80 protein-coding genes, 1 tRNA gene, 1 other RNA gene and 1 pseudogene are annotated in these 94,947 nt (G+C 42.4%); 34 read left to right on the plus strand and 49 right to left on the minus strand.

Features of this window, described 5'->3' with window-relative positions; translation table 11 throughout:
• Positions 1-100: 100 nt before the first annotated feature.
• A complete protein-coding gene (locus tag A4S05_RS26235) occupies positions 101-778 on the minus strand; it encodes a DsbA family oxidoreductase (RefSeq protein ID WP_069072723.1) in 678 nt (225 codons plus the stop codon).
• Between the two features lie 184 nt (positions 779-962).
• Between A4S05_RS26235 and A4S05_RS42715 the strand changes: the two genes are divergently transcribed.
• A complete protein-coding gene (locus A4S05_RS42715) occupies positions 963-1,088 on the plus strand; it encodes a TIGR03032 family protein (protein ID WP_218107986.1) in 126 nt (41 codons plus the stop codon).
• Between the two features lie 146 nt (positions 1,089-1,234).
• Here the strand turns inward: A4S05_RS42715 and A4S05_RS26240 are convergent, their stop codons facing one another.
• A complete protein-coding gene (locus A4S05_RS26240; RefSeq protein ID WP_069072724.1) occupies positions 1,235-1,681 on the minus strand; it encodes a TOBE domain-containing protein in 447 nt (148 codons plus the stop codon).
• Positions 1,682-2,068: 387 nt separating this feature from the next.
• On the opposite strand from A4S05_RS26240, the gene A4S05_RS26245 reads away from it, so the two are divergent.
• Complete coding sequence (locus A4S05_RS26245) at positions 2,069-2,866, plus strand: hypothetical protein (protein WP_069072725.1); 798 nt, start codon at positions 2,069-2,071, stop codon at positions 2,864-2,866.
• A gap of 21 nt (positions 2,867-2,887) precedes the next feature.
• Here A4S05_RS26245 and A4S05_RS26250 read toward each other — a convergent pair whose 3' ends face one another.
• Entirely contained in the window at positions 2,888-3,166 is a 279-nt protein-coding gene (locus tag A4S05_RS26250) for an RpnC/YadD family protein (protein ID WP_069072726.1), read from the minus strand.
• A 60-nt stretch (positions 3,167-3,226) separates the two neighbouring features.
• On the minus strand, positions 3,227-3,781 hold the full coding sequence (locus A4S05_RS26255) for a 1,2-dihydroxy-3-keto-5-methylthiopentene dioxygenase (RefSeq protein ID WP_069072727.1): 555 nt from the start codon (positions 3,779-3,781) through the stop codon (positions 3,227-3,229).
• Between the two features lie 249 nt (positions 3,782-4,030).
• Here A4S05_RS26255 and A4S05_RS26260 point away from each other — a divergent pair, with 249 nt between their 5' ends.
• Positions 4,031-5,476: a deoxyribodipyrimidine photo-lyase, 8-HDF type gene (locus tag A4S05_RS26260; protein ID WP_069072728.1), complete on the plus strand. Its 1,446-nt coding sequence runs from the start codon at positions 4,031-4,033 to the stop codon at positions 5,474-5,476.
• Between the two features lie 189 nt (positions 5,477-5,665).
• On the opposite strand, the gene A4S05_RS26265 is transcribed toward A4S05_RS26260, so the two are convergent.
• The 4 genes from A4S05_RS26265 to A4S05_RS26280 form a co-directional block, all read right to left on the minus strand.
• The gene (locus A4S05_RS26265; protein ID WP_069072729.1) at positions 5,666-6,643 is read right to left on the minus strand and encodes a hypothetical protein; all 978 of its coding nucleotides are present in this window, start codon (positions 6,641-6,643) and stop codon (positions 5,666-5,668) included.
• Between the two features lie 154 nt (positions 6,644-6,797).
• On the minus strand, positions 6,798-8,027 hold the full coding sequence (locus A4S05_RS26270) for an MFS transporter (RefSeq protein ID WP_069072730.1): 1,230 nt from the start codon (positions 8,025-8,027) through the stop codon (positions 6,798-6,800).
• A 467-nt stretch (positions 8,028-8,494) separates the two neighbouring features.
• Positions 8,495-9,301 (minus strand): hypothetical protein, encoded by an 807-nt coding sequence (locus A4S05_RS26275; protein ID WP_069072731.1) that lies wholly within the window; start codon positions 9,299-9,301, stop codon positions 8,495-8,497.
• Positions 9,302-9,633: 332 nt separating this feature from the next.
• Positions 9,634-12,306 carry a beta strand repeat-containing protein gene (locus tag A4S05_RS26280; RefSeq protein WP_069072732.1) on the minus strand — a complete coding sequence of 891 codons (2,673 nt, stop codon included), beginning with the start codon at positions 12,304-12,306 and terminating at the stop codon, positions 9,634-9,636.
• A gap of 1,003 nt (positions 12,307-13,309) precedes the next feature.
• Here A4S05_RS26280 and A4S05_RS26285 point away from each other — a divergent pair.
• Both A4S05_RS26285 and A4S05_RS26290 read left to right on the plus strand, forming a co-directional pair.
• The gene (locus tag A4S05_RS26285) at positions 13,310-13,543 is read left to right on the plus strand and encodes a hypothetical protein (RefSeq protein WP_069072733.1); all 234 of its coding nucleotides are present in this window, start codon (positions 13,310-13,312) and stop codon (positions 13,541-13,543) included.
• Entirely contained in the window at positions 13,536-13,817 is a 282-nt protein-coding gene (locus A4S05_RS26290; protein ID WP_069072734.1) for a hypothetical protein, read from the plus strand. The genes A4S05_RS26285 and A4S05_RS26290 overlap by 8 nt, the downstream gene beginning before the upstream one ends.
• 204 nt (positions 13,818-14,021) lie before the next feature.
• On the opposite strand, the gene A4S05_RS26295 is transcribed toward A4S05_RS26290, so the two are convergent.
• The gene (locus tag A4S05_RS26295; protein ID WP_069072735.1) at positions 14,022-15,239 is read right to left on the minus strand and encodes a glycosyltransferase family 4 protein; all 1,218 of its coding nucleotides are present in this window, start codon (positions 15,237-15,239) and stop codon (positions 14,022-14,024) included.
• Between the two features lie 267 nt (positions 15,240-15,506).
• Between A4S05_RS26295 and A4S05_RS26300 the strand changes: the two genes are divergently transcribed.
• The gene (locus A4S05_RS26300) at positions 15,507-16,346 is read left to right on the plus strand and encodes a uroporphyrinogen-III synthase (protein WP_069072736.1); all 840 of its coding nucleotides are present in this window, start codon (positions 15,507-15,509) and stop codon (positions 16,344-16,346) included.
• Positions 16,347-16,513: 167 nt separating this feature from the next.
• A complete protein-coding gene (locus A4S05_RS26305; protein ID WP_069072737.1) occupies positions 16,514-16,813 on the plus strand; it encodes a 2Fe-2S iron-sulfur cluster-binding protein in 300 nt (99 codons plus the stop codon).
• A 344-nt stretch (positions 16,814-17,157) separates the two neighbouring features.
• On the opposite strand, the gene A4S05_RS26310 is transcribed toward A4S05_RS26305, so the two are convergent.
• Complete coding sequence (locus tag A4S05_RS26310) at positions 17,158-24,243, minus strand: AAA family ATPase (protein WP_069072738.1); 7,086 nt, start codon at positions 24,241-24,243, stop codon at positions 17,158-17,160.
• A 184-nt stretch (positions 24,244-24,427) separates the two neighbouring features.
• On the opposite strand from A4S05_RS26310, the gene A4S05_RS26315 reads away from it, so the two are divergent.
• Both A4S05_RS26315 and A4S05_RS26320 read left to right on the plus strand, forming a co-directional pair.
• Entirely contained in the window at positions 24,428-25,168 is a 741-nt protein-coding gene (locus A4S05_RS26315; RefSeq protein WP_069072739.1) for a cytochrome c biogenesis protein CcdA, read from the plus strand.
• A 29-nt stretch (positions 25,169-25,197) separates the two neighbouring features.
• Complete coding sequence (locus tag A4S05_RS26320; protein ID WP_069072740.1) at positions 25,198-26,598, plus strand: cytochrome c biogenesis protein; 1,401 nt, start codon at positions 25,198-25,200, stop codon at positions 26,596-26,598.
• 75 nt (positions 26,599-26,673) lie between these two features.
• On the opposite strand, the gene queF is transcribed toward A4S05_RS26320, so the two are convergent.
• The 5 genes from queF to A4S05_RS26345 form a co-directional block, all read right to left on the minus strand.
• On the minus strand, positions 26,674-27,087 hold the full coding sequence (queF, locus tag A4S05_RS26325; protein ID WP_069072741.1) for a preQ(1) synthase: 414 nt from the start codon (positions 27,085-27,087) through the stop codon (positions 26,674-26,676).
• A gap of 94 nt (positions 27,088-27,181) precedes the next feature.
• A complete protein-coding gene (locus A4S05_RS26330; protein WP_069072742.1) occupies positions 27,182-27,583 on the minus strand; it encodes a hypothetical protein in 402 nt (133 codons plus the stop codon).
• Between the two features lie 156 nt (positions 27,584-27,739).
• On the minus strand, positions 27,740-28,126 hold the full coding sequence (locus A4S05_RS26335; protein WP_069072743.1) for a phasin family protein: 387 nt from the start codon (positions 28,124-28,126) through the stop codon (positions 27,740-27,742).
• A 25-nt stretch (positions 28,127-28,151) separates the two neighbouring features.
• Positions 28,152-28,248, minus strand: an RNA gene (ffs, locus tag A4S05_RS26340) — signal recognition particle sRNA small type.
• 37 nt (positions 28,249-28,285) lie between these two features.
• Positions 28,286-28,552, minus strand: a complete 267-nt coding sequence (locus A4S05_RS26345) for a YciI family protein (RefSeq protein ID WP_069072744.1) — start codon at positions 28,550-28,552, stop codon at positions 28,286-28,288.
• Positions 28,553-28,876: 324 nt separating this feature from the next.
• Between A4S05_RS26345 and A4S05_RS26350 the strand changes: the two genes are divergently transcribed.
• The 3 genes from A4S05_RS26350 (at position 28,877) to A4S05_RS26360 (ending at position 30,396) form a co-directional block, all read left to right on the plus strand.
• Complete coding sequence (locus A4S05_RS26350; RefSeq protein WP_069072745.1) at positions 28,877-29,119, plus strand: AbrB/MazE/SpoVT family DNA-binding domain-containing protein; 243 nt, start codon at positions 28,877-28,879, stop codon at positions 29,117-29,119.
• Complete coding sequence (locus A4S05_RS26355) at positions 29,113-29,556, plus strand: type II toxin-antitoxin system PemK/MazF family toxin (protein WP_069072746.1); 444 nt, start codon at positions 29,113-29,115, stop codon at positions 29,554-29,556. The genes A4S05_RS26350 and A4S05_RS26355 overlap by 7 nt, the downstream gene beginning before the upstream one ends.
• Before the next feature lie 96 nt (positions 29,557-29,652).
• Complete coding sequence (locus tag A4S05_RS26360) at positions 29,653-30,396, plus strand: Uma2 family endonuclease (RefSeq protein WP_069072747.1); 744 nt, start codon at positions 29,653-29,655, stop codon at positions 30,394-30,396.
• Between the two features lie 76 nt (positions 30,397-30,472).
• Here the strand turns inward: A4S05_RS26360 and A4S05_RS26365 are convergent, their stop codons facing one another.
• A complete protein-coding gene (locus A4S05_RS26365; protein ID WP_069072748.1) occupies positions 30,473-33,175 on the minus strand; it encodes a CBS domain-containing protein in 2,703 nt (900 codons plus the stop codon).
• Positions 33,176-33,730: 555 nt separating this feature from the next.
• On the opposite strand from A4S05_RS26365, the gene psbZ reads away from it, so the two are divergent.
• From psbZ to A4S05_RS26400, 7 genes are all read left to right on the plus strand, one after another.
• Positions 33,731-33,919 (plus strand): photosystem II reaction center protein PsbZ, encoded by a 189-nt coding sequence (gene psbZ, locus A4S05_RS26370; RefSeq protein ID WP_069072749.1) that lies wholly within the window; start codon positions 33,731-33,733, stop codon positions 33,917-33,919.
• A gap of 192 nt (positions 33,920-34,111) precedes the next feature.
• Positions 34,112-34,690: a 6,7-dimethyl-8-ribityllumazine synthase gene (ribH, locus tag A4S05_RS26375; RefSeq protein WP_069072750.1), complete on the plus strand. Its 579-nt coding sequence runs from the start codon at positions 34,112-34,114 to the stop codon at positions 34,688-34,690.
• 124 nt (positions 34,691-34,814) lie between these two features.
• A tRNA-Gly gene (locus A4S05_RS26380) sits at positions 34,815-34,886 on the plus strand.
• Between the two features lie 881 nt (positions 34,887-35,767).
• Positions 35,768-36,175, plus strand: coding sequence for a hypothetical protein (locus tag A4S05_RS26385; protein WP_069072751.1), 408 nt, complete (start codon positions 35,768-35,770; stop codon positions 36,173-36,175).
• A 4-nt stretch (positions 36,176-36,179) separates the two neighbouring features.
• Positions 36,180-37,445 (plus strand): glutamate-5-semialdehyde dehydrogenase, encoded by a 1,266-nt coding sequence (locus tag A4S05_RS26390; RefSeq protein ID WP_069072752.1) that lies wholly within the window; start codon positions 36,180-36,182, stop codon positions 37,443-37,445.
• 310 nt (positions 37,446-37,755) lie between these two features.
• Positions 37,756-39,327 (plus strand): alkaline phosphatase D family protein, encoded by a 1,572-nt coding sequence (locus tag A4S05_RS26395; protein WP_069072753.1) that lies wholly within the window; start codon positions 37,756-37,758, stop codon positions 39,325-39,327.
• A 598-nt stretch (positions 39,328-39,925) separates the two neighbouring features.
• Positions 39,926-40,777 (plus strand): universal stress protein, encoded by an 852-nt coding sequence (locus tag A4S05_RS26400; protein WP_069072754.1) that lies wholly within the window; start codon positions 39,926-39,928, stop codon positions 40,775-40,777.
• Between the two features lie 302 nt (positions 40,778-41,079).
• Here A4S05_RS26400 and psbM read toward each other — a convergent pair whose 3' ends face one another.
• The 5 genes from psbM to A4S05_RS26420 form a co-directional block, all read right to left on the minus strand.
• On the minus strand, positions 41,080-41,196 hold the full coding sequence (psbM, locus tag A4S05_RS39420; protein ID WP_084227279.1) for a photosystem II reaction center protein PsbM: 117 nt from the start codon (positions 41,194-41,196) through the stop codon (positions 41,080-41,082).
• 514 nt (positions 41,197-41,710) lie between these two features.
• Positions 41,711-42,007, minus strand: a complete 297-nt coding sequence (locus A4S05_RS26405; protein WP_069072755.1) for a 2Fe-2S iron-sulfur cluster-binding protein — start codon at positions 42,005-42,007, stop codon at positions 41,711-41,713.
• A gap of 184 nt (positions 42,008-42,191) precedes the next feature.
• The gene (locus A4S05_RS26410) at positions 42,192-42,329 is read right to left on the minus strand and encodes a photosystem II reaction center protein K (protein WP_006195022.1); all 138 of its coding nucleotides are present in this window, start codon (positions 42,327-42,329) and stop codon (positions 42,192-42,194) included.
• Between the two features lie 78 nt (positions 42,330-42,407).
• On the minus strand, positions 42,408-43,556 hold the full coding sequence (gene tgt / locus A4S05_RS26415) for a tRNA guanosine(34) transglycosylase Tgt (protein ID WP_069072756.1): 1,149 nt from the start codon (positions 43,554-43,556) through the stop codon (positions 42,408-42,410).
• A gap of 233 nt (positions 43,557-43,789) precedes the next feature.
• Positions 43,790-44,242 (minus strand): hypothetical protein, encoded by a 453-nt coding sequence (locus A4S05_RS26420; protein WP_069072757.1) that lies wholly within the window; start codon positions 44,240-44,242, stop codon positions 43,790-43,792.
• Between the two features lie 376 nt (positions 44,243-44,618).
• On the opposite strand from A4S05_RS26420, the gene cobS reads away from it, so the two are divergent.
• Positions 44,619-45,392 carry an adenosylcobinamide-GDP ribazoletransferase gene (gene cobS / locus A4S05_RS26425; protein ID WP_069072792.1) on the plus strand — a complete coding sequence of 258 codons (774 nt, stop codon included), beginning with the start codon at positions 44,619-44,621 and terminating at the stop codon, positions 45,390-45,392.
• Positions 45,393-45,492: 100 nt separating this feature from the next.
• On the opposite strand, the gene A4S05_RS26430 is transcribed toward cobS, so the two are convergent.
• The 4 genes from A4S05_RS26430 to A4S05_RS26445 all read right to left on the minus strand — a co-directional run bounded on the left by A4S05_RS26430 (position 45,493) and on the right by A4S05_RS26445 (position 48,863).
• Entirely contained in the window at positions 45,493-45,948 is a 456-nt protein-coding gene (locus A4S05_RS26430; protein WP_069072758.1) for a PPC domain-containing protein, read from the minus strand.
• Positions 45,949-46,036: 88 nt separating this feature from the next.
• Positions 46,037-46,714: a ComF family protein gene (locus A4S05_RS26435; protein ID WP_069072759.1), complete on the minus strand. Its 678-nt coding sequence runs from the start codon at positions 46,712-46,714 to the stop codon at positions 46,037-46,039.
• Positions 46,715-46,815: 101 nt separating this feature from the next.
• Positions 46,816-47,307, minus strand: a complete 492-nt coding sequence (locus tag A4S05_RS26440; RefSeq protein ID WP_069072760.1) for a GNAT family N-acetyltransferase — start codon at positions 47,305-47,307, stop codon at positions 46,816-46,818.
• Between the two features lie 248 nt (positions 47,308-47,555).
• Positions 47,556-48,863, minus strand: coding sequence for an alkaline phosphatase PhoX (locus A4S05_RS26445; protein WP_069072761.1), 1,308 nt, complete (start codon positions 48,861-48,863; stop codon positions 47,556-47,558).
• Positions 48,864-49,463: 600 nt separating this feature from the next.
• Between A4S05_RS26445 and A4S05_RS26450 the strand changes: the two genes are divergently transcribed.
• Positions 49,464-50,078: a PEP-CTERM domain protein gene (locus tag A4S05_RS26450; protein ID WP_069072793.1), complete on the plus strand. Its 615-nt coding sequence runs from the start codon at positions 49,464-49,466 to the stop codon at positions 50,076-50,078.
• A gap of 211 nt (positions 50,079-50,289) precedes the next feature.
• On the opposite strand, the gene A4S05_RS26455 is transcribed toward A4S05_RS26450, so the two are convergent.
• Both A4S05_RS26455 and A4S05_RS26460 read right to left on the minus strand, forming a co-directional pair.
• Positions 50,290-51,108, minus strand: coding sequence for a type 1 glutamine amidotransferase (locus tag A4S05_RS26455; RefSeq protein WP_069072762.1), 819 nt, complete (start codon positions 51,106-51,108; stop codon positions 50,290-50,292).
• 78 nt (positions 51,109-51,186) lie between these two features.
• Complete coding sequence (locus tag A4S05_RS26460; protein WP_069072763.1) at positions 51,187-52,524, minus strand: Mur ligase family protein; 1,338 nt, start codon at positions 52,522-52,524, stop codon at positions 51,187-51,189.
• Positions 52,525-52,841: 317 nt separating this feature from the next.
• Here A4S05_RS26460 and A4S05_RS26465 point away from each other — a divergent pair, with 317 nt between their 5' ends.
• Positions 52,842-53,429, plus strand: a complete 588-nt coding sequence (locus A4S05_RS26465) for a thylakoid membrane photosystem I accumulation factor (protein ID WP_069072764.1) — start codon at positions 52,842-52,844, stop codon at positions 53,427-53,429.
• Between the two features lie 191 nt (positions 53,430-53,620).
• The gene (locus A4S05_RS26470; RefSeq protein WP_069072765.1) at positions 53,621-54,229 is read left to right on the plus strand and encodes a hypothetical protein; all 609 of its coding nucleotides are present in this window, start codon (positions 53,621-53,623) and stop codon (positions 54,227-54,229) included.
• On the opposite strand, the gene A4S05_RS39425 is transcribed toward A4S05_RS26470, so the two are convergent.
• From A4S05_RS39425 to A4S05_RS26500, 6 genes are all read right to left on the minus strand, one after another.
• Positions 54,193-54,471 carry an aldo/keto reductase gene (locus tag A4S05_RS39425; protein ID WP_370684490.1) on the minus strand — a complete coding sequence of 93 codons (279 nt, stop codon included), beginning with the start codon at positions 54,469-54,471 and terminating at the stop codon, positions 54,193-54,195. The two genes, A4S05_RS26470 and A4S05_RS39425, sit on opposite strands and share 37 nt — an antisense overlap.
• 148 nt (positions 54,472-54,619) lie before the next feature.
• Complete coding sequence (locus A4S05_RS26480; protein ID WP_069072767.1) at positions 54,620-55,711, minus strand: alpha/beta hydrolase; 1,092 nt, start codon at positions 55,709-55,711, stop codon at positions 54,620-54,622.
• 47 nt (positions 55,712-55,758) lie between these two features.
• The gene (locus A4S05_RS26485; protein WP_069072768.1) at positions 55,759-56,532 is read right to left on the minus strand and encodes an SDR family oxidoreductase; all 774 of its coding nucleotides are present in this window, start codon (positions 56,530-56,532) and stop codon (positions 55,759-55,761) included.
• A gap of 57 nt (positions 56,533-56,589) precedes the next feature.
• A complete protein-coding gene (locus A4S05_RS26490) occupies positions 56,590-57,087 on the minus strand; it encodes a (R)-mandelonitrile lyase (RefSeq protein ID WP_069072769.1) in 498 nt (165 codons plus the stop codon).
• A 111-nt stretch (positions 57,088-57,198) separates the two neighbouring features.
• A complete protein-coding gene (locus A4S05_RS26495; protein ID WP_069072770.1) occupies positions 57,199-57,723 on the minus strand; it encodes a cyclophilin-like fold protein in 525 nt (174 codons plus the stop codon).
• Positions 57,723-58,151 carry a (R)-mandelonitrile lyase gene (locus A4S05_RS26500; RefSeq protein ID WP_370684491.1) on the minus strand — a complete coding sequence of 143 codons (429 nt, stop codon included), beginning with the start codon at positions 58,149-58,151 and terminating at the stop codon, positions 57,723-57,725. Before A4S05_RS26500 ends, A4S05_RS26495 begins: the two co-directional genes overlap by 1 nt.
• Before the next feature lie 182 nt (positions 58,152-58,333).
• On the opposite strand from A4S05_RS26500, the gene A4S05_RS26505 reads away from it, so the two are divergent.
• The gene (locus A4S05_RS26505; protein WP_069072771.1) at positions 58,334-59,299 is read left to right on the plus strand and encodes an AraC family transcriptional regulator; all 966 of its coding nucleotides are present in this window, start codon (positions 58,334-58,336) and stop codon (positions 59,297-59,299) included.
• 354 nt (positions 59,300-59,653) lie between these two features.
• Here A4S05_RS26505 and murD read toward each other — a convergent pair whose 3' ends face one another.
• The 5 genes from murD to A4S05_RS26525 form a co-directional block, all read right to left on the minus strand.
• Positions 59,654-61,207 (minus strand): UDP-N-acetylmuramoyl-L-alanine--D-glutamate ligase, encoded by a 1,554-nt coding sequence (gene murD, locus A4S05_RS26510; protein ID WP_256091178.1) that lies wholly within the window; start codon positions 61,205-61,207, stop codon positions 59,654-59,656.
• Between the two features lie 82 nt (positions 61,208-61,289).
• Positions 61,290-63,443, minus strand: a complete 2,154-nt coding sequence (gene glyS, locus A4S05_RS26515; RefSeq protein ID WP_069072772.1) for a glycine--tRNA ligase subunit beta — start codon at positions 63,441-63,443, stop codon at positions 61,290-61,292.
• Between the two features lie 46 nt (positions 63,444-63,489).
• On the minus strand, positions 63,490-63,627 hold the full coding sequence (locus A4S05_RS42065; RefSeq protein ID WP_176727116.1) for a hypothetical protein: 138 nt from the start codon (positions 63,625-63,627) through the stop codon (positions 63,490-63,492).
• An 18-nt stretch (positions 63,628-63,645) separates the two neighbouring features.
• The gene (locus A4S05_RS26520) at positions 63,646-64,788 is read right to left on the minus strand and encodes a hypothetical protein (RefSeq protein ID WP_069072773.1); all 1,143 of its coding nucleotides are present in this window, start codon (positions 64,786-64,788) and stop codon (positions 63,646-63,648) included.
• 925 nt (positions 64,789-65,713) lie between these two features.
• On the minus strand, positions 65,714-66,217 hold the full coding sequence (locus A4S05_RS26525; protein ID WP_069072774.1) for a hypothetical protein: 504 nt from the start codon (positions 66,215-66,217) through the stop codon (positions 65,714-65,716).
• Between the two features lie 1,054 nt (positions 66,218-67,271).
• Here A4S05_RS26525 and A4S05_RS26530 point away from each other — a divergent pair.
• The 4 genes from A4S05_RS26530 (at position 67,272) to A4S05_RS26545 (ending at position 76,587) form a co-directional block, all read left to right on the plus strand.
• Complete coding sequence (locus A4S05_RS26530; protein WP_069072775.1) at positions 67,272-67,940, plus strand: phosphoribosyltransferase; 669 nt, start codon at positions 67,272-67,274, stop codon at positions 67,938-67,940.
• A gap of 310 nt (positions 67,941-68,250) precedes the next feature.
• A complete protein-coding gene (locus A4S05_RS26535) occupies positions 68,251-70,656 on the plus strand; it encodes a glycoside hydrolase family 31 protein (protein ID WP_069072776.1) in 2,406 nt (801 codons plus the stop codon).
• A 257-nt stretch (positions 70,657-70,913) separates the two neighbouring features.
• A complete protein-coding gene (locus A4S05_RS26540) occupies positions 70,914-75,299 on the plus strand; it encodes a PAS domain S-box protein (RefSeq protein WP_069072777.1) in 4,386 nt (1,461 codons plus the stop codon).
• A 676-nt stretch (positions 75,300-75,975) separates the two neighbouring features.
• The gene (locus A4S05_RS26545) at positions 75,976-76,587 is read left to right on the plus strand and encodes a helix-turn-helix transcriptional regulator (RefSeq protein WP_069072778.1); all 612 of its coding nucleotides are present in this window, start codon (positions 75,976-75,978) and stop codon (positions 76,585-76,587) included.
• A 212-nt stretch (positions 76,588-76,799) separates the two neighbouring features.
• Here the strand turns inward: A4S05_RS26545 and A4S05_RS26550 are convergent, their stop codons facing one another.
• Entirely contained in the window at positions 76,800-77,282 is a 483-nt protein-coding gene (locus A4S05_RS26550; RefSeq protein ID WP_069072779.1) for a DUF4168 domain-containing protein, read from the minus strand.
• A gap of 109 nt (positions 77,283-77,391) precedes the next feature.
• A complete protein-coding gene (gene holA, locus A4S05_RS26555; protein WP_069072780.1) occupies positions 77,392-78,381 on the minus strand; it encodes a DNA polymerase III subunit delta in 990 nt (329 codons plus the stop codon).
• Between the two features lie 241 nt (positions 78,382-78,622).
• Between holA and A4S05_RS26560 the strand changes: the two genes are divergently transcribed.
• Positions 78,623-79,411 (plus strand): DUF1868 domain-containing protein, encoded by a 789-nt coding sequence (locus A4S05_RS26560; protein WP_069072781.1) that lies wholly within the window; start codon positions 78,623-78,625, stop codon positions 79,409-79,411.
• Positions 79,412-79,525: 114 nt separating this feature from the next.
• Here the strand turns inward: A4S05_RS26560 and A4S05_RS26565 are convergent, their stop codons facing one another.
• Positions 79,526-80,311: an RDD family protein gene (locus A4S05_RS26565; RefSeq protein ID WP_069072782.1), complete on the minus strand. Its 786-nt coding sequence runs from the start codon at positions 80,309-80,311 to the stop codon at positions 79,526-79,528.
• Between the two features lie 57 nt (positions 80,312-80,368).
• Complete coding sequence (locus A4S05_RS26570; protein ID WP_069072783.1) at positions 80,369-81,202, minus strand: hypothetical protein; 834 nt, start codon at positions 81,200-81,202, stop codon at positions 80,369-80,371.
• Between the two features lie 80 nt (positions 81,203-81,282).
• Here A4S05_RS26570 and A4S05_RS26575 point away from each other — a divergent pair, with 80 nt between their 5' ends.
• Positions 81,283-82,236 (plus strand): stage II sporulation protein M, encoded by a 954-nt coding sequence (locus tag A4S05_RS26575; RefSeq protein WP_069072784.1) that lies wholly within the window; start codon positions 81,283-81,285, stop codon positions 82,234-82,236.
• Between the two features lie 405 nt (positions 82,237-82,641).
• On the opposite strand, the gene ruvC is transcribed toward A4S05_RS26575, so the two are convergent.
• Positions 82,642-83,133 carry a crossover junction endodeoxyribonuclease RuvC gene (ruvC, locus tag A4S05_RS26580; RefSeq protein ID WP_069072785.1) on the minus strand — a complete coding sequence of 164 codons (492 nt, stop codon included), beginning with the start codon at positions 83,131-83,133 and terminating at the stop codon, positions 82,642-82,644.
• 175 nt (positions 83,134-83,308) lie between these two features.
• On the opposite strand from ruvC, the gene yvcK reads away from it, so the two are divergent.
• Together yvcK and A4S05_RS43650 are read left to right on the plus strand one after the other, a co-directional pair.
• Entirely contained in the window at positions 83,309-84,691 is a 1,383-nt protein-coding gene (yvcK, locus tag A4S05_RS26585) for a gluconeogenesis factor YvcK family protein (protein WP_069072786.1), read from the plus strand.
• A 302-nt stretch (positions 84,692-84,993) separates the two neighbouring features.
• Positions 84,994-85,125 (plus strand): hypothetical protein, encoded by a 132-nt coding sequence (locus A4S05_RS43650; protein ID WP_256091179.1) that lies wholly within the window; start codon positions 84,994-84,996, stop codon positions 85,123-85,125.
• A 79-nt stretch (positions 85,126-85,204) separates the two neighbouring features.
• On the opposite strand, the gene A4S05_RS26590 is transcribed toward A4S05_RS43650, so the two are convergent.
• Together A4S05_RS26590 and A4S05_RS26595 are read right to left on the minus strand one after the other, a co-directional pair.
• Complete coding sequence (locus tag A4S05_RS26590) at positions 85,205-85,687, minus strand: tetratricopeptide repeat protein (protein ID WP_256091181.1); 483 nt, start codon at positions 85,685-85,687, stop codon at positions 85,205-85,207.
• Positions 85,688-85,725: 38 nt separating this feature from the next.
• Positions 85,726-87,480: an Hsp70 family protein gene (locus A4S05_RS26595; RefSeq protein ID WP_069072787.1), complete on the minus strand. Its 1,755-nt coding sequence runs from the start codon at positions 87,478-87,480 to the stop codon at positions 85,726-85,728.
• Between the two features lie 372 nt (positions 87,481-87,852).
• Here A4S05_RS26595 and A4S05_RS26600 point away from each other — a divergent pair, with 372 nt between their 5' ends.
• Positions 87,853-88,521, plus strand: coding sequence for a Uma2 family endonuclease (locus A4S05_RS26600; protein WP_069072788.1), 669 nt, complete (start codon positions 87,853-87,855; stop codon positions 88,519-88,521).
• A gap of 185 nt (positions 88,522-88,706) precedes the next feature.
• Here the strand turns inward: A4S05_RS26600 and A4S05_RS26605 are convergent, their stop codons facing one another.
• From A4S05_RS26605 to A4S05_RS42070, 3 genes are all read right to left on the minus strand, one after another.
• Positions 88,707-89,054: a cupin domain-containing protein gene (locus A4S05_RS26605; RefSeq protein ID WP_069072789.1), complete on the minus strand. Its 348-nt coding sequence runs from the start codon at positions 89,052-89,054 to the stop codon at positions 88,707-88,709.
• Positions 89,051-91,945 (minus strand): glycerol-3-phosphate acyltransferase, encoded by a 2,895-nt coding sequence (locus tag A4S05_RS26610; protein ID WP_069072790.1) that lies wholly within the window; start codon positions 91,943-91,945, stop codon positions 89,051-89,053. The genes A4S05_RS26605 and A4S05_RS26610 overlap by 4 nt, the downstream gene beginning before the upstream one ends.
• A gap of 387 nt (positions 91,946-92,332) precedes the next feature.
• The gene (locus A4S05_RS42070; RefSeq protein ID WP_176727114.1) at positions 92,333-92,509 is read right to left on the minus strand and encodes a hypothetical protein; all 177 of its coding nucleotides are present in this window, start codon (positions 92,507-92,509) and stop codon (positions 92,333-92,335) included.
• Between the two features lie 706 nt (positions 92,510-93,215).
• Between A4S05_RS42070 and A4S05_RS26615 the strand changes: the two genes are divergently transcribed.
• Positions 93,216-94,202 carry an SGNH/GDSL hydrolase family protein gene (locus A4S05_RS26615; protein WP_069072791.1) on the plus strand — a complete coding sequence of 329 codons (987 nt, stop codon included), beginning with the start codon at positions 93,216-93,218 and terminating at the stop codon, positions 94,200-94,202.
• Positions 94,203-94,352: 150 nt separating this feature from the next.
• Here A4S05_RS26615 and A4S05_RS26620 read toward each other — a convergent pair.
• Positions 94,353-94,947 (minus strand): annotated as a pseudogene (locus tag A4S05_RS26620) (PD40 domain-containing protein); the annotation flags it as partial.

Here is a 94,947-nt window from a genome sequence, read left to right on the forward strand (position 1 = left end):
CTTTTTCACCAGTTCTGATTCTAGTTTTTCACCAGTTCTGATTCTAGTTTACCTAATTGATGACACGCCCTAGTTTTGTGGCTCTTTTAACGCAATATCCCTAACACCAGGATTGTTCTCCCGGCGGATTGTGCAGTAACTCCCGAATATTGGCTTCGATGACCCGATAGCCCACATTGCCGTTGAGTCTCTGCCGTCCTTCATTAAAAATTAGGGTGGGGCTGACTGTAACTGTATGCTCTTTGACTAATTCAAAATCCTGGGATAGCTTGGCATAAGCCTCACCACTATCGATTTGAGCTTCGATAGCTGCGATCGGCAGTCTTAACTCCTCCGCAATTCCAAATTGCACCTTGCGGTCAGAAATGTTTGCCAGTTGAGTAAAAAACGCCTCCCGAAATGCCCAGGTTGCTTTTTCAAATACCTGTTGATTTCGCTCTACTAAACCCTTCGTTTCTAGTAATTGAATCGCATGGAGAAACAAATGACAAGATGTCGATGAAAATGGTGTAACGTGAGTCCAAATATCAGGATGAACGGTGATGTGATCGAACTTTTTCACAACCTCTTGAACATGATTGCTGTATCCTTGCAATCCACCGCGATCGCACCATCGGTTTTCCAGTTTTTCACGAGCAACACCAAAGACGGGGACAAAGTGCTGTGCGATCGCAATCTTGTCTTCAAAGGTTGTTGTCAACTCATCCAAACGAATCTGAGCAATATAAGCCCAAACGCAGAGAACATCGGAAAAGTAAAAAATACGAATCGGTTCCATATCACTTCATCCTTAGATAGTGTTTATAAAATAAAGATAAAATTTATAGTAGGGTGTGTTAGACTGACGACGGTATATGATTTTGAGAGAAAATATGATTCGGTCGTAACGCACCAAATATACCTTAATATTTGATTTATAAACATCCTCTTATCTCTAATCTGCAAATCTATGAAATTGAACAATGGATCAATTTTTGAAGGCTATGCGTGGTTGTGCATTTCATGGCGACTTTGCGATCGTGGAGATTTCTCAGCCCAGCACAACAAGACCTTGCGACATGGTCTTTGGTAGCAATAGTGGATTTTGAGGCAGTCTAGTTCCAGTTTTATACTTCCTTTGAATCTGCGATGCCGAATAGCCCAACCTAGACATCGCATCAACTACATACACTCAATTTCTCTCGCAGTTCTCCAGAATCAAAAATTAATAGCCAATGCCTAAAATTAAGTATTTCTATTCTCTAGCAATCACAATATCGTTAGATTTAATGACTGCATAAGCTTCTTTTCCCTCAGATAGTTCCAACTCTTCTGCGGAAGCTCTAGTGATGATTGAGGTTAATTCTACTTTATGAATAATCTCCAGAGTTACCTCACTATTAACGGCTCCATAAACAACTCGTTTAACCACACCTTTAAGAATATTGCGAGAGCTAACTTTTAGTGATTTCTTTTGAATACTACTTTCTATGTCAGGCTTTTGAGTGTAATAGATATCTTCCTGTTTTTCCTGCTGAGTTGGTGGTGATATTGGTGTTGAGGAGTGCTGAGTGAGACTACGCACAAGTTCCCGCAGAATCTCAGTCTTGGTGCGTTGAGAGTGTTCGCAGAACTCCTCTAGAATCTTCCGCTCGTCCTCTGAAGTTTGAAATGTAACCCATCCTTGTTCTTTTCTTGGCATAATAATATTATCAATTTTGGTTATCTTGGTAAAATTCTACCAAGTATCAATTCTATATGTGGTTTTAGTAATAACATTTTTTTTTCAAGATTTTCGGCATTTTTACCGCAAATTAATTAACTAATCTCATATAGTTAACTACATATATATTTATTTTTTTCTAGATGCGAAATATTTTGTTACTTGAAATTGTCTAAATCAGCACTAAACACTACCAACTAAGATGGTATAACATGACTCTATGGTATTTGTTGGGATAGCGATGCCTACAGTGGGCTAGGTCTATGCAAGGAAATCTAGCAGAAAATTCTGCTGGCGTAGGCGTAGCCCGTCGCAGACATTGCGTGAGTGCCGTAGGATTATTTAACGTGAGTTCACAGCCGGGGGATGAAACACCTAAAATCGCGCTCTCAAGACCTGCGGAGTTTATTCGAGAACAATATCACTATTGAATACGTGGCAGAACCCCTGAAAGCTATGCCAGCTGATGCGGAGGCGAAAGAAGTGCTGCATTGGATGCAGGCACAGAATTTTGATGTTATCGGCGTTGAGACGGGAGATATTATTAGCGGTTATGTAGAACGCTCTAGCTTGATTCCAGGCAAAGAAGGCAAATGTAGCGACTATCAACGGGTGTTTCATCCAAAAGAACTAATTGCCATTTCCACCCCACTCATGAAGTTGCTACCCATTTTGCAACAAACTCCGCGATTATTTGTCTTGGACTGCAATCAGGTAAGTGGTATTGTTACCTGTGGCGACTTGCAGAAAGCACCCGTAAGAATGTTACTGTTTGGCTTGGTAACGCTGCTAGAAATGAATTTGCTGCGGCTGGTGCGGATTTACTATCCCCAAGATTCTTGGCAAAAAGTCCTCAAACCTGAACGCTTAGAAGTTGCTCAACGGCTATGGCGAGAAAGCCAAGAAAGAAACGAAGCTACCGATTTGTTAGATTATCTGCAATTCTGTGATAAGCGAGAGTTGATTTTAAATCAGCCAGAACTTCTTGAACAACTAGGATTAAAGTCCAAACGGTTTGGCGAACGCTTCCTCAAGTCTGCTGAACAGTTGCGAAACCGATTAGCTCACGCCCAAAATCTAGTTAGTGGTTCCTCTTGGATAGAATTGATTTCTTTAGCAGAGGCGATGGAAAAACTGTTAATTCTCTGTGAGGAAGTTGAGTGAATTTTTCAGCCCTAAATAACATTATTTAACCAGTTTATCAAGTCGGCTGCTGTCGAGAAATCGCAAGGATTCAGGGGCATCTGTTCGCGCCAGAACTGCTAAGGGTAGAAGACCAACAGACGCTAGCAAAGGAGTGGGGTCTTGCTCCCAAATCCGAATTGAACGGAAGCGATGAACTGGCTCAACGCTCAACTCAGTTTTAAGGTCTTTAACGTCTGCTGGGGTTCTATCTAACAACCAGGTGGCAAAGCTTTTGGGATACTGTTCTGAAAGATAGCGGCAAACGTTATCGATGGACATTGAGTTTTGAATTAAAGCATTAAGTAATAAATATCACAGTTTGCGATTATAAAATAAGCCTTAACGCGGCTTATTGAGGGAATCACTAACTTGAGTACCTGTATAATTAGGAACCCAACCTTCTGCGATCGCAAAATAGCGTATCCCTTTGAAATTCAACGATGCAGTTGGGCTACACCAATGCTCAACGTCGGCGGGAATGTAGAGATAGTCTTGTGCCTGAACTAAAAGCTGTACCTGGCTACCATCAGGTCGCACGAAGCCATAAATCATTTCCCCTGCCAACACGTAGAGGGGTTCAGCCGCAGGATGAGTATGGTAACGGCCGTAGGTTGTTATCAGGTGGTGAAGATTCAAGGAACCTGGATGCACGTTTAGCAAGTCACACCAGAGAGCGCCATTTTCTTGCTGAATAAATTCAAAGACGCTGTTATGGAGTTCTACACAATAACGTTTCTCTGACTCAGTTAAAACGGCCTGGTCTAACAGATTAGGAAAGAGGAGCGATGTTCCTGGGTCGTAATGTCTGAGTTGAATGCCAAGAGGCGCAAGTTCACGAGCTATTTCGCCTAAATCGCTCTCAATCGTACCGTCATCAAGTAGTAGGTTAGCCATGACCAAAAAGACTAATTAACTGTTAAGAAGAGTATACTCAACTTTGAGCTAATAAGCCACTATTCCCGACTGACAAACCGGGGAATGGGGAATGGGGAGTGGGGAATGGGGAATGAGAGAAGTTGCAATAAGTCTTTTCCCAATGCCCAATGCCCAATGCCCATTCACAGAATAAATTTATCGCCAGAATGATGTTCATTGGTACCACTAACATCTAAGCTAGTACGGGTGAACTATATACAGCATGAAATGTCTGACTTAATTCTGTTTTGGCATCGGCGCGATTTACGCATTTCTGATAATACGGGACTGGCTGCGGCAAAACGGCGGAGTCCGAAGGTGGTAGGTGTATTTTGCCTTGATCCGCATATTCTAGAACGGGATGATGTTGCTCCTGTGAGAGTAACTTATATGATTGGCTGTTTGCAGAAACTCCAAGAGCGATATGCTCAAGTTGGTAGCCAGTTATTAATCCTCCATGCTGATCCTGTACAAGCGATACCAGCTTTAGCAGAGGCTTTAACAGCTAAAGCTGTTTTTTGGAACTGGGATGTAGAACCTTATTCGCAAGAACGCGATCGCACTGTTATAAATGCTCTCAAAGAAAAAGGCATTGAGTTTCTTAACCAAAACTGGGATCAAATCCTCAACTCCCCAGATGAAATCCGCACTGGTGGTAACAGTCCTTACACCGTTTACACACCCTTCTGGAAAAATTGGATTACTAAACCGAAGGCTCAACCAGTAGAAACACTGCAAAATGTTGAGGGGTTAACGGAAGCTGAACAGAAAATTGCAAAACTTGCAGGAGCGAACGCATTACCTTCAGCGAAAGATTTAGGATTTATCTGGGATGAACAATTGATTATTTCACCGGGAGAGGTGGCAGCGCAAGAACGGCTAGAAGAATTTACTGCTAAAGCTATTACTGAATATCAAGAACAGCGAAATTTTCCCGCAGTTGATGGAACATCGCAACTCAGTGCAGCTTTGAAATTTGGCGTAATTGGCATTCGCACCGTTTGGCAAGCCACTATAGAAGCACTAGAAAATAGCCGCAGTGAGGAAACAGCAGTTAATATCCGCACATGGCAGCAGGAATTAGCTTGGCGGGAGTTTTATCAACATGCAATGTATAACTTCCCCGAATTAGCTGATGGTGCTTTCCGTGAAACCTTTAAGAACTTTCCTTGGGAAACAAACGAAGAACATTTCCAAGCTTGGTGTGAAGGAAGAACTGGCTACCCAATTGTGGATGCAGCAATGCGTCAGTTAAACGAAAGTGGCTGGATGCATAACCGTTGTCGGATGATTGTCGCCAGTTTCCTCACCAAAGACTTGCTAATTAATCCCCAATTGGGAGAAAAATACTTTATGCAAAAGCTGATTGATGGTGATTTATCTGCTAATAATGGCGGTTGGCAATGGAGTGCTTCTAGCGGTATGGACCCGAAACCTGTGCGGATTTTTAACCCAGCTAGTCAAACACAAAAATTTGATCCAGAGGGGGAATATATTCGGCAATGGGTATCAGAATTGCGGTCTGTAGATACCGAATATTTAGTTACTGGTAAAATTCCACCTTTAGAACGTCATGCTGTTGGCTATCCCGACCCAATTGTGGATCATAAAATACAGCAACAGCAGTTTAAACTGCGTTATCAACAGCAAAAAACTCTTGGTAGTGGTGAGTAAATTTTTGAGTTTTGTAATATTTATTTATAGCATATCCGGCTAATCAACCTGAGTAAAAAATGTTCCTAGTCAGGACTTCAGTCCTGATTTTGTAAAGCCCTTTGGGCATAGCTGCGCTTACAGCATAGCGTATCGGAGAAAGGACTTTAGTCCTTACTACAAACCTGTGAAATTTTCCCAGGGATCGTATTACGTCTTCATAGGTAAACGGGAAATTGTCCATAAGATGATCAGGAAAATTAAGTAAATTGCGCCAACTAGCCCAAACTCAATCAGAGGGATATAAGTTATTTCGTAAATTCTACCCAAACCGCGTTCTGTCAGTGCATAAACGGCCAGTACACTCACTAGAAAGGCTCCGTAGATAGTACGTTTAGTCCAGATACCTAGAGGTAAACCGTGAAGCTGAGTAAGCACCATAATGCCGAGAAAACCAAAGAGAAATGTTGGCCACTTGGTTTGTCCTAGCATCCACGACACAATGACACTATGTAAAAGCACCGTAATTTCCAAAGAGAATGTCCACCAACGATTTACATGGGTGCGGTTAAAGATCAACGACGATTGGAGCAGAAGCAAGAACATATAGAGAAAACCAATTAAGTGCCCCGAAGTCGCTTCCATTGGATGATACCAGAAGGTATAGATAGCGGCGAAGGAGAAAAAGTAGCCGTGGTACAGCTTGATAATTTGCAAAAACTGTTGATGGAATGGAACAGAATTGCCAAAAAACAAACCGCGTCGAGGCGTTTCTAAAATCAGTACGAACACCAGTAGAAGTACAACCGCACCTTGGGAAGCCCAAATCGAAGTATCTTGAGCGAGAGCATCGTACCAGATATAAGTCTGGAGAAAGTGTAATGCAATGAATGCACCATTAATGGCCAGCATGAGGTAATTAATCGGGTGCAACGCTGATTTGTATTTCAACTGCGATCGCTGCGCCCACAAAATACACGCCCAGATGCTAAACTGATGCCCAAGGTACATACCCCAAGCCGTCGCTCGACTCCAAAAAGTTGGTTGGGGAAGCTTCCAGTAGTACCAATTTAATCCTTGATCAGGAAGTTTGATGATGCTTGCAGGAATGCTCCCACCGATCCAAATTGCGTAGGTGAGAAGGATGCTTACAAAGATGCCTAAAAACAATACTCGGCGACCTGTCATATTAATTCGTAATTCGTAATTCGTAATTCGTAATTTTTAATAAAAAGGGGGAATAACCTTCTCAAAGTCCTCCTTTTTAAGGAGGACTTAGGAGGATCTAAAGTTTTGGATACATCAGCCATAACTTTTAAGAGATCCTCTAATACCTAAATTATCAGGCGATACGTTCTGTGTTTGATTCAGATGCACTTTTAGTAACTCGTAAACTAAGAGCCAAAGCTACTAGCATTACTAAAAATCCACTCAAAAAAGGAGTAGAACTACCAAATTTCATAAAACTAACCCCCGCCCATATTGGGCCACCGATGCGTGCCAAAGCAGAGCAAGAACTGGCAATTCCTAATATTTGTCCTTGTTCTTCTGGGGCTGTCATCTGGGAAATCAGACTGTTTAATATTGGTTGGCTAATACTAATTCCCCATGCTACAAGGGTGGTGGCGACCAACAACAAAATTAAGCTTTGTGAGAATCTAATTAATCCAATTAATAGTAATCCTAAACCTAACCCTACTATCCCCCAGGTAAGTAACTTTATTTCACCCAATTGTTTCTTGAAAAATCCGAGGAGTCCTCCTTGAATGATTGTGCTGACAATCCCCATGAAGGCAAAAAGATAACTTGTTTGTTGAGGGCCCCAGTTTAATTGGTGCTTAGACCATAAAGCTAATGTAGAGTCCATAGCTGCAACAGCAAAGGTAACAAAAAAGTAGATGCCAACAAGCACGCAAAACTGTGGACGCTGCAACACTTGTAGCAAGTTCAGCCGCCGTTGACGGTAGCGATTAGCTTGCATTTTGGCTCTAGTCTCAGAATTTAGGGATTCTGGAAGTAATACCAAAGCACAAAGCAATGCCAATAAAGATAATCCGGCTGCAAACAACGACGGTAGATGAAAGTTAGCGTTGTCTGGATCTGACCCGATTAAAAGACCTCCGATTGCTGGGCCGAGAATGAAGCCAAGACCAAAAGCTGCTCCGATTATGCCCATGCCACGAGCGCGATTAACTGGCGTGGTAATATCTGCGATGTACGCCTGAGCAGTAGAGATATTCCCTGCCATAATCCCCGCCAGACTACGAGCGAAAAACAAAATCCATAATGAGTTGGCAAAGCCTAACCCTGCGTATGCTATTACAGAACCAAATAAAGTGAGTAATAAAATCGGACGACGACCGTAGCGATCGCTAAATCTGCCCCATAATGGTGCAAATAAGAACTGCATTAAAGAATAAATAGCTACAAGTAGAGTCGCTTCATTAGGTTGTGCGCCGAATTGTTCAGCATACAAAGGCAGTATCGGCAGGATAATTCCAAAACCGAGCAAGTCTATAAATACAATCAAAAATAAGACGAATATAGGCCTGCCATTATTTTTACTATTCATAGGTGCAATCCCCTTTTATAAAAAATATGTGTAACTTGGATTAGTTTTATGGACATTAGGGAAAGCTTAAGCGTAAAAATCCATTGAATTGAATAATCAGTTCAAGCAGAATGCATTAATTTGACTGTGATTGAGCAAAATAGCATGGAACAAACCCACTATAAAAATCAAACCAATAATACTACTAATGAAAGCAACTATAGTCTCGTGTCTACGTATGGCTTTTTGTATTTTAGTGTCTATGATGTGTTCTAATTCTTTGTATGACATTGACTTTGATTTGGTTAAAGATAACAAGTATATGGAACTTAGATGCATAGATAAGTTTGAGTGTAGGAATCACATCTGATTGTTGAACAATGTTTTAGATAAAAACTGGATAAAATCGTATTTTTAATCTCAGCATATTTTCAACAATCAAATCAGAGTCCTATATTTGTGAAACGCCTAAATTTATGAAACAAAATCTATTTAGACGTTGTGGAATTGTCAAGGCGTTGGCGTCGTTTTAAAATAGCACCTGAAACACCAAAAGCTAATATCGCCAAGGTATAAGTCGGTTCGGGAATTGCAATAATGCTTAACTTATTAATGGCCAAGCCGTATTGTGGAGCAGAACTACTAAAAACAAGTCGTGAGATGTTTGGAGTGTCGCTACGAATCCCTAAAAACACTGCTGAATTATCTAATGCTAGCGACGAAGTACTCAGAACTGAGAAACTACCCAACAGGTTATTGACATTATCAAAAGCGTCAATAAAAGTTTCAACTTCTAAATTACTAACGTCTACAGCTATCTGAGTACCAGCACCAAAAACAGGCTGGTCAAAACTAATGCTAAAAGGCCCGCCGTTCCCCAAAGTACCAGGATCAGGAGTCCCAGGAGGAAGAGGAATAAAACCTGTTGGGTCTATACCTCCGAAGAGAATAAAATCTCCTTGGGCGAAATTAGTCCGAATACCAGGAGGAGGTAAAGTTTGAAAGACAAACGGTGGAGTAACCTGAGGATTATTAGTTGGAGCTATATTTATATCCAACCCTAAACCATCCTGAGATATTGTTGAGAAAGAGTTCGGTAAAAAAGCAGAAAAATCAGGAGATACAGGATTAAAGACTTTACCTAAACTTAACCAATCTACTTCATCATTACCAGCTAAATCAGTACGCTCATTTACTAAAAATGTAGCTGCTTTAGCTGGTAACGGAAGAAAAGTTATTATAGCTGTAATTGCTGGTAAATATTTGACAGTAAACTTAAACAACTGATTGATCATACAATGACACAGAGCTTACTTTTAAATTAGTTAAAAAAATAATATCATCAAAATGCAAAAAATAAACACTAAAGCAAGGCAATGTAATGCCAATCTTAAAGAAGATTAAACAATTAGTATGCTTAATGTTTATGTTGCAAAAACTAGTTGATAGCTAGCTGTTAATAGTTGACAATCTAACATCATTTTTGCAACACAGGTTTAGCCTAGTTAACACACAAGTAATTGTGTATCTACCACGCTCAATTTGTTATTGATCAATTACTAGTCAGTACTTCCATAACAAACTTAAAAAGCTTTAAATTGTCATTGAGTTATGACTAGTAATAGTTTTAGACTAACTGAATACTCAAATCGGATGAGAGATTTTCAAGGAAGGCGAACTGAGTTCCTTGGAAAGACAAATTACCGTTAGTATTGTTGTAAGAAAAGTCACTGAGGCTAGTAGTACCAAACCCTGTTTTAGAAACTTGGATTACGTCACTTTGACCAAAATTGTAATCTTTGATGGTGTCAAGACCGTCCTTGAGGCTGTTGAAGATAAACTTATCTGCACCGAAACCACCGCTAATAACATCATTACCTTCTCCACCAATGATGGAGTCATTACCAAAGCCAGCGGAGATAGTGTCATTACCATCTTTACCTTCTAACCGGTTATTTTGGCTATCGCCAGTAATGCTGTCACTTGCATTTGTACCAATGAGATTATCAAAGTTGAGTACATTAAATGTTATTGTCCCTAGACTAGGAACGTTAAGAGCAGAGATAGTTTGCTCCTGTAGGTTAGCGATGACAGATACCCCAGCAAGAGATTGGGAGGAATCTATGGTGTTATTGGCAACACTAGCATCAGCAATAACCGTTTCTACTTTCAAAACTTGGTCTGTTCCAAATCCACCAGCTTTGGTAATTGTCCCTACACCTGATAGGGTGATGGTTCTACCCAGTCTGCTGTAGTCTGCGGTATCCGTACCATCTCCACCATCAATGCTGTCATTGCCTCGACTGCCCTTGAAGGTATCATCGCCTGCACCACCGAACAATGTGTCATTGCCCAGTCCACCATCAATCAGGTCATTGCCACCCCTACCATCAATCAGGTCATTACCAGCAAGACCGGTTAATTGGTTATTTTGGCTATCGCCCTTCAGGGTGTCATTGTTAATTGTGCCGATGACATTGACAAAGTTGACTACATTAAATGTTAATGTTCCTAAATTAGGAACATTGAGGGCAGAGATAGTTTGGGCTTGTAGGTCAGCATCGGCAGGTACTCCAGACAAAGATTGAGATGCATCTATAGTGTTGTTGGCAACACTGGCATCAGCAATCACCCTTTCTACTTGAAAAACTGTGTCTGTTCCAAAACCACCAGCTTTTTCAACTGTCCCTACACCTGACAAGGTGATACGTCTACCTAAGCTGCTGTAGTCTACAGTATCAAAGCCCTTTCCACCATTGATGCTGTCGTTACCTCGACTGCCCTTAAATGTGTCATTACCAGCAAGACCAGTTAATTTATTACTTTGGCTATCACCAGCAATGAAGTCACTTTCATTTGTACCAATGACATCATCAAAGTTGACTACAGTAAATGGCAATGTCCCCAGACCAGGAACGTTATTGGCTGTCAAAGTTTGGCTTTGTAGATTAGCCGTGATCGATACACCAGCTAAAGATGCGGAAGCATCTATGGTGTTGTTAGCAACACTAGCATCAGCAATAATCTTTTCTACTTGAGATAGAGTGTCTTGACCCAATCCGCCAGCTTTTTTAACTGTCCCTACTTCTGAGAGAGTAATGGTTTGACCCAGCTTGCTGTAGTCTACGGTATCTGTACCAACTCCACCATTAATGCTGTCGTTACCCTGACTACCCTTAATGGTGTCATTACCTGCACCACCTAACAAGGTGTCACGGCCTTGTCCACCATCAATCAGGTCGTTGCCACCTCTACCATCAATCAAGTCATTACCAGCAAGACCAGTTAATTGGTTATTTTGGCTATCGCCTTTCAGGGTGTCATTGTTAATTGTGCCGATGACATTATCAAAGTTGACTACATTAAATGTTAATGTTCCCAAACCAGGAACGTTAAGGGCAGAGATAGTTTGGGCTTGTAGGTCAGCATTGGCAGCTACACCAGCTAAAGATGCGGAAGCATCTATAGTGTTGTTGGCAACGCTAGCATCAGCAATTACCTTTTCTACTTGAAAAAGTTCGTCTTTACCTAATCCATCAGCTTTGGTAACTGTCCCTACGCCTGAGAGAGTAATGGTTTTACCTAATTTGCTGTAGTCTGCGGTATCCGTACCATCTCCACCATTAATGCTGTCGTTGCCTTGACCACCTTTAAAGGTGTCATCACCTGCACCACCAAACAATGTGTCATTGCCCAGTCCACCATCAATGCTGTCATTGCCACCTCTACCATCAATCAGGTCATTACCAGCAAGACCAGTTAATTGGTTATTTTGGCTATCGCCCTTCAGGGTGTCATTGTTAATTGTGCCGATGACATTATCAAAGTTGACTACATTAAATGTTAATGTTCCTAAGCCAGGAACATTGAGGGCAGAGATAGTTTGGGCTTGTAGGTCAGCATCGGCAGGTACTCCAGACAAAGATTGAGATGCATCTATAGTGTTGTTGGCAACAGTGACATCTGCAATTACTTTTTCTACTTGAAAGAGTTGGTCTTTTCCAAAACCACCAGCTTTTTCAACTGTCCCTACACCTGACAAGGTGATACGTCTACCTAAGCTACTGTAGTCTGCGGTATCCTCACCATCTGCGCCATTAATGCTGTCGTCACCTCGACTGCCCTTAAATGTGTCATTACCGCCATTCCCAGCCAACGTGTCATTACCATCACCACCATCAATGAGGTCATTTCCCAGACCACCAGAGATATTGTCATCGCCTCCACGACCAGAAATTTGATCGTCACCACTAGTACCCACCAAAAAGTCATTGTTAGGAGTACCAACAATAATGGACATAATATATAACCTTTATAGTTTTGCAAATCAAGCTTGCCTGAGCAATGTAATACTCGCATATTACATTCACTGGAATTATGAATTTATGATGAAATATACTTCAACATAAGTAATGGTCTTTTATATATCTGGCGAGAGAAAAATAGTCTTGTTTACGAAAATTATTGAAATTTGTTCAAGGGACTAAAAATGCGGGTATTCTGTGGCGGAAATTTTAGAAAAAAAATGAAATATAAGACTTATACACTACAAATTCATTGTGATTTGAAGTAAAGAGAATAGGTTGAGGTTGTTTTACTTTTTTAAAGTATTCATTAATAGTAAATAGACCATCAATACTTTTCGGTTGAAGAAGAATTCAGAAGTCAGAATTCAGGAGTCAGAATAAAGACGCTCGCGAACTCGCTAACGCTGCGAAGCACCGCCAGTCATACAGAATACCCAACTGAATTCTGACGACTGATGCCTTTATTCTGTTCGATAAACCCAAGAATCTCTCTTTTCGTTTGGGGAAAGGTTAATGGGCTTGCGGGTAAAGGTAAATTTAAACCCTTTACCTTTCACTTTTCTCCTTTAATCGAAAAGTATTAACTCATCCCCCTGCTTGGAGCCGAAGGATTTCGAGTCATTAGTCATTAGCACCAATGACTAATGACTAAATCGGCGGGCGGCTATCCCTCCCACCCATCGTTCGCGCAGCGTCTCTAAGAGTTGGGATGGATAGCCGATTTTGGTTGAATAGACCATGCTGTAGGGGCACAGCAATATTTATAAGGCTGTAGTAAGATTTATTACTATTTTTACATAATTATACGTATTAATGTAACGTTCACACTTAGATCAAAATTGCCTAGCTTTCAGCCTAGTTTGCATAACTTCGAAGACATTACCGCAAATGCGCTGATATTTTAATTTCCCTTCTTCATAAATTCCGCAAAAACACCGTTACGCTATTTGTCCTTGTGATCAAAACTGAGAGCATCCAGTTTATGAGGGCGTGTTTATGACCAACCCTGTAAAGACGGTTATCCAAGTCAATCTGGAGATGGCTCTAGAAGTAGCTCAAGAATTGGAGCAAGCTCCATACACTCAACTCAGTACTTATTGTTTGGAGATTTTACGGGAGATAGGATGTCCTGGTACTGAACTCCCAGTTAACTTACAAACTCGCGATCAGCAGCTAAACTTTATCACAGGCTTTGCATCTTATGCTTTTGGGGAGGTACAAAGTGTATAAAGCATTAATTGATGATATATTTTATGATTCGGAAGGGACAGAAGAAACTACTTTTCCGGCCACAGATGAAGATTTATTAATTTTAACAGAAAAATTTTTAGGGTTTGAAATTCCCTCAAAGGTTTTCTTGCAAGCTATAGCCATTGCCGATTACGACGGTGCAGCTGCTTTTCGTTACGTTGATAATTATTTGACTACTCTCAAAAATAAAAAGAAGCGTAAGCAGAAGAAATTACTTGTGTTAGGTTATTCGACTAGATTTGACAATAATTGATGTGTTTGTTTACAAGCCAACTAACAACCAATACGATTTAGATAAGATAATTTGCACGCTCGATGTAGAGACGTTGCACTACAACGTCTCTACAGATATTTATCCCACACCGATAAAATAAAACAACGAGATTTTATCTAAAGTTAGTGGTGGGATCTTAATTAGACCAAACATTTTTATGTATGTGCTAATTATGAATTAGTATTACTCTCTCCCAAGACAAACTTGTTCATAACTTTTACCAGCAATATCCCAAGTGAATTCTGTTTCTACCAGTTGTCTGCCGTTGTGAGACAATTTTGAACGCAGAGGTGGATGCTCAAAGAGTTGACTAATAGCGGTGACGTATTCTGCCGGTTTATTTGCTCGTAATGCTCGTAATGGATGACTAGCACTATCTACGGCTAATCCTTCTAAACCGCGATCGCTAGCTACTACAGGGATACCAGCTGCCATTGCCTCTAAAGTTTTATTTTTAATGCCAAACCCAGTCCGCATAGATACAACACAGATGGTGGCTTGATGTAAATATTCTGCCATCGAAGGTACACGCCCAAGCACATTAATCCCTGGCTTTTTATTAAGTGCTAAAACTTCTGGCACTGGATAAGAACCGACAATATCGAAAGTTGTATCAGGATACAATTTTTGGATTTCTGGTAAGACTTCGTTGCTGAAAAAGCAGACAGCATCAATGTTTGCTAAATTGTCCATTGCACCGATAAAAATTAAGCGATGTCCGCCGGGATCTTTGGTGCGCTTGGGGAAAGAAACTAAATCTACGCCATTGGGAATAACTGTAATCTCACTATTGGGGTTAAATTCTTGTAGTTGAATTTTATCTTCTTCTGTTGTCGCGACAATTGCCGAAAATTTAGCACAGTAGTTTTGCTCATAACGACGCAAAAGTGGCAGATTAATTTTGTCTCGGAGGGAATTTTCAGAAATGCCGGTTGCTAGTTGGTTACGACAAGTAGCGTAAACAGAACTATGAACATTAACTATAGTTTTTAGCTGTTTCTGAAAATGTGGCTGGACATAAATTTCATTGACGCTATGTTCGCAGGTAATCACATCACATTTCCCCACTTCCACCCAGTTATTAACCCAGGTTTGCATCTCAGCTGAGTAGCGATTGAGTACGCTTGGCGGTGTTCCCTGTTGCAAAAATCTACCAAATCGTTGTATTTTCTGGAATATTCCGGTGGTTTGAGAATCTGGCGGGCGTTCAAAAATGGCTAGATGATCCACACAATCGCGTAGTCCTGCTATTTCTGCGTCTGTAACATCCCCCTCGCGTTGAGTCGCGAGGGTAACATTATGGTTTTGACTCAAGTACTTAAGTAAATTAAATGTCCTGACTTGGGTTCCCCCGCGCGTTGGTGGGTAGGGAAAGGTGGAAGATAGCATTAAAATGTTCATACAAGTGATGAATCAAATGTGATATGTACACCATGACCTCATTAGAGGCTGTATGTCATCATTTGATTTATTAAAAAGAATTCGGGAGTCAGAATTCAGGAGCAAAGCCGAGAATCAAGACGCTCCAGGATGAGCTAACGCTACGCTATCGTGGACTCGCTTGCCGCCGGCGCTATCCACCACTCGTACAAAATTCATTCTGTTAGCGGATAGCTAAGGTTTAGCCCATTCTGACTCCTGACCCATGAATTCTGTTCCGGTAAACAAATGCACACCCAATCAAGAGAAATTAACCTGCTGACTCCATCTAGAGAGTTACCTCTATATGGGAAGAGAATTTTAGTAACAGCGCCGAGAAATTATGCTTATAGGTTGTCTGAACAAATCATCAAGAAAGGTGGTTTACCTGTTTTCATGCCTACTATCGAAACCTGCTATTTATCAAACTACACTGAGTTAGATGCTGCTTTAGATCACATAGACGAATTTGATTGGATTGTCTTCACCAGTAGAAATGGGATCGCTGCATTTTTTCATCGGATGAATGATTTAGATATTCCTATCTCTGTGGTACAAAAATGTCACTTATGTGCTTTAGGAAAAGATGCAGAAAGCTTATTGTCTTTTTGTGGCAAGGTGGATTTAATTCCAGCAGAATCTAGCCCAGCCGGAATTGTGGCTGAATTAGCAAAACTTCCGCAAGTTCAAGATAAAAAAGTGCTGATACCTGCTCCAGAAGTGGTTGGTTTGCCTGAACCTGATGTTGTACCCAATTTAATTACGGATTTGCAGAGATTGGGTATAGAAGTAACTTGTGTCCCTACCTATATCACGCAGGGTTTAAACAAAAGTATTTACGGTATTGAATTAAACCTGATGCGTCAAGGAGTTATTGATGTAATTGCCTTTAGTAGCACAGCGGAAATAGAAAGCTTTTTGACAATGGTCAATTCGCCAAGCGATTATGAACGTTGCATTATTGCATGTTTCGGCCCTTATACAACTGCTAATGCGCGAAAGTTGGGTATGAATGTCTCTATCGTGTCTAGAGATTATAGTTCATTTGAGGGATTTGCTGAAGCGATGTCTACGACGAGCTACGCCTAAGTAGCATTTTTCCCTCTGTGATTTTGATGTGGGGCTTTTGGTATACATCAACTACCCCTACTAACCGTTTGAGAATCTAAAACAGTCAACCATAATCAACTCTAGACTAGCAGCACATAAACCCGTAGTATCGAAAATGGAGTTTATATTGAGTTAGGACTTTTTACATGGCAACTTACAAAGTTACATTACGTACCCCAGACGGCGAAAAAGTAATTGACGTCCCTGAAGATGAATACATTCTAGAGATCGCTAACGAGGAATATGAGCTAGACTTGCCCTATTCCTGTAATGCTGGTTCTTGTTCTACCTGCACAGGTAAGCTGATTTCAGGTGAAATTGACCAAGATGATCAGAACTTCTTAGACAACGATCAAATTGACGCAGGATGGGTTCTCACCTGCGTGGCCAAGCCCCTTTCTGATTGTGTAATCGAAACCCATCAAGAGGAAGCGCTTAACGCTTAACTAGTGGATTTAATCAAGAGCAAGTTTTGTAGGAAAGGCAGAATGAGTGGTGGCTACTCTGCGGTTTTTCCAAAAAGAGTACCACCCTTAGCGCAGCATCTCGTAGAGAAGCAGACGCATCAAAAAGCATCATAACTGCCGTTGTGTTAGTGATGAATTTCCGTAAGACATCTAAAATCTGAGGTAGTGCCGTACTGTCGGCGATCACACACCTTACTTGATTTAAAATTTTGCGCTTTCCTAAAAAATCTCTATAGGCTAAGTGATTCACACTAGAAAGCGCTCTCCAAAAGGGGAGCGCTTTTTATTTAGTTTATATAGTGCTTCTCAGTTGAGTCCAATTACTACAAACTTTTACTTAATGATGTTATCGCCTTCACCAATTCTTCTGGATCTACAGGCTTAGAAATATGCTTTTGAAATCCGACAGCGATCGCTTGCTGATGATCCATCTCACCAGCATAAGCAGTTAAAGCGATCGCTGGAATAGTCCCACCTTTCTCTGGTTCCAGACTCCTGATCTGTTGCATCAGCATATAACCGTCCATTTCTGGCATCCCAATATCGCTGACAATTATATTTGGCTGGGATTGACTCAGTGAATTTAAAGCTTCAATGGCTGAGGCGACAACCGTAACAGTTGCACCATACTGCTCCAGCATAAAGGGCAAAAACTCTCGCATATCTGCATCATCATCCACCACGAGAATCTCTAAACCAAACAGAGGTAAGGATTGAGCCGCCACAACTGCGGAATTATCTTTTGCATCCTTGATTCCCTTGCTTTCATTCTGTATGCATGGAAGTCTGACGGTGAAAGTCGCTCCTCTAGATTCCCCCAGACTTTCTGCTTGAACAGTTCCCCCGTGAAGTTCTACGAGATGATGAACGATCGCTAATCCTAAACCTAAACCGCCAAATTTTCGAGTTGTAGCACCATCAGCTTGACGGAAATAATCAAAAACATAAGGTAAGAACTCAGGTGCAATTCCCTTCCCTGTATCAGTTACACGGATTTCTACCTGTGAGCCAACTTCCTCTAATTTAATTTTTACTTCTCCTCCAATAGGAGTAAATTTAATGGCATTGGAAAGAATATTCCAAATTACTTGTTGCAATCGATTAGCATCACCTAAAACTTCCCCAACACCAGATTCAAGACTTCTGTGAATCTGGATAGATTTAGCCTCCGCTGACAAACGCACTGTCTCGATCGCAGCTTCAATCACTGATACCAAATTAATTCGGCCGAAGTTGAGAATAAGTTTACCTTGAAGGATGCGGGAGACATCAAGCAAATCTTCAATTAATTGGGTTTGTAACTTGGCGTTGCGCTCAATGGTTTCGAGGGCGCGATCGCTTGTTGCTTGATCAAGCTTGCGACTCCGCATCAGTTTTGCCCAACCCAGAATCGGGTTAAGTGGTGTTCTCAATTCATGGGATAGCACCGCTAAAAATTCATCTTTGATGCGGTTTGCTGATTCAGCAGCGCTTCGTGCCGTTCGTTCGGCTTCGTAAAGATGGGAGCGAGCGATCGCTTGGGCGCATTGTTGGGCTACAGCCAAGAGAAACGCTTGATCTTCCTCACTAAGTTGTTGAGGCTGGGTAAATCCCACACTTATACCTCCAACTGCCGAACCCTCTACCATTAATGGAATAGAAATCCAGGCTTTAAAGTCATATTGGGCATATATTTGGGATAAATGTGGGTAACGAGCAACCCGATTTTCTGTTGGTTCAGCCCAAATAGCTTTCCCAGTTCGCACTGCTTCTGCTAGAGGAGAAGGTGAATCGATGGCAAAATGACGCCAACTATCCACCAAATCTTGGTTATAACCAACCGCACGCACAATTTCCAGTTCAGTTTTACTTTCATTCACCAAGGCGACGAGGGCAGAAGTGGCTCCCAAGGCAGCCATGCTCTGCTCTACAATTACTTCAGATACTTGGGCTGGTGTCAGTGATTCTGAAAGAGCAGCTGTGATGGATTGGAGACGGGCAATGCGCTCTAGGGCTAATTCTGCCGTTTTTTGTGCTTGTTGCGCTTCTTGGTAAAGGCGGGCATTATCGATCGCGATCGCAGCTCGATGGGCAACATCTTCCGCTAATGACAAGTCAGCCGTGCTGTAACGACGTTCTGATTCAGCAGTAAAAAAGGAAATTGCACCAAAAATTCTTTCACGTGCCACCAAGGGCAAGATTATACATGACTTTAAACCAAGTTCACGCACAATTCTTAGATGTTCTGCGTCTAAGATGTATTTTAGTAAAGCCGCATCTGGAATTTCAGTTACCATTTCAGCAATTCCTGTACGCAGCACTTTAGGCACACCTTGAGGTTCATCCAACTTTCTGGGATAACGTTGATAAAGTTCCCAACCGAGTTTTACTTTCTCTGGATCTCGGTGAGCAACTGCTACCCGATTAATTGATTGATTATCTTGCAACAGATCAACGGCACACCAATCGGCCAAGTAAGGTACCACCAGGTTAGCCACACTTGCTAACGTACTTTCGTAATCAAGAGAAGAGGCGAGGGTTGCACTGACTTGAGCCAAAAACGTTGCTCTTTGCTGATCGGCTTCTGCTTCCTGTCGGGCGGTTTGCTCTTGAATTAGTTGGATACGTTTGGCTTCAGATTGTTTGCGATCCGTGATATCAAGCACAATACCACTCATGTGTGTGGCAATACCCGCATCTTCAAAAAAGGCTTTTCCCCGACAGGCTAAGTAACGAATACTGCCGTCATCCCAAATAATTCGATATTCTAAATCATGCTCCAAGCCTTCGTTAATCGCTTGACTTAAGGATTGAGCTAGGAATTCTCGATCATCTGGATGCAGACGAGCTAAAATCGCTTCAGAAGTGCCAGCAAAGGTTTCCGGCGTCAGCCCAAATAGTTGATAAATCTGCTCATCCCAGTCAAAGCGATCGCTGGCGATATCCCAACTCCAAACACCGATTTGAGCAGATTTTAACGCCAGGTTGAGTTGTGCTTGGCTATTTTCCAAACCTTGATAAAGACGAGCATTTTCTAGAGAAATAGCAATTTGAACCGTCAAAATTTCCAGTACAGAAAGTTTGTCCTGTGTAAAGGCACTGGAGATTAAATTATTTTCTAAATATAAAATCCCAAGTAATTTCGACTGACGGGCGATCGGCAAACAAAGTACAGATTTAGGTTGCTTTTGAATTATATAATCGTCTTTTGAAAACAGATTTTGCTCGGTGGCATTCTGCAAAATCACTATTTCTTGAGTGCGCTGAACATAATTCAGCATTGATTGAGGAATAACTTGTGAAATTTCACTCTCTAATACAAGTCGAGAAACATTGAGCTTTTCTGCTTGGTGATTAACCTTCGCTTCTACTTCAATCACCAGATTTTGCTCGTGTTCTAGCAATAAATAACCGATTTCTGCTCCTGCTTGCTCAACGACAATTTGCATTAATGTCTTCAACAACCGCGAAAAAACAATTTCACTAGATATAGTTTGAGAGGCTTTAACTATTGACAAAAAGTCTAAATGCTCACCTGTGGTAATAAACGTTCCATTAGAGACAAGCTGTTGTTGTGGCAATAGTTGAGGATAGGATTCTTCTAAGTGCTTGACTTTAGCAAATGCCTGCCAACGCATATAAGTATTTTTAGCTACTTCTAAGTATGTTTTGGCAATTAATTCAAACTCTCGCTCAAAGTAAAAGTTAGCAGCTAGCTCATTAGCTAAAGCTTCATATTGTATAAATCCCTGCTCACGGGCTGAAGTAATTGATTGCTCATACAGGCGCATTGCTTCCAAATCCCGACCTTCAATTCGAGCTATTTCAGCAGCTACTAATTGAGATTTATGTAAAAAGTTTTCAGGGCCGTGTTTAGCCCAATATTGCAATTGTTGCTGATGTGATTCTAGGGTTTGTAAAAACAGCTTTTGCTCTTGAGAAGAGACTGTTGGATAAAGAGCCGTTAGACTTAATGAGTAATATAAAACATAATCTGTTTCAATTGGTAATGCCAGTGTCGTAACTGGAAAATTGGATAATTTTAAGGCACAATTAAGAGCCTCTATATACTGTCGATATGTAAAAAAGATAATTAATTTGATAATGTAATAAAAAATAATTCCACTAACAAACCCTGCATCTGTAATAATAGATAAAGCGCGTGACTCATCAAAACTATCATCACTTAGAGTCAGATTTTGGTGAGTTAGTCCGCGCAGATTCATCAGTAGCATCTGCTGTAGTCTGATTGTCTGATAGACAGCCTCATGTTTAGACTGATGGGCAAATGCGGTGTATTTTTCTAGAGATTTGTATGTCTCTGAAAGTGGATAGCCTAACTGGATAATTTGCCACGCTCCTTGATAACCGTTGTAGTTTGCCATCGTCACATCACCTGCTTCTACACAGCCAATAAATCCCCGCTCTAAAAAGGGAATATCGGTGGCAATATGGTTACACCAAACGTTAATATGACTTCCATGAATATGTAGAACAACTCCTCTAAGTTTCAAATCATTTAACTTTTCATTCAATTGAATCGTCATCTCAGAAAATGCGTAGCCTGTAGGAATATCATGGAAGATAGAAACCAACAACATCGCATACATGCTGTAAGCAAAACAGGAGTCTTCTGTATTACCAAACTTGAGTGAGTAGTTAACAGCTTTGAGTACAACTAAAGGAAAAATATCAGGTCTACCGAGATAAGTAGGTGGCCCCAAAGTTGTCAACAAACTAATTACTGTTTGAATATTGGGGTCTTGAATTAATGGAGCATCAATTAAATCAGAAATCTGTCTCTTATCTAGATTGGTTAATACCTGTTTTTTTTCAACTGCGATCGCACCTTGAATTTGCTCATTTGAATCAGGAAATATCACACCAAAAATTTTTAAAGCTGCTAATCCTAATATCAATGCCTCTTCATACCTACCTGCAACTTGGTAGAGTCTGATTTGCAGTATATAAATATTGGCTTTTTCAATATATGATTCCGCTTTACTAAATAGTAGTTCAAATAATTTTTCCGCTTGTTCTAAATTGCCTGTTAAGAATTCACATTCAGCTAATTCTCTAAATAAAATAAACGTTTGTTCATATTGTTCTATCCAGGCATTCTCATCTAAAAGATGCATGGCAACACTAAAAAACTTTTTAGCAGGAGTATAGGCTGTAGATGCTTTTGCTTTCTTTCCAGCAATTAAATTCAATCGTACTAATTCATCTTTTTCTTTCTGTTGAATAATTATATCCACCGCGAGATTGAGTTGATTGACCAAATCAAAAATTTGCTCATTCACTTGTTCATAACTAGCATTCTTCAGCAAAAGCTGCCCAATCTTCAGATGCACTGCCGACTTTGATTCATCAGCAATTAGGGCATAAGCCGCTTGTTGAACTCTGTCATGGTAGAAACGATAGTTTTTTTGGGTACTTTCATCTGACTCTATAGGGATAATTAATCCTCTTAAAATTGCTTCAACAAGTGCATCTGCTGTTTTTTCAATAGATTGTTCTCCAACAAGTGCTAAAACTTCTAAATCAAAGCGATTACCAATACAAGAGGCTAACTTCAGCACTTGTTGAGTCGCAAGTGGAAGTTTTTGCATCCGCCCAATCATGAGATTGACAATATTATCTGTAATACCTTGGGCTTCAATTTCAGATAGATTCCATTGCCAAACACCATCTTGATGATTAAAGTTCAGCAGATTTTCTTGATGTAATATTTTGAGAAATTCATTGACAAAGAAAGGATTTCCGTCAGTTTTTCGGATAATTAATTGAGCAAGAGTTTCTACTTTTTCTGCTGAACTATGTAAGGTATCAGCAATTAACTGATTGACATAGATAGGATTCAACGGTGTCAGCAGAATTTCAGTCGTTCTTGCTCCATACTGGCGAACCTTCTCTATCATCAAATTGAAGGGATGTAGAACATCAATTTCATTATCTCGATACGCCAAAATGAAGCAGAGATACTGGATACTAGAGCCAGTGATAATAGTTTGAATTAAATTCAAAGTAGCGGTGTCCGCCCACTGCATATCATCTAAAAAAACAGTGAGTGGATGCTCTTTTTGAGCAAAGATGCTGATGAATTTCTGAAACACCAAGTTGAATCTATTTTTAGATTCGGCAGGCCCCAACTCTGGTATATGAGGCTGTTTTCCAACGATTAGTTCAACTTCTGGAATTACATCTGTGATTAGTTTGCCATTGTTCCCTAATGCTGCTTGTATTTGCTTTTTCCAGGTAGCAAGTTTATCTTCTGGTTCAGTTAAAATTTGTCGAGCTAATGTTTGAAAAGCTTGAACAATTGTAGAATAAGGAATATCTCGTTTATACTGATCAAACTTACCAGAGATAAAAACCCCGCGTTCCCTAACAATGGGCTTGTGAATCTCCTTCACAAGAGTTGATTTACCAACGCCAGCATAACCAGAAACGAACACTATTTCTGGTTTTCCTTGGCTAACAACTCGCTCAAATGCTTGTAAAAGCTTGGCAATCTCTAGTTCTCGCCCATACAATTTTTGAGGAATTTGAAAGCGCTCTGAGATATCTTGTTCACCCAAAACAAAGGATTGAATTTGTCCAGTTGTCTCCAATTGCTTTAAGCATTTTTCCAAATCAAGTTGTAAACCTAAAGCACTCTGATACCTCTGTTCTGCAACCTTCGACAGCAATTTCATGATGATGTCACAAAGTATTTGAGGAATATCAGAGTTTAGCTTTTTCGGAGATAGTGGAGATTTGGCAATATGACAATGCACCCACTCTAAGGGGTCTTTGCCTTGAAATGGTAGCTGACCTGTGAGCATCTCATAAAAGGTAACTCCCAGCGAATACAAATCGCTGCGATGGTCAATTCCTCGATTCATCCGCCCAGTTTGCTCAGGTGATAAATAAGGTAAACTGCCTTCAATGCAACTGGAACTGCTAACTATTTGCTGCTGGTAGGGAATGAAGGCAGCAATTCCAAAATCGGAAATTTTTACCTGATTAGTTTCGAGGTTAATTAAAATGTTTTGCGGCTTAATATCCTTGTGGACAATTTGATGAGTGTGAATTTGTGCGAGTTTGCTAGTGATTTCAATAGCAATCTTCAGAAACGGAACAGGCTGTTGAAATTGGTTTATGAACTGGTCGAGCGATCGCGCCTCAAAATCCTCCATAATTAAATAAGGGATTCCCTGGTGCATCTCTAAGGCGTAAGCTTTGACTGCTGCTGTGGTGTTTAACCTTTGAGCGATCGCATATTCGTGTTTGAGTTGTTCAATATTATTGGGTGTACACTGTTCTGGACGTAGCCCTTTGATAATTACCGGACACTGATCTTTAACCTTAATTCCCCGGTATATGACTGCTTTTACCCCTGCTTTTAACAAAGTGACAATTTTAAATCCGGGTAATGCAATCATCATGCCAAATACTCCAGCCCTGCTTCTTCAGGGATAATCCGAGCTTAATTATTGTATTTTAGATACATTTCCTTGGGCAGATGAAATTTAGATGATGTCAGGTTCGGATAATCACTTCTGCTGACTCAAAAAGCAAAAATAGGCTAAAATTCAAGCAGAGTAAGCATTTCCCGCTCAGAGACTCCCCATGTTTGATAACCTGCAAACCCAAATTTACCAATTAGAACAATTTGCCAACAGCCTCGTTTCTAACCAACTGACACACCTTAGCATGGTGAGTGTTGGTATCATCTTTGCCGCTGGCTTGCTCACCAGTCTCACACCCTGTATGCTTTCTATGCTGCCAATTACCATTGGTTACATCGGCGGTTATGAAGCCAAAAGCCGCTTACAAGCAGCTGCCCAATCAACTTGGTTTGCTTTCGGATTAGCAACGACATTGGCAGGATTGGGAATTATAGCAGGTTTAGTAGGAAAAGTCTATGGTCAAGTGGGAATTGGTTTGCCGATTATCGTCAGCATTATCGCCATTCTCATGGGGCTGAACTTATTAGAAGCACTACCTCTACAATTTCCATCCTTGAATGAAACCAATTGGATTTCGCCAGATTTGCCAGCCGGATTGCGTTCCTATTTGCTGGGACTGACTTTCGGTTTAGTGGCATCCCCTTGTAGCACGCCTGTTTTAGCCAGCTTGTTAAGTTGGATTGCTAGTACACAAGACTTAATTTTAGGCGCTGTTTTGCTAATTTCTTATACAGCCGGTTATGTAGCACCGTTGATTTTGGCGGGTACTTTTACAGCTTCAATTAAAAAATTACTGGAATTGCGTCGCTGGTCTGGTTGGATTAACCCAGTTAGTGGGGCACTATTGGTAGGATTCGGTGTATTTTCCTTAATTTCTCGGATTCCCCTCGGCAGTTTTTAATATCAATGCTTTGTTAGCTTTTACACATAATGACTTTAGAAGATTCAGCGTCCAAAGAATTAAAATGGTGGGCGATACCTGGGAAGTTCTTACGCCAAGAGCTTTTGCCTGTACTGACCAACTTACGACTAGCGATCGCACTACTGCTATTGATTGCCATCTTTAGCTCCACTGGTACTGTAATCGAGCAAGGTCAATCACCCGCATTTTACCAAGCCAACTACCCAGAACATCCAGCTTTATTTGGTTTCCTAACTTGGAAGGTAATTCAGGTAGTCGGATTAGACCATGTGTATCGTACCTGGTGGTTTCTGGCATTACTCATTTTATTTGGCACTAGCTTAACTGCTTGTTCATTTACCCGTCAGTTACCAGCCTTAAAAGCTGCCCAGCGCTGGAAATATTACGAAGAACCACGGCAATTTCAAAAGTTAGCTTTGAGTGCAGAACTAGATACTGGTTCCCTAGATTCCTTAAACCAGATATTACAGAAACACCGCTATAAAATTTTTCCAGATCCAGAAAAAGCAAATCTCCTCTACGCCCGCAAGGGAATAGTTGGACGCATCGGCCCAATTATCGTTCATATTGGCATCGTCGCTATTTTGCTAGGGGGAATTTGGGGGGCGATGACTGGGTTTCTGGCTCAAGAAATGGTTGCCAGTGGCGATACATTTAAAGTGACAAATATTGTCGATGCTGGCCCTTTAGCAGCAGCCCAAGTCCCTAAAGATTGGTCTGTGCGCGTCAATCGTTTTTGGATTGACTACACTCCATCTGGCGGCATTGATCAATTTTATTCAGATATGTCTGTCTTGGATAATCAGGGAAAGGAAGTTGACCATAAGAAAATTTTTGTCAACGAACCTCTGCGCTATCATGGCGTAACTTTCTATCAAACTGATTGGGGAATTGCAGGTGTTCGCGTCCAATTTAACAACAGCCCCGTTTTTCAGCTACCGATGGCGCAATTGAACACCAACGGTAACGGGCGCATTTGGGGAACCTGGGTTCCAACTAAACCGGATTTGAGTGAGGGTGTCTCTCTGTTAGCGAAAGACTTGCAAGGAATGGTATTAATTTATGATGCCACTGGCAAACTCGTTGATACAGTCCGTACTGGGATGTTCACCGAAATCAATGGCGTGAAGCTGAAAATTCTGGATGTCATTGGTAGCACTGGCTTACAAATTAAAGCCGATCCAGGCATCCCAATTGTTTACACAGGGTTTGGTTTGCTAATGCTGGGTGTGGTGATGAGTTACTTTTCCCACTCGCAAATATGGGCATTACAAAAAGGCGATCGCTTATATGTTGGTGGCAAAACTAATCGCGCCCAAGTTGCTTTTGAACAAGAAGTTTTAGAAATTTTAGATCGCCTAAGTTCACAACCAAAAGGTGAGGAAAAAGAAACGGCGATTGAAGTTTAAAAGTAGAGGAACGCAAAGTAATCCTCCGCGTTCCTCTGCGATTTCCTCCGCGTCCCTTTGCGTTTAAAACTTACCTTACTTTTGGTGACGTACTTCAACCACAGTATGTACATTACCGCGAGGTGTAAAATCCGCTTTCACAGTGACTTCCAACGGATCACAAGCAGCTACAAAATCATCCAAAATTTGATTAGCAGACTCTTCGTGGGAAATATAGCGATCGCGGTAACTATTAATATAAAGTTTGAGTGCCTTCAATTCCACTACCCGTTCATCAGGTACATAGCTAACGTAAATTGTCGCAAAGTCAGGATAACCGGAAAACGGACATTTACAGGTAAATTCCGGCAAAGTAATGTTAATGTCATATCGTCTGCCCACACGCGGATTCGGAAAAGTAATTAGTTTACCTTCCGCAATGTCGCGTTCGCCATACTTCATTTCTTGGCTTGCCTGAGATGCACTTTCAGATAATTTATCGGTTGTCATTTGTCAGTTTTCACTTGTCATTGGTTATTTTAGCCGTCTTTACACCCTTTTAGTAATTGTTATAGCTTGTTAACTCCTAACTCCTAACTCCCCCTCAATACTCTTCCTTCTGCCAATCTGGACAATTCTCATCTTCACAACCGTTGGGATGCATGGCACAAACTAACAAATTACCACCATAAACTTGACCGTGATAGTGAGTACAACCAATACAAGCAGGATTTTTTTCGGCTGTGGGTTCAACTGAATAGGGAAAACCCGGATCTACATCTGCTACAATGTCTTCCAGTTCCCAGTAAGCCTCCAACATTGGTTCAGCCAAATCCTGTAAATACTGATCGACTTCAGTGAAAATGTTACTGTGTACTTGCTCAGTGACTTCTTCCGTTAACTCAAAAAATGCGTCTACCACTTCACCCATTCCCAGGAAGAAACGCTCTACTTCATCAGCCACCGTTTCAACGATTTCTACTAAATCTTTTTGCCACTGTTCCATAAACTTGACACCTTTGCAGGCTATAAACAGGACGCTTTGTGTTATCTGGCTTGAAGCACTAAATTACACACTAGGCAATGTATCTTATCAAGTTTCTATCCGAAGTGTCATGTCAAGATGCCACTGATTGCTAATATTTCGATCAAAGAATGCTTTTTATTGATCGCGTTGCAATCGTTTTAACTCGTCTTGCAGGTTTAGCACTTCTTGGCGCAACTTATCTACATTCTCATCAGTTGATGCCTCTTTCACCGTTGGTTCTTCATCGTCCTCTAAAATTTCAATACGGCGAGGTTCAGAAGGGGGTGTTGTCTCAGAGGTTTCAGCAGATGGTTGGGCTTGTTGGGCTTGCTTCATCATCTCTTCAACGAAGCGGCGGGCTTCTTCGGTGTTCATTTCGCCCTTGGCAACCATTTCATCTGCCAGTTTTTGGACTTGCAATCGCACTTGGGCTAATTTTCCCCCTGCTTTCTCACCTGCGTAAGAAGCTAATCCAACACCGAGGTAAAAAGCTTTTTGAACAATATCTCCAAAACCAGGCATTGTTGCTGACCGCTCCTAAAAATAGGGCGACCCGGAGACTACGCCTACCACAAGCCTCCCGTGTTGCTGCTACCTTCCGGTTCTGACAAGATTTGGGTGTTGCGATCGCATAGATCCAGGTCTTATAAAAGCATAGCATTAAAATCCAGTAAGTGTGTGTTATTCCATAACAATTCGCCATTCATAAAGTTGATAGGTGACGCAGCCGTGTTTCACCAACGGGTCATCAGCTACAATCGCTTCTGCTTCAGCCTTTGAGGTTGCCTCAAACAGCAACATCCCGCCTCTTTGCTCCGCCCAATAGCCTGTTCGGGCTTTGTGTCCTTTAGTAATCAAGTCCTGAATGTAGGCTTTGTGGGCAGGTACGTATTGGTCAAAGGTAGGTTTATCGACTTTGCCTTCTTCAATCTTTACAAACCAAGGCATAAGCGTTTTAACTCCAGTTACAAATATCTGAACCTTGTTTGAATAACTGTATATTTTATTCTCTGGAAGTTCCTAACTTCCAACTCTTGGCTTCCAGCTTCCACTAACTAGCCGTGTTGCTGTAAGTTGAAGTCGGAAGTTACCGCAACGTGCAGCGCTGCATTCAGCCATCAACGATTGGCTTCCTTCCAAGGGTGTGTTGACACCCAGCAATAAAAAATGTATCTTCAAAGTATATACGTTAGACAAATTTTTAAAAGTGTTTCACTCCGAAAATCTAAAGTTCGGGCGTGTACCTCGCTAACAAAATATTTGGAGATAGCTATGACGGCAGTTGTTGCTAAATGGGGAAATAGTTTAGCTATTCGGATTCCAAAAGCGGTAGCTGAACAAGCACATATAACTGAAGGGACAGGTATGGATATTACTGTGGAAGGTAGCAGTCTTATCTTCACACCACGAAAAAGAAAAAAGTATACGCTTGATGAATTGCTTGAAGGTATGACTCCTGATAAATTTCATCCAGAATTTGAAACTGGAAATGCTGTGGGGAATGAGCATTGGTAGTCAATCAATACTTTCCTAAAAGAGGAGATATTATCAAATTAGAATTTGGATCAGAACAGCAGTTTACGGCTGATTCAATCCAGCGTGCATTTGCCCTTTACAACTCAGGAATGTCATTTAATGACATTGCTATAACATTGAACAATGAACTACAACAGCAAGGGCGGGAGCAAAGGGGCTACCGCCCTGCTCTTGTTATATCTCCAATTCAATACAATCGAATAGCTTCTTTAGTTTTAACGTGTCCTATAACCAGCAAAGCAAAAGGGCTTAGGTTTGAAGTTCCACTTGTTGAGGGAATGCAAACAAAAGGAGTTGTGTTAGCTGACCAAATTAAAACATTATCTTGGCAAGCTAGAAGGGCAAAATTTGTTGAAAGTGTTTCACAAGATTTAATAGAAGAAGTACAGGCAAAACTCGAAACATTAGTTTTATAAAACTAATTTTATTTAAATCTTTTACAGTTAGCTACGCATAGCTAACTACAACACTGCTAAAATAAATCCAGAACTACTTGATGCCGTATCCATTCTATGACTATAGCTCAAGAATTAGATTTTCAAGAAGGCATCTGCCAAGATGTTATATTTCCCCCTGGCGATTTATATAGTGATGAGCCTCCCTTGGAAAGCGAACTGCATTTACGGCAAATAATCCTACTTTTAACATGTCTGGAATGGTTGTGGCGAGATCGAAATGATTTCTATGCGGCGGGAAATCTGACTATTTATTACAGTCCGCGCCAACGCAAATCAGAATACTTCCGAGGGCCAGACTTTTTTGTAGTTTTGGGAACTGAACGCAAAACCCGTAAAAGTTGGGTAGTCTGGGAAGAAGATGGCAAATATCCGAATGTAATTTTAGAAATTTTGTCTAACTCAACAGCTAATACTGATAAAGGTTTAAAGAAAACAATTTATCAACAGACTTTCCGCACACTCGATTATTTTTGGTTTGACCCTTACACACAAGAATTTGCGGGATTTCATTTAGTAGATGGAGAATATCAACCTCTACAAGTAAGTGAACAAGGATATTTGTGGAGTCATCAGCTAGGGTTATATTTGGGAGTTTATGAAGGTTTATTGCGGTTTTTTACACGAGATGGGCAATTAGTACCAACACCTGAGGAAACGGCAGAACAAGCCGAACAAAAGGCAGAACAAGCCGAACAAAAGGCAGAACAGTCACAACAACAAGCAGAACAAGCTGAACAAAAAGCAGAACGTTTAGCAGCAAAACTACGGGAGTTAAATATTGACCCAGATACAATTTAGACTACTGCGATCGCCTTTTGAATTTATAATCTATTGCTCAACACTCCACAAATATATGAGCGATCGCTTCACTATTTCATTTAGGATAGTGTTGTGCTAAAAACTCCTCAGCTTCAGTCTTATCTTTAATTATTCCATCCAAGGTAGCAGCAAGCATATCATCTAATATCTGCCGATATTGAGGCCCTGGTTTGTAACCAAGTTTTTTTAAATCATTACCATTCAATAGTGGCTGCACATTCGCCCAAACAGTTAAATATTCCCAAATCTGATGTCTAAGCGATCGCGGACTTTGCACAGCGATTAAAATCAGCAGTGGTAAATCGTACTTTCGCAACAGCTGTACTACTTGACTGGGACTTTGACATTTAGGCAAAGATTGCATCATCTCAGATTGGGCAGAAGCCAAGTTTTGCAAGCGTTTAATGCCATCTTCTTGTAGTTGCAGATTTTTTGCTACTTTCGCCCGATATTGTGGTGCTAAATAGGCGATTAACGTTTCTAAGCGCATTTCCCAATGGATGAGGGTTTGTTCAGCATCAAATCGCCGCAAACAGCGTTCTAGCAAACGTAATTGTTGTAGGACTTCCACATCTAGCTTCAGGGTAGGATGGATACATTGCAATGCCCCTAAATTATTGAGTAACTGTAAAGCCGATTTCCAGTAGGGGACTTCTAAGATGTGTTTTAATTCTGTTTTCAGTCGAGTTTGTAGGGCTGGGGTTTTGGTATTCTCTTGGGAAGTGCGATCGTAAACACCACTGTTGATCGCATAGCGAATAAACTCTTCAGTTTGCGGTTCTATGTGAAATCCGAAGCGCACAGCAAACCGCACACCGCGATAAATCCGGGTGGGGTCTTCTATAAAGCTGTTGGCGTGTAAAACTCGAATTTGTTTAGCTTGTAAATCGAGTAATCCCCCAAAGAAATCGAGTAATTCACCAGCACGGGGAGTAGTAAGCCGCAAAGCGATCGCATTAATGGTAAAATCTCGACGATACAAGTCTTGACGAATCGAACTCGCCTCAACTTCTGGATTCGCCGCCGGGTAAGGATAAAACTCTGTTCTAGCGGTGGCAATATCTACCCAAAGAGAATCTAATTCTGGGTCTTTGTGCCACAACAAAGCCGCAGTTTGAAAAGCCCCGTGGATTTCTAAACGAGCCGCAGGGTAAAGTTGTTGGAGTGCTTTTGCTAGTTCCACACCAGCGCCAACATCTGCTGATTTGTGAAAGCCATCAACTACTAGGTCAATATCGTTAATTATCAAGCTACCTGCTGTCTTAGCTAACAGCAAATCCCGCACCGCACCTCCTACTAAATAAAGATGCCAACCCCTTTTTTCGGCTTCTTGCGATGCGATGGTGAGTAATTGCCATAACTGAGGAGCAAGTTTATTTTGCAACTCAGTGCTAAGAGGAATTTTGAATTTTGAATTTTGAATTTTGAATTTTTCCTCTTCTCCATCTTCATCCCTTTCCTGATGTAATTCCCGCAAGACATCAGTACGAGTGACAAGACCAACTAACTGCCCATTTTCCAATACTGGCAAGCGTCCGATATCATAAGTCACCATCAGCGACTCAATTTGTGGCAGTGTCGTATCTGGTGTAATTGTTTTCAGATTTCTTGTCATGTAGCCCTTAACTGGCGCATGACTAAATCCGTGATGTAAGGCGATATCAATATCTCGGCGCGAAATAATACCTACTAGTTGCTCTTGAGTATCAACTACAGATAAACCAGAGTGTCCATAGCGTAATAAAATGCGTTGTGCTTCAGCAATTGTGGTTTCAGGGAGAATCGTGCGGACAGGAGAAGACATCAAATCCCTCGCGGTGGGGGGATGGGGAATTTGCGCTTTTATCCCGTCAAGGAGTTGTTTTAAGATTGCTTGCGAATCAACTCCCCTTAGATTTAGCGATGCGGCTTGTGAATGACCGCCACCACCCAAGAGTTGGAATAATCGGTTAAGATTCGTCTTGGGAATTTGCGATCGCCCAATCACACTTAAACTTGAATCCCCTTTACCTAGATACTCATTAGCCAACAGTAGGGCATCAATTTCGGTTAATTCCACGAGTTCCGATGCCAAACTCGATAATCCAGGCACAAAATTTTTAGTTCTTAGAGTTACCCAAGCAACAGTATATCCACGCAGGCAAAGATATTCTAAATTTTCTAGAGATTCAGTTAATAACTGTTGCAATTGCAAAGACAAGCCAGGGTCACGGTAAGTAGAAATTACCGATAAACTTGCACCTTGTTGCATCAACCAAGCCAAAGCTAAAGCATCCCGTGGTGTGGACTGGTCAAAGGTCAAGGAGCCAGTGTCAACGTGGATACCCAAAGCCATCACAGTCGCTTCAGCAGGAGTCAGGGAAATTTCCTGTTGTTGCAATTGCTCCACAATTAAAGTTGTGGTAGCTCCTACTGAGTCAATATGCGATTGCGTCGCGGGAATATCTGATTCTTGTCCTAAATGATGGTCATAAACTATAATTTCTTTGAGATTGGGTAAATATAACCACTCAGCAGCTTTACCCAAGCGATCGCGCTGTTGCGTATCCACCACAGTCAGAGAACGAATTTTTTCAGCATTCACCGAACGCCGTTCAATTAGCGGATATTCATCCCGATGCAATGCTAAAAAATCCCGTACAGGAGGGTGAGAACCGCCAGTCAGCACAATCTTACTTCCCGGTAGTAGGCGCGTTAACCCTACTGCTGCTCCTAATGCGTCAAAATCTGCTGTCGTGTGGCAAAGAATTAAATCCATAGTTAAGTAGTCATTAGTCATTGGTACTTAAACAAAGAACAAATGACTAAGATGTTGTAGTTTCTGGTAGCTTAAAAACAAGAAAAAAGTGTCAGTGTCGCCCTTTAGCTAAAATGGGCAGAAGCCTCACCCTTAAGCCCTGAAAGTCAGCACTGTAATTGTCAAATATTCTGAATATAGATGATCGGGGCGTTGTATGATTTAATTGGTTACTCGCCGCCACGGTCGTTGATACACCTCTAGACAGCCCTCTGGGAAACCTACGTGAAACGTTGGACAACGGGAAACGAGTAGGCATCCTTTCAAAGAAAGCAAATTTACCATTGGTTGACACATCAGTGCAAAAGTCATAAGCAATTCATCCTGTGTCGTAAAATTTGTGGGGTACGAAAGGAAGAAAAAATCAAATTGTCTCCGTTGGGGTATCACGGGGACATAAAACTAAAGCTCAGGAAATGTCCTATGCGATCGCAGGAGTCACTGAGAAGCCTACACTGTACAGCTTACTGTTAATGTAGGACATATCACTATTTCGCTGTATTGGGAGAAGCAAAAATGACCATAATATTTCAATTTGCCTTGATAGGTCTAGTCCTATTGTCCTTTGTCCTAGTTGTTGGGGTTCCTGTTGCTTACGCCACTCCCCAAAATTGGAATGATTCTAAAAAACTGCTCTGGGTTGGCTCTGGTGTCTGGATTGGTTTGGTGTTTTTAGTTGGTTTGTTAAACTTTTTTGTCGTGTAGGCGACGGCTTCGCTCTGGCGCAGGCACATAATATAAGAACTAGAGGAGCAGAAAAGCCAAGGTCAAAGGTTAAAGGAAACAAGAAATTTTTTCTTTTTCCTGGTTCCTTCATCCTGACTGGGCTTTCCTGCTCCTCTAAATTTAAATAAGAAATGTATATTGGCCAGAAGTATAGTTGATAAAGAGGCAGTCATGGCAGTTTTCGAGGGAACTTTTACTCAAACGGAACCTTTGCGTTTTGCAGTGGTTATTGGTCGATTCAATGACCTCGTTACCGGAAAGCTGCTAGAGGGTTGTCAAGATTGTTTGAAACGCCACGGTGTAGATCCTAACCCGCAAGGTAATCAGGTGGACTATGTTTGGGTGCCAGGAAGTTTTGAAGTACCTTTAGTAGCTCGGCAACTAGCACTTTCCCATCGTTATGATGCTGTAATTTGTCTAGGTGCAGTTATTCGAGGGCAAACACCCCACTTTGATTACGTATCCGCCGAGGTTTCTAAAGGCATTGCCGCCGCTAGCTTTCAAACTGGAGTGCCAGTGATTTTTGGCATTTTGACAGTAGATACTATGCAGCAAGCCTTAGAACGGGCAGGCATCAAAGGTAATCATGGTTGGGATTATGCCTTGAATGCCCTAGAAATGGCAAGCCTCATGCGGCAACTGCGTTCTAACCTGGCAGAGCCATATTCTCGTAATAGCCAATCTTTGCCAGCCTCTTTTCAAGGTGCCAGCATCGGCAATTTAACTGCGGAGTCAGAAGAACTAGGCTAGGGCGTCATTAGTCATTTGTCCTTTGTTATTCACTAATGACCAATGACCAATGACTAATGACTAAATAAATTAAGGGGTTGACAATTAAGGATAAATCTGAGATATTGATATATGGCAATTGATTGCGGGTGTAGCTCAGTGGTAGAGCGTCACCTTGCCAAGGTGAATGTCGCGCGTTCGAATCGCGTCACCCGCTTCCAACTAAAACCTCTTAGAGTTAAAAAATTCTAAGGGGTTTAGTGTTTTTAGGGTGCATTTCAGTGTTCGTCGATTCACTCTTCAATCCTGTGGACAGATAGAGTAAACAAATCGTCTACTCTCCCAATTTGAATATTGCCCACTCAAATTGTGTCACCCACTCGCTAAGAAATATAAAACTCAGCTTCACAATAGTTTAGATATTCATTAGCTTGACTACAATCTTTATAGGTGTAATCAATTTGTTTCCTATAGGGTGTATTACACTGGACTAAAGGTGGCTACTTAAATAATAGTGTTGTCAGGTGCAAAACGTCTTTTAGCAGTGAAGTGAGCCACAATCTATTTGGGCAAAGAGTCACACACATTCTCTGGATGTTTTGCCAATTTCCGCTCTTGAAATGCTGATGAGATGCAAGGAATACAGATTGGAGATAATCCCGATCTAACCTTGATAGTTGGATAGTAATATATAGTAACCCCAAGGAAAATTAGCGGGTTTATTGGTGTCTGTTGTTTATCAGCGTAGCCTTCCCAAACGATTTGTTTTAGGAGTGGTCGCCACGTAGGCTTAAAATTGTACCAGGTGTGTCAGCATAATAAATGCCCAAAAACGCAACCACTTACCTTGAAAGCGACAGATGAAGAGAAGGAAATTTTTCAATAAGATTGTCAGCTATGGGGAAAGACTACAAACAGAGAACCCCGTACTGATATGGCAATTAGGATACCTTAAGTTAGCTACATCTACTGTTTGCAATCATGGCGATATTTGCATCGCCTGTCTATCTATATAAAGAAAGAAGCCTTATCAGGCATTTACCAAGACATTATATTCTCGTAGTTCGTGTAAAACACGCTCAAGTTATTAGAACGCTTGTGCAATCTCAAAAACCTGAAAAAATCGACTTCAATACCGAATACCCCTGTCCCTGTCGTCGCCGGGGTCAGTTAATTCCGATTACGCTGACAGAAGCATTTGGTTGCGATCGCTGTCAGCAAATCTTTGTAGTAGAAGATAATGGTCATGTCCTAGAACAGCTTTCTACCACCTATCCCTACAAGCGGGCTTGGCGTTGGATGGGAAATAGTTGGCATGTTGTCCATCCCCGCTTGGGAGAAAGCTATCTGCCTATAGCACTTGGCATTATTTTCGTGCTAGTGATTATATGGCTGCCATTAGCACTGCGATTGGCAAATAGTTCCAGTATTATTGCTTGGGCAATGGTGGCGGTGCTATTAGCTATTCTGCCAGCACTAATGGTCTGGCTTACCTACAGACGTTAACTCAATGACTGTTGAAGTTTTGGATGACCACCCCGAACCGATTACTAGTGCCCAACGAGCCTATCAAGCTTCCCTAAAGTTGGGGATCACAAAGGGAGCAGACCGGAGTCGTGCAGTATTGGCGATGGCACAGGCTCTTGAGCGCTCATTTGACGACATTCTAGAAGCCAATACCTTGGATTTAGAAGCCAGTCGGGAAATGGCAGTGCCAGAGTTGATATTGGATTGGCTAAAGCTGACTCCCACAAGGCTAGAGACGACCGTGGACATTTTACAACGGTTGGGGGAATTATCAGATCCGCTGCGGCGCGTCAGAACCGCCGATTATCAACTGGAAGATTCCCAAAGTTACACCCAGTTAATGCCCTTGGGAGTGATTGGATTTATTTATGAGGCGTTCCCCGATTTAGGAGCGATCGCAGCGGGTTTTTGTATCAAAACTGGCAATAGTATAATTCTCAAAGGTAGTACTGAAGCTAGCCACTCTAACGCTGCGATCGCTGAGGTATTGCAAAATGCGATCGCAGAAGTTGGTCTAACACCAGGTTGTGTAGAACTGATCACAGCAGAACATGGTGCTTCAATTCGGGATTTAGTTACCCAAGACGAGTACGTGAATTTAGCGATTCCCTACGGACGTCCCAGCTTAGTGCAGCAGGTTGTACGACAAGCAACTTGCCCAGTTTTAAAGTCAGCGATGGGTAACTGTTATCTCTACTGGTCGCTAAATAGCAGCTTGGAAATGGTGCGCTGGATGATTCTTGATAGCCATCAAAGTGAACCCGATCAAGCCAACGCCATTGAAAAGGTACTAATTCATCGTCAAGCCTTGCCATCATCTTTAGCAGTTCTGTGGAATAGCTTGATGGAAAAAGGCTTTGAAATTAAAGGAGATGCAGAACTAGTAGAAGCTTTTCCCCAATTGCAGTTGGTGAAGGAAGGCGAATGGGGAAACCCTTATTTAACGAGGACAGTAGCTTTTAAACTAGTGGATAGCTTAGAGGGTGCGATCGCTTGGATTAATCAATACAGCAGTGGTCATGCCGACTCCATCGTGACTGAATCCTACCAGGAAAGTCGCCAGTTTGCTTTAGGAGTTAACAGTGCCTCTACCTACATCAACACTTCCCCGCGTTTTTCCCGCAACCCCTCGCGGGGAGATTCCGTGTTTCTCGGTATGTCTAACCAAAAAGGTCATCGCCGGGGATTTATCAGCCTGGAAACCTTGACCACCGTCAAGCATATTGTTCAGGGAAATGGCAGATTTTAATTAGGAGGCAGGAGGCAGGAGGCAGGAGGCAGGAGATAGAAACTCTTTATATCTGATGCGTGAGTCCTGCATTTTGTCGCTTACTTAAAAAGCAAACTGCTGTAGTTGGGGTCTGAATCCCTCATGTCCAATGCCCCAATCCAATCTTAAAGTTAACAAAATCTTAATTTCTGCTTGATCCGAGGTTGCTAGGTTCGTTGTATTTGGTTGAGCAGGCAATTGAGAAATCAGTCAAATCAAGCATTATTTGTGCTTTGGACAACTGACTCTCCTGAATGCCAACTGTATTTACATCTGGGTAGGGGTGAATATGGAACTTATGGATGGCACGCGCCTATTAGCAAATCGGTGCAGACGGCGGAGTTTTTTGTTGGGTGCAGGATTCTTAACGGGGTTAACAATCGCTAGTCAATGGCATCCAGTATCAGCTAATTCAAGGTTTTCTGGCTATCCATTCAGTCTTGGTGTTGCCTCTGGCGACCCTTTACCGGATGGTGTTGTGATCTGGACACGACTAGCTCCAAATCCACTTTCTGGAGGTGGAATGCCAGTCGTAAATGTTCCAGTGCGGTGGCAAGTTGCCCTTGATGAAAACATGAGACAGGTGGTGCGTCGAGGAACGGTGCTGGCGACACCAGAATTAGCACACTCAGTTCACGTTGATGTCCGTGGACTAGACCCTGACCGTTGGTACTGGTATCAATTTCAAGCGGGTAGAGAAGCTAGCCCCGTTGGGCGGACTCGGACAGCACCAGCGTTTTATGGCTCTATCCAACAATTAAATTTTGCTTTTGTCTCCTGTCAAGACTGGCAAAATGGCTACTATACGGCTTATCGGCATTTGGCTGATGAAAACCTCGACCTTGTGGTTCATCTCGGTGATTACATTTACGAATATGGCCCACAATCTGGTGGGCCCCGCCAGCATAATAGTCCAGAAATTGTAACTCTTTCCGACTACCGCGATCGCCACGCCCTGTACAAAACTGACTTGAATCTCCAAGCTGCTCATGCGGCTTTTCCTTGGATTGTCACTTGGGATGATCATGAAGTTGACAATAACTACGCCAACTTAATCCCGGAAGATAACCAAACCCAAGAGGCTTTTAGGAAGCGCCGAGCCAATGCGTACCAGGCTTACTACGAACACATGCCTTTACGTCGGTCTTCATTGCCCAATGGCCCAGATATGCTGCTTTATCGGCGGTTCACCTACGGTAATTTGGCTGAGTTTAATGTACTAGACACCAGGCAGTACCGCAGTGACCAACCTTGTGATGATGGGCTGAAACCTCGCTGCCCCGAAGCTTTTGATCCAAATGCTACGATGACTGGCTCAAAACAAGAGCAGTGGCTACAAAAAGGGTTAGACCAATCGCGATCGCGCTGGAATGTGATTGCTCAACAGACTATACTAGCCGAGTACAATTTTAATAGTAATCCCGGTTTAGGTGTCTTCAATGTGGATCAGTGGGACGGTTACGTAGCTGCACGTAATCGGCTCTTGAGTTTTTTAAACCAGCGCCAACCTTCTAATCCAGTGGTGATTACCGGAGACATTCATTCTAGTTGGGTAAACGACCTAAAGCTTGACTTTAAGAACCCAAACTCACCGACGGTAGGCACTGAGTTCGTAGGAACTTCAATTACCTCTGACTTTCCTGCCCAATTCATTGCTCCAGTTCAAGCTTCCCTAGCCAACAATCCTCATACTAAGTTCTTTGACGGTGCTTTCCGGGGATACGTCCGCTGCAAACTTACTCCACAACGCTGGCAAAGTGACTACCGCGTGGTATCGAGCATTGTTGACTTGAATGCTTCTATTAAAACCCTAGCTTCCTTTGTAGTCCAAAACGGACAACCAGGGGCACATCTAAGTTAAGCAAACCTCACAAGTAATCAATCAAACCCCCCAAATAGAATCTGGGGGGTTTTAATATAGTATTAAATATGACTTTAACTATTAGAACACCCGTATTTTTTTGCTGTTTGGATATAGCAATCCTATCTGAGTTACAAAAACTGCAAGAGACTTAAAAAAATCTGAGAATATGGGAAATCTAGGAGTAGTGTAGACTATTCAAGCCAGAAGCGATCGCCTGTTAGAAATTACACTGAATCAATCTTCCTAAAGAATTATTTTGGCATTTCTTTGCAATACTTAACTAACTTCTAATTACAAAAAGTGAACATAGATTAAAAATGATAACTAACATCATAATTTATTAAGTTCTTCAGGCTAAATTGAGAGTATGCTTAATAATTGAAATCTAGTTGAAAATTTAAGTAACTAGGTGCAAATAGACTTAAACATTTGTTGAGTTTCTTATACTTTGCCATTTGTTTGAGGGTTAAATACTAAAAAATAAAGTTTGTTTGTGCCTAATTACTAACTAGGTTGTCGAGCAAGGCGGTTAAAATCTGACCTGAGCCAGTTAATAACAGCGAAAACAAAAGTAAACTTAACAAAAATTCGTAAGATGATAAAAAGAATTTTGCTAGCTGTATCGGGATTGGGACACGCAGAAGAAATGCTCAAAACCCTAAAAGAAATCCCTTCAATTCAATCTGCAAAAGTTACAATTTTGCATGTTGTTCAAGCGCAAAGTACCGCTGCTACCATGACAAGTAAATGGGAAAATGGTGGTAAAATTCTGGCGAACGCCATTCAAACTTTGAACTTAGATCCTAGCGAGGTTTCTTCAATTTTGCGCGAAGGCGATCCCAAAGATGTAGTTTGCCAAGTAGCTGATGAAATCGACGCTGACTTGATTATTATGGGTTCACGCGGACTGAAGCGGCTGCAATCGATTTTATCAAACTCAGTCAGTCAGTATGTTTTTCAACTATCTTCTCGCCCCATGTTGCTGGTGAAAGATGATATTTACGTCAAAAGAATTAAGCGGATTATGGTGGCAATCGACAATTCAGATTCATCAAAAAACTGCTTAAAATTGGCACTGTTTCTACTGCGAGATATTCAGGGTGGCGAGTTAATTTTGGCAAATATTAGTACAGATTTAGGCGGTAAAAAATCGGAAATAACTCAGGTTAACTCAGACAAGAATCCAGTTTTGGCAGCCGCCGTTGCCGAAGCTGAAAAACAGGGCATCCAATCTCGTTCTTATATCAGCAGTGGCAAACCTGGTGAAGAAATTTGTCGATTGGCAGAAGAGTTAAATATAGACTTATTATTACTCGGTTCTCCAGATCGTCGTCCATCCATCGCTAAGAGTTTTGTTGACATAGATAGACTCATTGGTTCTTCCTTGTCTGACTATGTTCGAGTTAATGCCACTTGTCCGGTATTGTTGGCGCGGACAATCGCTTAAGAGGTTGTTTGAAAAGTAGTATGTTGTGATTTTAATCGAATTATTACCCCCCTTAGTCCCCCCTTATAAAGGGGGGAAACAATAAAATCCAGTTCCCTCACGCCACATGCTTCAAGTCGGCGAAGCCGCCCAACGCAGTGGCTCCCCTTTATAAGGGGAGGGCTAGGGTGGGGTAAAAAAATTTTATACATCAATCATGACTTTTCAAACATCCTCTAAAGGAGATAGTGCTAAATTAACGTTTGATAAATAAAAACCCCTACACTATTGGTGCAGGGGTTATTTATTTTATACACAAACTCTTAACTATCTTTTCCACCTTCGCGGCTAGCAGTTTGGATGTAAAGAATTAGTAAAAACACAGCGGGGACAAGTACGAACAAAATGCTCGCGATGAACCCCAGGTCATTAACTTGCATGGCAAGAAAACCTCTCTTGAATTTCCAGTCAACAACATTAGGATAGCATCATCGATGACAGAGTTATACCAATTCAAAATTCAAAATTCAAAATTCAAAATTCAAAATGAGTAAACTCAATTTTGGTAAGTATTTTGACTACTGACTGGATACAAATTGTGAAAACGTGAACTACTCAGACCTGCCTACGGCTGAAGTCTGAGCTTCCCAATTCATCGGGAACAGCCTTAAAAACTCCGCAGTTTTTTTGGTCTTATATTCCCTCCAAGGGCAGGAGTCCTGGTTCCCAAGACCCAAATTTTTTACTTGCAACATATACCTAATTAGCTTGGTTTTCGCTTATGGCATTGATGGTCAAGATATTGGGTATTTTACCAGGAAAACAAGCAGGATTCGTCATCCATAAGCGAATTTGTTTTGACTCTTCGTTTAAAATCAATTCTAGATGCAATCCTCAACCCCCGCTATTCATCCCCACCCTACTAAGAGTTGAGGGTGGGGACTTCCGGTACTGTTAAGGTTTTGTGACTACGCTAACTGAGCCATTCACTAAAGTTTGACAGGCAAGGCGGTAATTTTCTGGCTTTTTCTTGAATTTCCGGTTTTCTACGTCTGTGCGGGGGGAAAGATTTTCTAATCCTTCAACTATCTCGACAATGCAAGTACCACATTGACCATTACCGCCGCAGTTGGTCATCTTGCCAATGAATGTATATATGTCAATACCATTTTGTATCGCCTTGAGCCGGAGATTAGCACCATCTGCCGCCACGACTTCTTTATTTTCTTTAACGAATTTGATATTACCCATAACTGATTCCTCCTTGACTCTAAGCTTGGCTTTCAAGGCTTCATATTGACATGGCTTGATTCACATCTTAGTTATTATACTAATTCATTACAAAATATTAATAAATATTAACTTTGCAAAACATTGCATCACAAAAAATAGGACAGGTAGAGTACCTGTCCTATAAATTGAAAAATAGATTAACTTACCTAAATCCCACGGCTGCTTGCCAAACAAAGGCAAGTAACAAGAAGAATACAGGGATGACTGGGAGAACGTCCACCAAAGGATCAAAGATTTGGTAAGCTTCAGGCAGTTTTGCTAATAAAAGTGCTGCTTCCATGTTTGTTTAAATCCACCTATCCAACACAGCTTTCATAATTGAGAAGTATCTTAACATGGTTTGAGTCTTGATCATTTGTCAATAGTCATTTGTAATTTCCCCTTCATCTGGTGCTGGTTCAGATGAGTTGAGCCAGTGACCAAATTCTGTGGCAAAACGATCGCTCAATATTGCTTCTCTAATATGCTGCGTAAAGCGAATTAGTTCGGTAATGTTGTGAATGCTCAACAAGGTATAAGCTAAAATTTCCTGCGATCGCACTAAATGAGATATGTAAGCACGGCTGAAATTTTGACAAGTGTAACAGGGACAAGTTTCATCTAATGGCGTAAAATCTTCACGAAACTTAGCATTTTTTAAATTCCAGCGTCCGCCCTTGACTATTGCTGTCCCATGTCTCGCCCAGCGGGTGGGAATTACACAATCAAATAAATCTACACCAGATGCGATCGCGATCGCCATTTCTCGATAAGTACCCACACCCATCAAATAACGCGGCTTGTCGGGCGGTAGAAGCGGTGCGGTCACTTTGACAATTTCAGCCATCAATTCTGGTGGTTCTCCCACACTCACCCCGCCAATGGCATATCCGGGTAAATCCAACTTAGCCAAAGCTTCAGCCGCATGACAACGCAAATCTAAATACACGCCCCCTTGCACAATCCCAAACAACGCCTGTTCACTGTGTTGATGAGCCGTCATGCAGCGTTCTAACCAGCGGTAAGTGCGTTCAGTTGCGGTTTCTACTTCTTGGCGAGTCGCTGGGTAAGGCGGACACTCATCAAAGGCCATAATCACATCGGCCCCTAAAGTATTTTGAATTTCAATAGAGCGTTCTGGTGTCAAGTTAATAATTCGTCCATCATGGGGTGAACGGAAAGTTACACCTTCTTCAGTAATTTTTCGCATCTCGCTTAAGCTGAAGACCTGAAACCCACCCGAATCTGTGAGCATTGGGCCGTTCCAACCCATGAACTTGTGCAACCCACCACCCCCAGCCACGATAGCTTCCCCTGGCTGTAGGTGAAGATGATAAGTATTGGATAAGATCATTTGCGCCCCAGTATCTCGCAGCTGAGATGGCGTGATAGTTTTGACATTTGCCAGCGTTCCCACTGGCATAAATCTGGGGGTTTCTACAAGACCGTGAGGGGTGAAAAACACTCCTGCTCTAGCTTTGGTTTGACTACAGCAAGCAAGACATTGAAAAGAAAAATTCGCACTCATGCCATTTTGGATTTTAGATTTTAGATTTTGGATTGTGAAACGCTAATTGGTAAAGAGTTTCAGAAATCCATAACTAGCAGCCATAAAACCAAATGGTATTAGGGCAAAATTAATGTTATTTGGCTAAATTATGGACAAACATAAAGAATGGTAATTGAGTTTTAGTGAACACTTAAGCATTCACGACTAACCTAGTTACCAACTTTAGGAGTATATACTGCAATAATTGTTATTTAGAAAGAATCACAACAGTCATCGTCGATTTCTGCATCCCACCTGGCTGAGAGTACTTGCTCCATCATCGCTTCTATGGCACTGACATTGAAGCTTCGCTCTCGTCGTTCTTGTAAGGGGGTTGAGCGGGGAATCAACCGCAGACACACTCCTTCTTGCATCAAATCGAAGTAGGTTTCTTGTTGCGGTGACTGTTTTAGTTCCAAGTAATCAAAACTACAAACATTCAAATATAGCGCGTGGTTAGCCACTAAGGTAGACCTTTGCGGATTGGCAAAAACTTCCATCACATCCCCTTCACCCTCGCTCAGTACCTTATCTTCGTGGGTGTAGATGTAGTGGACTCGACCTAAATCCGCCAGCAATCGCCGGATGTCGAGCTTATTCACAATAATGCCCGTGTTAATAATGCACGGAGCTGGTATCCTGGTGTCGGGTAGATGGTGACTCATAGGAAAATAGCGATTGAGCTAAGGAGAGCAACAACAGAGCTAAACTGTCATAATCGAATAGCTTGTTTACTCCCTACATTTAAAAAAATATCAATTTTATGGGGCAATCGTCTAATAATTTGGAGTAAGTTTTTAGTTAACGAATACAAAACACAAATTTTGCTCCCTGATGGAATTTTAACTTCCTAAATTACTTGTTTTCGTATAAAAAAGTACTCAAAAGCACTGACTATCCACTTAGACCAGCATAACAAAATTTTCCAGGAGAATATCTGATAGAAGTAAATCTTATCTAAAGTTTTAAAATCTGGTTATGTCGGTTGTACCGAAATCAAATCCATTATCCAGCAATTTACCAAAAATTAATGTAACTCTGATGACGAAACAGCAACAGTGGTGGAAAAAGCTGCTGTTAAAGCTGGCAGCTAGTATTATATTTTACACAAGTATTCCACTACCTTATTTGAACGCATTGGACTTTGGGGGAGTGGCACGTCTTGCTTCCCTTGTAGGATTGATAATTGGGGGAATTTTAGGGTTTCTGGATACGGGGATGGATTATCTTGGTATGCCCGTGCTAACTCGTAGTGCTTTGGTAGTAAGTATTTGGATTGCCATTACTGGAGGATTGCATTTAGATGGGGCAATGGATACTGCCGATGGTTTAGCAGTAGGTGATCCAGATCGACGACTGGAGGTGATGGTAGATAGTGCTACAGGAGCCTTTGGGGCAATGGCTGCGATCGCCTTGGTGATACTAAAAATAACAGCTTTGACGGATATACCAGAAAACCGTTGCTTGTTGCTGATGGCTGCTTGTGGCTGGGGACGTTGGGGACAGCAGCTAGCGATCGCGCAATACCCTTACCTGAAACCAACTGGCAAAGGTGCATTTCATAAACAAGCTATTCGTTCTTACAAAGATTTGTTACCGGGATTGTTGTTGTTGTTGAGTTTGAGTGGTTTACTTGTGCTGATAGATAAACAGCAGCTATTTTTCGCACTGGCAATGATAATTGCTGGAAGTGCGATCGCCACTTTAACTGGTGCATGGTTCAACCACAAACTAGGCGGACACACCGGAGACACCTACGGCGCAGTCGTCGAATGGACTGAAGCCTTATTTCTCTGCGTATTGACCGCCTTTTAAAAAATGAGGGGACAGGGGACAGGGGACAGGGGACAGGGGACAGGGGAGAGTAACTCTTTATTAATGGCTAATGACAAATGACAAATGACAAATGACTACTTCATTTAATCGGTTGCAACTTTGTCACCTTAAGTTTAAAAGCCCCAACCCCAGTTTCCCCAAAAGACCGGACACGAATAACATAATTCCCTGTCTCTACGATGCGAGTAAATAGTAGTGAATTGCTACTACCATCAGGGCCGTCATCATTTTCTGCCAGAGTCGAACCATCAGGTGCTAGAAGTGTGATGATGCTGTCAAAGCTTTCAGATGAAAGGTCAACTGCTAAATTATCGCCCTTCTGTAAGTTCACTGTGTAATCACGGGCAAACCCACCTTGACCTGTGGGAATATCTTTGTCTGAGAGGCTATCGGCAAGTTCAGTGCTGTTAGATAAAGGTATTGGACTATACAATTTATTTTGAGCAAAAGCTGCACTTGTACTGATGCCTATTGCCAGCAATGTAGCAGGAATAACGATGAGTTGTTTTAAACCTGCCGCAAAAACTTTATTCATATACACTTCAAGGAATGTTTCTACAAAAATAAGGTAAATTGGTCAATTTATCCACTTTTCAGCCAAAGTTTGTCCATTAAGCCTGGATTTATCCATCTTTGGCGGTAGTGGCTACTGCTACTAATCCTAAGACCACAATTCCATACTGACGAAGTGTTTGCACAGCAGACCTGGCAGTAGCACCAGTAGTATAAATGTCGTCCACTAACAGCACTGGGACACTTGGGGGACGATCGCGAAATTCTTGTCCAACAGCAAAAGCTTCGGCCAAGTTTTGTTCTCGTTTAGATACCGATAAACCAAATTGCGCTTCCGTTTCTCGCACTCTAGCTAAACCGTCTAGTTTTAATTTTAATCCAGTTATTTCGCAGAAGCTCTCTGCAATCAGTGCAGCTTGATTATATTTACGTTTCTTTTGCTTGCTAGCGTGGAGTGGGATGGGAACTACCACAGGCTGGCTATCTCGCTTCGGTGAATTTAACAACCATGCTTCTCCTAACCATTGACCCAAAGGACGAGCTATTTGGGGCTGATTTTCGTATTTCATCGCCGCGATCGCTCGTTTCACGGGGCCACCATACTCTCCCCAGCCAAACACTGGTATGGGTTCTTTCCATAGAGAAATCGGGTCTTTACGTTGACATTTTTGCAGTTGTCTGGTGCAGTTCTGACAGAATTCTTGCGAGGTTGCGCGTTGACATAGAGGGCAATGGGATTGAAGAAAAAGATTGAGTAAGCCTGTGAGATTTTTAATCCAAGTGTGCATTTTAGAATTGTCCTTTGTCAGTTGTCATTTGTCATTTGTCCTTAGCTAATGACCAATGACCAATGACCAATGACCAACGACCAACGACCAACGACCAATGACTAATGACTAATGACCAATGACTTAAAATAGACGCGATCGCACCTTGTTGTTTCTACTCCCGTTGCTGGAGTGTAGCCGTTGCTTTCATACAGCTTGACTGCTTCCACCAAAACGCTGGCGGTTTCAATCCAAATTTGTTGAAAACCACGCTCTGCGATCGCTGCTTCTAGCTGTTGTAACAAATATTTCCCTAATCCCAAACCCCTGATGCTGGGCAAAAGATACATTTTGCGGATTTCTACAGCTTTTTCACCTCGGTGGATGGGGTAGTATGCCCCAGTACCGACTAACTGGCTTTGGTGTTCAATTACCCAAAACTCTCCCCCAGTAGCTAAATAATATTCCTCTACTCGCAGCACATCTCGGTCAGCGCCCTTTGGTTCCCAACCTAGACCGTATTCCGATAATACATAACTGATGACTTCAGCGGCTCTCGTGCGATCGCTTTCCACCCAATCACGAATTAAAAAATCTTGATAATAGTTTTTCATACCATTTGCTGGGCAAGTTTACACAGAAAATTTTCTGGTTCTATATCCCAATTTACCCAGCAAATAGCTTTTATGGCAGAGTCGATTTCAGGCGGTACTCTCAAGGTGTCAATCAAAAGACAAGGGGAAGAGAATTGTCTTCTCCTCCCCTTGTCTGCTTACCTAAGATAATTCAACGATTTCAACGATATAGTAGCGATACGTGCGGCGGGCTAAGTCTACGCTGACATTGATATTACGACTTTATATTAGCCTCTATGACTTGTCCAAGGGCCCCAAATTGCGAAAGTAATACCAGGAGTTTGGATGTTGACAAACAAAGTCTTACCATCAGGTGAGAAGCAAGCACCAGCGAACTCGCTCGTATTCAGAGCATTACGCGCAAATTGATAAAGTTCTCCTTTGGGAGTAACACCTACTAAGAACTGCTCATCATCTCCATCTTCACAAAGAATGAGATCACCATAAGGTGAAACAACGATGTTATCTGGATTTTCCAGTTCGGCAGCAGATGTAGACTCGACAAACAGTTCAATTGTCTCTTTAGCCGGAATATAGCGCCAGACTTGACCAAGACCTAAAGCACCGCCACTTGTACAGCAAAAGTAAATTTCACCGTTACCATACCAGATACCTTCCCCACGAGCAAACTGGGCCGCTCCTTTTGCAAAACCTTCTACTCGTACAGTATCTTGAGGTGGATTGGGATCAGTAATCGTGACCCATTCGACTTTCATAGGCTTCCCCTTGGGGAAATCCGCAAAAGTTTGTGCTTGAAAGATATCTTTGAATTTTAAGGCTTGAAGAGTGCCTCCTTCTTTTAACTTGCCACGTACTTTCGGGATAAAACGGTAGAAGAGACTATCTCCCGTATCTTCAGTTTCATAGACAATTCCTGTTTTAGGGTCTACAGCAACAGCTTCATGGTTAAAGCGTCCCATAGCTATTAAAGGCTCAGGCTTTACAGCAGAAGTGACGCTAGCTGGAACTTCAAAGTTATAACCGTGGAACTTCGAGACATAGTTTCTATTGCCGATCGGAAAGGAAGTCGGAGTAGAAGTGTTCTCTTCAGAACTAATCCATGAACCCCAAGGAGTTAGCCCACCTGCACAGTTACGAAAAGTTCCGCTTAAAGAAGTGAATTGTTTGATTAGCTGGCGATCGCGTCCAACAACCAAATTTGTTGTGCCGCCCTTACAAAATGGATCATAAGGATTTGGACCTTGGACTTGTGTAGCAGATGTAGGGCTAAGTTCGTGATTACGAACCAGAATAACTGTATTTCTGGGGCCAGGAAAAGCTGCCATGCCATCATGACCACCAGGCACTTTAGTGCCATCGTTCATGAGTTCACCTGTTAGAGAAAAAGTTCGATACTGAAATCCAGATGGTAAATCCAATAAGCCTTTGGGATCTGGTACAAGTGGCCCATATCCTTTACCAAATCTTCGACCAAAAGCTTGTCTGGCTAGAAGACTTTCCATAGGAGACACCATCAAGGTGCCGACAGCAGTTGTACCTGCTACTGCAAAGAATTTACGTCTTGAGAATGTCATGAGGATGGTTTGGTTACTTAAAAAAGAATGCTGAAGCAAAAATATTTGATCTTGATTAAGTTTGGGTAATGCTTTATTTAATTTAGGGTTAGTAAATAAAAGGTGAATTTATATGAAATCTGCCTGATTTTTGGCAAATTTATGCATACATTCAAATAAACCAGCTGCCTAAAGTCTAGAACTATATATAAACAAGTAGATAAAAGAATAAACTTTATAAAATATTGAGTTCTAATATCTTAAATTTGCAAAAACAATAATCTAAATAAAATAATAAAAACCAGGGCCAGCAATACATCATTTATTTAAGATAAGTTAAAGAATAATTTAAGAGATGCAAGACATTTTATTAGTATAAATTATAGATTTTTGGCTTATCTTACAAAAAACAATCAACATATATCAGCAGATTTTTGACTGCGGATGATACAATTTTTCTAACCTATTTCAGTGATTAATGCTGTGTTTAATCTCACTATTTAGGTAGATGAATTCACTTTATATAGTTCATCTTTTAATGAATAATCAGTATTGACTTCCATACTGATGAAAAGTTTGCAGACGAATACAACATCAGAATCTATTACTTTTATCAAGAAAATGAAAAGCATTCGTAACCAAATCAAAGCTACTGTAGCTGTTGCCGCTTTCAGTTCTATAGCTACTTTAATGACCGTTTCCAGTGCTGATGCTGCTTCTTATCGGCTTGATTGGTTAGGAGATCAAGGTTATTCTGCTCAGGGGCAGTTCAGCTATGATGATAGTTTCCTTGGAAGCGTTGTCACAAAGGATCAACTGACTAATTTTGCAATTTCTTTCTTCAACCCAGAAGGAAGTTTATTGCAAAACTTCAACTACGATTTTCCACAATCGGACAGTACTTTCAATTTCAATTTTGATACAGTCACAAAGACTGTTCTACAAACTGGTAATTTTGACACATCTAATGGTTTTGATTTGGGAATTGACTTTGCAACAGATGTGACAGGATTAGATTTTTATACTTACCTAAATGCCGAACAAGGATTGCCAACGGCTAAGATATTCTTGAAGGATGACCTTTCACCAGAAGTGTGCGACACATACCCAAACTGTAGGTTGGATCTTGGTGGTAATTTGACCGCAACTGCTATTCCTGAACCTGGTGCAATTTTCGGTCTGTTGGTACTTGGTTTGATGAATAAAGTCCTCAAAAAAAAGCCAGCATCTACATAGATGGTGAACCTGAATAATCGAAGCTAGCCTGATTAGAACTGTAATTAAACATTATTCTAGCTTTTGAATAAAAGTGAAACAGCGCACAAAATAAGAAAATTTTGTGGTGCAATAATTCAGTGGTGGGTCTAAATCCGCCACTGATTACACTCTGAATTCTGACTTCTCCTTTAATTATTAACGTTTCAAAAGAGTAAAAAGCAAACTCACATTAAGCTTTTGTTGTAGCAACAGTTGGCAAACTCACTTTCAAGCGCTTAAACATTGCTTCTCTTGCTTGTATAGCCAAACTATCATCTAAAGGCGACAGCGCGATCGCTTCCTCATACTTTAGCCGTAGCGCTGTTTGAATTAACCAATCGGCGACAAAAGGATTTTTCGGTAATAAAGGGCCGTGAGAATAAGTAGCGATCGCATTCTGATAAAATGCTCCTTCTGTCCCATCTTCACCATTATTTCCCAAACCATATACCACTCGCCCCAAAGCTTCCACTTTTCCCAGTTTGGTACGTCCACCGTGATTTTCAAAGCCTACCAAATATGGTGTGCTACCCGTCATCTCTTTTAAATCTCGCGCTAAACGTGAAGCTGTAACTTCAATTACTAAGTTACCAATACAGCGCTTAGTATTTTCACCAGGATGGACGGAAACTAAATCGAGTATTCCCAAACCATCAATCCTTTGTCCTAAACCTGGTTCATAATAATGTCCCAGCAGTTGGGGGGAACCGCAAGTAAATACTCCCGGTGTTCCATTTTCGATTTTTTCGCGCATCGCGTCAGCTTTTGCACCTTGCAAATCCCGCATGACAATTTCTTGCTGACGGTCTTGTGCGCCACCACCAACTATGACATCTACAGTTTTAATATCTGCGGCTGTGGAATTTTGATCTAGGGGTAACACTTTAACATCGTATCCCCGCCACTGAGCGCGACGCTCTATAGTAATTACATTACCGCGATCGCCATAGGTACTCATCAGCGTCGGATAAAGCCAGCCTATTGTTAATTCTAGTTGTTGAGAACTCATAAATTTTGAGAATGGGGAATTGGGAATGGGGGAGAATAACCAATGACCAATGACCAATGACAAATGACAAATGACAAATTAAAGGATTTTACGACCAGTCAGAACTTCTCGCACTTCTAACATGGCTGAGTAAGTGGGCAGAATGTGTAAAGTTTCATTCTCTGGTGTATGCTCTAATGCAGTAGCGATCGCTTGTTTCAAATCTTCTTCGACAATCAGATTTAACTTGCTCTCACCAGACTTTTCGCTGTAACGTAGACGTAGTGCCATATCATAGACGCGATCGCCACTCACTACTAAAGTCCCGCCGCGTTCGACTAATTTCTCCGTATCCACGTCCCAAATCCAGGATACATCAGTACCATCGGGCGTGCGATCGTTCAATACCAGCAGTGTAGTTTTATCTGTGCTTTGAGTAACTACGCGAATGGTTTCATTCGTTCCTACAGGATTTTTTGATAACAATATCCGCACGCGTTTACCGTCAATTACTAAATCTTCAGCCCGACCAAAGGCAGCTTGGAAGGTGTTAATAGTATCTCTGATTGTTGCTTCATCAACTCCTAACTCAATAGCCGCAGTAGCAGCAGCCAAAGTATTATATTTGTTGTACAAACCAACCAGAATTTGCGACCATTCACTACTTTCTAGAGTCGGTTTACTTTTAGTAAAACCACACTTGGGACAAGTAAAATCTCCTAAATGAGACAAATAAACACCCTTGTAATCTAAAGAATGTCCACATTTGGGACAATAGATAGAATCAACAGCGTGAGGAATTGCTTCCAGATAATTTTCTGGTTCATTCAAGCCAAAGAATAACACCCGTTGGGGTAACTGCTGACCGAGGTTAGATAAAGTTGGGTCATCAGCATTGGGAATTACTACCGTTTCTGTTGGTAGGGTAGAAATAACTTTTGTCCAACGCTTACTAATTGTGTCTACTTCGCCGTACCTATCGAGTTGGTCACGGAACAAGTTTAAACAGAGAATAATTCGCGGCTGGAGTGGCGCTAATACTCTTGGGACAATATTTTCGTCAACTTCCAAAATGGCGTAATCAGTATTTAGCGTACCTAGTAAGTTGGTGCTTTCCAACAGCGCCGTCATCAAGCCATTTTCCAGATTTGCACCTGTAGAATTATGAGTGACGCGAAAACCCTTGCGTTCTAGTATTGTGCATAACAGTAGTGCTGTAGTGGTTTTGCCATTAGTACCGGCAATTAAAATCACCCCGTTTTTAACTTGCTGACTCAATAATTGTAAAAGTCGGGGTTCAATGCGACGAGCAATCGAGCCTGGTAACACACTAGCAGCACCTAGACGCAGCGATCGCACTATAAACGTCACACTTTTTGCTACTGACACCGCGAAACCTAATCGCAGTCTATCTATGAATTGTATTTTCTTTCCCATATCTGTACCCTAGTCTTCTGGCGGTTGCTAATTGATAGTCTTTAAGTTACAAATTTAATCTTGTGAGTTTAGCGAATCCTGGGTGAAAAAGCCAGTCATACCAATTTTGAATTTTCGATTTTGGATTGTTGAGCCTTATAGTTGCACTACTTTACCTCTGTTTTGACTTCCGCATAGCAGTACCAGCCACTTGCGAGAGATAATCTCAGTAAGCGTTATCTTAAAAAAATAGTGCATGGGCGTAATTACATATCCAGCCCAGTTTGCTGAATTCAGCACAAAATCACGACAAGTAGTAGCTTGCAAGGTTCCTTTTGATGAATAGCACAAAGTTTCTTTTTTTACATAAACAAATTACTGGCTGGCAAAGGCGGTTGTCCAAATGCCTGTTGTTGCTTGCAAGTCTTTTCATTATAAGTATGCAACCTGCGTATGCTGGTCTTGATAATGATTTATATGATGGCAACATTTTTGTCGTTTATGCTGGCAATGGTTCATTAGTTCCACCGAGACAGTCACTCGCACAGACTTTAGCGGAGCATAAACCCGTATTTTTGGCTTTTTATTTAGATGACAGCAGCGATTCTAAAAGATATGCCATTTCCATTTCACGGGTACAGGAATTCTATGGTCGGGTAGCAGAAATTATGCCGATTAATGTAGATACTATCCCGCCCAAAGAAACTTACGATCCTACAGAACCAGGATATTACTATTCTGGGGGTGTTCCGCAAGTCGTAGTATTTAATAAATCAGGTGAGGTAGTTTTGAATAAAAAGGGTCAAGTACCTTTTGAAGAAATAGACGATGAATTTCGCAAAATCTTTGATTTATTACCACGCACCGAAACAGCACAGCTAAAGCGACGAGCCTTCAATGAGTTCAGTAGTGAGTTAGCTAGGTAACTTATGGGGTAGACCAAATTGGTCTGCCCTCATTTTTAGTGATATCTGTTACTACATTTCTGCCGATGCCAAAGCATAATATTGAAATATCTGTTTTAACAGATTACAGAGTTAATCTATAGTCCATAAGTCCGCAAAAACTGACTAATGACTAATGACTAATGACCAATGACTAACTAGAGTGTATTCTGATGTCACAGGTTTACACCACCCAGGAACTAATTCAAATTTTGGCAGCCGAACGCCAAGCTTGCCTCAAAGGAAAACGTCTAAAATTAGAAATGACGGTCTCTGGCAATCCTGTAATTGACCAGTTTATCAGCACTGATGGGCTGCAACAGTTCACTGCTTATCAAGATTTCAAAACTGCAATTCACGAATATCAGAAAGAAAATCGAGTTTCCGGTATTATCTGGCGGGAATTGACAGTTAAAGGAAAAAAGTTGCACTATCCCGAAATAGATACTGAGTTAATTGCCCTCAATTGCGACTTAGAGATATTAAAAGCTGCTAAAAATTCCATCGTAGAATTTTGGTATGAAGTCTCTATAGGGATGGATTTATACTTGAGTTTTAATAATAGTAAACAATACCAACAAATTGCCACATCTGATTTAGAAATAATTGTTCAAAGAACAGAATGGGCAAGTTTGTGCAAGTGGGAAAATTCTAGCTTTTTGGAAATGATTTTGCAGCTAGGATGGGGTAAACCAGAAGAAGCTTATTATAAACGAGGAAGACCGCGATCGGGTAGTGAATATATTCATGCAGTCAATCCCGGAAATCGCCCCATTGGTTGATTAATGTGTTGGGTAGGAATGCTGAAAATCACGAAAAATTTGGTAGCGATCGCCACTTGCCCGCGGAAGGGAGCGAGGGCTTCTCCCACAAGCTCTTCGTTGGTGAACGGGCCATAGACCTCAGCGGTGTCAAAAAATGTAACGCCGCGATCGACGGCAGCCCGAAGCAGGGCGGTCGTCTCCTGCATGTCTTTAGGCGGGCCGGAAAAGCTCATGCCCATATGTTGCACTAGCTGCGGCATAAGCTTTCGTGTTGGACATGAATGGATGCTCCTAGTTGTTTACATTCCTGTGGCTCTTGCCAGTTGTTCGCTTAGGATCGTGGATCAAATAACCTGTAATTCTGTAGGGTGCGTTAGGAAACGCCGTCACCTACCTTATTTAAGATCCTTACTTGCTAAGATGCTGAATGAAGAAGGACTGAAGTTTGTCCCAGGGGATGAGGTTCACCCGGTCGTAAAGATCGACGTGCCCGGACTCCGGAACAATATAAAGTTCCTTTGGTTCGGCTGCACGCTTATAAGCATCTTCACTAAACTCTCTGGAGTGTGCATCTGCCCCCGTGATTAACAGCATGGGACGAGGCGAAATCGTCTCGATGTCGTTGAACGGGTAGAAGTTCATGAATTTGACGTTGCTGGTAAGCGTCGGGTGCGTTGTCAGGTTCGGTGACGAACCTTTGGGGGTGTATTCGCCCCTGGGAGTGCGGTAGAAGTCGTAAAACTCACGCTCAATGGCGGTGGAGTTCTCGTTGAGTTCATGCACCGTCCCGCCAGTGTATTTGGTCTCGCCACCCGTGAACTCCACATAGCGCTGTTCAGCCGCCTCCGCGATCGCTTTCTTTCTCTGTTCGAGGGTCGTAGAATGCCTAAGCCCGTTACGGTTGGCCGCACCCATATCATACATACTTACCGTCGCAATGGCCTTCATCCGCGGGTCAATCTTGGCGGCGCTGATGACGAAGCTGCCGCTGCCGCAAATCCCAAGAACGCCAATCCGGTTCCTGTCAATGAATGGCCGAGTACCCAGAAAATCCACCGCAGCACTGAAATCCTCAGCATAAATATCTGGCGCAACAACGTTGCGGGGCAGCCCCTCACTCTCGCCCCAGAAGGACAAATCAAGGGACAAGGTGACGAATCCCTGTTCAGCCAGTTTTTGAGCGTACAGATTCGAGCTTTGTTCTTTGACTGCACCCATTGGGTGCCCAACGATGATTGCGGGATTCTTGGCGCTCTGATTCAAGGTTTTGGGAATGAAGAGAGTCCCAGCAACTTGCATGTTGTATTGGTTTTTGAACGTAACTTTCTGCATAGTCACCTTGTCACTCTTATAGAAGTTGTCTGCCCCCTCGACCACAGTGGAGTTCTGGGCGGGTGCTTGGGAGATATTATGCGAGGTGCGCGTTTTGTCGAGCGCAACTGCCGCCGTCGTCGCGCTGATTGTACTAATCAAGAGGGGTAGTATAACCAGGTGTTTCATTGAGTTCTCCAAATGTGTGGATTGGTTAGCTTCGGTTCGACGAACAATCACTGCACCGTTTGACCGCCATCGACGACCAAGGTGTGTCCGATGATGAAGGCAGCTGCGTCTGAACACAGCCAGACAACGGCATTGGCAATCTCTTCGGGCTGACCCATCCGCCCGACAGGCTCCTCCGAGATTACCTGCTTGCGTCCTTCAGCAGTGCCGCCAGTGAAGCGATCCATCATCGGTGTGTCAATGTAACCGGGGGCAACGGCGTTGACGCGGATGTTCTGCGAGGCATAGTCGAGAGCCGCTGACTTGGTGAGTCCGATTACGCCGTGTTTTGCGGCAGTGTATGCGGCTCCGCCCTTGATGCCTATGACCCCAGCACCCGATGATGTGTTCACGATCGCGCCGCCCCCTTGCTTGAGTAGCAGCGGAATTTCATACTTCATGCACAGAAAAACGCCGCGCAGATCGATGTCTACGATCCGATCCCATTCTTCCTCTTCGATTTCCGCTGTTGCTGCATTTTTCTGCTCCACACCGGCGTTGTTGAAGGCAAAGTCCAGCCGCCCGAAGCTCTCGATGGTCTTGGAAAGAGCCGCCTTCACGTCCTCGCTTCGCGTCACATCGCACTTAACGGCAAGCACTCGTCCGCCGAGTTCTTCGATCATGTATGCCGTTTCTTGATTGCCCTGTTCTGAAACGTCGGCGACCACTACATTAGCGCCCTCACGGGCAAATGCCAGCGCCGTAGCTCTACCAATGCCGTTCGCTGCTCCAGTCACAAACGCAACTTTTCCTGTGTACTTTCCATTTTCGTTCGTTGTCATGATTTTTTTCCTTTAATTCTTCACCTAACAAGGTCTTAAAACCACCAGATGCGGAGATCAGTTGGGATATTGCTCGTCGCTGACATGCTCCAGCCAGTCCACAGGTTTGCCATCGAGTTCTTCGTGAATGGCAATGTGCGTCATGGCTGTGGTGGCTGTAGCTCCATGCCAGTGTTTCAGTCCGGGCGGAATTCGGACAACATCACCTGGTTTGATTTCCTGAATTTGTCCTCCCCATTGCTGGACATAACCAGACCCAGCCGTCACAATCAGGGTTTGTCCTAGTGGATGTGTATGCCACGCTGTCCTAGCACCCGGCTCGAAGGTTACACTAGCGCCAGCCGTGCGTGACGGGTCGCGTGCTGAAAACAGGGGATCGATGCGGACGGAACCTGTAAAATATTCGGTTGATCCTCTAGTAGAAGGCTGCGAACCTTTCCGAGCGATCTCCACTATCCGTGTGTCATTGTCTGATGTAACTTGTGTCTGACCTGCATGAGCAAGCGCCGAAGTAAGCAGGGAAAATGACACGATAGTTGTGGCAAGCAGTTTCATTTCCGTCTCCAACTTTCAGTTTTTACTAAACAATCCCTAGGGAAGATGGACTGACCGAAGAGGCAGGGGAGAAAGATACTGAAATTCCCCTGCAAAAAGGGTTCAGAGCAACTATTGAACAAGCTCGATTGTCACTTCTACAGAGCCAGGCACATTCAATGCCTCGATGCCACCGTCTATTTTTCCGAGGATCGCGAGTCCATTTGAGTATTCAAAATCTCGATAATAAATCGCCAAATTTCCCCAGGGAGCGTAATAAGCAATATCTCCAACAGCAGGATCGCTGCCTGGAGGTGCATCTTCTGTAGATAATTTTTTTGGCAGATCGCTGACTTTTTCGGTTCTCGCGTAATCTTCTAACGTCAGCGTTAATGGCAGCAGGGAAATAAAATCCTGAGTGGTTTTGCTGTCGATCAAAGTGGCTGTAACGACTTTATCTTTGACCTTGATGTTTATCTGCATACTGTCTGCCTGCTTGGTTGATATTTCAGTTGGTATCTTCAACGAGGCGCTGCTAGTCATACTGTTATCGGCACGGCAGGCTGAGTAACTCAAGGACATCACTAGGGCGAGAACTAAAATCAGCATTCTCTGCTGGCAGTTTTTCCCCTTGATAGAAAACCATCTCAAAAGCATTAAGATATTCCTCCATACTGATCGTCGCTGACATGCTCTATCCAGTCCACAGGTTTACCATCGAGCCATTCCTGAATGGCAATGTGCGTCATGGAAGTGGTTGCTGTCGCACCGTGCCAATGCTTCTCACTCGGCGAGATCCAAATCGCGTCCCCCGGTCGAATTTCCTCGATCGCACCGCCCCATCGCTGTATAAGTCCACAGCCAGCCGTCACGATTAGGGTTTGTCCCAATGGGTGGGTATGCCATGCTGTCCTAGCAGCAGGTTCGAACGTGACACTAGCGCCAGATGTGCGTGCTGGATCGTGTGCCTCGAACAGGGGGTCAACGCGGACAATGCCGGTAAAATACTCAGCCTGCCCTTTAGCGGAAGGCTGTGAGCCACTTCTTTTAATGTCCATTTTCTTAATTCCTTTACTTGATGCCATTTCGATGGCTAGTAGGCAAGTCTCTTGCCCAATCGAAACTGAGTTTTATATTGAATAAAAATCCAGAGTGCTTATAAGAAGCTGAAATCATTTTTCTTTGCTTTAGCTTCATCTTAGGCATTTTGAAGGGCAAGCAATAGGACGATCGTCTAAGATTGTTGTACAATCCTGCAGACTTAGAAATGAACGCTGCCAATATCAATTTAATCAACAACCCACAGGCAAAGCGCGAGGCAGACAGAGCGCAAGCCTACAGAGACGAACTGACTGAGCGGATTGCCCAGGCGATTCGTCATGATGGGACGATTGAGCCACTGAAAGGTTTGCACTTCAACCGCGCCTCCTCACCTTCGGAATGCGTTCATAGTGTCTCTATTCCTGCCTTTTGTGCGATCGCTCAGGGCAGAAAAGAAGTTCTTCTGGGTAGCGATCGCTATCAGTACGACCCGATGCATTATCTGCTGGCTACGGTTGAACTGCCGATCACCAGCCAAATTCTGGAAGCATCAAAGGCGCAACCGTGCCTTAATCTTCGCCTCGATCTTGACCCCACCCTCGTTGGCTCAGTGATGGTCGAGGCTGGGTATCCCTCATCGCACAGCCGTGGTGATGTGAAAGCGATCGACGTAAGTCCGTTGAATGTAAATCTTTTGGACGCTGTGGTGCGGCTCGTCAGGCTTCTAGATTCTCCTGCTGAAGCTCATGTTCTCGCACCACTGATTAAGCGGGAAATTATTTACCGACTCCTCATAGGAGAGCAAGGTAATCGGCTCCGTCATATTGCAGTTTTGGGTGGCTACACTTACCACATTGCTAGAGCCGTCGAGCGACTTCGTAAAGACTTTAATGAACCGATCAAGATTGAAAACATCGCACGAGAAATGGGAATGAGTGTCTCCGGGTTTCACCATCACTTTAAGTCTGTCACTGCAATGAGTCCCTTGCAGTTCCAGAAGCAACTGCGGCTCCAGGAGGCTCGCCGTCTGATGCTGGGGGAAAACCTTGACGCTACCAGTGCTGCCTACCGAGTGGGGTACGATGATGCCTCGCACTTCAACCGGGAGTACAAGCGGCTCTTTGGTGCCCCACCGATGCGTGATGTAGAGCGGCTGCGAGAAGCTGCTAGGGAAACTGCTAGTTCAATATGATCTCCTCAAAATGCCACACAAAAGCATGATCCTTCCAGTTGCAAATGTGTGCCATCAACTTAATACCAAGCAGGTAAGAGGTTACAGTTCCAGGTAAATTGTCTGACGACTTAGCCCCTGATACGCTAAATTAGCGTTAAACAATCTTTCTAACATTTGTCAAGTTATACCAATTTGAAAAAAGAATGTGACAAATAGACCATTTGTAGAGACGCGATGAATCGCGTCTTTACCCAAGGATGTGTTGCAATCATTAATTGAATTGGTATTAGTTTTGAGAGTTTGTAGTCAGAACTTTAGTGCCTAGAAAATAAGGACTAAAGTCCTTACTACAAACTTGTTGGAAAACAATGCTTATCGACTTTGAACTATGGACTCTTGATTAGAGTTGTCAAACTCTGGATGTTCTACTCTGGGAGGTTTCCAGCTTTCCGTCCAAGCGAGGCATAACTGACGGAAGCGATCGCCCCGCACCTCAAAATTCGGGTATTGGTCGAAACTCGCGCAAGCTGGAGATAACAACACCACAGATGCTTGATATTCCTTAGCTAATTCTGCTGCTCTCGGAACTGCCCTTTCCATAGTTTCTACAATATGGTATGTATGATACCCTACCTCTTGGAGACGCTTGGCAAATGCGGGTGCAGCAGAGCCAATCAATAACACAGCAGCAGCTTGGGAGTGAATTTTTGCTAGCCAGCCAGTATCATCACCTGCTTTCGCTTCTCCACCAGCAATTAAAATCGCTGGACTTTGTACAGATGCTAAACCAACTTCGGCAGCATCGTAGTTAGTGGCTTTGCTGTCGTTAATGAAATCAATACCTTCCCAAGTGCAGATATGTTCCAAACGATGGGCAACACCAGGGAATTCCCGAATCGCAAGTGCGATCGCATCACGATTAATTCCCGCTAATCTTGCCGTTGCTACTGCCATCAAGAGATTTTGCTGGTTATGTTCTCCCACCATTCGCAAAGTAGATACCTTTACAATCGGTTCTGGTGCAGAGGTTGCAGTTAATTTTTCCACAACCCAGCCGTCCTCAATGTAAAAGCCTTTTTCGCTAATCAGGAAATCTTTTCCTTTGACACTTGTCCAATAGGCATCAGGCCAAGCACTTAAACCTAGCTGGCTCAAGTAGGCATCATCGCCATTGAATACTTGCAACTCGGACTGACGTAATAACTTGGCTTTGATGTTGTAATAGTTCTCTAAAGTCTGATGGCGACTGAGGTGATCTGGTGTGAAAGTCGTCCAAACACCGATACGGGGAGCAAGAGAGACGGAAGATTCTATTTGATAGCTGCTAACTTCCGCAATCACCCAATCAATACAATTTTGGATTTTAGGTCGCACCTTTGGTGCGCTTCCAGCGCAACTTGGATTTTGGATTTGAGTTTCCCCACCTCTTTCCCTATCCCCCTGTCCCCTATCCCCTGTCCCCTGTCCCCTATTAGATAGGGCAACATCACAAGCGGCGTAGCCAATATTACCGCAAGCGGGGGCATTTAATTCTGCTGCTTGGAAAATGGCAGCAATTAAAGCTGTGGTAGTAGTTTTGCCGTTAGTACCTGTAATTCCTACCCAAGGCAGTAATCGCAAATTTCGCCAAGCGAGTTCCATTTCGCCAATGGTTTCAATACCTAATTGGCGTGCCTTAATTAATACGGGAATATCCCAAGGCACGCCAGGACTAACAACTATTAATTGGGGTAAATTAGCACCATTCAATTCTAGGGATTGGCCTAGTTTCACGGTTATTTGCTCGGCAGCGAGTTCTTGTTGTTGTTGCAGGAGGGCTTCGGAGGTATTGCCATCACTTAGCTCCACCTCCCAACCTTCCCGTTTCAACAATCTCGCCGCAGCAACACCGGACTTTCCCAATCCAATTACAGTAGCTCTAGGCATAGATTGCAGCAGAGTCCCTGGTTAAGCACTCCCTATAGTAGCGCTTCTTGGCAAAAATTACACAAGTTTTTGTTGACCTACGCTACAGATTTTTGACGATCGCACCAAAGTCAGCTAAAACACGGGCATGATTGCGAACTAATCCGAGTAGATGTAACCGATTACGCTTGACTTCTGGATCGGAATCCATAACTAAAACGCTATCTGGGCCATCAAAAAAGTTACTAACTGCTGGAGAAATTTTTGCTAGTGCTGCTACTAACAGTTGATAATTTCGTGTCTGCTGTGCTGCTTGAGTTTCCGGTACTGATTCGATTAAGGCTTTATACAAAGCGTCTTCTGAGGGCTTTTGGAATAATTCTGGACGAACTACCGTTGCTGGTTCTAGCTGTTTTGTATCCAAATCACCTTGAGCGGCTAATCGTGTGGAACGGTTAACTGTTTCGTAGATGTTATCTAAAGTACTATCGTTACGGATTTGTTGTAAGTACAAGGCGCGATCGCGTACATCCAATAAATCCTTTAACGTCCGTTCTGTATATTCTGGGTCATTTTCTCCCAAAACTGCATTTACTAAATCGTAATCAATCTGCTTTTCTTCTTGCAGCAAGGTGCGGATGCGTTGCAAGAAAAACTCTTGTAATGCTGTGGTTAATGATGCCTGATCTTTGTGGTATTTTGCTGCAAAATCTGTTGCTATTTGTGCCAATAAATTATCTAAATTTATCGGCAGATTATAAAACCAAGTAATTTTAACTACAGCATTAGCAGCCCGACGCAAGGCGAAGGGATCGGAGGAACCAGTGGGAATTAAACCTAAACCAAAGATACTTACCAAGGTATCTAATCTATCTGCCAAACCGACAATTTGACCTGTGAGTGTTTCGGGTAAATTGTCACCGGCTCCCGTTGGCAAATAATGTTGATAAATTGCCTTTGCTACTTCCGCATCTTCACCACTGGCTAAGGCATATTTTTCTCCCATGATGCCTTGCAATTCCGGGAATTCATACACCATTTGTGTCACCAAATCTGCTTTACATAATAAAGCAGCACGTTGGATTTTTTGGCTTTGATTTTCCGCTAATTCTAATTGGGTGCTTATTTGCTCGGCAATCTTCACTACTCTATCTATCTTGGTACGCACCGAACCCAATTCTTCTTGGAAAGTAACTTTTTCTAACTGGGGTAAAAAGCTTTCTATTGGTTTGGTTAAATCAGCTTCGTAGAAAAATCTGCCATCAGCTAATCTGGCACGAATTACTCTTTCATTCCCAACGGCGACAATATCTGATTTTTTGGGATCAGCATTAGAAATGGTGATGAAATTGGGCAATAATTCTTGCTGAGAACTATCTGGTTTGAATACAGGAAAATAACGCTGGTGAGTAACCATAACTTCAGTAATTACTTCAGTTGGTAATTCCAAAAATTCTGGTTCAAATTTCCCGACAACTGCGGAAGGATATTCTACAAGGTTGGTTACTTCTGCTAACAAATCGGGGTAAATGACTGTATAACCGCCTAAATTCTCTGCTACTGCTTTTACTTGTTCTTTGATCAGATTTGACCGTTCTTCTGGGTCAACGGTGACATAAGCAGACTTGAGGTCGGTAACATAATCGGTAGCTTGGGCAATTGTCACAGGTTCAGGATGTAAAACCCGATGACCTTGAGAAATGCGATCGCTCTGAATCGTTTTAGAACCGTTCACCAATTCTAGAGGTAGCACCGTTTCGTCTAACAAAGCTACCAACCAACGAATTGGTCGGGAAAACCTCGCATCCCCGTCACCCCAACGCATCAATCGTTTACCTTCCAAACCCCAAATCCACTGGGGAACAAGTTCTGTCAAAATTTCCGCGACAGAACGACCAAGAATTCTTTTTTGCACAAAGACAAATTCCCCTTTGTCAGTGGGGCGAACAGACAGCGCATCTAATTCCACACCTTGCTTTTTAGCAAAACCGGCGGCGGCGGCTGTCGGTTGACCATCTTTAAAGGCAGCTTGGGCGGGGGGGCCTTTAATTTCTTCTTCTCGGTCTGGTTGCTGGGATGGTAGACCTTTAATCACTACCGCCAGACGCCGAGGAGTACCATACACCTGGACACTTTCGCCCTTGATGCTGTTTGCTTCCAAACTTTGAGGAATGCGCTCTCGCCACTGTATTAAGGCATCACTGAGAAAGCTTGCAGGTAATTCTTCTGTACCAACTTCTAATAGAAACGCAGGCATAGGTCACTGTTTTCAACTTTGCGTAGCTCAACTTTATCAGTTATTCTCAAGCGATCGCTCCTAACTTTTTTGAAAGCGGCGGGAAACTCCATCCCCTTGTGGGTGCAGAGGGACAGCCGCCCCGCCGCTTCGGGCATTGGGCATTGGTAACTTCTTCCCCATGCCCAAAAACTCCATCCCGCAAGTGGCGTGGAGTTTTTTATTATTGTGCGCTGGCTACGATCTGATTCCAGGCTTTGACTGCTGTCTGTAAATTCTTTGGCAGGTTATTTTGAGAAATATCGTTATATTGAACAGTACCCTGTTGGCTGGTGAGAGTGTAGGTAATATAGTCAGCAGAACCGCTGGGGGCTGGGTAACTAAGATTCTGGAATTTACTAAACTGGGAACGTTCTAGCGATCGCACAAATTGTTGCACCTGTTGCACAGAAACGCGGCGGACACTACGTTCAGAATCATTGGCATCACCAATACGCACCCGAATCAATAACCCATCTTTGAGTAAAACAGTCTCGTATGTTCTGCCAGTAATACCACCACTGGAGATTTGCCGAAATACTATATCTCGATCTAACGGTGGTGGTAACTCGCTGACTGGAATTTTTACAGGGGCTTGTGTATTTTCATTAGCGTTTTGATTCAGTCTGAGTGCGGAACCTGTTTGATTGGTGTGATAAACCAAGGTTTGATCAACTGCACCGACAACCACCCGCCAGCCTTGTACTAAAGCTTGGGTACAGAATTCATCAGCATTAGCTAATTCTAAACAGCTATCTCTCCAAGTTTGCTGTTGAGCCTGAATAATGGTTAGCTGAGAAATTGGCTTTTGCAAACGTCTGGATGCAGCCCGCAAAACAGCATTTTTTACAGATGTGGGTAATTTAACTGGTAGATTTTCTGAGGGGGTATTTGCCGAAGCTAAACGTAGCGATCGCCCATTATTATTAGTATGATAAATCCAGTTTTTTTTGCCATTAGATACCACAATCTGCCAACCCGGAACTAACGCTTGGGTGCAGATTTCATCAGGTTGAGGTAGTTCCAAGCAACCATTGCGCCAAGTCTGTTGATTATAGTTAATAATTTGCAGTTGGCTGGTGAAAATTCCCTCTCTACGGGCTAAATCTCGCAGTACCGCATTAGCTACTGGACGTGGCAAGCGGTTGGGTTTAACATTGTCTTTGAGAACTTCATTGCTTGTTTCTAGTGATAAGTTCAAAGAAGCACCCGTAGCATCTTTAATAAGTGTTAAAGTGCTAGCAACAGACAAAATACCCGTCAAAACCAAAGCAGTTAAAAATCGCCCTTGATTGGTGTTAAAGTAGTTTTTCAGCATGGATTTCATAGTAATATAGAAATGTTATTCAAGAGTTATATAACTCAAAAATAGTATCCAGTCATTAATAGACAATAAAATATACAATTCCAGAACTTCACTAGTTGGAATTAGTTTGATATTTGTCTTCTGAAACAGATATAAACAAAGACGCTGATATAGTGATTGTTTGTTCCTTATACAAATTTTGTATGAAGATGAACTCAATCAAAACGCTGTGCTGATACCAATCTAATGTGAAGTTGCACATATCTTGATCCCCCTAAATCCCCCTTAAAAAGGGGGACTTTGAATTCCCCCCTTTTTAAGGGGAGCTAGGGGGGATCGACTTCTATGCAGCTTCATAAAGAATTGGTATGAGTCATTAGTCATTAGTCCAAGAGAAACCAGTCCACTCTTTAACATGGTTTGAATTAGTCCTATAAAACAATACAGTTCAGATAAGCCCAAAACACTTGTAGAGACGGCGATTCATCGCGTCTTCAAAGACAAATTATCTATACCAGTAACCTTAACTGAACCGTATTGTCCTATAAAAGACAAAGTTTTTCCGCCCACAAAGGACAGGGTATTCAACAATGACCAATGACCAAAAACTTGGGTCTGTTCGCGAAGCGTCTCGTAGAGAAGCCCCGTCTTTTGAGGACGGCTTTTTATCATCGGTGAAAGGACTTTAAATAAGTAATGAGTAATGAGTAATGAGTAAGGAGTGGATAAGAAATGGGTATTTACTCATTACTTATTACTTATTACTTATTACTTATTACTTATTACTCCAGAATCACCGAGAAAGAAGGGTCGGTGAGTATGTCAACAATGACCAATGACCACTCAATAAAAGTAATTTTATAAGAGAATACGACAGAACTTTAGCTGAGGTTTTGCTCGGCTCAATTTAAGATATACAATATTTTAAAAATAATCTCAGGCAATATTAAGCGCTGATGGCTTGTTGTTCAGATTCAACTAACTGATTGTTAGGTATATCAAATCTAATAGTACTAGCTGCCCAGTCTTTGAAATCGGGTGCTAGCCAGACTAGCTTGCACAGAATTTCATCATTAACCCATAACACCAAGGGAAACCGAAACTGTTTCCGAAACTCATCTCGCATGATATTGGTGCTGATGATTAGTTGATTAATTGCCACTACAGATTCTAAACCCCGTACCATCAAAGCTTCGGGTTGAGTTGCACCAATTTCAGTGGTAATAGCTGTATAAAGTTTGTCAGCCGCAGGTGAGAGCAAAATTTCGTGGATATCTGCTGATGAAAATTCTGTTAACAAATTTAGTACTTGCTGCTGCCTTTGAACACAGTTACAACAAGCTAGTAACAGTGAAAACTCTCCGCCAGAAACCATCATTGCCCTTGCCAGCCTCTTAGTGGCGGCGATGCTGCTAACTGTACTGTTTTCTGAATTACTTAAACTGATCATTAAAAAATCCTGCTTTTGATTTTAAAAATAGTTGAGCAATATTCAGTTATTCTACCCTATTAATTTTTATTCAAAAGTGTTAGGCGGGTAACTTAGATGAGTTTTTCTCTGTAATACTAAGCATTAGATGATGAATAAGTATATGGTGTATTATCTCATATTTACAATTAAGGGGTAATGTAAAGCTAGTATTAATATAATGTAAGTAGAAGGGGGTAGGCGAAGAATTAACAATTGAATTATTACTGTATTCTCATAGATTTTCGCATAAGCCAGTAATTAAGTAATTATTTCTTAAGATAGAGTTTAAAAAAATACTCAGTAAAAGTTTAACAGCAAAGATTGGGAAGTGGGAGAAAACTTAATTAATAGTAGTTTTCAATAAGAAAGGCAGAGGGCAGGAGGCAGGAGGCAGGAGGCAGGAGGAATACTACCTCCTGTCCTTTGCCGCGACCGGAGGGAGCAAGGGTTTGAGTCCCCCACTGAATCAGAGATTTCAGTGGCACTTATTTAGTGGGGGTTTGAATCCCCACCAAATTCTTCCCTTCTGCCTCCTGCCTTCTCCCGACGCTCGCGGACTCGCTAACGCTGCGCTATCCTGCCTTCTGCCTCCTGCCTTCTTCAACCTTCGCCGGTGCGCGTAGCAAGCTTTAAGAGTCGGTATATGACGCTCATTCTAATGCAATGGATTCGCTTCAGCGCTAACACGAATTGTCTACGTCTACAGTGTTCACCGCATCACCGTGTCGTATCAAAAAGCCACCTTGGGACGCCTATTGAGTGTGGATTCGTGAAATTGTGTTAGCCAAAGATGCAAAAATCTTTGTCCATTAAAGGTAACTCATTCGTTTGATAGAACTATAGATCGAAGATGTCGTTCCGTTAGTCAGAGGACAGGGAATATTTAGCTTTCTATGATCAGTTCAGAACATCTGACCATAACGAAAAGTTTAGAATTTGATCCATTTTTTGAGGTGGATAGCCAACGAAAAAATACGTGTAAATATTTATGTAAATATTTAATTTTTTGAAACCTATTTAGGGATGTCACACCATGCTATTCAAAGATCGGAGATTTGCGGGTCAAGTTTTGGCTAGGGAGTTAGGGGCTTATGCTAACTGCCCAGATGTCCTGGTATTAGGACTACCAAGAGGTGGCGTACCCGTTGCTTTTGAAGTTGCTCAAGCATTAAATGCTCCCTTAGATGTTTTGGTAGTACGTAAATTGGGTGTACCTGATCAAGAAGAACTAGCTATGGGAGCGATCGCATCTGGTGGTGTGCGGATAATTAATGAATATATTATTAGTCTGGTGAAGATATCCGACGAAGTAATTGCCAGAGTTGCAGTCCAAGAAGAACGGGAGTTAGAACGACGAGAACGGCTTTATCGCGGAAATCGCCCCTTTCCAGACTTACAGGGACGCACAGTCATCTTGGTAGATGATGGTTTAGCCACAGGTGCAACTATGTGGGCTGCTGTTGTGGCTGTACGAAAACAGCAACCGGCTGAGATTGTGATTGCTGTGCCTGTGGCCGCACCTGAAACTTGCCAAGAGTTGGAAGCTGAGGTAGACGAAATCGTTTGTGTCTCGACACCTAGTCCTTTCCACAGCGTTGGTCTTTGGTACACAGACTTTCCCCAAACTACCGATGAAGAAGTCCGCGACTTACTCGCAAAAGCCACAAAGAATGGTGAAGAATATCTCTCGGCATCTAGATAAGCTTTGAGCCTTGGGAATGGCAAGATTAAGTTTCTGAGATGGGCTGTATGGAGTATAGTAGCTAGGGACTTCCAAATAATCCCATCGCTTTTAGGGCAGGGGAGCAGGGGGAGGAAAAGTCGTTGTGATTCCAAAAATTGGATAATTTATTTTTTGGAGTTCCCCTACAGAAACTTGTGCATTACAAAATCACCTTTGCCCAAAAATATCTGCTAATTTTGCACTCAACTTCTAGCGAAAGAAAGAGTTTGAGGCTAGGTATGTCTGTAATCATGAATGCGGACAAGTATTAACCAGCTGAATAACTGATATGCCGCAATATTTCGGAAAACTACCCACAACGAATCAACCTTGGACAACAGTTAGCAATGTAAAAGCTGTAACCTGGGACAATAATATTATTAATTTTGACTGTGGCAACTCACGCCTTACCCTCAGCGTACTTGCTCCCAACTTAATCCGCGTGCGTTTCGCACCAAGCGGGGAATTTATACCTCGCCGTTCTTGGGCTGTGACGCGAGATGATGCAGAATGGGCGACAACACCTTTTGCAGTAAAGGAAACTGAAGCAACGGTAGAAATTGAAACATCACAGATTCGTGTGTGCGTTCAGCGGGAAAGATGTCGCATCGCCTGTTTCGACAAAGCTAATCGTCCCTTTGCCCAAGATGCAGATATGGGGATGGGTTGGCGGATGGGCGCAGTTGCAGGGTGGAAGGAAATTGCAGCCGACGAACATTTCTATGGCTTTGGTGAACGCACTGGCTGGCTGGATAAACTCAGCGAGGTAAAAACCAACTGGACAACGGATGCTTTAGATTATGATGCACTTACTGATGAAATGTACCAAGCAATTCCATTTTTTATGGCTTTGCGTCCGCAGGTAAGCTATGGCATCTTTTTCAACACCACTTTTTGGAGTCAGTTCGATATCGGTGCTGAACAACCAGGTATTTTGAAAATGGAGACTCGTGGCGGTGAATTGGATTATTACATTATTTACGGCCCCGAACCAGCCCAAATCTTGAATACTTACACTCAGCTAACTGGGAGAATGCCGCTACCACCGAAATGGGCGCTAGGTTATCATCAATGCCGCTGGAGTTACGAATCAGAAAACGTTGTGCGGGAATTAGCCAAGGAATTTCGCCAACGTCGTATTCCCTGCGATGTTATTCACTTAGATATTGACTATATGCGCGGCTATCGGGTGTTTACTTGGAGTCCTCAACGCTTCCCAAACCCGGCAAAACTCATTAGTGATTTAGCAAAGGATGGTTTCAAAACAGTCACAATCATTGATCCTGGTGTGAAGTATGAACCAGAAGCAAATTATGATGTTTTTGATCAAGGAATAGAAAACGACTATTTTGTACGTAAAGCTGATGGTGCGTTGTTCCACGGCTATGTTTGGCCTGAAAAAGCTGTTTTTCCTGACTTTTTACGTCCTGATGTGTCTAACTGGTGGGCTGATTTACACAAAAGCCTAACTGATATTGGGGTGGCAGGAATTTGGAATGATATGAATGAACCTGCCATAAACGATCGCCCTTTCGGCGATGATGGTGAAAAGATTTGGTTTCCGCTAGATGCACCACAGGGGAGCAGGGGAGCAGGGGAGCAGGGGAGCAGGGGGGCAGAGGAGAACTTTCAATCCAAAATCCAAAATCCAAAATCCAAAATTGATGTGACTCATACAGAAGTGCATAACTTGTATGGGTTGATGATGGCTAAAGCTTGTTATGAAGGGTTGCAACGGCATCGAAGTTCAGAGCGATCGTTTGTGTTAACGCGATCGGGTTATGCTGGTGTGCAACGCTGGTCTTCTGTGTGGATGGGAGATAACCAATCGTTGTGGGAGCATTTAGAAATGTCTCTGCCGATGCTTTGCAACATGGGACTTTCGGGTGTAGCGTTTGTGGGTTGCGATATTGGTGGATTTGCTGGTAACGCCACAGCCGAATTATTCGCTCGGTGGATGCAGGTGGGAATGCTTTACCCATTGATGCGCGGCCACTCGGCAATGTCTACTGCTCGTCATGAACCTTGGGTATTTGGCGATCGCGTTGAAGATATCTGTCGAGAATACATTAATTTACGTTATCAACTACTTCCCTACATCTACACTCTTTTTTGGGAAGCGGTAACGACAGGCGCACCTATTTTAAGACCATTATTGTACCACTTCCCCAACGATCTGAAAACTTATACTCTCTACGATCAAGTATTGTTAGGTGCGTCGCTGATGGCTGCACCAATTTACCGCCCTGGAGTTGAGCATCGGTCTGTCTACCTACCCGCTGGCACTTGGTATGATTGGTGGAGTGGCGATCGCTACGAAGGCCCGATTCACATTCTTGCTCATGCACCACTGGAAAGAATGCCACTGTATGTCCGTGGTGGTGCGATCGTTCCCATGCAACCTGTCAGGCAATACGTTGATCAAGCCCCACTCGATGAGATCCGATTACGGATTTGGTCTGGTAATAATGAATATCAGCTATTTGAAGATGATGGCCACACAAACAAGTATCAAAATACAAGGTTTTCACTGACAAATATAAGTGTATTTACTGAAGCTAACCAAATAGTAGTGGAAATTGAAGCGAGAGAAGGGGAATGGACACCTCCACCGCGTGAAGTGATTGTAGAAGTTGTTGGTGTTGGAGAGCAACGTTTCCAAGACGATGGTCAGCGTCATACTCTGCAATTTTGAAATGGGGATTGGGGACTGGGGACTGGGTACTGGGGATTGGTTACTGGGAGGGAATATTAGTAAGACTTGGTTGGGGTTCCCAATTCCCAATGCCCAATGCCCAATGCCCATACTCTAAATTATCCAAGAAAAAATATGCATATGGGTAGATGAAAAGTAAGTCAATAGGTAGCCTAAAATACAAAGGTTATAAAGGACTAACCTGTAAGAAATACTGAAATTTACTACGCTAGATAGATGCGGTTAGAGAACACTCAATGTTAAACGTTAACCGCTTGCGGCTGCAAGATATCTTGAAAATCCCTGGCAATTCACTTGTGGCCAAAGTCGCAAGTGCAATCCCCATTTTGGTTGGCAGTTTAGTACTAGTTGGCTGGTGGCTTGGCATTGAAGTTCTTAAGCGCGGCTTTCCCGGTAGTCCTGCCACAATGAAAGTCAACACAGCACTGTGTTTTGTACTGTGTGGTCTGTCGCTGTGGTTATTTTTAAGAACAGAGGAGCAAGGAAGCAGCAAAGAAAGAATAATTCAAAATTACCCCCACAATTCCACAGCCCGCAATGCCAAAGGGGGTTCGTTGAACCGACTCACTCTGCTAATTTCTAGGGTCTGTGCAATAGCTGTCACCACAATTGCTGTTCTCACACTCTGTGAATACGTGTTTGTCTGGAATCTTGGCATTGATGAACTGGTGTTCCGTGATTCGCCAACTAGCATAGCGACATCGCATCCGGGGCGAATGGGGGTGAATACAGCACTGAACTTTATGCTGGTTAGCGTAGGCGTACAGATTCTAATTCATCCAAAAACCCAGCGCAGTTATTGGTATGCCCAGATTCTTGCTCTGGTAGCTACTTTAATTTCCTTTCAGGCGCTCATGGGCTATGCCTACAAGGTGCAAGTTCTTTATGGACTTGCCCCTTATACAACATCAATGGCCTTACACACAGCAGTATTGTTCATTTTACTAAGTATAGGCATTCTATGGGCGCGGGCAGAACAGGGGTTCATGAGGGTAGTTACAGGTGATACTTATGGCGGCTTACTTGCACGTCGTTTATTAGTTGCCGCGATCGCAGTACCTTTTGTATTGGGGTGGTTAATTGTTGAAGGTCAAAGGGCAGAAAAATATGGCCCGGCTTTTGCAGTGTCGCTATTTGCCATTATTCTAATTGTAATTTTTACTATTTTGGTTTGGCAAAGTGCGTCGGTTATTGAACGCCTCAGCCATCAACGCGACCTTGCCCAAGAAGTAGTGAGAACCTACGAAGCTAAACTGGGGAGTTTCGTAGATTCTAACGTCATCGGGATTCTGTTTGGCGATGTGTACGGTGGTATCCACAAGGCAAACGACGAATATCTGAGGATGATTGGTTACACGCGGGAGGATTTGTTAGCAGGTAGGGTAAGTTGGAGCAATCTCACAGCACCAGAATATCGATACTTAGATGAGCGGGGTGTCGCCGAAGCACAAGGAAATGCCAATGCTGCTTGTACGCCCTACGAGAAAGAATATATTCGCAAGGATGGTAGCCGCATCCCGGTTTTAGTTGGTTACGTGCTGCTAGGAGAAAACCGGGAAGAGTCAGTAGCATTTATCCTCGACTTAAGCGATCGCAAGCAAGCAGAAGCAGAGCAACAAAAATTAGTATCGCTGGTAGAAAATAGCTCTGACTTTATTGGTATAACCACCCTTGAGGGTCAATTACTTTACATCAACGATGCAGGTCAAAAGCTGGTAGGGCTTGCCAGTCTTGACGAGGCGAGGCAAAAAGCAGTATTCGATTACGTTATGCCTAAAGACAAAGCCTATCTTCAAGAACATATTCTGCCAACTGTGCTATTACAAGGGCGCTGGCAGGGTGAATTCGGCTTCCGGCATCTCCAAACAGGTCAACCAATACCAGTTGATTACAACATCTTCACTGTTACAGACAAGAATACAGGTCAGCCAATTGCCCTAGCAACTGTGACTCGCAACATCAGCGAACAAAAACAAGCTAAGGAACAAATATTACAACTAAATAGGGATCTACAGCGTCGCATTACTGAGTTACAAACTTTGTTAGATGTAATCCCCATTGGAATTGGCATTGCCGAAGATCCAGAATGCCAAAATATCAAGGTCAACCCTGCTTTTGCCAAACAGTTAGGGATATCATCAGATACAAATGCCTCCCTCAGTGCCCCTAGTGACGAAAGACCGACAGCCTTTAAAATCTACCGAGAAGGAAGGGAATTATCAGCAGAGGAACTCCCGATGCAGTACTCTGCTGCTCATGGTGTCGAAGTTCTGGATTTTGAAATCGATGTCATCCATGAAAATGGAAAACTTGTCAGGCTGTTGGAGTACGTTGCACCCCTGTTTGACGAAGATGGTAAAACCAGAGGATGTATCGGTGCATTTTTGGATATTACGGAGCGCAAACAGGCAGAGGAAATACTTCTAAATCAGCACAAATGGCTAGAGAATGTGTTAAATCTGATGCCAAGACCCTTACTGTTTATCGAACCGGGAACGGCGCGGGTCACTTTTGCCAATCGCTCTGCTGACGAATTAGCTGGGGGCGAATTTCCCAAAGGCGTACCAGCGGCAGAGTATCACACAGTTTACCACTATACAGATGCGGCTGGCGATCGCATCCCCAATGAGCAAATGCCAGGAGTGCGGGTTGCCCTTGGCGAACGTCTAGATGGTTTAGAGATAGACTGGCATACTCCCACTGGTGTCCACTCTCTACTGATATTTGCCGATACTCTGCCAGCAATGCACGGTCATCCAGCTACCTGTATCTTGGTGTTCCAAGATATCAGCAACCTTAAGGAGGCACAAAAAGCACTCTCGTTAGGTTACAAAAGGCTAAAGCTACTATTCGACACAGCTAACGATTTACTATCGAGTCAGCAACCAGTAATACTAATTGATAGCGTCTACCGAAAACTCGCAGACCAAATTGGTTTAGATGTTTACTTTAACTATTTGGTTGAGGATAGCTCTCAGGTAATACGGTTGGGATCTTACAGTGGCATTTCCCCAGAACTGGCAAAGGAAATTGAGTCGTTGGCTTATGGTGAAGCGATTTGTGGTACTGTAGCCCAGGAGCGTTGTGCAATAGCTCTAGAGAATGTCCAGCAATCAACTGACCCAAAAACAGAATTGCTTCGTTCTTTAGGTATTACTGCTTATTATGGTTATCCATTGATTGCCCAAGGGCGGTTGCTGGGTACTCTTTCTTTTGGCAGCCGCACTCGGTTAAGCTTCACCGAAAATCAAAAGGGGATGATGCAAGCAGTATGCGATCAAATAGCGATCGCAATGGAACGGGCTAGTTTAATTGCTTCTTTGCAACTACAAACTGAGCAGTTGCAAGAGGCTAACCGCATGAAGGATGAGTTTCTGGGGATATTGTCTCACGAGTTGCGATCGCCTCTCAACGCTATCCTTGGCTGGGCGCAATTACTACAACGAAGCAAGCTCAATGAAACCCAAATGGCTAGGGCTACGGAGACAATTGAGCGCAATGCCAAAGCACAAACTCAGCTAATTGAAGACTTGCTGGATATATCGCGGATGATTAGAGGTAAGTTACGCCTCAATGTTCGTACTTGTAATTTGGTTTCCATGATTGAGTCGAGCCTAGAGACTGTTAGTCTAGCCGCCCAATCAAAGGAAATCGATTTGAGATTTTCCCTGATTCCCTCAAAAGAAACGCCAAATTCAGATTGCGGATTAGGAATCAATGGCGAAAATCTCGAATCAAGAGAAGTACAATCCCAAAGCAATCAACACTCAGAAAACGGCAAGCTTGCCGAAAATCCTCAATTTCTAGTTTCTGGGGATTTCGAGCGCTTACAGCAAATCATCTGGAATCTGCTATCCAATGCCATCAAATTCACACCCACAGGAGGGCGGGTAGAGGTGCAATTGTCAGTAGTCAGTGGACAAGAAAAACAACAGACAACGGATCAATATGCTCAAATTCAGGTGATTGATACAGGTATTGGTATTAATCCTGACTTTCTTCCTTACGTCTTTGATCGTTTTTGTCAAGCTGATAGTTCTAGCACTAGAAGCTATGGTGGATTAGGACTAGGATTAGCGATCGTCCGTCATTTAGTCGAATTACATGGCGGTACTGTCCACGCAGATAGTCCGGGTAAAGAGCAAGGAGCGACGTTTACAGTCAAACTACCACTTCTAAAGAGTTCCCCCCTGTGCCCCTGTGCCCCCCTGCCCCTCTGCCCCCCCGCCTCTCCCCCCTCCCTCCTTGGCGTGCGTGTGGTGGTTGTAGATGACCAAGCTGATACCCGTGAATTTATCACCACAGTCCTCGAACAGTGCCAAGCCGAAGTTAAGGCAGTAGGATCAGTTCCAGAAGCATTACAGGTAATTACACAGTGGAAACCAGATGTTATAGTCAGCGACATCGGTATGCCCCAAGAGGATGGTTACTCTTTGATCCGCAAACTGCGATCGCAACCCCCAGAATTAGGGGGAAATATTCCCGCAGCAGCGTTGACAGCTTATGCTAGAGCAGAAGATCGGATGCGAGCCATACAAGAAGGTTATCAGCTACATTTACCTAAACCGATTGAAGCAGCTGAGTTAGCTACAGTAGTCGCCAGCCTTGTTGGACGGACTTAGAACGAATGGGGAATTGGGCATTGGGCATTGGGCATTGGGCATTGGGAATAGGGCATTGGGAATAGGGCATTGGGAATAGGGCATTGGTTATTCTCCTTGTCTCCCTCATCTCCCCCTGCTCCCTGCTCCCTGCTCCCTGCTCCCTTGCTTCTTCCCCATTCCCTCGTATATTTTTATTTCAGCATGAATAATGATTGTGTATTGGGGCGATGAATACTTGGTATAAGTAAGCGGCTTCAATACAGTTCGGCTAGCTGGTTTGTTTCTGTATCTCACTCAACTGCATATTGCTATATCTCAACCGTATTGGGAGTTATCCAAAATATATTGAAAGCGGCTTCCGAAATAGGCAATTTAAGAGTTGTATTTAAATCATGTAACCTTAGTTAATTCAAACAGGCTACATAAAACTATAACTTGGATATCTTAAGAAATTAATGTTAAAAATAAAACTTTTGTTTACTTAGTTAGCTGTATTAGTCTGTGGTATTTCCCCTTTGTGTAAAGCTCTTACGTCTCTAATACACTTCTTGTATGCTTTTTAACTTCTTTACTACATTTTCTAAATATATTTATTTAGAAAAATATGTATGTAAAAAATGGATATAAGTAGTCTATATTTCAAGCCTCACGAATTTAATCAAACAAGTACTTTTTATACATTAAGATAACTCCTATGATCGCCCTAACAAACACATTAGTAAAAAAAGTAGCGGAACCACAACAGCTAGATATTATTGATTTACATGACTCGAAGCGGGCTGATTTTTTACAAGAAGTAATTGAAGGCTTAGAAGACGGTATATTAATTTTAAGCCAAGCTGGTGAAGTAGTTCATACTAATGCATCTGCTCATCGTCTTTGTTGTCAATTCAATCAAGATAATTGCAACGACAACTTTGTACCACAAGTTATCTGGGAGCTTTGTAAATCCTTACTTAGCAGTCGGCATTTATTTTCTGATAAGCTAATCATTCTATCAGATGAGATTGTGTTGGATAAGTCAAATGTTTTTCGTGTTAGGGTGAGACTGCTAGATTTAGATGGGTTTGAAGTGCCTTGTTTGTTAGTGACTATCGAAAATCAGTATGAGTCCTTGAAAAGTTTAGCAATCACTGAAGTTAAAAAATTTGACTTGACGCCGCGAGAAGCTGAAATTTGGTTTCTCTATAGAAACAACTACAGCTACAAAGAAATTGCCACTAAGCTTTACATCACCATAAACACAGTGAAAAAGCACATGAAAAATATTCACACCAAGCGACAAGCATATCTTGCAGTTGAATAGTAGCAATAAAACAGGAGTCAGAATTCAGGAGTCAGAATTCATGAATTCAGAAGTAAAACAAACTTTATACCTGGCGTTGAGAAGAATATAATAGGTAGATGTAATTAAATGTAAGATAAATCTTTTGTTCGTAGTGAGGGATTTATCACTTTATACAAGGTTCTAAATGACTAGAGCCACTTACTACGAGCTTTGATTTAGTGAAGCCTTTCTTACGGAGATTCAGGAGTTTGTTGCAGACGTAATAAGGTATTGTAAACCTGCCGTTTTAAAAGATTGTTATTTTGTAGCTCAATAGTAATTTTGTTGAACTGATCAATGCTTAAACCGTTATCTTCGACAATTTTTTGAGAGCGAGTACAGTAATTTACTGCGATATCTTGAGCCTTTCTAGGAAGACCATTTATGCTGTTAGAGTCATTACAAACAATCTTAGGAATTTCTCCATTGCCAATCAGTTTTTTAATTTCTTCAAAGGCATTTTGACGTGCTGGCTCCATTGCTAGCACGGCTTGAGCGTAGCTATTGATTTCAGTGTTGTCAACTATTGGTGCTGGAGTTTGACCATAAGCTTTTGAACTCGGTGAAAAAGCTTGAGAAATCACACTTGCAGTAGCGATCGCGCCAAAAAAGAATGTTTGGTAAAGGATTCGCTTTCGGCTAGATCGGGAAAATAAATCGGAAATTTTCTTCATATAGTGTGTGACGCAGAACTACATCAGGGATATTATAAGGACTTTGAATTATTTTCGGAGTTGGAAGTTCCGGCAACTGCTCAATACATCAAGTTTTTACATTTGATTGTCAATTTTCTCGGCATACTTGGCAAAGTTCGATTATTTTAGTCTGGAGTGTTGACATTTCTGATGCTCCTTGCTTGAGGCTCACTTCTAACTCCAATAGCAGGGGTAAGCAATAGATTAACTGTTGCACAGAAAGTAGTCTGATTTCTTGCTGTAAGAAGTAGATCCGTTTGGGATTACCGATATCAGCAGCCTTAGCGATCGCTTGTTGATTGCGCTCACCACTTTCTATCATAATCTTGACCCATAGCCAGGTGCGAAATTGTCCAATCAGTGTGGCAACTATCCGTAATCCCGGTTCGGAAGCATTGCCCAAATCTGCCAAGGTTGTCAAAGCTTTAGCTGTATCTCCTGTTCTAATTGCTGCTGCTAATTGTAAGCTATTTTGAGTAGTATTTCTTACTAACTTTGTAACAGTATCTACGTCTAAAGGCTTATTGCTTCCTTGGGCATATAGCCGCAATTTCTCTAACTCATTGTAGAGAAGTCGTGTATCATTTCCAACGGATTCTGCCAACAACTGGGCAGTATTGGCAGTCAGTTTCACACCCACAGTCTGGGCTGCTTGATTAACAGATTGCACCAGTAATTCTGTTTTCCAAGGGGGAATGAGGGGAAATTCTCGGAATTCGGTAGCAAACTGTTTTAACAATTTTGTGGATTTGAGTCGTTCATCTGGCTTATTGCGGCTGGTGAGCAATAAAAATGAGTTGTCGGGGATGACAGGTAGCGATCGCCCCAATTCTGCCAACACGTTCTCTGGACAGTGCTGGCATAGAGTTGTATTTATCAGCCATACCAAGCGCCCACCAGCCCCAAAAGTGGGTGTCATGACTTGATTTAACCCCTGGATAGCAGCATCAGCTTGATCTGGGGAGAATGAAGTGTAATTAAAACTTATCCAGTTTGGATCGAGGACGCGATCGCGCAGCATAGCGATCGCCTTTTCCATCGCAAAATCATCTTCACCCCAGTAAACATAGATTGGCATAGATAAATCTCATAATAGATGGACATGGGGCATGGGGCATTGGGCATTGGGCATTGGTTATTTATTTCTCCCTCATCTCCCTCATCTCCCTCATCTCCCTCATCCGCCTCTTTCCCATGCCCAATGCCCAATGCCCAATGCCCAATGCCCAATCTAAAAAACTAAATACTTTTAAAATCATTCTGTTAATTGGGGTAATTTTCCCTAAAATCTATCAAGTGAGAGCGTGAGGCTATAAAGATTGGACGACAACTATCAAACTTACTTAAATCGGTTGGCACGACTGACGCTGCCAGAAGCCTACAGATCCCAAGCCCAGCATATTCAGGAATCTTCTAAATTTCAGCCACATTCTGGGTTGAGACAAGCAGCGTCTTTTCCTGGCTATACGCTAATTACACCGCCGGCAGAAGAAGAATCACAAAACTCTGCTTTCTATACCAAATTACAAACTTACCAACAGGAACTTTTACAGTTGCCTGTAGGCCGTGATTTGATTGTACCTCTAGCTCCTGCTAGCTTCCACGTGACTTTAGCGGATTTAATTTGGGACAGTGCTTATCTTGACGCCTGCGAAAAAAATCCTAAATTTGACGAGGAATTACACTCTTGTTTAGCCGAAACCTTTCAGCAATATCAACAATTGATGACAAACAAGAGTCATCCGATTAAATGGCAAATGCTAGGGCTGATACTGATGCCAAGAGCTATAGCCGTTTGTTTAGTACCTCAAGATGAACGCTGCTACGAGGAAATTATTAAATTTCGCCGAACAATTTATCAAAATCCCAAGTTAATGGCCTTGGGTATTGAGCAGCATTATCATTTTACAGCCCACGTTACATTAGCCTATTTTGGGGAGGTTTCATCTGACTTAGACCGCGTAAATTTCAGCACCATGCTTTCTCAATTGAATGAAAATTGGCTGTTGAATTTGCCAGAATTTTTGATCAATCGCGTTGAATTGCGAAAGTTTGACAACATGACACGCTATTATCGTGAACCAGATTGGCCGATTTTAGATTTTTAAGTAATTAGTTAGTAGTTAGTAGTTAGTAGTCAGTAGTTTCCATTCACTCACTGACAACTGACTACTGATTATTAGTTATGTCTGCCTAACAATACTATAAATCAAATCTCCAGCCTAAAATTCCGGTTGCTGATAACCGAGGTAAATAGCTTCTAAAAATACATCAGGTGTAACACCTTCTGGCAACTTTTCTAAATTAATAATAGCTACAACTTGCTCGGCTAACTTTAGAGATAATGAGGCTCTTGCCTTTAATGACAATGCGCCACGCCGCTGCAAATACTCACGAATAACAGCAAAATCATCTGGCATCAATGGCGATAAATCGGCAATTTGTACTAACTGTTCACGGAGTAACTTTGCCTGTTCTGAAATTGTTAATGTAGGAGATATAGTAGGTGTTTGGGCTTGAATCACAATTGTACCAGCAGCCAAATCACCTAAGCGCTTTTCACGGCTACCCAACATAATTAAAAAAGCGCCAATAAACAAAGTTTCATCAAAGGGTCGCAGTAAAGCACGTAGCGTTGCTTGTTGTAGCCCGATCAGTCTACCATCATCTCGAACTACGCGAATTTTAGCAAACCGTTTACCAGGAGTTTGTCCAAACCATAAGGTTTCAAAAAATATAAAATACCCGACGTAAATTGCAAAGCCGATCAGGAAGAAAATTGCTATTAACCAAAGTCCTAAATTCTGAGCATTCGTAATCAAGTCTTCAAAAAAATTGAACAGTTGAGTAGAAAAGACAGTCCAGGTAAGAAAAAATACAAGCAAGGTTACAGTCAAAACTGTATAGTCAATTAGCAGTGCCAAGGCTCGATTACCGATTCCTGCTAGAGTGAATTCCAACTCTACACTTTCTGGAGTCTGGAATGTGATGCGATTAAAAAAGCGCATATTTTAACTAATTCAAAATTAATAGAGTTGGATTAAGGTGTTAAATTAACAAAAATCTTACAAGGGAGGTTCTCGTAATTGCAAACCTAGACCTTCACGCCGACTACGCAAGTCCAAGTATAAAACAGCTTTTAGTGCTTGCCAGAATGGCATAACTAAAATTCCACCTATCAAGCTTCCAACCCAAGAAATAAAATACACAATTGAGTAGATAGTAGAACCTGGCTCAAGCCTTATTAGGAATAAGCTAGGTATATAGTTTAATACAAACACCAACGGCAATGTCACAATAAAAGCAACTAAAACAACGCCCTGAATGCGAAATACTGAGGCTTTAGTTAACTCCCAACTTCTGGCAACACTTTCGCCACCATTGATATTTTCTTCAACTGCTAAAGGCACTTCAGCTATTATCCAACGAGAGTAAAACCAGGTTAGTCCTAAGAGCACAACAACTACGGTTACAATTATTGCCAATGTGGTTACGACTATAATGCTGGAAGTACCTAATATTCCTCCTAATACTACTCCGATCAAGCCAGCTAGCACACCACCTATGATCGCCATTCCAAAATAAATTAAAAGCAAAGATATTGCTACTTGAAAACCAACTCTCAAAAATGACCAAAGACGCGGATTAATATGGTTCTTGGCAGTTTGAACACCTTCCGGCTGATAAATCAATTCTCCAAAAGCCAAGCGTGAAATTAGTCCAGAAATGGCTGCATATTTTGCCCAGCCATAAATCGGAACTAGAATCCACAAGTGAGCGATCGCAGCTAGATTAAGATAAGTCTTCAGATGAGAACGATACAACCGCACCGCAGCACTGACAACATTACCGATACTCAGTGGTTGTATCTGACCAGAAGATCCAAAGTTTTCAGACATAATGGCACATTTTCCTTGAAATTACGGAGATGAATTTGAGGCTATCTTAAGCTAAGTTAAACTCAGTGTTCCCAAAATTCATGAATATTCAACGTTGGATTGCGCGACGAGAACCAAATTGGCAGCGTTTGGATGCCCTATTAAGGCAGATAGAAAAAAAAGGGCTAAAGTCCTTACAGGCAGCAGAAATTAGAGAGTTAGCGAGTTTGTATCGTTCCGTAGCAGCAGACTTGGCACGTGCCCGCACTCAGCAAATCGGTAATACTTTGATTCAAAGTTTACAATCTTTAACAACTCGTGCGTACACGCAGATTTACCAAGGTTCGCGGCGACAAGAATGGCAGGCGATTCTAGAATTTTACCGCTGGGGATTACCATCTGTAGTCCAGAAAACATTTGTATACATTGCTGCTGCAACGGCTCTGTTTCTACTGGGGGGATTAGTGGCTTGGTGGTATTCTTGGCAAAACCCCAGCTTCATGCCTTTAATCGTACCTGAAAACTTGATTACCAAGGTGCGAGATGAGCAAAAATTATGGATGGGGTCAATTGTCGGCATTGAACCTCTGGCATCCAGCGGTATTATGATCAATAACCTAGCGGTGTCTTTTGGGGCTGTTGCCGGTGGGATCACTGCTGGGCTATACACAGCTTATTTGATGGTATTTAATGGCTTATTAATTGGTGCTGTTAGCACTTTGGTTGCTCAAAATAATCTAGCTTATCCTTTTTGGGCCTTTGTATTTCCGCATGGTTCCTTAGAATTACCTGCGATATTTTTTGCTGGGGGTGCGGGATTTTTATTAGCAAGAGCAATTTTATTTCCTGGTAAATATCGCCGTGGAGATGCACTAAAGTTTTACGGTTCTCAGGCAGTGCAGCTAGTATTTGGGATTGTACCGATGCTGATTATTGCTGGTGCGATCGAAGGCTTCTTTTCACCTAATCCCAGCGTACCTGATGCCATTAAATATCTGGCAGGAATAGGATTATTTATACTTTTGGTAATGTATTGTAGCCGCAAGAAAGCATAAAATAATTAGCAAAAAAAACGTTAGGACGAAGTTAAATTTATAGTTTACTGTCTACTTCAGGGTGTTTTTCTCCTCTGGCTAATATTTGGTTGGAACACTTAAATCGACAGTTGTAGCCGTAGTCATACAGGTTATGACAGTGTTGATTTCTCAAAGTCCTGAAACAACTGGGTTTTTACTCAGTACTTAGCTATATATAAGAATCCGCTTTGATTTCTGAACTAATTTGCGTAGGCAGGCAATAGGGAATAGGCAATCTTGCTACAGTCAAGAAAGCTTCTTAGTTGTACTGAGTTTTTTCACCAAATCAAATATGAGTCCTATATTCACTCCCATTATGAGTAAGGGTGGGTTCCTCCTGCCTTGTTTACGACACGCTCTTGCGTTCGACCTCCTGAAAAACACCTACAACTGATAAGAAGCCGTCAAAGCCACTGCTAAAGCATCCGCAGCATCATCAGGCTTAGGAATCTCATCTAAATCCAACTCCCGCGCCACCGCTTCTTGCACTTCCGACTTATCGGCATTGCCATATCCTGTTAAAGCTTGTTTAATTTGAGCAGGAGTAAATTCTACATAGGGAAGACGACGCTGACCCAATACCAAAATGACTATACCCCGCGCTTGTGCAACCAGGATTGTACTTGACATACGATAGAAGAATAGTTTCTCGATCGCAACCAAATCCGGTTTAAATTCCTCCATCACGGTGTGTAAATCATCGAATAAGGTACATAGGCGCTGTCCCATTTCTACATCTGCCGATGTTTTAATTACTCCAAAATCCAGCATATTTACTGTAGTCTCTTGCACCTTTTTGGGATTTTGTATGCAGCTAATTGCCCCAAATCCTAAAATTGCTAGTCCTGGATCTAACCCTAAAATTCGTTTTTCCATCAAATTCACTTTTACCAAACCAGGGTATTGTTTAACTAGGAATACTGGCAATCTTGACCACTTGCTCTTAAGTCTAATGGGATTGACAAATATAATAGTTTCACGCCTAGGGTTTTAAACCAAGTGGTGTACATTTTCTGTTAATTATTGTTTGTAGCACTGCTCCGAATCAGGTATGTCAATTGGTTTTCTTAGACAAGCCCTCAAAGCCCTGCAAAAGCAGTCGCGTTCTCGTACTTCCTATCGGGTTAACCAGTGGTTCAAATGGTTATCCCCTGGACTATCGGTAAAACGTTGGTTGTTGATCAGTGTTGGGGGTGTACTGCTGGCGAGTTTGGGGTTAGCGATTTGGATTAAGCTGACCCCAATTTTTTGGATGATCGAGTTGGTTAGGGGTTTCCTAGGAGTAATCACCAACATCCTACCCAACTATATCAGTGGCCCTTTGGTGCTGCTTGGTGGTTTGCTGTTGGTGCTTTGGGGGCAAACTCGCACCGTAGGCTCAATTACTAAGGTACTGAGAGCAGAAGGTGGCGAGGAACTCATTGATGTCTTGATGGCTCATCGTCGATTGTACCGAGGCCCGAAAATAGTAGTAATTGGTGGTGGTACAGGACTTTCTACGTTGTTGAGGGGATTGAAAACCTACAGCGCTAATATTACTGCGATTGTAACTGTAGCCGATGATGGTGGATCTTCTGGACGATTGCGCCAAGAATTTGGAGTCTTACCACCAGGGGATATTCGCAATTGTTTGGCTGCACTAGCAGATGAAGAAAAGTTATTAACAGAATTGTTTCAATACCGTTTTCGGGCTGGAGATGGATTAACGGGTCACAGTTTTGGCAATTTGTTTTTAACGGCAATGAGTGATATTACTGGAGATTTAGAACAAGCAGTTGCAGCCAGTTCTAAAGTGCTAGCAGTGCGGGGACAAGTACTACCAGCTACTCTCAGTGATGTTCACCTCTGGGCAGAATTAGCCGATGGTCGTCGTATTGACGGGGAGTCTAGCATTCCCAAAGCTGGCGGTAAAATTGTCAAAATTGGCTGCATTCCAGCTAATCCTCCGGCGGTACCAGCAGCTATTAAGGCACTTAAAGAAGCTGATTACATTATCATTGGGCCAGGTAGCCTTTATACAAGCCTGATTCCTAATTTACTAGTACCAGAAATTGCCGATGCGATCGCTCAAACAGATGCCCCCCGTATTTATATCTGCAATATAATGACTCAACCAGGTGAAACTGAAGGCTACACTGTTGCCGATCACATCAGAGCAATTGATGCTGCTTGTGGAGAAAGACGGCTATTCGATGCTGTATTAATACATAAAAAATCGCCATCAGAGCAATCACTCATCCGCTACGCTCAACAAAACTCCCATCCTGTTTTCCTCGATAGAGAAGCTGTAATTCAGCTAGGGCGAAGAATTGTTCCAGCTAATGTTTTGTATGAAGATGAAACGGGTTTTGTACGTCACAATCCCCAGAAACTAGCACAAGTGTTATTGCGCTGGTACGGTAGAGGCAATCACGGAAGAAAAGATGTTTCTTGAGAAGTAGTTAACAGCAGAGGCTTTAGCCTTAAAATCTTACATAACAAGGCTTTTGGCATTTCCTCGCTGAAAGAATGATAACAGTATTTTTTGCTATCAATTATCATTCTTTGTGCGAGGTTTTACTGTGGTTGGAATATGTTCCTGTTTCAATACTTCTCGGATAAGCATTTTGAACTCGGAATTGGGTTTTGGGAAAAGGTTAAAGGTTTTTTCTTTCCCCTTACCCCTTACCCTTTTCCCCAAAACCCGACAAGTATTGGTTCCTATTTAATCGCTTCCTCCATTCGATAATTCAGTTTGTGCTAGTCAGTATGATGACGATCGCAATCGTACTTGCTTGGAGTGCGATCGCTCACCCTCAAGCGCCAACTGGGGATCTATTCTCTTCTCACATGGCTACTGTTTTGGGCATTAAAATATTCTCGCCTTAAAACTCTATCCTTTCATGGGTAGAGTATTCTGAATTCTGAATTCTGAATTCTGACTCCTGTTTTATTCTTTGGTAGTCCCTTAAGTCTGATTATTTTTTGCCATTAACTGGATCATTTGCAGACAATCACAAGCGATCGCATTTTCTGGGTCAAATTTGAGTGCTTGTTGCCAAGATGCGATCGCTTCTCGAAACTCTCCTTGTAATGCCCATAGTTTCCCCGCTAAGGCATGGAAGTCTGCATTGCTGGAATACAAAGCAATAGCTTGATTGTTGTGCATTGCTGCTTCAGAATAACGTCCTTGTGATAATAAATACAGCGCTTCTCTGTGATCCCAAATAGCTTGGTCGTGCAGAGAGAATAAATCAGATAAGTCTACCTTGCAGCGTTTGCAAGTTATGGATGGGGCATTGAGCATTGGGCATTGGGCATTGGTTATCTCTCTTGTCTCCTTGTCTCCCTCATTTTTCCCTGTTTCCCTGCTACCTTTTGTTGGACGATAAATTGCTCCACAGACAGGACATTTCATAGTTATTTCATATAGATGTTCAATAATTGCCATGCCCCATGCCCAATTCCCTATTCCCAATTCCCTATTCCCTATTCATTAGTGCTGATATAGTAAAGAAAATCTTCCAGTTCTGTTTGTAACTGAGTTAATTCTGCGCTATTATCAGCGATCGCATTTTCAATCTGGTCTAATAAATCTTGTAATTCCTCTGCTTGTTCTTCGTCTACGGTAAGAAGTGCTTGCCCCGCGCCATTTAAAAGTGCTGCCAATTCTGGAGTGATTTCTACAGACTCGATTGAATCTTCTGCGGAGATTTCAATTGTTTCATCACTTTCAAATAATGCTTCTAAATCTGCCCTTGCTTGCTTCAATTCATGGCTGGAAAGTTTCTGTATCCCTGCATTATTTACTACTAGCGTCCCTTGTTGTCCTTTGCCTTTCTCGGTGGTGGTGACGGTGAGAATACCATTCAGGTCAAAGTCAAAGTGAACTTCAACTTGAATCCCTCCTGCTGGTTTGAGTGGTAAGTTTTCCACTCTAAAGGAACCCAGAGGAACATTTTCTTCGGCGATCGCATTTTCACCTTGGAAAACTTCGATTTCTACCGCGTCTTGCTCATCAAACAAGGTGGAATAAACATGAGAGCGGGAAACGGGAACAACGCTATTGCGGGGAATAATCACACTAAAGTAACCTGGCATAATACCCATTGGTGTAGGCACAGCCGCAGCAATGCCGAGGGAATGGGGAATTACATCTACAAGAATGGCGTCCACAGATTCACCTACCAGCACCCCCGCTTGCAAAGCTGCTCCTAAAGCTACACAAAGGTCTGGTTGAATACCATCAGTAGGAGTTTGTCCCAGATGCTCTGCGATCATTTCTTGCACCAAAGGAATGCGTGTAGAACCACCAACTAGAATAATCCGGTCAATCTCATCGGCTTCCAGGTTAGCGTCTGTGAGGGCGCGGTCAATTGCCTCTAGGGTTTCTTCTAATAGTGGGCGAATCGACTTTTCAAAATCTGCTCGCGCTACTTCTGTCTCTAGATGTAGTGCAGTCTTGCCTTTACTACCCAAAAATGCTTCCCGGACTGTAGCAAAGGCATGGGAACTCAGGTCAATTTTTAACTGCTCTGCGGCTCTCAGGAGACGCGCTTGGGTTGCGGCATCATCAGGCACATCTACCCCATGCTGTTTGCGGAATAGCTCCGCCAAATGGAGTTGCAAAAGCCTGTCGAAATCATCTCCACCCAAACGATTATTACCATGACTAGCTAATACTTCGGTGACTTCGCCCGTAATTTCAACTACAGATACGTCAAAAGTACCACCTCCCAAGTCATAAACTACAATTCGTTCTGTCTCTTCGGAACGCAAATCATAAGCTAAAGCCGCCGCCGTGGGTTCATTGATAATTTGCAGTACCTCCAAACCAGCAATCTCACCAGCAGTTTTAGTTGCTTGTCGTTGAGCATCTGTAAAATAAGCTGGAACCGTAATCACTGCTTGGGTAATTGTTTCCCCTAAAACATTCTCAGCCCGTTGTTTCAGGGCGCGGAGAATAATAGCGGAAACTTCATGAGGTAAGTATTCTTTATCTCCAAAAGTGGTTTTATGGTCAGTTCCCATCCAGCGCTTAATTGACTTGACAGTGCGTTCAGGTGCTGCTGCATACTGACGGAGGGCTTCGCGTCCCACCAGCAATTTCCCTGTATCGCTAAATCCCACACAGGAAGGTAAAATCAGGTCGCCATCTTCACCTGGCAATACTCGTACCTGTCCGTTTTCGACGATCGCCACTTCGGAATTAGTTGTACCTAAGTCAATACCAACTGCTTTCATAAAATTCCAAGTTAGTTTAAAAGTTATTTGCCCCTAGTACCGCAAGGCGGAATTAAAAATTAAAAATTAAAAATTAAAAATGAATACAGCATAAGGGTTTCGTTGATTTGGAATGATTGGTTTATTTCCGCCGTGTTGTACTAGTTTTAGCTCTGCGGTGCAATTGCATGGAGTGGAGTGCCCTTTGGGCGATCGCAAAATATTGTATTTTTGAAGCATGACAGCTTCACCATTTAGATACAAGGTTACATGATATTGACCGCTACGGTGTAGCGAGTTGGGATGAAAATGCGTTCAACTTCCATCTGGAAAATCTATCCGCAGTCCCCTAGATTAGAGATAATATTTCCAAAGCAAAAACTCTCAAAAGCCATGACTCAAGCTATACCCAAGCTAGTAACCTTTGAGGAATTCGTCGATTGGCTACCCGAAAATTCGGCGGTACGCTACGAACTACATAACGGAGACATTGTTGAGATGGCGCAACCAGTAGGGGAACACGAAGAAGTAAAAGGATTTCTAGGTATCGAAATTCCTGTTGAAATCAAACGTCTAGCATTACCCTACTTCATGCCCAACCAAGCTATAGTTAGACCTCTCGAAAAAGATTCTGGTTACTTCCCAGATGTGTTGGTGCTAAACCGTGCAAATCTGCCAAACGAAAAATTATGGAAAAAAGAATCTACCGTGAGTTTGGGTGCATCGATACCTTTGGCAATTGAGGTTGTCTCAACCAACTGGCGGGACGATTACTATTTAAAATACGCTGACTATGAAGAGATGGGTATCTCGGAATACTGGATTGTCGATTATGCTGGCTTGGGTGGACGTAATTTTATTGGCAATCCTAAACAACCGACAATTTCTGTCTGTAACTTAGTTGATGGAGAATATCAGATAAGTAAGTTTCGAGATAGCGATCGCATTATTTCTCAAACTTTTTCCGAATTGAATCTCACCCCAAACCAGATTTTTCAGGCTGGTATGACATACTCCCCAGCCTCGAAGGGTGGGGATTCTGGGGTAATGAGTAATAAGTAATAAGTAATGAGTAAATACCCATTTCTGATCCACTCATTACTCATTACTTCTAACTCCTAACTCATTACTCATTACTTCTAACTCATTACTCATTACTCATTACTCATTTAATTTGGTTCACAGATGATAAAAAGCCGTCCTCAAAGGACGGGGCTTCAGACCCAAGTTTTTGGTGATGTAGCGTTTTAAGCTGATATTTCCACTCGTAAACCAAAGTATGTCAAAACAAGCTCAGTTGAGCCACTATTGACAACTTCATGTACTTCTCCTGGTTCTATGGCTACGCAGTTTCCCGGTAGTAGGGGGTATTCTTTACCATCAATGTGAATTACTCCTGAACCAGCTTCCACAAAGAATACTTCACACATATCTTGGTGCGCGTGTGCTGGTGCGGTTTGTCCAGGAGCAAAACGTGCTTGAGAAAAGTTAGTCAGGTGAGGTAAATCGCCGAAGCGTAGCATTACCTTTTTCTTGATTTCGGGATTGTGAGAAACAGACTCTTCAGGCAAGTTTTTCAGAGAAGTGGTAATCATTCGGGTCTTAAATCGTTAGATAATTCCACAATACCTCTAGACCCATCAATCCGTACCCGTTGACCATCTTGCAAAATCCATGTAGCACCTCTAACATCCATTACAGCGGGAATTCCATACTCACGAGCAACGATCGCACCGTGAGAAAGTCTGCCACCAGCTTCGGCTATTAATCCCCCAGCCCTTAATAACAAGGGTGCCCAGCCGGAATCTGTGTAAGGCACTACCAGAATCGTATCTCGGTCAATCTCTGGAATATCTTGTAAATTTCGCAACACCTTCACTCGTCCTTCGGCTTGCCCGTGACTGGCTCCAATGCCTTGTAAAATTTGGTCAGAGTAGAGTGGAGAGGGAGCTAAGGGATGAGGAGGTGTATTGCCGTAGACTAAAAAGGGTATTTGAATAATCTCGCTATCTTGGACAAATTGCGATCGCCTAAATTCCACTAACTCATCTAACTGCTCAATTAAACTGGCATCTTCATCCACAATTAAACGCCGCACTTCATCAAAGTTGAGAAAAAAGATATCGCCTGTTTTTTTGAGTAAGTCGGACTTTAACCAAACTTTCTCTAAAGCGACAAAACTCCAACGCAATTCAGCTAAAAGCCGGGAATAAACTTCGGTAACTCGTCCTTTGATATCTACACGACGTTGGACAAAAGAGCGTTTGCGTTTAACAGCAAAGATACTATTAATCGCATCTTTTGCCCCTGCTTGTGGTTCGTTCCCCTGCATTAACTGCACAAACATCTGCTTGATCATCTGGGGATTTTCCCGCCAAGTGGGAACGGAGATATCAGTTCCCACTTCACTTAAATAGCCGTAATCCTGAAGCAATTCGTTAAATTCTTCTAGGATCTTTTCTCCCTCTGGGGTTTGCTTTAATTGCTCAAATACCTGCTGTGGCTCAAATTCCTGCAATACCTGCTTGGCATCTGTAGCTATTCCACTGAGCGATCGCAATGCCGCTACTTCTGGGGTAACACTGTTATCAATCTGGCTATCCTTTACCCGAAAAATCGCCTGTCTCAGGGCTGCACTTAAGGGAGCTAAAATGCTGTAATACGTACCATGACGCAGTAACTCCAGAATAAAATCAATTCTTGCCAACAGCTTGGCTGGTTCCAAGTTATCTATATCTTCCTGTGCCAACTGTGACAACCCAGGAATGAAGCGTTTGTGATAATCCTGCTTGAAATCCTTTTCTAAACTTAATTCCCGCTTCAGCAACTTCCCTAGTCCTGGCAAATTTTCCCAGGTTGATTGCAAGGAAGGTTTACTTAATTTAGCTCCTCTGGTTAAAAATTCCAGACTTTCCGGCGGCAGTCCCATCCGGAGAAAAATATCTCCTAAGAGGGATGCATTAAAATAGGCTCTGGAATAATGCAGAGTTGCTGTCTCGGCAAAATCTAACCCCAAGGCGCGATCACCTAAAACTAAAGTAAACAGTTCTCCCCAAACTCCACAAGTTAAGGGACGATTAATTGACCATGTTAAGGGGTGAATTACTCCGGGAATCACTTCAGCAGCGATTTTGCGTGTCCACATGGGCAATAGAGTGGTGATCGGTCGAGATTGCAACACCCAGAGTGTTTGACCGTCATAACTCCACTCAATATCTTGAGGAGTGCCATGATAGCGTTTTTCGAGTCGGTAGGCTAAGTATGCAACTTGCTTGATTAATCCTTGTGGGACTCGTCCTTCACCCTCTAATTGTATAGAGTAAGAATTTTCCGTTTCAACGACAAAAGCACGATATTGTTCTGGTGTGACTTTTCCCGAAACTACTTGCATCGGGCTACCTGGAAGGGCTTCAATGATAATCGCATCACCTTGCTGGGTAATGGGATCGCGGCTGAAAGCGACACCAGAATATACACTCTGGACTTGTTGTTGAATCAACACAGCCATTGCTGTATCATTTAAACCGCGATCGCGCCGATATTGGACAGCAGATGGATGATTATAAGAAGCTTTAACTTTAGCGATCGCTGTTTGTAATGCCTCTGGGCTGGTAACATTTAAAACTGTTTCATATTGCCCAGCAGCGGAAGCGTTTTCTGAGTCTTCTCCAATAGCCGAGGAACGTACCACTAGGGGGGATAATTCTGATGGCTGGAGAAATTCTGTCAACCCTTGGGGATCGTCAATTGGGGCGAGTACCCACCCCTTCGGAACTGAATAGCCCCAGCGCTTAATTTGAGATAACGTAGCTGCCTTTTCTCCGACGATGGCAGCATTCAACTCTTCATCTAAAGAAACCATTGTGCGATCGCCGCGTAAAAATTCCAACATCGCTTGCGATTCTGTTTGTGCCTCTTGGGCTGGCAGATTCATATCATCAGGAATTCTGGTATAAATCCAGGCCATTAAAGCAGCTAAAGCGACAGCAGCAAGCATTCTGGGGATATCGTTCAGGTGCAGCAGGGTAACAAACAGAGGAAAGAGCAGTAAAACTCCAAATTTAACTACCTTTCTGGATTGCAGAATTGTAAAACTAATACCTGCAAAGAAAGATACAAATATTGCCACCAGTGGATCATGTACGACAAATCCCCAGACAACATTTGTCGTACCTGCCCCTCTGCCTATCCAGTATCTACCGATTACCAGAGCGATTAGAGCAATTAATTCCCAAGACGAGCCATCTGGGAAGAAAACGCGGCTGAGTAAGACTGCCGCAACTCCTTTCAAAGCCTCTGACAAGACTGCCAGAATTCCGACAAATTTACCGCCATGATAAAAGGCAGCCGATACACTAATATTTTTTGTACCCAGTTGTGATAATTGCTTACGCTTTAGGGCGTAAGTAATCCATGCAATCAGGGGTAATCCGCCCAAGAGGGGGCAGATAATTAAAATAACTAAGACACCCCAAGGTTCAAACATTCTGGATTTTGGATTTTAGATTTAAATTTTCCATCTAAAACCTCAAATCTCAAATCTAAAGTTTTTCTGAAATTTTTGATGGTGATTAGGGCGCTTTTATTGAAAAGAATTCAGGAGTCAGAATTCAGGAGTCAGAATTCAGGAGTCAGAATTCAGGAGAATATTTGATAAATAGAATATAGTAATCATACTAGACTCCTTATGCAGACAGGATATTTTAAGTTTCTCAACTACACAAACTAGCTTTTCAAACTAGCCGTCAAGCCTGTTTTACTTCTGAATTCTAGATTCTGAATTCTGACTCCTGAATTCTGTATTCTTCTTTAAGGACACTTGGCTACCACGGAAACCGTTTAAGACAAGTGTCCTTCTAGGCTACTAATGGTTTTAGTTTAGCGCATAGGCAGCTTGCAGCGCCCAGATTATGAGAGCAGCGATCGATCCCAAAAGCAACACGGTAGAGATGGTGACTACTTTTGGGGAATCTGCACCCTCAAATTTCATAATTCCTCGATTTAAGTCGGACATAGCTTTGTAATCCTCTGTTGTTGGAGCATGAAACATTTGTCCGTTTTGATTGTAGTCCTTCTATTTGCGGATAATGTTAAATTCCTAATACTATTTTGTTTAACCTTCACAATTTTTAAAACCCCAGAATTACTTACTTCTCTAGAGGTATTAGTATGATTTATACAAAATGGAATGGGAATAGGGAATAGGGAGTGGGGAATGGGGAATGGGGAATGGGGAATGGGGAATGGGGAGTTCACAAACCCAACTTTACGCGATGTGCAACTTAATATTCTGACCTCACTTCCATTCCTCTCTCCTAAGAGGCTACCGTGCATACACAAGTTGAGTTGGGAATCAGATGGACACAAAAGAACGGAAAATTATTTTTAAAATCCTTGATTTTCCGTTAAACCTCTATCAATAAGCTGACACTATTGATAATTAGCTTGCTCTGTTCAAAACCTTGCCTACTAAGGCTTGTATCTTACCAGGCAAGGATTTTAGGACTTGTGTATACACAGTAGCTCCTAAGAGGAGAGAGGCTTTGATTTTTGCTCCCCAACGCTAGTAGGGAAGGGGTTGGGGGTTAGGTTTGAGATCAAGTCGCACATGGCGTAACTTTCATTTTTGGAAGCTCAACTTTGAGCCTAAACCTTCTACTCTAACTTCCTATGCCCAATGACCAATGACCAATGACAAATGACAAATGACAAATGACCAATGACAATTGACAAATGTGTATAAAAGGTTGTGGGTAGTGAAAGTGGCACTGATCGTAATTGCGGCGGTGGTTGTGGGATTGTTTGTGGTAGTGGAGAGCGGACTGCGATCGCTGTTTGGTTTTGGTAATCCCCTGATTTATATTGGCGATGAACAGATTGGTTATTTATTAGCTCCTAACCAACGTACCCGTCGTTTTGGTAATCGCATTGAAATTAATGAGTATTCTATGCGGGGTAGTCCGATAAAAAAGATACCTGCATCTTCTGAACTGCGAGTTTTACTGCTGGGTGATTCTATTGCTAATGGTGGCTGGTGGACAGATCAGACTAATACAATATCTAGTTTGATGATGCGTTCTCTAGCGTCATCCACTAATAGTAATTACCAGGGAGTAGAAGTGCTAAATGCTTCAGCTAACTCTTGGGGACCAAGGAACGAATTAGCTTATTTAGAGAAGTTTGGCAATTTTAACGCGCAAGCAGTGGTGTTATTAATTAATACTGATGATTTGTTTGCAACTCCTCCCACATCTTTACCAGTAGGACGCGATCGCAATTATCCAGATCGTAAACCTCCTTTGGCATTAATGGAAGTGTGGCAGCGTTATATCGTTAAGCAAAAGCCAATTCCTGAACTGCAAGCAGTGCAGAATGAACCAGGCGATCGCGTGGGGATTAATCTGGAGGCGATCGCTAAAATTCAAGCCCTGACTCGTCAAACCAACAGCCAATTTCTGCTAGTTATGACTCCCTTACTGCGAGAAATTGGTGAACCAGGCCCCCGCGATTACGAAATTAAAGCACGTCAGCGCTTGAGCGACTTTACTAAAGCGCAGCAAATTAACTATATAGATTTTTTGCCGAACTTCAATTCAAACACCAACCCGCAAGGTTTGTTTCACGACCATATTCACCTCAACTTGCAAGGAAATAAATTTGTCAGTGAAGTTATGGAGCGATCGCTTTTGGAAATACTGGGGGAAGTGTCACTTCATCGCTATAGCGGTTCTCGACAAGCATAAAGTACAATTTTGACCTCACATTCCATTCCTCTCTCCTTTTAGGCTACGGTGTACACACAAGTAGACCCAGAGCAAGTTTCCAGCCAAAATCAGTTGAGTTGGGGTTTAAATCCCTAACTCCAACTGTCTTTAATTTTGAATTTTGAATTGTTAATGGTTCTCTGTGGGTACTGATTGCCAAGCAAGGCGATCTTTCCAGTGCGATGTGAAATTAACTTGAACTACTTGGTTAAAGTCCTCCAAAGCTGCTGAAAAAGTTTTCTCTTTTAGCTTTGCTGCACCTTGGTTGTGCAACTGTTTAGGGAATTGTGGATTCCATACATATTTTTGACAAGTTTGGTGGGCAATTTCTACATCACTGCCATTTTCAGGATTTTGAAAGACGGGATGATAATGTAACCTGTTGCAGCAAACTTGCAACCATTCTTGCCACCCACATTGCCACAAGCGGACTGTTCCATCAAGACTACCACTGGCAATCAGTTTCCCATCAGGGCTAAAAGCTGCGGAATTTACCCAATACTCATGCCCGCGCCAAGGTTGACCAATGAGGTTGCCGTGAATATCCCACAAGCGCACTGTCGAATCATTGCTGGCACTAATAATCCACTGACCATCAGGGCTAAAGGCTACAGAATTAACTTCTTTTTCATGTCCGCGCCAAGGTTGACCAATGGGGTTGCCGTGAATATCCCACAAGCGCACTGTCGAATCATTGCTGGCACTAATAATCCACTGACCATCA

Origin of the sequence: Nostoc sp. KVJ20, assembly GCF_001712795.1 — a bacterium.
Taxonomy (GTDB): domain Bacteria; phylum Cyanobacteriota; class Cyanobacteriia; order Cyanobacteriales; family Nostocaceae; genus Nostoc.

Coding starts and splice junctions, on each gene's coding strand:
- A4S05_RS26235 (WP_069072723.1), bottom strand. CDS start 778: ATGGAACCGATTCGTATTTTTTACTTTTCCGATGTTCTCTGCGTTTGG.
- A4S05_RS42715 (WP_218107986.1), top strand. CDS start 963: ATGGATCAATTTTTGAAGGCTATGCGTGGTTGTGCATTTCATGGCGAC.
- A4S05_RS26240 (WP_069072724.1), bottom strand. CDS start 1,681: ATGCCAAGAAAAGAACAAGGATGGGTTACATTTCAAACTTCAGAGGAC.
- A4S05_RS26245 (WP_069072725.1), top strand. CDS start 2,069: ATGAAACACCTAAAATCGCGCTCTCAAGACCTGCGGAGTTTATTCGAG.
- A4S05_RS26250 (WP_069072726.1), bottom strand. CDS start 3,166: ATGTCCATCGATAACGTTTGCCGCTATCTTTCAGAACAGTATCCCAAA.
- A4S05_RS26255 (WP_069072727.1), bottom strand. CDS start 3,781: ATGGCTAACCTACTACTTGATGACGGTACGATTGAGAGCGATTTAGGC.
- A4S05_RS26260 (WP_069072728.1), top strand. CDS start 4,031: ATGTCTGACTTAATTCTGTTTTGGCATCGGCGCGATTTACGCATTTCT.
- A4S05_RS26265 (WP_069072729.1), bottom strand. CDS start 6,643: ATGACAGGTCGCCGAGTATTGTTTTTAGGCATCTTTGTAAGCATCCTT.
- A4S05_RS26270 (WP_069072730.1), bottom strand. CDS start 8,027: ATGAATAGTAAAAATAATGGCAGGCCTATATTCGTCTTATTTTTGATT.
- A4S05_RS26275 (WP_069072731.1), bottom strand. CDS start 9,301: ATGATCAATCAGTTGTTTAAGTTTACTGTCAAATATTTACCAGCAATT.
- A4S05_RS26280 (WP_069072732.1), bottom strand. CDS start 12,306: ATGTCCATTATTGTTGGTACTCCTAACAATGACTTTTTGGTGGGTACT.
- A4S05_RS26285 (WP_069072733.1), top strand. CDS start 13,310: ATGACCAACCCTGTAAAGACGGTTATCCAAGTCAATCTGGAGATGGCT.
- A4S05_RS26295 (WP_069072735.1), bottom strand. CDS start 15,239: ATGAACATTTTAATGCTATCTTCCACCTTTCCCTACCCACCAACGCGC.
- A4S05_RS26300 (WP_069072736.1), top strand. CDS start 15,507: ATGCACACCCAATCAAGAGAAATTAACCTGCTGACTCCATCTAGAGAG.
- A4S05_RS26305 (WP_069072737.1), top strand. CDS start 16,514: ATGGCAACTTACAAAGTTACATTACGTACCCCAGACGGCGAAAAAGTA.
- A4S05_RS26310 (WP_069072738.1), bottom strand. CDS start 24,243: ATGATGATTGCATTACCCGGATTTAAAATTGTCACTTTGTTAAAAGCA.
- A4S05_RS26315 (WP_069072739.1), top strand. CDS start 24,428: ATGTTTGATAACCTGCAAACCCAAATTTACCAATTAGAACAATTTGCC.
- A4S05_RS26320 (WP_069072740.1), top strand. CDS start 25,198: ATGACTTTAGAAGATTCAGCGTCCAAAGAATTAAAATGGTGGGCGATA.
- queF (WP_069072741.1), bottom strand. CDS start 27,087: ATGACAACCGATAAATTATCTGAAAGTGCATCTCAGGCAAGCCAAGAA.
- A4S05_RS26330 (WP_069072742.1), bottom strand. CDS start 27,583: ATGGAACAGTGGCAAAAAGATTTAGTAGAAATCGTTGAAACGGTGGCT.
- A4S05_RS26335 (WP_069072743.1), bottom strand. CDS start 28,126: ATGCCTGGTTTTGGAGATATTGTTCAAAAAGCTTTTTACCTCGGTGTT.
- A4S05_RS26345 (WP_069072744.1), bottom strand. CDS start 28,552: ATGCCTTGGTTTGTAAAGATTGAAGAAGGCAAAGTCGATAAACCTACC.
- A4S05_RS26350 (WP_069072745.1), top strand. CDS start 28,877: ATGACGGCAGTTGTTGCTAAATGGGGAAATAGTTTAGCTATTCGGATT.
- A4S05_RS26360 (WP_069072747.1), top strand. CDS start 29,653: ATGACTATAGCTCAAGAATTAGATTTTCAAGAAGGCATCTGCCAAGAT.
- A4S05_RS26365 (WP_069072748.1), bottom strand. CDS start 33,175: ATGGATTTAATTCTTTGCCACACGACAGCAGATTTTGACGCATTAGGA.
- psbZ (WP_069072749.1), top strand. CDS start 33,731: ATGACCATAATATTTCAATTTGCCTTGATAGGTCTAGTCCTATTGTCC.
- ribH (WP_069072750.1), top strand. CDS start 34,112: ATGGCAGTTTTCGAGGGAACTTTTACTCAAACGGAACCTTTGCGTTTT.
- A4S05_RS26390 (WP_069072752.1), top strand. CDS start 36,180: ATGACTGTTGAAGTTTTGGATGACCACCCCGAACCGATTACTAGTGCC.
- A4S05_RS26395 (WP_069072753.1), top strand. CDS start 37,756: ATGGAACTTATGGATGGCACGCGCCTATTAGCAAATCGGTGCAGACGG.
- A4S05_RS26400 (WP_069072754.1), top strand. CDS start 39,926: ATGATAAAAAGAATTTTGCTAGCTGTATCGGGATTGGGACACGCAGAA.
- psbM (WP_084227279.1), bottom strand. CDS start 41,196: ATGCAAGTTAATGACCTGGGGTTCATCGCGAGCATTTTGTTCGTACTT.
- A4S05_RS26405 (WP_069072755.1), bottom strand. CDS start 42,007: ATGGGTAATATCAAATTCGTTAAAGAAAATAAAGAAGTCGTGGCGGCA.
- A4S05_RS26410 (WP_006195022.1), bottom strand. CDS start 42,329: ATGGAAGCAGCACTTTTATTAGCAAAACTGCCTGAAGCTTACCAAATC.
- tgt (WP_069072756.1), bottom strand. CDS start 43,556: ATGAGTGCGAATTTTTCTTTTCAATGTCTTGCTTGCTGTAGTCAAACC.
- A4S05_RS26420 (WP_069072757.1), bottom strand. CDS start 44,242: ATGAGTCACCATCTACCCGACACCAGGATACCAGCTCCGTGCATTATT.
- cobS (WP_069072792.1), top strand. CDS start 44,619: ATGACGAAACAGCAACAGTGGTGGAAAAAGCTGCTGTTAAAGCTGGCA.
- A4S05_RS26430 (WP_069072758.1), bottom strand. CDS start 45,948: ATGAATAAAGTTTTTGCGGCAGGTTTAAAACAACTCATCGTTATTCCT.
- A4S05_RS26435 (WP_069072759.1), bottom strand. CDS start 46,714: ATGCACACTTGGATTAAAAATCTCACAGGCTTACTCAATCTTTTTCTT.
- A4S05_RS26440 (WP_069072760.1), bottom strand. CDS start 47,307: ATGAAAAACTATTATCAAGATTTTTTAATTCGTGATTGGGTGGAAAGC.
- A4S05_RS26445 (WP_069072761.1), bottom strand. CDS start 48,863: ATGACATTCTCAAGACGTAAATTCTTTGCAGTAGCAGGTACAACTGCT.
- A4S05_RS26450 (WP_069072793.1), top strand. CDS start 49,464: ATGAAAAGCATTCGTAACCAAATCAAAGCTACTGTAGCTGTTGCCGCT.
- A4S05_RS26455 (WP_069072762.1), bottom strand. CDS start 51,108: ATGAGTTCTCAACAACTAGAATTAACAATAGGCTGGCTTTATCCGACG.
- A4S05_RS26460 (WP_069072763.1), bottom strand. CDS start 52,524: ATGGGAAAGAAAATACAATTCATAGATAGACTGCGATTAGGTTTCGCG.
- A4S05_RS26465 (WP_069072764.1), top strand. CDS start 52,842: ATGAATAGCACAAAGTTTCTTTTTTTACATAAACAAATTACTGGCTGG.
- A4S05_RS26470 (WP_069072765.1), top strand. CDS start 53,621: ATGTCACAGGTTTACACCACCCAGGAACTAATTCAAATTTTGGCAGCC.
- A4S05_RS39425 (WP_370684490.1), bottom strand. CDS start 54,471: ATGCCGCAGCTAGTGCAACATATGGGCATGAGCTTTTCCGGCCCGCCT.
- A4S05_RS26480 (WP_069072767.1), bottom strand. CDS start 55,711: ATGAAACACCTGGTTATACTACCCCTCTTGATTAGTACAATCAGCGCG.
- A4S05_RS26485 (WP_069072768.1), bottom strand. CDS start 56,532: ATGACAACGAACGAAAATGGAAAGTACACAGGAAAAGTTGCGTTTGTG.
- A4S05_RS26490 (WP_069072769.1), bottom strand. CDS start 57,087: ATGAAACTGCTTGCCACAACTATCGTGTCATTTTCCCTGCTTACTTCG.
- A4S05_RS26495 (WP_069072770.1), bottom strand. CDS start 57,723: ATGCTTTTGAGATGGTTTTCTATCAAGGGGAAAAACTGCCAGCAGAGA.
- A4S05_RS26500 (WP_370684491.1), bottom strand. CDS start 58,151: ATGGCATCAAGTAAAGGAATTAAGAAAATGGACATTAAAAGAAGTGGC.
- A4S05_RS26505 (WP_069072771.1), top strand. CDS start 58,334: ATGAACGCTGCCAATATCAATTTAATCAACAACCCACAGGCAAAGCGC.
- murD (WP_256091178.1), bottom strand. CDS start 61,207: ATGCCTAGAGCTACTGTAATTGGATTGGGAAAGTCCGGTGTTGCTGCG.
- glyS (WP_069072772.1), bottom strand. CDS start 63,443: ATGCCTGCGTTTCTATTAGAAGTTGGTACAGAAGAATTACCTGCAAGC.
- A4S05_RS26520 (WP_069072773.1), bottom strand. CDS start 64,788: ATGAAATCCATGCTGAAAAACTACTTTAACACCAATCAAGGGCGATTT.
- A4S05_RS26525 (WP_069072774.1), bottom strand. CDS start 66,217: ATGATCAGTTTAAGTAATTCAGAAAACAGTACAGTTAGCAGCATCGCC.
- A4S05_RS26530 (WP_069072775.1), top strand. CDS start 67,272: ATGCTATTCAAAGATCGGAGATTTGCGGGTCAAGTTTTGGCTAGGGAG.
- A4S05_RS26535 (WP_069072776.1), top strand. CDS start 68,251: ATGCCGCAATATTTCGGAAAACTACCCACAACGAATCAACCTTGGACA.
- A4S05_RS26540 (WP_069072777.1), top strand. CDS start 70,914: ATGTTAAACGTTAACCGCTTGCGGCTGCAAGATATCTTGAAAATCCCT.
- A4S05_RS26545 (WP_069072778.1), top strand. CDS start 75,976: ATGATCGCCCTAACAAACACATTAGTAAAAAAAGTAGCGGAACCACAA.
- A4S05_RS26550 (WP_069072779.1), bottom strand. CDS start 77,282: ATGAAGAAAATTTCCGATTTATTTTCCCGATCTAGCCGAAAGCGAATC.
- holA (WP_069072780.1), bottom strand. CDS start 78,381: ATGCCAATCTATGTTTACTGGGGTGAAGATGATTTTGCGATGGAAAAG.
- A4S05_RS26565 (WP_069072782.1), bottom strand. CDS start 80,311: ATGCGCTTTTTTAATCGCATCACATTCCAGACTCCAGAAAGTGTAGAG.
- A4S05_RS26570 (WP_069072783.1), bottom strand. CDS start 81,202: ATGTCTGAAAACTTTGGATCTTCTGGTCAGATACAACCACTGAGTATC.
- A4S05_RS26575 (WP_069072784.1), top strand. CDS start 81,283: ATGAATATTCAACGTTGGATTGCGCGACGAGAACCAAATTGGCAGCGT.
- ruvC (WP_069072785.1), bottom strand. CDS start 83,133: ATGGAAAAACGAATTTTAGGGTTAGATCCAGGACTAGCAATTTTAGGA.
- yvcK (WP_069072786.1), top strand. CDS start 83,309: ATGTCAATTGGTTTTCTTAGACAAGCCCTCAAAGCCCTGCAAAAGCAG.
- A4S05_RS26590 (WP_256091181.1), bottom strand. CDS start 85,687: ATGGCAATTATTGAACATCTATATGAAATAACTATGAAATGTCCTGTC.
- A4S05_RS26595 (WP_069072787.1), bottom strand. CDS start 87,480: ATGAAAGCAGTTGGTATTGACTTAGGTACAACTAATTCCGAAGTGGCG.
- A4S05_RS26600 (WP_069072788.1), top strand. CDS start 87,853: ATGACTCAAGCTATACCCAAGCTAGTAACCTTTGAGGAATTCGTCGAT.
- A4S05_RS26605 (WP_069072789.1), bottom strand. CDS start 89,054: ATGATTACCACTTCTCTGAAAAACTTGCCTGAAGAGTCTGTTTCTCAC.
- A4S05_RS26610 (WP_069072790.1), bottom strand. CDS start 91,945: ATGTTTGAACCTTGGGGTGTCTTAGTTATTTTAATTATCTGCCCCCTC.
- A4S05_RS42070 (WP_176727114.1), bottom strand. CDS start 92,509: ATGTTTCATGCTCCAACAACAGAGGATTACAAAGCTATGTCCGACTTA.